Source organism: Myroides sp. A21 (assembly GCF_000807225.1).
Lineage (GTDB): Bacteria > Bacteroidota > Bacteroidia > Flavobacteriales > Flavobacteriaceae > Flavobacterium > Flavobacterium odoratimimum.
Map to the genome: position 1 here is coordinate 3,763,746 of NZ_CP010327.1, position 115,343 is coordinate 3,879,088.

A 115,343-nucleotide genomic window follows, 5' to 3' on the forward strand; every position below is an offset into this window, starting at 1 on the left:
AATCACCATTAGACAACTTATACTGGTTGTTATCAATAATATAGTAGTACACTCCTTTTTGTGGATTTGCAGGTACTTTTGTTACAAAAGAAACATCTGACTTACCATCCCCATTCATATCTAATGGTGTATTCATGGCTGGTACATACATTCCCTCATAGCTTTTGGTTAAAAGCCCTCCTAACTTCCAACGTCTTAAATCATCATATCTAAACCCTTCTAACACCAGCTCTATTCCTCTTTCTCTTCGAATTTCTAATAAATTTGCATCTGATATGTTTGGAAAAAACTCTTGTTTTAAATAAGCATCTGCGACTGTTGGTATACTACTATTGGTAATACCTGCTCTTTCTCTTAGCAACTTGATTGTTTTGTCCCAATCAGCACCTGTAAATTCTTCTAATTCGGCTTTTGCTTCAGCATAATTCAACAGAACCTCAGCATACCTAATTAAAGGCAGTGTATTATTATTTTCTGCTACTCCATCTGTAGCAGAAGAATCTAAGGTTAATTTTTTGGGTTGATAACCTGTATAAGTATAGGTGAAATCAGGAGCAGCAGCTTGTCCATCTCTTTTGTAATCTCCCATTCGAATGGTTTGTTCTAAACGTTGATCTCTGCCTTTTACTTCTTCCCAAAAAGGTATAGTTGCATGCCCAGCTTTATCTGTAAAGCGAGTGCCATCTATATTTAAATAGGTATTGATAAACGATTTAGTCAAATTAGAGCGATTCCCATACGTTGCACTGGTATAATACCAATTTGCATCATTAAAGATTCTATAAGCTGCACTTGCATTAGCCGCTAATATCACTTCAGAAGCTTCTACAGCTTCTTTATTAAATAAGTTTCGATAGCTTTGATTCCCTTGCGCTGTATTTAAGCGATAAGAAGATGTTTTCATTAATTCATCTGCGGCATTAGCAGCTTGTTTTAACCACTCTGATGAACTACCAACCAACCCTAAATCTGTATGATATTTTCGATACGTTCCTTCAAAAAGACATACTCGAGATTTAAAAGCTAATGCAACTTGTTTGGTAATTCGTGAAGCACTATTATCTTTTCCTCCTTCAATAGCACTAATTGCAAAATCTAAATCTTCTAAAACCTTTTGCATCACCAATTCTCTTGTATCTCTTGGTTTATACAAATCGGGATCATCTACTGTTAGTGTTTTGTCATACCAAGGCACATCGCCAAAACGCTTTACTTTATCAAAGTAAAACCACGCTCTGAAAAAGCGAGCCAATCCTTCGTAATGTGCTTTCCGTTTATCTATGATCTTAGCTCCTTTTGATTTTTCTAAAAAATAATTGATATTTCTCAAATCACTCCAACTCCAACCCCCACTATCATAGGCTGTATAAGTACCTGTTAAATAGTTATTGATTGTTCGACCAATAACATAATCAGACATATTATCTCCACGAACGACATCATTTCCGTTAGGTAATATTTTATAAAAAGAATTGCTATATAATTCTAAATCTTTTTCTGTTGTAAAAGCTACATCTGGTGAAAGTTTATCAAAGGGTAATTGATCCAAGTCGTTTGAACAAGAAGTTGTGATAAACAAACCTGCTAAAGCAGTTATTAATATTATTTTTTTCATTGTTTGCTTGTTTTAAAAAGTAATATCGATTCCTAAAGAGAATGTTTTTAACATCGGATAACGCATTCCATTACCAGCGTTTGGTGACAATTCTGGATCTGCTCCATCAATTACTTCAGGGTCCATTGTTTTTAAGACTCTAAACATGGGTGAATAGGTCCATAAGTTTTGTCCTGAAAAGAAAATTCTTAGACTCTCTATTTTATTCTTTTCTAACATCTGTTTGGGAAAGTTATATCCTATTGTTAAGTTCTTTAAGCGGATATAAGCTGCATTTTGGATATACTTGCTTTGTTGTACTTGTAGCTCTCCTCTATTGTTAAGAGCAACATACCCTCTCATCCTTGGAAAATAAGCATCTGGATTCTCTTCAGACCACATCATATCATTCATTTTTGTTGGATGCCAACTGTATGGTCTATTGTATGCACCCCAAAATAAAGAGTTGTCTGCTCCAGGCCAAAAATCGCGTTTACCTACACCTTGAAAAAAAGCAGATACGAAGAAATTATTCCACTCTAAATCAGTATTAAAACCGAAGTTAAAACGAGGTGCTGAATTTCCAATAATTTTTCTATCTCCAGGGTTATCTACTGTATTATCGCCTATATTAATTACTCCATCTCCATTTAAATCTGCAAATTTGATATCTCCAGGCATTAATATATTTGCTGCAGAAACACGGATATAGCTTTGATCTGCATGATTATTAATATCATTCTGATCAATAAAATAACCCGCATTTTCAAATCCCCATATTTCTCCTATCTTCATTCCTTTGTAATATGTATCTAATGAATTTGTTGGATTATTAAATTTTGTAATCTTAGACTGATTGTCTGAAAGAATAAATCGGAACTTATAAGTCAAAGGTTTATTAAAGTTGATTTTATCTCTCCAAGCAATCGACAACTCCCATCCTTTTGTTTCTAAATCAGCATAGTTTCCTTTAGGTTCTGTTGCTCCAAATACTTGTGGCAGAGGCGTACCTTGTGTATACATATCTGTTGTAACTCGTTTGTACCAATCAAAAGAGGTTGTTAATCGTCGGTTAAACCATTCTGTATCAAAACCAATATTGAATGTAGTAGCCTTCTCCCATGTTAATCCATTAGGAATTACATTTGGTTTATTGGTATACAATGGATTTTTTCCGTTTAATAAAACATTTAATTGATTAACAGACATCGTTTCTAAATACTGATAAGGAGAGATATTTCCATTTCCTAATGAACCATAAGAAGCTCTGAATTTCAACTCAGGTAAAATATCTGCTAAACGACTGTTTTGCCAAAAGTTCTCTTGTGATAAACGATACCCTACAGAAGTTGATGGAAAGAACCCCCACTGTTGATTCTGTGGGAATTTTGAAGAACCATCATATCTCCCGTTTACTTCTATAAAATACTTTTCTCTGAAATTATAGTTCAATCGAAAGAAAGCCCCTAAAGTCGCCCATTGATATCCTCCTCCTTTTAAAACAATATTCTCTCCAGTTGCTAAACCAAAATCAGGTAATAAAGAATTCGTTAACTCATTGCGTTCTAAAGTGCGCTTGTCTAAACGCAATTTTTCGTAATTATATCCTACTAATCCTTTCAAATAGTGACTACCGAATTGCTTTTTATATTCTGCATAAAGATTCATCCCCTTATAAGTCGTTTTCTCTTGCAACTCTTCTAACTTATTCTCTCCTCTTTCAAGTAACTCTCCTGGTTTGGTACTATATGGCACTGGAGTATATTGTTTCGTTTCTACTTCATTTAAATTCCTAAAAGTAAAATCTCCATATAACTTCAAATCATCTTTAATTACGTCAGCAACAAAACTTGTTGTATTTCTCAATTGTTGTCTGTTTGTATCTGAATAATTTCCTCCTGAAACAAAACTACCAAATACAATTGCCGCATTGTGTGTTAAGGTTCCATCAGGATTAAACATCATCGCTACAGGGAAGGCCTCGTCTGATATTCTACGCCAAACTGGTGTATCTGAAGGGTGATTTAAGATTGGAAAGAAATAATCCATTTCAGCATATTCAAAGTTATTTTCTAACTTTAACCAACTTGTTGCTTGTAAAGACCCTTTTCCTCTTAAATTATACATATTAAATTTATCGGGGTTATATCTAAAAATACCGTCTTGAGAATTTATTCTACCTGATAAGTAATAGCTTGCTTTTTCCCCTCCACCACTAGCACTTAAATTATACTCTTGTGCTGTAATCATATCTGCATACAACTCTTTCATCCAGTCTGTATTTCCATAGTACACATATTTTCCAGTTACAGGATCAATATCTACTTTACTCAAACTTGGGTTTTCGTCATGTTCCTTTAGTTGTTGCAAATATTCCATAGAAAAAGGAAATACGCTATTTGCTTTAGACGGATGCATTTTGTAATCATTCCAAGAATAATAAGCGTCGTCAAATTGTTTCGCCCATTGGTATCCATTAGTCACTAAATCAGGTTTAACTGTATGATCTAAAACCGAAAAAGAGGTAGAAAAGTTAATCTTTGACTTTTCATTTTCAGATGCTTTAGTGGTAATTAGAACTACTCCAAAACTTCCTCTTGCTCCATAAATAGCTGCAGAAGCAGCATCTTTAAGAACAGATACACTTTCTATATCATTGGGATTTAATAAAGAAGGATCACCAGGTACTCCATCTATTAATACCAAAGCATTCCCTCCTCCTCCAATTGAAGTTGTACCACGCACATTAAATGTTGCACTTCTGGTAGGTTTTCCATCTCCTATGATAAGGTTTAGGTTTCCTATTTCTCCTTGTAATGCTTTAGCTACATTAGAAACAGGGCGATCTTTAAACACCTCTGCTCCTACTTGATCTACAGCTCCTGTAACATTTACTCGTTTTTGCTTTCCATATCCCACCACTACTACTTCATCTAAATTAGTTTGGTCTTCTACTAAAGCTACTTTTAAATTAGTAGCTGCTATTACTTCAACTGTTTTATATCCAATAAAAGAAATTTGTACTCTATCTTTTCCCACTACAGCATCCAAAGCAAAATTTCCGTCCAAATCTGTACTTACACCTTTGTCCGTTCCCTTTAATATAACTGTAGCTCCTGGGACCCCCAATCCTTGTTCGTCCATTACAATTCCTTTTATCTTTTGTGTTTTTACTTCTCCTAATTTTACAGAGATAGTTGAACCTGTAATTTGATAAGTAATTCCATATTGTTTAGACATATAATCTAAAATACCTTTTATGTCTTTAGCGTCAATATGCATATCCACTTTTTTGGTCAAAGCAGTTACTTTATCACTATAAATTAAAGTGTAATTTGATTGTTTTTTAATGGCGTTAAAAACATCTGTAATAGAAGCTTGATTCAACTGAATTGAAATCGGTGTCGCTGCTTTTTGTTGTGCATAAGTGTTTTCTGCACTTAATAAGTGTAAAAAAAGCAAAGCAGTAGCTAATGGAGTATATAATTTCTTACCTCCTTTGAATAATTTGAGATACATAATTGTTATCTTTGTTTTTTAGTTAATTGTTCTGCTGGATAATTAATTATCACTTCTAAACCTGTTCATCGCTGCCACTTTGTACAGGTTTTTTCTTTGTAGTTAATTGTAGTTGTGTTATTTCATTTCATAATATTGTGGTTAGACATAAACTATTTGAGGTGTACTATAATCTTCCCATCACTTTGCTTCTTATATTGAAGACCGTATATAAATTGCAAACTTTGAAGGATGTCTTCAATTTTATCGCTTGTAAAATCGCCACTAATTGTTGAAGTTGGTAAATTAGTTGATGCTAACTGCAAATGCGTATTGAAACGCCTATTCAATACTGTAATTACTTCTTGGATCCCCATTTGGTTAAATTTGACTTCTCCTTTATACCATTGATTAAACTGCTGTTCTTGTATAGTCGCTTTCTGTAATGAACTTACTGCATCTGTCCAAGTCACTTGTTCATCTTTTGCCAAAATAACCTGTTGCTTAGTTTGTTTGTCTTCTACTTTTACTTTTCCTTCATAAACACTTACTTGTACTGTTTCGTTAGGACTATCGTTTACATTAAACTTTGTTCCTAATACTTGTGTTCTTAATTTAGGGCTAACAACCAAAAACGGAGTATCTCTTGAAGTGTGTTTTACTTCAAAAAAAGCTTCTCCTACTAATTGTACTTCACGAGAATTTCCGTTAAATGTTTTAGGGTAGATTAATTTACTATTTGAATTTAAGTGTACATAGGTAGAGTCACTTAAATAAAACTGAAGCTGTTGTCCTTTAACTGCAAATTGCTCCACATATTCTATTTCTTTTGTTGAAGGGAAAAGAAAATAATAAGATAATGATAAAACAATTGCTACTGCTGCTGCTATCTTATAGTACATTGCAAAAGACGTTTTTGGGACTGGTTTAATTTGAAGGTTTATTCTTCTTTTCATCCTTTCGCCAACAGCTGTACTTACATCTTTTGGAAGCACACCTTCCATTTGCATGCGATCAAAATACTGATTAACTAAAGATTCTTCTTCTTTATTACTATTTCCTTCTGCGTATTTTGACAATATTCTTTTAAACTGTTTTATCATTCTTAGTATGCTTTATACTATGATGTTCTTCTATTTTAAAAAACACCTATGTATCAAACCATACTTAACGATTAGATAATACAGCTAAACTTTACTTAACACATAATACTTAACAATACAGAAAAATGCATATCTGTAATATATCTTGTATTTCCTCGCAACAGTTTTAAAGCCTTGTTCACTTGATTCTCTACTGTACTTTCAGAGATATTTAGACGAGAGGCAATCTCTTTATAAGACAATTGCTCATAAAAACGCATTTTAAAAATAGTTAAGCATTTATCTGGTAGAAGTGAGATTGCAGTTTGATTAATTTCGTTCAATAATTGTTGTTTTACTTCTTCAAACTGTATCTCGTCAAGATCTGGAACTAAAGAAGCTATATTCTCTATTTGTACTTGATTGAAGTTTCTATTACTCAATGCTTTTGCACACTGATTTCGAACAGCTTGAAAAAAATAAGCCCTTGGTAGTTCTACATTAATGGTATTCATGCGGCTCCAATAATCAATAAAAACCTCTTGTACAATATCTTCTGCTATAACTTTATCCCTTGTTACGTTAAGAGCAAAAGCATATAACTCAGACCAATGCTTTTCATATAAAGCATCAAACATTTTCTCTTTACTTATCATTATATGTTGTTACTTTTAGTAGGTTTTCGTGTAGGATCAAATGTAATATTATAGCCTGTCTTCAATTTTATTAAATCGTTAAGATTACCACCTACTATTTATTTCATTTTTACTCGCTAAGTTTAATTAACAAACAATTCCTATTTCTTATTATTATAACATAATTATCACATTTACTTATTAATATTTTTAATTATTTATCCAGACTCTTACTTTCTTGAAATGAAGTCATCTTGATTTTTTAGTTTTATAAAACTTTTTCAGTCCTAAAGCAATGAAGTTCCACGCCATCCAACTAGAAAGTATGGTGTCGAACCTATTGAATAAAGAACGAAGGCTATATAACCAATAATTCGTTCTTTCAAAGGAATTCTAGCACTTTTATTGCCCAAAATGCCCATTTCAGGAGGAAATGTGCAAGAATACAGCAAGTAATCTCCTAGTAGACCAACATATAATAATCTCTATAAGAAGACGTCGCATAAAACGTAACAACTCCTATCTTATAGTTATTTCTTTACACTTCCTTAACCATACACTAACTTATATTCTCACTTAAACTCTCTCTCTTTTATCAGTATATCAATACTATACCTTGTAAAACACACACAATATATCCTTACAAAAACACTACTTTTTAGAAATAATGTCCTTATTACATAAAAAAGCTTAATGCTTTAGTAAAGTTAGAGAAAGAACATTACTCTTATTATAAGATAATTTTGGTCTCAAAATAATATAATAATGACTAATAAAGATAGATTCGTAAACAACTTGTATACGTCTTATTGGGAGTCTCTGTATATCTATGCTAATAACCTAACTCAAAATACTGCACAGACAGAAGATATCATTCAAGAAGTATTTATTGATCTTTGGAAGAGATTTGATATCTTACATATTGAGAATTTTAAAGCCTATCTTTATACAGCTGTTAAATATAAATGTCTAGAATATTTGCGCAATAGAAAATTTACTTCTGTAGAACTAGAGACTGCTTATGAGGCATTATCAGAATTTGAATTACTTACTGTAGAGGAACAAGAACAATTTAAACTTTACCTACTAGAACAAGTCAAATTAAAAGCTGCAGAAATATTACCAGAAAAATGTTTAGAAATTTTTCAGTTGAGATATTACAGTCTGAAGTCTTATTCTGAAATTGCTCAACTCCTAAACTTGTCAGAAAACACAGTTAAAAACCAATTAAACAAAGCATTATCCTTATTAAGAGCTAATCTTTCTTATTCTATAGAAGCCTTTTTCTTCTTTCTTTTATTCGTTAAGTAATTGTTACCCTATATTAAGTAATCATTAAATCCAGTTTTTCGCATAGTACCATTTATAGAATAGCACACTTTATAGATATAAACACTATTCATGGAAAACAAGATTAGAAATATTATAGATCAATATTTAAAGAAAAACTCATCTGATCAAGAAAATCAATTTTTAACTTCTTGGTTAGAAAGATTACAACAAATAGGTACATCTACCATCGCAGACAAAGAAACTGTTGAAAACAGATTACGCAATAAAATAGTAGTTAGTCAGAAAGCACATACTCGACGCATGCGCTTTAGACGCACTGCTACCTGGACTGCTTGTCTTACAATACCTTTGTTAAGTGGTGTTCTTTTATGGAATCAATATAATTCTTCTACTAATCTATATTATGCAGAAAAGACTACAAGTATCACTTTAGATGACAATACTATTATTATTCTAGAACCTGGTACTACATTAGAAATTAACGATGAATACAATACCTCTAATCGTTCAGTAGAACTAAAAGGTACTGCCTTATTTAAAGTAGCCAAAAACAGAGATCTTCCTTTCTTAGTCAAGTCTGATCACCTTAACACTACAGTTCTAGGAACAACATTTACAGTGAGTGATAAGGCTGCTAATGACCATAAGGTTCGCGTAATAGAAGGAATAGTATCAGTAGAAAACCCTAAAGATTCTTCGTTAAGAATATTACACGCTAATGATAGTTTGGTATGGCATAATGATAGACTAGCTCATAATACTTTACTCGCTCAGACTTCATACTTTGACTTTAATAATATCCCTTTAGATAAAGCTATCAATCAGTTGGAAGAATACTACCGTATCCACATCCACATTGATCATCGTGTTAACACCCAAGCCATCTTGCATGGACGATATCCAAAACATGAGTTGTATGCTATTCTGAGAAGTATCTGCTTCTTAGAAGACCTTACCTATAAAAAACAAGATAAAGAGATCTCAATTTTTAAAAAATAACTAAACATTTAAAAACCTATTATGCACTTAAACCATGAAAAACAACTACAAAAAAATTAAGTTTCCTGTAATAGCGCTAGCTTGTCTGATGTGGTCAAATATTACTCTAGGACAATCACCTTCTCAAATTAATTTAGCACTACCTAAAAGTGAATTAACAATCAATGAATTAATAAAAACAATAGAGAAACAAACTTCTATTAAGATTTACTATACTGATGAATTACCTCAGAGTACTAAGGTAAACTTTAGTAGTAAAACACTTACTCTTCAACAAATATTAAGTTCATTACAAGCCAAAGTTAATCTATCTTATAAATTAGAGGACAATCTACTTTCTATCAAAAAAGGAAACTCTTCTATTGCTTTAAGTATGCTTAAAGGAAGAGTATTGGACAACAATGGACTTACATTACCTGGAGCAACCATAGAAAACTTAAGTAATATACAGTCTACCATTACTGACTTAGATGGAAACTTTGATATCAAAGCAAATCCAAATGACTTAATAAAAGTCTCTTTTATTGGTTTTCAAGATCAAATGGTAAAGGCTTCTTCTATGATGAATATCAAAATGAGAGAAGAAGCGTCTAATCTAGATGAGATTGTAGTAATTGGTTATGGGACAGCTAAGAAGAAAGATATTACAGGTTCAGTAGGACAAGTTAGTGGAGATGCAATAGAACAGCGAAATACAACACAGCTTTCGCAGGCTCTTCAAGGACAACTATCAGGAGTAATGGTAACGCGTAACTCAAGTAAAACTGGTGCTAAAGCTAATATCAAAGTTCGTGGTGTGACTACTATAGGTAATACAGATCCATTAATCGTTGTAGATGGAGTGGCACAAGATGATATGGATCAAGTAAACACTAATGATATCGAAGAAATATCTGTCTTAAAAGATGCAGCAGCGGCTTCTATTTATGGAGCTAGAGCAGCAGCAGGAGTTATTTTAATTACAACTAAACGCGCTAAAGATAACGAATTTCACTTCTCTTATAAATCTGATTACGCCTTTGAAAAACCTACGATGATGCCTAAGTCTGTTGGTTATAAACGCTACATGGAGATGATCAATGAAATGTCTTGGAATGATGCAGGTACAGCTCCTGGAGGAGAATATGGTATCTATAGCAAACAAGACATAGACAATTGGTATCAGAATAACTTAGAGAACCCTAATAAATACCCTATTACAGACTGGCAAGATCTATTGCTAAAAGATTCTGCTGCAAAAGAAAGACACTCCTTCTCTCTTTCTGGTGGTGGTGAGCGAATTAAGACGCGTGCAAGTGTAGATTATGAGAATATCAAAGCAATTTATGATATTGAGAATTACAAAAGAATTATGACTCGTGTAAATAACAATATCAAGGTTAATGATTTTATCTCTGGAGATATTGATTTATCATATAATACAACCCAACAAACTTCCCCTGTTAATGACCCTGTATGGGAAGCTATGCGTTATGCTCCTGTATATGCTGCTACTTGGCAAGATGGAAGAATAGCTGAAGGAAAATCAGGTTCTAATGCCTATGCTAGTTTGTATCATGGAGGAACTAAAAGACATCACTCTGATAAAATATACGGAAGAGTAGCCTTGAACTTTACGCCAATTCAAGATTTAAAAGTTTCATTAGTTTTAGCCCCACAACTAGCTTTTGATAGAAGAAAGAACTTTTCAAAAAAAATAGAATATTATGATGCTGAGAGCCCTGAACGCTTCTCAGGCTATATAAATGGTCATACAAACAATACTTTAATCGAGAATAGAAACGAAAGCAAAATACTGACAAAACAAGTGCTTGCTACTTACACTAAAGATCTAAAAAAACATAGTATTAATCTATTATTAGGGTATGAAGATAATTATTCTTCTATAGATAATTTAGGCGCTAAAGCAATGAATATGGAATTGCCTAATTTTCCATATTTAGACCTTGCTCCTGTAGAATTTATGACTAACTCTGGTGATAAAACAGAGACAGCTTATCAATCTCTTTTCTCTAGATTAATCTATTCATTTGACAACAAATATCATTTGCAAGCTAATATTCGTAGAGATGGTTCTTCACGCTTTCACAAAGATCACAGATGGGGGATATTCCCTTCTTTTTCTGCAGGATGGACAGTATCAGAAGAAAACTTCATGAAAAACCAAAATGTAATAAGCTACTTAAAACTTAGAGGTTCTTGGGGTACTCTAGGAAATGAACGAATCGGAAACTATCCATATCAATCTTCAATCAATTTTTCTAATACATTATTCTATAAAGACAACCAGATTATCTCTGCTCTAACTGCTGCTCAAACGCAATATGCTATCCAGAACATCACTTGGGAAACAACAGAATCAATTGATTTTGGTTTGGATATTAATTTCTTAAGAAATCGCCTTAGTATCACAGCTGATTATTATAAAAAGAAGACACGAGATATGCTGTTAGAGTTAGAGATTCCTGCTTTTATGGGATTTGAAAATCCTCAACAAAACGCTGGTAATATGCATACTGAAGGTTGGGACTTAGATATTAATTGGCGAGATCAGATTGGTGACCTAAAATACTCTATAGGAGCTAATCTATCAGACTCTAGAACCACTATGGGGGATTTGGGAGGACGTATCGTTATGTCTAATGGAAAAATCATAAGACAAGGAACTTCATTTAACGAATGGTATGGATATATTTCTGATGGTCTATTTCAAAATAAAGAACAAATAGATAATAGCCCTAAACTATCTAATGCTGTAAAACCAGGAGATATTAAATATCTAGATATAAGTGGACCTGATGGTGTTCCTAATGGAAGCATATCACCAGATTATGATCGTGTGCCTTTAGGTTCTTCACTACCTCGTTACATATTTGGTGGACATATTAACCTTGATTACAAAGGAGTGGAATTAGGAATAGCTTTCCAAGGAGTTGGAAAACAAAAAAGTCTATTGACAGAAAACCAAATCAGACCTTTCCAATCTTCATGGACAAGTCCAATGCAAGAGATAGATGGTCAATACTGGAGCCCATACAATACTGTGGAACAAAATCTAAATGCTAAATACCCTAGATTATCGCATGTAAGCGCAGAAAACAACAATTATAAAATGTCTGATTTCTGGTTAATTAATGGAGCTTATTTCCGTATTAAGAATATCACTTTAGCTTATAATTTCCCTAAAGATTTAGTAAACTCAGTGCATTTAGACAAGCTTAAAGTATTTATTTCTCTAAACGACTATTTTACATTCAGTAATTTTCCAAAGGGATATGATCCAGAATCAGCATATAATGCATACATCGCTAAATCATTCAACTTCGGGGTATCTGTTAACTTCTAATATTATCTAAAATGAAAAAAATACTTTATATACTTAGCTTACTTATCTTTACATGCAGTTGTGCTGATTTAGATTTAAACCCTCCTTCTAGTGCTTCTTCAGAAAATTGGTATTCTGATAAAAATGAATACGAACTTTCTATTAATGATTTTTACAGAGAATACCTTTGGAATCTTGAAACAGGCTGGGCTGGTGAACGATTAACAGATAACTGGTCTCAAAGACAAGTAATGAATGAATATGCTGCTGGTACCATTAATAGTGAATGGGGTACAAGTGCTGCATTGTGGAAGAATACTTATAAGGGAATTGCTAGAGCAAATACTATATTAGAAAACTTAACGCAAAACAGAGGTAATCTATCAGAAGTAGATAGAAAACAGTTTGAAGCTGAAGCACGTGCCTTTAGAGCTATATTCTACGGTAGATTACTGTTTTTCTTTGGCGATGTTCCTTTTTATACTCAAACGCTTACGATAGAGGAGGCTTTCAAAATGGGAAGAACTGATAAAAAAATTATTTTACAAGAAGTGTACAATGATTTTAACTTTGCAATCAATAACCTACCTATTAAGTACAATGGAACACAGAATTCAAGATTGACAAAAGGTGCAGCATTAGCGTTTAAGGCAAAAACAGCATTAAATCTTCACGATTATGAAATAGCACGTAAGGCTGCTGAAGAGTGTATAAAACTAAATAATTATAAGCTACACAGTAATTATGGAGAATATTTCCTTTCTAAAACTAAGAATTCTTCTGAAACTGTGTTTGCTATTCCACGTTCTGCTCAACATAATTCTATATTCTCAGTTAAGAATTTCTATACTAGAAATGCTGGTGGAAGCTCTGTAGCACAACCTTCTTGGGAATTATTTGCTACTTATCTATGCACGGATGGGAAAACAATAGATCAATCTCCTCTTTTTGATCCTCAAAACCCATTTAAAAACAGAGATCCGAGATTAAAAGAAACTATAGTAGAATTTGGTACTGATCACCTTGGATATATTTATGATCCTAACCCTTACTCTACTAATGTCCTTAACACTACAACAGGTAAGCAAGTAAAAAATAAAGACACAAGATCTGTAGATACCTATGCTTCTTATAATGGATTAACACTAAAAAAAGGAGTTGATACAGACTGGTCTGATGATTCTTATTCTGATGCTGACATTGTTATTATGAGATATGCTGATGTATTGCTAATGTATGCAGAGGCAAAAATAGAACTAAACCAATTAGATAGCGAAATGCTTAAAGCGTTTAACCAAGTAAGAGCACGCGCTTATAATGACTCTGGTATTACTGCTCCATTACTTACTATCTCATCACAAACTGAAATGAGAAAATACCTTAGAATAGAAAGAAGAGTAGAATTTGCTTGGGAAAATAGAAGAATTGAAGATATTATGCGTTGGAAACATGCCGAAATCGCCCTAACTAGACCAAATTATGGTATGTTAGACCCTGACAAACTAAAAAAAGAAGTAGTTGATAAAGGACTGTGGTTCTGGTCAGAAACACCAACCATAGATGAAAATGGATTACCTGTATTTGACGGATTACTTAGTAAAGGAAAAATAAAAGTATTAGCCACCAGGGCTTTTGATAAGAATAAGCAATACTTATGGCCTATTCCGTCAAAAGAAATTATTATCAATTCTAACCTTACCCAAAACCCTGGTTATTAAAATGAAGTGTTTGTATAGTTTATATTTCCAAATAGGGGTGCTTTTTTTATTAGCATCCCCTATTTCTTTTGCTCAACAATACGCGACAAAAGTAGAGTTAGACCAGCCAAACTCTTGGTCTATGATTTTAATTCCTGATATTCAAAACTATTCTAAATATAGCCAAAATCAACCTATACTAGACCTTATTAATAGATGGATAGAGGCTAATATAGATCAACTAAATATTAAAATGGTACTGTGCACTGGTGACTTAGTAGAACAAGATGATGTAATCCTTCCTGGATTAAATGGAAATCTCTCTTCTAAGCAACAATGGGAGTTTATAGATAAATCCTTTACTATCTTAGATCATAAGATTCCTTATATTCTAGCAACAGGAAATCACGATTACACCATAGACTCTAAAGGAACGAGAACTACCCAATATGACAAGTACTTCCCTATAACTAAGAATTACTTAAATCAAAAACATCTTGTACAACATGGACTTAATGAGCATAACTTACCTACGCTAACGAATGCCATGTATGAGTTTAAAGGAATTAACAATAAAGATTACCTGATTGTCAACCTAGAATACGCTCCACGAAACACAACCCTAAACTGGGCAAATGAAATTCTAAAATTTAAACAATATGAAAATCATCAAATCGTCTTGTTAACACACGCCTATCTCAATCGCAATGATACAAGATTAGAAGGAGATAACAAATGGATAATCTTTGAACCTTACTTTAAGGATAAAAAAGAAAGAAAATCAGACAGAATATTACTCCCTGAATCTAATAATGGAGAACAGATTTGGAATAAAATAGTAAAAGAAACAAAGAATATGCAATTAGTCCTATCTGGACATATTTCGGGAGAAGGATATAGAGTAGATAAAAACAACTTTGGACAAGAAGTACACCAGATGCTCTTTGATATGCAATCAGAAGGTGGCGGCCATCAAGGTAACGGAGGAGACGGCTTTATAAGAATATTAGAATTCTATGACGACAATAGAACTATTAAGGTTAAGACCTTCTCTCCTCTATTTGGTATCTCCCCAAAAACAGCTCATTTAGCTCATAAAAGAGATGAAAGAAATCAATACCTAATTCATTTAGATTAATCAAAACCTTTCAACAACAAAAATCGCCAAGACTATTTCTTGGTGATTTTTTATTTATACCTCATCCTCTTAAAAACACCCTCTTAATGCCCAGTCATAAGTACTTCCTGTCATTTCTATATTACAAGTCCCAATACTATACTGTTCAGATCATCTAATATTAAATTCTGAATACTAGCCAAAGTTACTTTCACTCTTAAAACTCTCTTCCTAAAACCCTCCCAAAACCTTAAAATTGCGATGATTTAAAGTGAACTTATAATTTACATAAACACTGACTTCTTTGTAATTCTTGGTTTTAATTATTTGTATTTAATTAGTTTGCTCTGAAGTAATTACCTTAAACCATAGCACCCTAATATAGCAAGTACTTATTCCTCTGATTCTTTTTCTATACACATAACTTACATACACATCTAAATCTTCTAAAGGTTAAAATAAATTCATCTTTGATAGTCCAATAAATACTATTAAAAATCAAACCTTTTAATTACATCCAACGAGCGTGCAAAATATCTAAAAAAAGCAACCCTCAGGTTGCTTTGCTATTTTAGTTTACTTCTACTTCTGGTCTAACACTCTTATTGACAATATAACCTATTATATAGCCAACATAATTGATAAACCCTTCTAACCTGTGATTATCCTCTACATAAATCACAGTACTATTAGAAGCATTATTCTTTACATCGAAACTACTATAATCAATTACCTCATCTTCTTTAGCCATAATCACTAAAGCGTCCTCTACATTGTTTATTTTTATTAAACTCTCTTGAAGATTCTCTGTAAACTGTAGATCAGCATTAAGACGTTTATCATAATCTAGCAATGGACTAGTTAGTACTAATATTGTCTTTAACCCTAACGCTTTACGAGCTTCTCTTACTTGGTACGCTAGATTAGCTCCAGTAGAGTCTCCTACTAAAATGATTTGTTCAATCTCTGCTGTCTGTCTTACAGCTGTTTGTAATAACAACTTAAAATCTGTGTTCTCATCCCATTCAAAAACCGCAGCTGGAAAGTCTGGCAAAGATTCTTTTATATTATAAAATTTACGTGATTCTCTGTTTGATCCATATCCATGGATATATAGTAAAAAAAGGTTGTCCATTGTTTATTATTTAATTAGTCAATAGTAATCATCTATACTATCGCAGGCTAAATGTACAGTAATCCATTACATATACAAGCTTTTTTTATAAAAAACATTTTAAAACACACGATAAACAACGTTTTCATCAATGCACAAAGAAATATTATTCGCATTATTAACATTTCTTACTTAAATTAATTTGTATCTTGGAGGAAGATTTCTTACCCACTCAACTAACGATAATGTAACCAAAAAAACAAAACCGTTATGAAACAAGCGAATCAACAAGTGCTAAATGCATTACTATCTCCTGAGGAGTACACGCGTATTCTACAAAGTACTAAAGATACCATACCTGAAGATGCCTTATTTAACTTCTTGCTTAAGAACAAAATCTTATATAAAGTCAATGCTAATGCTCCGCATCTAGATAGTGATGCTATTTCTTTTATCAGCCAAAGAATGAATACACTAGGTGAAGATTTCGTAATCAATGAAAAGAAACTAGACAAAAAAGTCTCTAAAGCTGTAAAAAAAGAAAAGATCGACAAAGGGGAAGCTCTTGCTTATATGATTAATCAAATCCGTAAGAAACTACCTAAAAATTATACGGTCTGCAATTTAGAGAGAGGAGATGAAGCTTATTATATAGGAGTAATCAAGAAAAAAGAACTCAAAAAGATAAGTAAGTTGAACCTTGACTTTGGGGTATTCCATAAATTTATAACAACACCTGATAAAGAGCCCTTCTATGTTATAGAATGCTCGTGTGGTACTACTTATATATGGGAAACTCAAGAAGAAGATGTAGATCCTAGCAAAGGCGTTTGTCATAATTGTGGTAAATCATTTGCAGATCAAAATACACATCTTAGCAATGAAATAAAAGAATAAATATATCTAGGTATTGTCTATCTTTACTTTATGATTAATGTTATTTAGAAATGATTAAATTCAGTAGATTATTTATTCCGCTATTATCACTAGGTCTTCTTACTATTAGTTGTAGTAGTGATGATGATATTAAAATCACTCCACCTGTAGAAGAGGAAATTATTGATCTAACAGAGCCTCATACCTATAGTTTTAGCTCTGTATTTATAGAACAGCAAAGTACCTTCATAGATAAAGCAATTACCAATCAAGGGACAATAACTTTGGACCAAGATTGGGAAAAGGAAATAGAAGCTATCCGACCTGTATCCATGACATTAGATGGAGAGCGCCTACGTGTAATACTAAACAATGGTAAGGATACAAACTATGTGATCAAACTGATAGAGCGTACCATCTACTTTATCAGAGGTGATGGCGTTCTTCTACCAGCTGCTACACTTGCAGAGGATAATAAAAGTATAACACTATACTCTTCTTTCTATCAAATAGATGGATTAGACAAGGTTTCATTAATGACACAAAAAGAAGAAATACACGACTATCAAGCAATCGATTTATTATCCTTTACCAAACAATTCTATCATCTAAAAGATATTAAAGGAAAGTATTTACGCATTTCACTTGAATATAAAATAGTACAAGGAGCTCCATGAGCTCCTTTTTTTATTACTTTTTAATTATTTTTCAAAAGACATATTTTGACATAATCATCAGTACTTATATCAACATCAACTAAATAGTATTACACATATTTTTACGCAATCTTCTTTACGGTATAAATCACACAATTGAGGATAATTAACATTGTTAATTTTAACAAAAACACATATCTGACACCTTGTAACAAACACGAATTGATATGATACGTACCACTGTAAAATTATTTAGCCTGTGTCTAGCCATAGGAGTTATTACTGCTTCTTGTAGCAGTGATGACAGCAGCCCAGTAAAGCCACCTATTGTTGATCCAGAAAAACCGGAGCCAGAGAAACCTGAGCCTGCCACAGCAATTACTTTTGACTTCAGTGCTCAGAATGTTGTTAAGCAAGTATCTTTTAAAGACAATGCGACTACAGATCTAGGAACTACTGTCTCTAAAGAATGGGAACCTACTCTAGCCTACTTAAAACCTATCCAACTAACCTTAGATAAAGAAAAACTAGTGGTTACTTATAACGAAAGTAAAGTAAAAGAATATACTGTAAAAATAGAGAATAACAATATCGTTATTCAAGCGACTAAAGACTATCCATCTTATACTTTCGCTAAAATATCAGAGGATAAAAAGAGTCTATCTGTATACTCTTCGTTCTTCCGTATTAAGGGAGCACATAAGACATTAAATGTAAACAACGTAACTTCTCTTCAAGAATACGGAGAAGTAGACTTTACTACATTTGCTAATAAGTATAATCACTTAAAGAACACAAGTGGTAAATACTTGAAAGTTGAATTTAAATACACTCAAAAAAACTAAGACATCATGAAAAAAATACTTTATACTCTAGTTGCCTTAGCTTTTAGTAGTGCAACTTTCGCTCAGACATTTGGTAGCAATGCAGTGAAATCAGAAGAGTTCTATCCAGGTGCAATATTCAATGAAAAATCTTTAAAAAGTACTGAACCTAAAAGGTTAGCTACTGCAACAGAAACAAGTCATGTGCTTCTTCCTTCTTTTTTAGGAGAGTTAGCTTTTGAAATTAGCGATTATTCTAAAGATCATTGGCATTCTATTATAGATAAACATTACACTAAACTAGCTGAAAGTAATAATAATGAAGGTTTTTCATTTTCAAGTCCTTCTCAAGTCAACTCTTTAAAATATGTAGATAAAGCTTACAATACTTATGAAGCGCTAAAAAACTACTTTGGTGTGGAAAAAATAACTTCTAAGAACTTATTCTTTGGTAAAAGTGAGCAGATTCTTTTCTCTTTAAATATTGTTGACCCAATCAATAAAGAAGGTCGATATATTTCAAAGGAAGCATTAAAAAACATCGAGAGTCAAGATCCTATCTTAGTAACAAGCATAAGTTTCGGAAAAAGAGCTGATATCTTAATTGAATCTAATCAATCACGAGAAAATGTAACAAAAGCTTTTAATATTTATAGTCATAAAGAGACTCAACAGTATGAAGAAGCAAATCAAATCCTATATGATGCGTCTATACATATGATCTTTTTTGGACAGAACAGCATCGATGTATCTGATTTAACGAATCAAGAAATGATTTTAAAATATATTGAGTTTATTACTAAACCTGCTACTAAGGAAGATTATTACTTCCCGATTAGATATAATGGTATTCACCTAAACAATCGAGGTAATTACGAAAGTGATATAATGCAAGATACTTATTATTAAAAATAACACATAAAGGAGCTCCATGAGCTCCTTTATTTATACCATCAAAAAAGCAAGTAGGCCATCAGCCTACTTGCTCATATAATATAAAATGCAATTATAACCTTTATATACTCTAATATACCAAAGTATATACACTAGGCTAACTCTTTATAATCAATTACTTCGTTATCTCTTTTACGATATCTCTTACCTCCATCACTCCAGTGTGTTTCCACAGTACCTCTCCTACTTGATTTACAAGTACCATAGTAGGAATCGCTCGTATGTGAAACTGAGCAGATATCTCCTGATGCTGATCTACATCTATACGTTGCAAATAGGCATGCTCTGTAATCTCTCCTACCGATTCATCTATTATCCTAGTCAACATCTTACAGGGGCCACACCATTCTGCAAAAAACTGTAACAATACTGGTTTATCTGTTTCTTTTAAAATCTCAGCTAACTTCATTTCTTCTTTTTTTAATTCGTTTGACTAAAGCAAAATTAGAGATCATTCTATCAGAAAGTCATATACGAATGGGAGGTTAAACAGTACAAAACACATTATATTATGTTTTTTTTCTTAATTTACATACCTAATAACCTAACTAACAGACCTTGGAAGAAAATACCACTACTCCTATTCAGCTACCTAAGCCTGAAGGATTCGAAGACTATACCATGGAGAAGAAGACCATTGATCTAGGAAAAGCAAACGGGTATGCACTACTTAGCTTAATCCCTATTGCGATAGTTAATTTTGCTGGATACTATCTCGTTTGGGGAGAAATAATTAGCATTTCTAAACTAAAAGGACTACATCCATTACTGGTCATGGGCTATTGCTTCTTATACATAGTCGTTATGACTCTCGGAATCGTAGTACATGAGCTTATACATGGAGCTACATGGGCTATATTTGCAAAGAAAGGGTTTAAGTCTATCACGTTTGGTATTCTAAAAGAATATCTCACTCCTTACTGTCATTGTAAAGAACCACTTAAAGTCAGACCCTATAGTATAGGCGCGATCATGCCAGCTATTATACTCGGTTTTATCCCTTCTATACTCGCTATATGGACGGGTAGCTTAGGAATGCTATTATTCGGCATATTTTTTACTGTATCCGCTATGGGAGACTTTATGATTATTTACCTCATCCATAAAGAAGATAAGGATACATGGGTACAAGATCACCCTTCAGAAGCAGGATACTACTTACTAAAACAATAATTAAACAAAAAGACAGCCTATGAGCTGTCTTTTTAATCCAGAATCAGTGATAGACAGATAAACGAAAAGTAATTATACAAAATAGCTCTGAATTAGTGATACAAGCATACTATAGTATGGTTTTAGAGCTAATGAAAGAGATATGAAGTAGAATTGCTTTGTAGTATTTGGCTAACGCTTATTCTGGGTTTAATATACTATCTCTTAAGGTATTAATACGGCTCTACCTTTCAGCTCTCCTTTTCTCATTTTATCATATACCTCTAGAGCCTGATCTAAAGGAAACTTCTCTACTTCGATATGGATATGCCCTTGTCTAGCTAGTTCTATAACTTCCATTAGTTCTACTTCAGATCCCCAATACGGTATAGATACATTCACCCCAAAAGGAACCCTTCCAAAGCCAAAAGGATAGTTACCTCCTGACAGTCCTATGATGGTAAGGTCCCCATTTAATCCTACTACTTTTGCTCCTAATTCGATAGTAGAGGTCGCTCCTACAAAGTCAAGTACAGTTATAGCTTTCTTCGCACCTGTTATCTTTATGATTTGCTCTGCAGCATCCTTATCTGCTGAATTAACAGTATAAGTAGCTCCCATTTTCTTAGCGAAATCTAATTTGTCTTGAGTGATATCACATGCAATAATAGTAGGGCTACTAATGGCCTTTAATATCTGTAAGGCAGTATGCCCTAATCCTCCAATACCGATAACCACTACATAAGAGTCAGGAGACAGTTTATGCAACGATCTCTTAATCGCAGAATATGGTGTCAAAGCCGCATCTGTAATAGGCGCTGCTATAGCAGGATCTAAGTCTCCTATCGGCACTAATAAACGAGAAGAAGGTACTAGCATATACTCTGCCATCCCTCCGTCTAATCCTAACCCTCCTCCTGCAGCCTGACTCGCATGGTTATCACAGTAGTTCTCAGAAGATTGTTTGCATGGCTTACAATGCCCACATCCCCAAGGACCATATACTACTACGGCATCTCCTTTTTTAAATCCTTTTACACTTTCACCCATTGCCTCTACATAACCAGCATTCTCATGACCTAAGGTAAAAGGCCCAGGTACGATACCGTCATCTATCACATGCAAGTCTGAATGACAGACTCCAGCACCTGCTACTTTAATTAATACTTGTTCTCCTGTAGGTACAGGAATAGGCATATCATCAACGATTTTCACATCGTGTAGTCCTAAAAAACGTACTGCTTTCATTTTCATAATTATGGTTTTAAGTATACTCACTAAGTTACAAAAATGGATTAAAAGAGTCAGTTTATATCCGTTCTCTATACATTACACAAGTAATCTATCAATATGTTTATTAATTCACAGCACAACCACACAATACGCAATACATTAATAGAAATCATAATAGATACTCCAACCCTTTGATTGTTTATTATAAGCAAACATAAAGCTTCCATTATCTACTACATTCAGATTCACTTTTTCATTAGTCGAGATTTGGAATACAAATTCGTGTCCCTCTCCATACTCTTCATCTACTCCGATACCCGACTGACAGTAAGAAGGATACCCTCCCAACTTAGTGTCATAACAATGTGCGTCAAACACATCGTAGTAACTCTCCATCACCCCCTCATCCTCCATCTCACAGATTCGATCCTCTTGTTCTAAGGTTAATCCTCCTCCGTCCCAGATAGGATAATCTACCTGTTCTAATCGCGGTTTTAAAGGAAATGGATGTAGAATAGAATCTTTATTAGTCAATTCCTTCTGTACAACGCCTTCTAAGGAATCATAGGTTCTAATCACCCATTTATTTCCCATCGGTTCTAATTGTTCAGGGTAATTATAAGACATAAATACAGTCAGCAATACTATCCCCTCTAAAGCCTTGGGTACAAAAGGCAGATTAGGTAAATACAATTGTAACAAAGGAATCATCTCTCTCCCTTGATCATCTAGCGGTATTCCCTCTTCTTCTTTATATGCCGTAACACGAGCAATCCAAGATTCTTCAATGGTATTTAGCGGACGAAAACCTCCTACTTCAAAGGCTGTGATAGTACGTCCTATATCTTGTTTTAGTTGTTCTATTGTTTTCATAGTCTTAAGAATAAGTATTAAGGCAAATGACGGTGTCCTCTTTCTCATTATAATAAAGTACGCAGTCATTGCCATCTGTAAAGAACTCACACCCTATCGTCATCCCTATAGGGGGATAATTTTCTGATATAAAAGAAGCTGGAGCTATCTCACTTAGTTCGTTATAACGCAAGGTAGTATCAAAATCCTCGTCTCCCACTTTATACACATAAGGGCTAGGGTCTGCCTTGCCAAAGCCATCTATTAATTGTCTATATTTAGCAAATTGTCCTGTTTTCTGAAAAACTAGTTTGTTTAAAGAATAGGCATAGAAGAACTCTAGATAGGTCTCTAGATAGGTCTCTAGATCTAGCTCATCATCAGCTAAGTCAGTCACTAAAGGTATTACCCTCTCCGTATAGTCTTCTAGAGACATCTTCGCTTTAAAATAATAGTCTGCATTTGTCCAGAACTCTTCTTGTAATGCAGAAGATACGGCCTGAGCCACTTTATGTCCTTTATATAGAGTGATATCTCCACTAAATACATACTTTCCTTCTTTTAATGAGAAACAAAAATGATCAAATGAGTTCTGATCAGAATTACTTTCATCATTTGTCCAGATACCATTATGAGAGACAAAGTGTACATTCTTACCAGAAGCTAGTTCCACTGTACACAGCGGATAGAAGATTCCCCTTACTGTATCATCTATAAAGACCTCTTCAAATTTAGGGTATAACACGATTTCCATTGACTTTCTTTTTTCTAAAATAAAACACGAAAATACATTTTTAAATCTGCTTTCACCTTAATGAAAACAGCTTTTTTAGAGTAGTATTATCACAGTAGTACACCAGTCTAACTACTTCTGAAGAGTGTACTTTCTTCTTAAAAACATACAATACAGTTAGTGGAGATCAAAGAAACTGTACAGTCATAGTAGGACGAGACAGGATAAGTCCGTAGTGAGTCCGTTATGAGTCCGTAGTGAGTCCGTTATTTTGTCTAAAAAAACGGACTCACTACGGAATGATATTACAGCGACTATAGACTCATCCAAAGCAAAATATCAACTACATACAAACATCACAAGATTATAATACTTGTAGATAGTCTATGATTTCGTCTATATCACGCTTTGCATGAGTAGCTATCGTTTCGAACAATTCCTTCTCATTATTAAAGTTAGGATTATCTACTAATACCGTTTCTAATACACTATACATAGGCATCTGCTCCACTCCCTGATTCCACTTACTATCTTTTAATAACTGCCAATATCTATCTTGTATTTCAGCATTTTGTCCCATGAGCCATAACTCAAAACGCATCTCAGCATGATTTAAGACAATCCCAAAACGCAATAACTCTCCTCTTAAATACTCGTTATAAAAAGGAAAATAGGTATAATCCATATAACCCGGAGATACATTGCTAAACTTAAACTCCGTATAGCGACTATCTCTTTTTTCTAAGTGAGCTTTTATACGCATTACTAGGGATAATAGGTGTTTATATACTATAGGTACTTCCTCTCCTTTTACTATTTGCTGATATGCTCTTATTTTATTATTCATCGTATTGTATTTAAATTAAGATATATATAAAGTAAAAAGCCGTAGTCTTAAAATAAGGCTACGGCTTTTATGCGAATTAATAATAACTTTCTTTTGTTTTTTAACAAATACTAATATAGTAAATAATTTTAACATTTAAAGAAACATTATTATTGCTTTTTATTTAAAAACAATTTTATAGCCTTAGCTTCTTCTGTTTTTATAAAACTATCCTTACCTTCATTATAATGATTTCCATCTCTCCACTCCATTGTGCTCAGTTTTTCTTTTAATTCTTGATAAGCCTTTTTCACAGCAGGATGTGCTCTTAGGTAATCTCTAAAAGCGATATGACGTGTCCAGTTCATGTTATCCACTGGGATAGCATGTATATTCGCTACTCTGATATCGTGATTATGTAATGCTTCAGGCACTTCTGTTCCTATTCCTATCTGAGTAGGAAATCCATATACATGAGGCTCTTGATCCAGCTTAACGAAAAATCTTCTGTATGGCATATCTTCATTGTATAGTTCATAATAGACATACCCTTTTGCAGTCATGAGGCTAGGCAATTTATCCAAATCTTCTTCTGATTTTAATCCTATCATAATATCTATAATAGGCTTAGCAGATAATCCTTCTACAGAAGTACTTCCGATATGCTCTATCTGTACCTCTAAGTGATTTAATACAGGTGCTAATTCTCCTTTTATAAGGTCAAACTCCTCTCTCCACTGAGGATTGTATTTCTCAAAAGCTACTTTCATGGTTTTACGATATACTGGGTTCTATTCGTTACAAAGATACTCTTCACTCTTTAAGACACTTAAAACTAAAGTCAAAAAAAGCACCAATAAACAATATTGGTGCTTCAACTATCTTATTCGGAGTATGGAAACGAAACATTCATCTTCTCATAAGGAATGTACTTCGCTAATATCTCTTTATACTCTGTATAGGTCAATAATCCTCTATACTTATCATTGGTATCTTCTAATCTATAATCGATGATAGGACGCTCTATTAACTCCTGTAGAAGAGCCACTTTATCCTCTGATAGATACTGTATATGTGTCTTTAGGGTAGCCCTAAGGTTTTCTATAAACTCTTGATCAGACTGATTGTTATAGGTATCTAGCTGACTCATATCCATCACGATGCGTTTAAAGATAAAGTCTCTTAAATTCTTCGCTTCATAAGTAGCTTCTATATCATCGTGCCATACATATACGATAGGATAATCACCGTCTACCTCTTCATTCATCATGAAACAATACATATCCCCTGCCCCATTCTTAGCAAACGAAATAAAGTTGTACTCCTCTTTTATCTCCATATAATTATCAGGGTCTCTTAGCCAGGCTATATCTTCATCAACATCCTTTAAAGGAGTCAATTCGAAGTCATCACTAAATAACAATAAAGGTGGATTATCTTTTAACTTCGGAAATGTCGTTGCATACCACATCGGACTGTACTCTCCTACTTCTAACATATTATCCTTTTCTAACTGCTTATAAAGCTCAGGATAAACGATATTATATTTCTGTTCTAATTCTGTTATAGTCATAGCTATTCTTTTTAAAAGTCTCTATATTTATCAAACCACTGATTAGCTTCTTCTTCCGTTATAGCTAACGTACTAAAAGAAACTAATTGCATGACTGCTTCCCAAGTATCCTCTCTCTCTGTAGTTTCGATATTCGGTAGATTATTTATTATCTCTACTAATACCTTTATCGCTTCTTTGATTTCCTCTTTTGTCTTAGCTTTCTTAATTACCTTTAGAGCCTCTTTATACGCTTTTACAGTCACTTTATTATTCTTACCTGTCCAAGATCCAAATGGGATACTAAACTCAGTAATAAACCACTCAGGCTTCTTTAAATTAGAAACAGAAGCGTATTGAAAGGTTCTCTCCTTCTCTAATACAGTTAATTGTTTCTTTAATTCTTTACCGCCCTTTTCCTCAATATTCCAACCAATGAAATAATTTAGTTTAGACCAACTCGCTAAAGTTGGTATTCCTTCTAGGTTAGGCATATACCTCAACTCTAGGCTTTCTAAATTCTCAAACTGCTTTAATTCACCTAGATTACATACATTACCAGATAGCGATATTGCTGTCAAATTAGTGAATTGCGATAAACTATTACAATCAAAAGGTTGCCCATTCACTTTAGTATGAATATTGATCTCCTTGATATGTGCTGTCGTTTTAAGTACTTGTAATCTCAAGGGAGATACAGTATCATTAGCAAACGAAAAAGACAAAGTTTCTAGGTGCTCATAGTTCTCTAAAGTTAGATTGCTGACCTTCCCTCTAACAGAGATGTCTTTCACTCCCTTGCCTAATATTAAGCGAATAGGATAATCAATAGTCACTACTAATCTTCTGATAGCTGCTTGACTAAAATCAGCTTCTTTACAATCTAGTGGTACCCAATCTAGCTGTTCCATCTCACGAGTAGCACTCCACTGGATAAATGACGTATCATCTCCGTGGTATTCCATCACACGAGGCCAATTACCTCCTGCTGGAACTTGAAACTCATTAAATACGCTCCAATTAATAGTATCTTCTCTCTCTACTAAAGCATCACATTTAGACATTGTAATTCCCTTAGTACCTATCGCAAAACGACCTTGTCCTGCTGTTATCTTTACTTTATGACTATTCTCTTTAGTCAGTGATAAGTAAAATGGTTTATCTCTTTCCATACTTTCTTATTTAAACCACACTTCATATCCAAATCTACAAATAGCAATGAACATGATGAATAAGAAGATATATCTCACCCATACCTGTCCTTTTAGAATAGCCATCTTCGCTCCAAAATATCCTCCTAAACCGTTACAAACAGCCATTGGGATAGCAACTTTCCATATAATAGCTCCTTTTAATAAAAATAAGCAGATACTACCAAAGTTGGTCACTAGGTTAATCAGTTTTGCATAAGCAGATGCTTTAAAAAAGTCAAAACCAATTAAAAAAACAAATCCCATAATAAAGAAAGTACCTGTAGCTGGCCCAATAAAACCATCGTAAAAACCTACTACTACCGAAATGATAACTCCCCAGATATACTTCTGTCTATCTGTAATATTAGTAATCGCTTTTCTAGAGAAGTCCTTTTTGACATAAGTGAATATCCATAGGGCTATTAAGATGATAAATAACAAAGGCTTCATAAAGTCATTATTCACTATCGTCAAAACATAAGAGCCTGCAAAAGCACTTCCAAAAGAGATCAAGGCTAATAGGGCAAAGTACATCCAGTTTATCTTAGTCTGCTTTAAATATTGTCTGACAGCTATAGCCGTTCCTGAAAAAGCGGGAATCTTAAGTGTACCTATCACAGTCGATACAGGGAGTTGGGGTAATAAGGCTAGGCCTAGTGGTGTTTGTATTAGTCCTCCTCCTCCTGCGATGGCATCTATAAACCCAGCACAGAAAGCAACTATTCCTAAATACAATAAGATATCTAATTCCATTTGTGTTTTATAAGTACACAAATGTAGAAGTATTACTTTATCTTCTAAAGTGTATTTTTCCTTTTTTATCTAAAAACCACTAGTTAATAAAAAAACCACTAACAATAGTTAGTGGTTTTCTTTCATTTTGTATTAAGAGCATCTATGTCAATAATACCTTAATAACTCTATTAATCATTTTCTTTTAACTTTATTCATTCTCTAAATGTAAGTATCCTTGTTTCTTGATAATTCTAGCTCCTCTAGCATCAGAATATTCGTATGTTAAGACGTAGAAGTAAGTACCTGTTGGTAGTTTAGCATTTTTATTCATAGTACCACGCCCTTCTGAATATCCTTTAAATACATTACCATTACTATCATAATTGGTTGTTTCGTACACCTTAGCTCCCCATCTATTGAATATCTGTACTTTGTTATTAGGGTAACGAGTAATATTATCAATAATAAAATAATCATTCTTACCGTCTCCATTAGGAGAAACAGCGTTATATACGACTACATCACCATCTAACATTACATCAGTATTTACTGTCCCTAAAGTGAAGAATCCATAACCATTTACAGCAGTAGCTGTAGTTACTTCTTTATTTGCGATATCTACTACTCCTCCTTCATCTACCCAAATAAGATTATGTGAATCCCAACGGATAATATGTAAATCTTTTTCTGGATTTAGTAACATCTCTTTCAATGTAGTATTCTCGCTCCAACTCAAGGTTAGCAAGACATCTCCTTCTGTGTTATTTCCTTTATCTACTAACCAAAACTCTTTTGTATTCAATAAATTAATTACTCCAGATTTATTACTATGAGATTCGAAGAACTGTTTATCATCATAAATATATCTACTAACATAAACAGATTTATCACTTTTAGGAGCAGAGATTTTAGCATATCTAAAGTTACCTTTATTTCCTTGAGGGAACATAAACTCATCGTTTCCTATTTTCTCTATCTCACCATCAGCAAAGCTTTTATCACTCACATTAATTGCTTTTGCTCCTTTCTGAAAACTGATCATCCCTTTTGATAATCCTGTTGTTGCATTCAAAGTCGAGTCTACCTTTACAATTCCGTCTTGAAAATCCATTGTTCCATAGACATCTATATTTGTTTTCAGATCAAAAGCTCCTGCTGTCTGTGGATTATTTAAGACTACATCATAAAACTCAGTAAATGAGTTACCCGAAATAGTCTGTACCCCTGTTTCGTTCTCATATCTACTAAACACGACTTTACCTGTCTTCGCATTTTTACTAATACTATAGATTCCTTCGTTTGTAAAATTATTAAAGAAATAAACAGTACCATCATTAGTAAAGTCACCTTTCTTTTCGTTAATAAACTCCGCTACAGTACCCATTTCTGTACCTGGCATAACGGATAATATTCCTTCATTTACAGTTTGTGCTGAAGCAATACATGGCACTAGCCCAAGAATTATTAAACTGATATTCTTCTTTTTCATAACTACTCTTTTTATTCATTTTATCCCCAGCTTTAAAAGCAATATTAGCTTTCAATCTCTGGTTTTTTTAACCTTATCCCTACGAGGTCGTTTTACAATAAAACCAAAAATCGCACCAATTAATCTATTTTGTATAAAATTTTGTACCTAATCATTCTTCTATTAGATCTTTTCAGCAATTTCACTAGTCTCAAACACCTATAAAACGAACACACTATTTATTATTTTATCATAATTACTAGCAATACAAAAATAGAACTTAACCAACAATATTTAATACTACACAAACATTTATACACAATAAATAAAAATATTATACAAATACACGATTAAAACTCATAAAATAACAATTGTAAAAAATAATTTACAAAAACCTTCTAGTCACCATAGGCGACTCCCCTCTAGTCTATAAACACCTCATGTATACCTCTAGTGATTAATCGTTAAATTACAATCTTATTTTACAACAAACAATCGCTAATGGTGAATATTTAATTCTCTGATGCTTTTATCATTTATTCAACTACTCTTACTGTCTTTCTGAACATTAAAATAATATTTTAAAAAAATAAGAGCCAAATATCTAAAGATACTTGACTCTTATTTCTACTTTTCTTTTCCATTAATATTATACATTATCCAGCACCTATACAGGATACTAATAAAGCTTAGTAAATGACCGATTAAAAAAACATAGGTTCTAGTTAGATAATACACTAACTAGAAACCTACTACAAACAACGTATCTATAATTCGGCCAGAACTATATTTTATCGTATAACTATAAAGCGCAGTATTACAAGAAATGTGTTATAAACTCTCTTACAAGAGAATAAATCACGACAACAGCACTTAATATCCATTTTATCATAATACTTCTATTTATGGCGTTATACCTATTTTTTACAATTACTTCTTTACAGTCTATAAACAAGAATATTGACTCTAATTCTATTTTCAACAAAGCCTCTAACCAAATCAATACTTCTCATTAAAAGAAATATTCTTAACAGAAAACATTAAGTATCCTTCATTAATACTAAGATTTCAATACCTAGAGAGTCTCTTATGAAGAGCAAATATATAACAAATCACTTAATGGTGACTTAATAATTAGTACTTTTGATAAAATATTTTTTTTACTTCATTATGTCAGAGAAAAAGGAAAAACCAAGAGAGAGAAATAAAGAAAAAAGTAAAGAAACATTACTTCAAACAGTAGGAATAATCTTAAAGGAAAAAGGCTATTCTGCTCTTAAAGTAAATGATATCGCTGCAACGGCAGGCTTAGACAAAAAACTTATCTATAATTACTTTGGAGGTGTAGATCAATTACTTGATGAGTATATCAACTCCCAATATTTTTGGAACAATATAGATCCTGATTTATTGTTAGACGAAGCCACTAAAGATGGCGGAAAAGAAATGGGTAAAGCATTATTAGCTGAACAATACGACTTTGTTCAACAAAACAAGGAGTTTCAAAAACTAATGCTTTGGCAATTATCCGAAGACAGAGATTCTTTAAAAAGAATTATAACCAAACAGGAAGATATAGGAGAAGTTCTATTCAAGAATGTATCTGATCATCACTTTGGTGATAAAGCAGATAATTATCGCGCTTTAATGGCTATTCTTGTATCTGGGGCTTATTACCTCAACTTATACGCTGAACACAATGGAAGGTATTTCTGTGGTATAGACCTCCACAGTGATGAAGGAAGACAAAAGATAAAAGAGGCAATGAACTCTATTATAGACAAGGCCTACGAAAAGTAAAAAACAAGAAAGAGAATAGTATAACTTATATCTATTCTCTTTCTTGTTTTAAACATTGTCAATACTAGACAAGTTATAATATAAACTTATGTTTGCGATAATCACTAGGTGAATACCCTGTCACCTTTTTAAATAACCTTGTAAAATAAGAAGGTGAATTATACTTTAATTCAAAAGCGATACCTGCAATATCTCTTGTTTTATCTTGTAAGAGTATTTGACTATGTAAGATACTAATCTCATTAATCCACTGTTTAGGTGGTTTATTAGTAGCTTCCTTGACACATCTATTGAGATAATTCTCTGAGATGTGAAGAAGGTTAGCATAAAACAGTACATTCTTATGGTCGATATGAAATTTCTGTACCAACTCTCTGAAGCGAAAGGCAATATCTAGTTGTCTACTCATCGGAGTCTTCTTTTCCATATCAACGCGAATTACCTTCATTAATATAGCCTCTAACAAAGTAACACAAATCTCTACATCTCTATTTTCACTTAAAGATTCTTCTTCTAGCAAATCTAATGTTCTACCTACCCAACTCGCATTCATCTCATTAAGCTTTACATGAGGATTCATGGCAAAAAACTTTAAATCAGTTGCTCCTAATAATATATCTGTAACCACATCGTTCTCATATATAACAAAATACCCCCTGATATCCTCTGATATAGATAGGGTTGCTGTTATATTTCCATTCTTGACATTGATAATCTCATGTTTAGACAAAGTATAAGCTCCACTATCTAAATACTGTGTCATCTCCCCCGTAGTCAACATAATCATAAAATTAAATGTGGTACGATAAGGGATAACAGGCATTAAAATTCCCCTTAAATAGTCTTCTAAACGATAAACTTGAATCTTGCTATCATTCTCTAAATAACTATTATCCAAATGAGGCAAAAACAACTTCTTATACTGATAGTTGTTCAATATTTCAATAGACGGCTTCGACATATTTCAACCAAATAATTAAGGCAAATTTTATAAAATAAATAGATCATTATCAATAGTCTATAGCTAATATTTTGCCAATATTACTTAGATATTCTATCAATAAGATTAGTAATTCCTAGTTCTTCTAATTTCTTCACTATCCATTTGTCTAACTGCTTGATAGGATACATCACCCACATCGCAAATACAAAAGGGAATGTCAAAGTAGTCCATCCATACTTAATCATAAAAATATCGAAATAGGTAGAGATAATTACACTGATTAACACATACATTCCTGCACGTACTTTATCCTCTCCCATAGCAATACCGCATAATACCGCATTAAAACTAAATACTCCTTCACTAATTAAAGCATTAGAGGCATGACTACTATGCGAAATATACACACTGACAATCACTGCTACAAAACCATATAATGCCTGTATAGGTCGGCTGATAAACACTCCCAAAAAGAATACAACTCCTGCTACAAAGCTCCCTTGAAATAATACTTGTCCAAAAGCATGGCCTTGAATTAAAAAGTCATCTAACTCTTCTATATCTACAAAGTGCTCAGGTACAGAACGAATAGCTAAATCAGGGATACTTAGAATAAACAGTGAAATCCAAGTAAAAAGAATAAAAGGAAATGTATAAGCTGGTAATTCCTTTTTTATTGCCCATCCCATTATAATGGTTGATAAAACAGATGAAATAATCATCATCGCATATACCCAAATACTAGGTTCAAAATAGAATATTAAAGCTACCCCTATCAGACATGAATTAAACCCATATAGTCCATTCTCTATGTCCTGCCTATCAAATCTCAACAACTTCGCTGTTATAATAGCTACTATATTACTCAGAGATGCCGCTAACGCCATATTGGTAGAATCGTAATATATTGCTGCCAAGAACAGCATTCCTGTTATTGCATTGGCTTGTAACATAATCTGTCCAAAACCTCTAAAAAAGGCCTTAAAACAATGAACTATAAGTTCTTTCATGGTTTTATTTTTGAGTTTTTAATTAAAATCTACTTAGGCTGTTATAAAAACAACTCATCCCATAGCTTCTGTTGAATTGTTTGAAATATAGTAAATAGCTTTTCTGCTCCTTGTCCTAAAACTCGAATCATAAATCCATCTCCTTCTAATAAGCTTATACCGAATTCGATTCCTTCTTTCTCTCCATACTGTTTATAGAAAAATTCTATGTATTCTAGTACAGATACATTAGCGGTATTGTAATAAATCAGAGTTCCCTGATGAGTATATCCCTCTAGAATACCTATCTCTTTAATAGGCATTAAGTCAGGTTGTAACAATACATTATCTTTTACTGTAAGCCTTCCCTCTACATAAATCTCAGTCAAATTCTGAAAGTGATTGTACTCAAACTCTTCTCCTGATAACTTCCTTCCACAAGTAATAATATCAGAAAGTAAAAAATGACAATCCTTCTTCATTTCTACTTTATTACGACTGATAAAAGTAGATGAACTCTGAGGCACTACCGGATGAGGAACATAGGCAAAAGCACTTCCCTTTTTCATATCTATTACAGTGGTTTGCATCGACTTATTCTTCATGTGAAAAAGACGTTGATACGCTTGTGTCTGTAATTGAAGTTTAGTGTACTTAGCAAGGTGAATAGAGATGCGATGATCATCATTGTCTAACAGTCCTGGAGAAGAACTCATAATCATTAGATAAGCTGCCTTATCTCTCTTATATTGCCCTACTGGTACAATTCGAAAAGGTTGAGTAACGTAAGCGTCCTTTAAATAAGAAGCTCCCTCACGTTGCTCAACTCTAATGTCTAATGATGAAATCATACTATCTCAATAAATTAGGTTCTTCAATATCCTCTAACAAAGCATATTTTTTAATCCAACCCACTATATCTTCTAACCCTTCTCCTGTTTTTAAATTAGAGAATAAGAAAGGGGCTCCTTTTCTCACTCGTCTTGCATCTGCCTCCATCACATTTAGATCTGCACCTACGTAAGGAGCTAAGTCTTTCTTATTGATTAACAACAGGTCAGAACGTGTGATGGCTGGTCCTCCTTTACTTGGCATTTTCTCCCCTTCTGCTACATCTAATACGAAAATAGTAATGTCGGCTAAGTCAGGGCTAAAGGTAGAAGATAAGTTATCTCCTCCACTCTCAATAAAAATCAACTCTAAATCAGGAAAACGATTAGCTAACTCATCTACAGCTTCCAGATTCATACTCGCGTCTTCGCGTATAGCAGTATGAGGGCATCCTCCTGTCTCTACTCCTATAATTCTATCTTTTGGCAATAGACTATTCTTAGCCATAAACTCTGCATCTACACGAGTGTAAATGTCATTAGTAATTACAGCTAGATCATATTCATTTAATAATCGACGACTCAATCGTTCAAGTAGAGCTGTTTTACCTGATCCAACAGGTCCTCCTACTCCTATTTTAATATATTTTCTATTTTCCATATTGTTGATTGTTTATGATAAATAAAGTCTTGAATAAAGGCGTTCGTGTTGCATACATCTGATGTCAAAACCAATATTACACAGACCGATAAGGTTTCTATCCATTACTAATGACTCTTCACTTAGTTTCAATAAATCATCGTGTAAGTAATACAGAATATCTTGCCCATCTAGTTGCCCTAGTGGTACTAGCTTTACAGCATTGGTAACCATCCCTATAGCTGCATTGTAGTAATATGCATGCATAGCTTCTACTAAAGGAATTTGCATTACTGCTGCAAAGACTCCATAAAGGATACAATAGTGATTATAAGTTTCTTTTGCCTTAATCAATTGTTCCCATTGTTGTACTACAGCATGCTCTCCACTGTATCTACTAAATATCTTATATAAACGCAATCCCAGCTTCTGACTACCTTGTCTTATTTCCATTGGTCCTTTCAGCGCATTACACTCTTGATCCAATGCAATTAGTTCTTTAATATCTCCTAACACAGTAGCATCATAGGCCAACTTCATCAGTGCTGCATCATTGTACTTAATATTATACCATAGATTATGTCTTATATACTGATCTGCTGATGCCTTATCACACACCATCCCATTCTGAACATAGGTTTCTAACCCATTAGAATGTGTATATCCCCCTATGGGTAATGCTGGATCTGCTAAATGCAATAACCTTCCTAAAAATGACTCTTGCATACTCTATAATTTTAATGATAAACTACCTTTAGGCAGTGTAAACGTAAACTTCTTATGCTGTTCAAAATCAACATTTGCATTTAGTGGACATCTCAACTTCTTTTCTATAACCTCTGTTGTATATCCATTTTTATCAAACCACTCCTGCATAGAACGTTCATAAGGCATATATAAGCTATTACCTTCAGCAAAAAGTGGGATATGCTTATTTCCTATTTCATAAGCCACTAAACCTAATGTTTTCATATCAGATGCTGTAAAGGAAATAGCTTCACAAGGCAAAATAGATACCATGATTACTTTTTGCTGGTCTTCATATAGGATATCTCCATCTTTTAAACTCTGCCCTTTACCTAAAAAACGAATAGCAATAGATACCCCATCAGCTGTCACTAGACGCTGAATACGCTTCTCTACTTGATACCATTCGATGTATAAATAATCGATATGCTTCTCTATCTCTTCTGACTTACAATTTCTTATCGCTTGAGTTACTAGCATTCTTACGTTTACTTAAAAATGAGAATACAGGGTTAAGAAACCTTGTATTCTCTTGTTGTTGGTTTATTTGTTTGTTGTTTCTTATAGTTTAAAACAAGAAATATCGCTGTCCTAGTGCTACCTCATCTATTGGCTTACAAGTGATTTTCTTACCATCTATACTTACCTCATAGTTCTCTGGATTCACAATAATCTCTGGTGTAGCATGATTGTGAATCATATCTGCTTTAGAGATATTACGACAGTTAGTCACTGGAAGCAATGTTCTAGCGACCCCGTATTCTTCTTGAATACCTTTTTCTAGAGATACCTTAGAGACGAAGTTAAAACAAGTAGTAGTTACTGCTTTTCCTAATCCTCCATACATCGTTCTTAAGATAATAGGTTGTGGTGTAGGGATAGACGCGTTTGCATCTCCCATCTTAGAAGCTGCTATCATTCCTCCTTTGATAATCATCTCTGGTTTCGCACCAAATAAAGCTGGTTTCCATATCACTAAATCGGCTATTTTACCTGGTTCTATTGACCCGATATAATTAGATACCCCATGAGCAATAGCAGGGTTGATTGTATACTTCGCTACATATCTTTTTGCACGGAAGTTATCATTCCCTGTTCCCTTATCCTCTGCTAGACTACCGATTTGTTTCTTCATCTTATCAGCTGTTTGCCATGTTCTAGTGACTACTTCACCTACACGTCCCATAGCTTGAGAATCAGAACTCATGATACTAAATACTCCTTGGTCTTGCAAGATATCTTCAGCCGCAATAGTCTCAGGGCGAATACGCGAATCTGCAAAAGCTACATCTTCTGGAATATCTTTACTCAAGTGGTGACACACCATCAGCATATCTAAGTGCTCATCGATTGTATTCTTTGTAAATGGTCTTGTCGGGTTAGTTGATGCAGGTAATACATTAGGGTACATTGCAGATTTTATAATATCAGGTGCGTGTCCTCCTCCCGCTCCTTCTGTGTGGAATGTATGGATTACACGTCCATTAATTGCTTGCATTGTGTCTTCTAAGAATCCTCCTTCATTTAACGTATCTGTGTGTATCGCTACCTGCACATCATATTGATCAGCTACAGATAACGCTCTATCGATAGTAGCTGGAGTAGCTCCCCAGTCTTCGTGTATCTTTACTCCTAAAGCTCCTGCTTCGATCTGTTCGATAATAGGCTGTTCTGTACCTACATTTCCCTTTCCGAAGAAACCGAAATTCATAGGTAAGTGATCCACAGCTTGCATCATACGTCTAATACTCCATTTACCAGGAGTCACAGTTGTTGCATTTGTTCCATCTGCTGGTCCAGTACCTCCTCCTATCATGGTAGTCACTCCACTATAAAGGGCTGTCTCTATCTGTGTAGGACTGATATAATGAATATGAGTGTCTATACCTCCTGCTGTAACGATATACCCTGCTCCTCCATGTACTTCTGTAGAAGCCCCGATAATCATATTAGGACTCACATCATCCATCGTATCAGGGTTACCTGCTCTACCTACACCTACTATCTTACCATCTTTAATACCAATATCTCCTTTCACGATACCCCAGTGATCAATAATAATAGCTCCTGTAATCACCATATCTAACACCCCTTCATGACTAAGATGATTAGAAGATTGCATCATTCCATCACGTACAGTTTTTCCTCCACCGAACTTACTCTCATCCCCATAACTTGCAAAGTCTTTCTCTACCTCAATGATAATCTCTGTATCTCCTAGACGCACTCTATCTCCTACTGTAGGACCAAAGATTGCACTGTAGTTTGCTCTACCAACTTTTAAACTCATAATGATTTGTTTTTAAAGTACTGTTTCTCTACTTTTTTCATCGCTATAGCTTTAGCTTCTTCAGAGATAGTCTCTCCATTAGCTAAATCGTTATGTCCATATATCTTTCGTGCACCTGCATAAGGTACTAAGTCTACCTCTTTTTCTTCTCCTGGCTCAAAACGAACAGCTGTACTGGCAATAATATTTAATCGTTTACCAAATGCCGCAGCACGGTCGAACTCCATCATTTTATTTACTTCAAAAAAATGATAGTGAGACCCCACTTGGATAGGTCTATCTCCTTTATTAACCACTGTAATGGTAGTAATCTCTCTACCTTCATTACAGATAATATCTTCCTCTTTAATAAAATATTCTCCTGGAACCATTTGTTGACGTATTAAATTATCTAATAGGGTTGTGTACTGTCACTAGCTTTGTTCCATCAGGGAAAGTAGCTTCTATCTGTACATCGTGAATCATCTCGGCAATTCCATCCATTACATCTTCACGTGTTAATAGTGTAGCTCCATACTGCATTAACTCTGCTACTGTTTTTCCATCTCGTGCCGCTTCTAGAAGCTCACTACTGATATAGGCTATAGATTCAGGATAATTTAGTTTTACCCCTCTAGCCTTGCGTTTTTTGGCTAATTCACCAGCCAAGTGCAAAAGCAACTTTTCCGTTTCTCTCGGTAATAAATGCATATATATTTTTAATTAAAATTGAAAAAATAGAATAACACTCCAACATAGATTTAACTACATTGGCTACATATTGATTGATTAACTAAGTAGCAAAGATTTGACCACAATTACCCTGTAGCCATTATTTTTTAAACTATCCCATGAGGAATCTTAAGTGTCTGGTATAATAAGTACTTTGCTCTATGCTGTTGCAGATAAGCAGATACATTGTCCTCACTTAAAACGGGTGTAGTAAAACGCTCATTAAAAACGTATGTATGCAGAAAGTGTAGTACATCACCTAAATCTATTTTATCACTAGAAAAGTCATTAGTATCTAACGATTTTAAATACTCCACTTCTACTTCTATTTGACAAAAAACTTTAGATGCTTCTTTCTTGCTAACTTGATCAGATAACAAAACTTTACCTGATGCGGCATAATTCTTCCCTGTCTCTACACGTTGGCTTGCAAATACAAATCCAAAATGAAAGAGAAAAAAACACAAAACGATAATTCGAGATAATGCTTTCATAACAGTGTTATATACCTTGTTCTTAATTATGCCACAAAGATAAAATCTATATACTCCATCTAATAGCACAAATCTTGACTATACTACCATAAAATAGGCAATTGAGAATACAAATCGTTAAACTTGTCCTTATCTTTATGGACATAAAACACACAACAATGAAAACACATAACTATCAAGCTACCATAGAGTGGACAGGGAACAAAGGAACTGGAACTGATAACTACAAGAACTATGAAAGAGATCATACTATTACAATTGATTATAAACCTGCTATATTAGGTTCATCTGACCCTGCTTTTAGAGGAGATAAGACCAGACACAACCCTGAAGATATGCTTATTTCTTCTCTATCTTCTTGCCATATGTTGTGGTACTTACACTTCTGCTCTGTAAATAATATTATTGTAGTAGCATATACAGATCATGTGACTGGTGTAATGATAGAAGAAGTAGATGGCAAAGGTAAATTCACTGAAGTAACACTCCATCCTACGGTAGTTGTAGCTAATAAAGATATGGTCGAAAAAGCAAAAGAACTACATCATAAAGCCAATGAATATTGCTTCATCGCTAACTCTATAAACTTCCCTATCAAACACAATCCTACTATCCTTGTACAACAATAGACATCTAAGAAGTTGTCGACGGCATTGTTTTTATCCAAAATAATAATACTGAAACCCTAAAGAAGTAATCATTCTTGCTAAATACACCACAATACTAATACATATTTCTAAAAAAAATCAAACATCCTATAATCACTACTAAAGAATAAAATCAACTCATAGCATTCTACTACGGTTTCTTTTTAAGTAAACTCTTTGCTGTTGCTTTCCCTTTTTCAGTTAAATAGTACCTCTGGTTACGGCTCGTAGGTTTATCAGGTATTGTCAAAGCAATATATTCTCTTTCAAGTGCTGCTTGCAAGTAATTTCTTCTAAAATTATCTCTATTTAGTAGCCCTAATTTCTCTTGTAATTCTTCTCTACTGTGTATATCAATAAAAGCTTTTAAAAACTCTATAACTTGTGGACTATCTTGCATGGTATCATGAATGCTATCTTGCACGGTATCTTGCACGGTATCTTGCACGTTATCTTGCATGGTATCATGGATGATGTCTTGCATGGTGTCTTGCACGTTATCATGCATGGTGTCTTGCATGCTATCTTGCATGGTATCTTGCACGTTATCATGGATGTTATCTTGCATGGTGTCTTGCACGGTATCTTGCATGGTGTCTTGCACGTTATCATGCATGGTGTCTTGCATGTTATCTTGCATATTGTCTTGCATATTGTCTTGCATGCTATCTTGCACGTTGTCATGGATGTTATCTTGCACGTTGTCATGGATGTTATCTTGCACGTTGTCTTGCACGTTATCACGTTCAACAAGTACAATTGGTTCTACTGAAGGAAGGGTAATCTTCAAGAAGTTTTCTGAAAACTGAAAGCAATCTGTACCATAGGCCTGCAATATTCTAGGGACACCGGACCCTAACTGTTCTACTAGGTCCAGGTCTTTAAGTATTCGCATAATCTCTTTATTTCGCGGTACAGAGAAACCATAAAAAAACTCTTCTTTTGACAGTCCATCAGGCAATCCTCCATAGGAAGTAATCTCTAATCGGTCATCGAATATCTCAAACTTAGGAGCGATCTCTCGAGTATAATCATTATGTACAAAGGCATTTAAAACAGCTTCTCTCAAAGCGATTACATTCCATAAACGCCTTTCTTTCCTTTCTTTTGCTGTGATTTTAGCTAGAGTCCGATTCTCTACATTTAATTTATCTAATACTTGGTGAGTTGCTTTTATCAGTGATTCATAACCAAACTCATTACTCTCTTCTAACTCTACCCTATCTAGCCCTATATAACGAGCTACTTTAACAGAGACACTATTACTGTCACTCATTAGATAAGCGACATAATTATATTCTTCTTTCTCGGTTAAAAGCTCTAGATTAGTTGCGAACTGTTCATTTAATGTCTTATTGATAAACTGAAAATAGATATGTAGTTGCTGGAACTGTAATTGTTGTTTAGGAGATCTAATCTTACTAATAGAGTTCCTAGTTCGTTTACTATACAAATCTTCTATTAGTTTAGTGGTCATGGGTTCTGAAGAGCTTCCTATTCTAATAAATGTTCCTTTCTCTGACATTCCATATTTCTTAATATAATAAGGTTTCTCAGATCCACCTGCTATAATAATTTTTATAACATTCTTGCCCTCTGTATTTTCAACAACTAGATCAAATAGTCCTAAACACGAAGGAAGTATATTAGTCTTTAACCTATCTTTAATAACTAGTTGATCCTGATCAAGATTCTTTACTCCTATAGGAGTATCTTTATTATTAATACCTATATAGAGTACACCCTCTTCATTGCTATTTAAAAAAGCCACAACTTCTTTTTCTAAATCTGAAGTTAGCTGTTGTTTAAATTCTAGATGCTTATTTTCGAACATAGCTTTAGCATTATTAACTACAACTAAAATACTGATTACGAAACCAATAAAATAAATCAATTCAAAGAAACTTAATCTTTTTTAGCAAATAAAAAACCTCAATAGAATGCATCTATTGAGGTTTTTGTTACTTTATTTTCTCTTGACTAAGCATTAGTATTCTTTAATAAACAACACTTCTTATATTTCTTACCACTTCCACAAGGACAAGGATCATTTCTATTAACCTTTTGCGAATTGATAATTTGATGATTAGTGAACTGATTTAAAATAAAATCATTATACATCTCATTACTAAAACTATCCATATCATCATCAAGATCTTCATTACCTTCTAACATCATATTGATTTGTCCAATAGTCTTTATTTCTAATTGTAATACTTCATCTAAATCTCCTGTAAGAAACATCATAATCTCTTCTAGATCTCCACAAGCCATGTAATCAACATACTCCAATTCAAATAACTTCTCAATCTCTGGCAATAATTCTTTTGCCTGAATATCAACAACATCTCCTATTAAAAGACCTATAAAATCAGGGTCTATTTCTTCTTCTTTACCCTTGATATAATAATTCATGACATCTTTCAAACACTTTATAACCTCTCTACGTCTTTTAGGTTGAAACAAAGCTAACTGTGAAATAGCAGATGTAACTGATGTTTTAGAATAAGTATATATAAGTGGTTTTTTGACGTAATCTAATAATACCTCTATTTGGTTTTGTCCTAATTCGTAGATAATCATCCATAGATATTCAGGTAACAGATCAGCAAAATACATGTATAAGTATTCTTCACTCTGTGCTAATACATGCAATAATTTAGGTAAACTCTCTGTTGCTTTTAATTCTCTTAATAATAATAAACTATTAAAAACAAAATTATAATTAGAACTATCAAATTCCTCTTTACTAAAATATGTATAACGAGCAATACTATCCTCTAACACAGTCTCTAAGTCATTTATCAAAGTGGCACGTGGTAAAGCTAACAACATCTGAATATCTTCTTCACTAAGTACTTCTTGTTTGTAAAGAAGTTCTATCTCTTTATGGCTAAACTTAGGTGCTAACTTCTTTCTTGTCTTAGGCTGCTTAATAGTTGTTCTCATAAAATCTTCTGTCTCCATAGTACTCTTACTAAGAACCTCTGTAGCAAGAATAAAATTCTCAAAAGCATCTATTAATACTGATTCTGGATTTATCTCTTTAAGTATATCGAGTCTTATTCTGGCTTGCTCAAAATCTCCTTTATAGACATAATACTGAACAGCTATATTAGACATTGCTTCTACTTCACTTACATGAAATACTGTTCGCTCAGGATACAATACCTTAAGGTCTAAAGAACTACCCAAAAGTTTTATTACCGTATCAAAGTCTCGATTATCAATACACATTGCTGCTTTATTAACCTTAGCAAATAAATATTCTGGGTGCTTTTTTATTATACTGTCATTCACCTCAATGGCTTTCTTGGTATTACCTTTTGTGTTATACCAAATCGATAAATAATTTTTAAACTGAGGAATACTAGGGTACGTAGCAATCGTTTTCTCTAATAACTTATCTCCATTTTTACTTCCTTGTATTGCCACTTCATGCATCTCTCCCATTAATTTTGCAACCTTAGGAGTTATTTTTTCATCTACTAGTTGATCATAAGTAATAGTATAACCTATTTGCTTTAGTTTTGCCATCATTAGAATTATTAAAATACTTATGCTAAAATAAAGCAAAAAAACCTTAACAGAATAAACTCTATTAAGGTTTTCTTTTTATCTAAAATAAATTATATTAAATGTTATCACAGATTGCTGTCAAAAATTTAAAATCCGTGATATAAATATCTAAAAATTATATCCTAAAGACACCATCACATTACGAGGTGCGCCTGCGAATACTCTCGTATAGTCAAAACCTCCAAGGAAGTAATACTTATCAAATATATTATTCACATTGACAGCTAATTTAAACTTATCTAAGTGATAATACACTGCTGCATTCGCCGTCATATAAGCTGGTAGATATCCCCACTGAGCATTCCCCTGAGTATCTTTACCTACACTTTCACTTAACCTTCTCTGATCGACATAATAAGCTCCTGCTCCGAATCCCAATCCTTTAAGTGCTGTATCTGAAAAAACATACTTTAACCAAATACTAACTGAGTTCTTAGGAGCTCCAGGTAACAGTTGTCCTTCTTCTGAAGCGATAGCAGACTCTTTTACCTCTGTGTCATTATAAGTATAGTTGGCCATAATTTGAAACTCTTTTGTAAGCTGTCCTCTCATATCTAACTCTACCCCTTGAGAGATTACTCTACCTGACTGTCTATACACAGGTAATCCTGCTTCTGTCAACTGTCCTGTACCGATAAGCATGTCTCTTCTCTCAATTCTAAATAAAGAGAAATCCATTTGTAACTGATTATCAAAGAAACCTGTTTTTAACCCTGTCTCTACTTGGAAACTCTTCTCTGACTTAAACGCACTATCCGCTCCATAATCCTTATAATTAGCTACAAAGTTAGCAGCCACAGGCACATACCCCTGAGAATAACTAGCGAAGTAATTAATCTTATCATTGATAAGGTAAGTTAACCCAACTCTAGGTAGCCAAGCATTCTGAGTCGCTGTAAAAGGAACCTTAGTATCTGTACTCTCTGACCTATAACTCTCATGTCTCAATCCCAATACCATTTTCAATCTTTCTCCTACAGAAATCTGATCTTGGATATAAACTCCTGTGCTCTTATAAGGGCTCATAAAAGGATATTGTGTGTTTGATCTCCATACATAATTAGTAATATCAGCGCCTTGATATACAGGATTATTCATGTCAAAAGTCAAAGCTACTACCTCTCCATTTTCTTTCTTACTGCGCGCCTCGCGTTGATAGCTATTTTTATCACCCTTATACTGAGCATAATCTACTCCTACTACGATATGGTGGTCAATATTTTTACCATATTTATCCCATTTTAAGTACGACACGAAGTTATCTGTGTACTCCTTACCATGACGATCAAAGAAGCGCAGATTCACCACTGTGTTCTCAGGTGGGTTAGCATACGTATTTAGTGTTCTGTGCTCATTTAAATCTTCTTCATAGATAGACTTCATATAATTCAAATGTAGATTTACATTATCTGTAATACGTTGTGTTAAGCGTCCACTAAGTGTCGTAGTCTTTGTCTTAAAATAATCTGATGGTTGGCTCAAGGTAAATGTACGTGGCAAAGCGTATAAATCTCCTCCCTTAGTACTCATACCTCTATCTAAATAACCATTGAATTGATCGAATACTAAATCTACATCAAACGTTGTTCCCTCCACTGGTTTAAACGTGAACGAAGGTGCTACTGCGAAGTTCTTGCGGTTATTAATATCTCTAAAGGTTTTAGATCTTTCGTACCCTGCATTTAAACGATATAATATCTTCTTATCTTTATCAATAGGTCCTCCTACATCAATAGTAGTTCTTAAAGTCTCAAAGCTCCCAGCTGAGAAATTAATTAACCCTTTGTGGTTTTCTAATGGTTTTTTAGTAACCATATTAATTGTTCCTCCTGGTGCAATATCTCCAAATAAAGAAGCTCCAGGTCCTTTAAGAACTTCGATACTCTCAAAGTTAATCGTCATCGGAGAACGATAGTAACTCTCTCCAAAACCGTAGGCAGAACGCATTCCATTTATTAGACGAATACCGTTGTCATATCCACTTTTAAATCCACGGATAACAAACTCATCATAGACTGACGCCTGTGTTACACCTGCCAAATCAGGAATTACATCTGCTACCTGGAACACTTGTTTGTCCTCCATTAACTCACTTGATACAATCGAAATAGACTGAGGTAAATCCTTTATTCTCCCATTGTACTTTCCTCCTAATACTGTAGAGTTGGTTAAATAAGAATTATTTCTTCTTGCCGTTACTAGAATCTCTTGTAATTGACTCACATCTTCTTCAAGCTTAACAACAAAACCTTCTTTATAGCTCTCCTCTGTAAGTTCTACTGACTTTTGCTTATATCCTAAAGCATTAATCTGTAGTAAAAGAGGAAACTGTACTTGATCTATTGTTTTAAACTCCCCTCGCTCATCACTCTCTTCTACATGATCAGTACCAATCGTAACAGTAGCATAAGCTATGGGATTATTCTTCTCTCCTAATATTCTACCCGATACCTTCTGAGAAGTTTGGGCATTAGAGAGATAAGGAAGTAATAGAGACAATGCTATTATTCCTGATTTATGTAAATATATTTTCATTAGTAAATGTGTTTCTTAATTTATATCCGATATAGGTATTCTCAAGTTTATTATCACTTGGGAATGAGTCCGTTATGAGTCCGTTATTTTATCCAAAATAACGGACTCATGATGAACTTACATTATAAACACTCAATTCTTATTCAGAACAGAGGTATTGTAAAATGGTAGTAAAAACTTACAATCCTGGTTATTTATCCCTAACCGTTCTATCCATATGTAGTGTCTCAAACTCACCATACATCGTCGTTTTAATGAGTTGAAAACCTTGTTTTTGCCAATATTCAAAAGCTCCTGTTAAGAAAGGATGCGTATGTAAATACAACATATCTATCCCTTTCTCCTTCGCTACTTCTAATAAAACATTAAACAACTTAGTTGCTAATCCCGTTCTTCGATAAGCAGGTTCTACAAAAAGACGAGCGACCTCTACGGTACGATTATCTCTATAATCTAAATAGTCAAAACGATAATCATAAGGCATCATTCCTATCACACCCATGATATTATCATCGTGATCTCTTGCCTGTAGAAAACATCCATGAGGGTGTAAAAGATAAGTCTGTTCAAAGTGTAAAAGGTCTTGGGGGACTATAGTACTATCTAACATGGGAAAAAGACCTTCTCTAAATGCTTTGACATATTCTTTTATATCTTGAGCTTGGTGTAACTCTACTTTACTGATCTGAATATTCATAATACCAACTATATTAAAGGCATAAACATAGGTTTGCCTTGATTATCTATACGGTGTAATGGCAACTGATAAGTCTCTTCTAACAATCGGTGTAACTCTTCCCCTTGTACCTCTTGAATATCTATCAACTGTTTGTTTTGCATCAGATAAAATCGCTCTCCATACATAAACGCAAGGTTGGGGTCATGCATTACACAGAGTACAGTAGTACCTTCTTCCGCCAACTGTTTAATGCACTTCAATACTGCTACCTGATAATGTAAATCTAAATGATTAGTAGGCTCATCAAGCATCAACACCTCTGGCTTTTGCACTAATACTCTACACAATAAGACTAACTGACGCTCTCCACCCGAAAGTGAGGTATAAGGTTTATCTATCAAATGAGATAATTGAAAGCGAGATAATATATCGACTACCTCTTGAAAATCTTGTTCTGCAGGAGCAAACTTCGCAAAGGAAGCCCTCCCTGTTAGAATAACTTCTTTCACCGTAAAAGGAAAAGTAGTCTGATGAAACTGATTTAAGAATCCTATACGCATATATTGTTCTTTTCCAAGTTTAATCATTCTGCGTTCTTGTCCATCAAAACACACCTGTCCGTGATACTTCTTTTCTAAACCTGCTAGGATATTAAACATCGTAGACTTACCACTTCCATTTCGCCCTAGTATAATAGAGAGTTTACCTCGCTCAAAAGACGCATTCACCCTGTCTAAGACCACTTCTTTAGCATAAGAAAACACTAAGTCTTGTATTTCTATCAACTGTCTCATGCGCTCCAACTCGTTAAACTCTTCTTCATCAAATAAATAAATATAGGTGCTCCTATAATCATCGTAAACACTCCTACTGGAATCTCAAAAGGCATTACAGCACGAGAGAAATCATCTATCAACAATAGAAAAGAACCTCCTATACTGATATTAGCCCAAACGCCAATATTGTTATTAGGTCCGAATACCATTCTACTCATGTGAGGCACGATCAGTCCGAATAGACTAATCACTCCAACTGCAGCTACCGAAGAAGCAGTAATCATCGTGGCTACACAGATAAGAACAAGCTTTAAATACTTAGGGTTCACCCCTACAGCTAAAGCTTCATTATCTCCTAACGACAAAAGGTTAAGCTTCCAACGCAGCAATACAATTATAAATAAACCCAAAAGTATAGGTGCAAATGCAGTGTATACTTTAGACCAAGAAGCAGTGTGTAAGTTTCCCATTGTCCACTGCACTATAGCTTGTAGTTTATAAGGGTCACTCATATATTGTAACAAGGTTAGCAAAGCTGTAAATACTCCTGATACGATAATTCCTGACAAGACCATACTTACTATAGAAGTACGACTCCCTGCATAAGATACTGTATAAGTCAATGCTACAGCACATATCCCAAAGGCAAAGGCAGACAGATTAATCGATATAAAAGGAAATAGCATAGCTAGAGCAGCTCCGAAGGCAGCTCCTGAAGAGATACCTAAAGTAAAAGGGTCTACTATAGGGTTGCGAAAGATAGCTTGTAACACTCCTCCTGATACAGCAAGAGAGGCTCCTACTAAAAAGGTTAAGATAATACGGGGCAAACGCACTTTCCACAAAATCGTCTCTATCGGGTCTGTAGAAAGTTCTGAACTGCTAAACCACTTCACAGTATGGCTAAATAGCTCTGCTGGAGATAAAGTCCCCGTAGTTCCCAACATAAGAGACCCTATTAATAACCAAATAGGGATAACCCACAATAACCCAACTTTAATGCTATATCTCATATATGGTTTATTTCTGACCTTTTGTATTGTATAATATATTCATCGCTTCATCTATCTCTGCTCTTAGTGCATCTTCTGTGTACTCAGGGTAACTCCATTGACGAACTTGCTTGGCAAATAATAAAAACTTCACTGTGTGAGGATCATATAAGAATGAAGGCTTCATAACCTTTACTTGTTTATTAACTACTGCGGGTAGATTAGCTAATTCACTTAACCCATATACATCACGCTCATTAGAGTTCCATAGAAGGATAATATCAGGATTCCATTTGTACAGCATCTCCGCTCCTACATTAGGAGCTTGCATCTCTAAAGGGCATGCATTAATAGCACCCGATAATGTAATCGCCATATCCATTAAAGTACCTTTACCCGAAGTAGAAAGTACTCGTCCTTTAGACCAAGCATAATATACTTTTTTAGGACTTTCTACCTTAGAAGCTTCCATTTCTGCTACTTCTTTTTCTATATAATCTGTGATTTTAGTAGCGCGATCAGCTTTCCCCAGTAGTGTTCCTATTCCTTTAAGTTCACTGATAATGCCTTTTTGGTCTTCACTAGCAATAGTAAACACAGCGATACCTAAATCTTCTAGTTGAGCTACAGCTTCTGCATCTTGATCAAAAGTGATAACTAAGTCTGGCTGAAGTCCTATAATCGCCTCCACATTAGAAGACCCTCCACCGAAAGTAGGTGTAGCAATCTCTTTCTTTGCCATACGACTATCTAAAGTAGATAGAAAAGAGAAAGTATCTTCATTCAAATAAATTTGTTGAGGAATACCCACTAACTTCTCTTGTGCATCTAACATAAATACATCATCTACCAGAGCCTCGTATAAAGCCACTACTCTAGTAGCAGGCTTAGATAGACGAACCTCTTTACCACGACTGTCTATAGCTACAAGCTCTGTTGAGGTAGGTTCTGTAGATTGTGTTGATTCTGTACTTTGTTTGCACGATTGTAATAATACAAGTGAAAACAATACAGTTAATAAATATCTTAATTTCATAATTCTTAGAATTTACTCGTCACAGATTGCAAATCTGCGACAACTGAGTTGCGGTTTACAGTTAACAGCTTACAGTTAACGGTTAACGGTTAACGGTTAACGGTTTACAGTTAACGGTTTACAGTTAACGGTTTACAGTTAACGGTTTACAGTTTACAGTTTACAGTACTATCAGGCTTCTGTTTCCTGTTTTCAGTTTCCTGTTTTCAGTTTCCTGTTTTCAGTTTTCAGTTCCCTATTTACTGTATTTCTTTTTGAGTAGTTTAGAAGTAAATAACTGTCTCTTCTCTAGCACAATATTATTTGCAAACTTGTTTGCCAATTGTTCATATAGATTACCGTCATAAGGCACTAAGAAGGTGTTATCTCCTTCTATAAACACAGGTAGATGCCTATTGCCTATATAAAAAGAGAAATCAGCTACCTCTTGTCCTTTATCCGATTTAAACTGTATTGTTAAAGTGGGTTTAATAACAAGTTGAGCGATTAATTCTCCTTGACAATACAATGCATCAGCGTGTTGCCAGTCCCTATTCTCCTTCAGTAGATGTAGTTCAACCCCGTTAGTAGTCAATCGATGAAATAGATGCTTTTGTGTTTCGAACCATTCGATTTCAAACACATCTATTCCCTCAACAATTCGTTCGCGAGGTTGAATATCATCTATATAAATTGTTTGTTGCATAAGTGAGTTACTCTGCTGCGTTTGCTTTTTTAGCTTTTACACGTTCTTTTAACCATTCGCACCACTCGTCTATTCCCTCTCCATTCGTTGTACTGATTGTCAATACTTCGATATTTGGGTTAACCTCTCTAGCATCTTTCGTTACATTCTCTACTGTAAAAGGAACATAAGGAAGTAAGTCGGCTTTAGACACTAACATTAATTCACTAGTCAAGAACATACGAGGGTATTTCTTCGGCTTGTCATCTCCTTCTGTAGTTGCTAATAAAGTAACTCTATAGTCTTCTCCTAAATCGAAAGCAGATGGACATAATAAGTTCCCTACGTTCTCTATGAATAATAAATCCGTTCCTTCTAGGTCAATATGATCTAGAGCTTGAAGAATCATCTGTGCTTCAATATGACACATTCCTCCTGTTACGATTTGAAGTGCATTTAAGCCTACTTCTTTCATACGAACAGCATCTCTATCAGTCTCTGGATCTCCTACTAATACTGATATGTTTAAGTCTTTTCCTAGACGTTTACCTGTTTCTTGCATTAAAGTCGTCTTACCAGAGCCAGGAGAAGAACAAACATTAATAACACAAACATTCTTTAAGCGTTCTCTAATAGCATTAGCTACAAAGTCATTTGCTTTTAACAAGTGTAATGTGGTATTATCACATTGTAATGAACCTACGCGATTTCCTAAACTTTTTGGATTCGATGCCATAAATAATGATTTATAATGATTGTTTAAATATTACTTTTGAAATATATAATTCGTTGCCTTGTACAATATCAGCTGACGGAGTACCACATGGGCAAACAAATCGGTGATACTCTACCTTAAAGTCTTTATCACAACTGTGACAATGCGCTATGATATCATTGACCACCACCTCTAACTCCATGTCTCTATAAACCTCATTATCGATGATAAAGGCATCAAAGGCGTTCTGTATCAGCACAGGCTGTACATTAGATAACAACCCTACTGTGACCTGTATTTTCTGAATATCTTCTACCTTAGCCTCATAGTGCTCTTCTAGTGTAGAAAAGATATCTTTCACGATTGACAATTCATGCATCGCTTTACATTTTAATTCTATATATACTCTACTATAACAGATAAAAAGGTATCTACAATTTTTAGACCCTTTTTTGTTTAACTGTGAAACTTGAAGTAATTCTTTACAGTTAAACTGTTTTTTGATTAGTGTGGATTCTCGCTGATTAGGTCAGTACTATTCTTTTCGGTTTGAATAGACACTAATTTCACTTTTCTTTACAAAATACTTTAAAGTGGTATTTCTAAGAATTGCTGTTGTTAATAAATCAAAACCAATCACATACTAGCCACGCCCCCTTTATTAACGGTACAAATGTAAAAACACTTCTCCATCAAGAATAGCACAAATCTTGACTATACTACCATAAAATAGGCATTCACATTTCTTTAAGAGTAGTGGATATAGGGAAATGAAGGAACGAGGAAGACACATAAAAACCTCACAAAGTTGACTGTGAAATACTTTCTTTACAAACACAATTGAATAAGACAAAGTATTTTAGTGTAAATATTCTTTTGTTTTAAATAATTGGTAAATGTATCTTTATGAAAACTAAGAGAATGAGGGAAAAGAACCTATATATAATAGCAGGTTGTAATGGAGCAGGAAAAACAACTGCTTCTTTTACCATTTTACCAAAGATTTTAGACTGTAAAGAGTTTGTAAATGCTGATGAAATAGCTAAAGGCTTATCTCCATTTCAGCCAGAAAAAGTAGCGTTTGAAGCAGGAAGAATTATGCTTAATAGAATTAACGAGCTCTTTAAGGATAACGAAGATTTTTCATTTGAGACAACTCTAGCAACCAAAAGCTATAAACAGAAGATTTTATATGCAAAAGAAAACGGATATAATGTAACGCTATTATTTTTTTGGCTTAAGGATTTTCAATTAGCGAAAGAAAGGGTAAAAGAAAGGGTTAAGGAAGGTGGACATAATATCCCAGTAGATGTGATTGAACGTCGTTACATAAATGGAATTATAAATCTTTTTGATATTTATTTAGATATAGTGGATGAATGTCTTATATTTGATAATTCAGAAGGGAATCATTTGCTAATCGCAGAAAAACATATTGGAGAATTGATATCTATTCACAATCCTGATAAGTTTAATGCATTAAAACAATATTATGACAGCAGAAGAAAGAGCTAAAAGAAAAGAAAAGATCATAAAAGGATTAGAGCTTGCCTATGAGAATATGATCGCTTTTAAGAAAGAAAAAAAGAGTAAAATAGTTGTAATACGAGATGGGAAAATCGTCAAGTTAAACCCTTAGTATTTGATTGAATATAATAGATGAAGGCTATCTGATTACTCGGATAGCCTTTTTAGTTTACAGTAATCGTTTTACGTAAATCTATATTCAGGACAAATGCAATAAAAAACCTTACCTATAATCTAAAAAGAAAACAAAAAAGCCGAATATTTAACGATACCTGTCTTTTTACATATTGTACTAAGTTACCTATCCGAACTTAGCGTTTAAGAACTCTTCTCTTTCTAAACCTAAACAATCTGCAAAATACTTAGCAATCATTTCTCTAAGCTCCTTTTCATTCATTGTATTAGGATCTCTTCTACTCTTAAAATAGTTTTTCTCAACCATTAGTTTGACCAACTCACCTACCATCTCTACTTTAAACTCCTTCCTATAATCCTCAGCTACTTTATAAGCAAAGAGCCAAATAACTCCTCCTAACATTGCATACAATGTTGTAAAAAATAACAATACAAACAACACTAAAAAAGTAACCACAAGTATAGTAACAACGTCATCCTTCATTTTTAAGATATGTAACTTAAATCCTAAATCTTCTTCTACCCTATTAATATTCTCAATACGATTCTGTTTAGGAAATAATTCTTCTAATCGAGTACTCGGCTTTATATCAGACTCATTTGTATACTTATGAAGAATTGTTCTCAGTTTATAAAAAGCTTGTTGAGAAGTACAGTCTTCTTTTTTCTCTTGCTTAAAATAGCTAACTATTAAATCTAACATCTCAGCCACATTCCTTACTTCCGCAAGTTTCTGAGGATCTAAAGGCAAGTCATATTCATTCACAAAGTTTTCAATGGCATAGTCTAAATCTTCATATTGGAATCCTTTAAACACAAAAGGTTCTTTTACTCCCTCCATAACCAATTCATTTTTAAACACCTAAAATAACACTTATTCCTTTTCCCTAAACACAGAATCAAAAAAAAGATACTACATCTCTGTAATATCCTTTCTAAGTTATTCTAGGGAACAAGGAGGTGGACTCACCACGTGCACCTTGTCATTATTCTTGATAATCTCTTTTCCAAAATCAGAAATAGTCTGGATAAGAGGAAGCAATGTTCTTCCAAAATCAGACAATTCATACTCTACTCTTAGAGGAGGCTTACTAGTATACACTGTTCTAATGACAATACCATCTGCTTCTAACTCCTTAAGTTGTAAACTCAAAGTACGCTCTGTGATATTGACCAAATCTTTTCTAAGCTCACTGTATCTCTTTTTTTCGGCAAGGTACTTTATAATTGCAGCTTTCCATTTACCTCCTATAAACCTCATCGTCACACTCGTACTACAAGGATAATCTTTATCGTCTATACTATACATTAGTTACTATACTTTTTGACCGTTATTGCAAATATAAATCACTATACTTAAGTTTGCAACTATAAAAATAATAGTTTAATTTAATATTAGAAAAATGAGCTTTTTAGAAATTGCTAAAAGTAGATACACGACTAAAAAATATGATTCTACTAAAAAAATAAGTGGTGACAAAATAGAACAATTAAAAGATATACTACAACTAAGTCCTTCATCGATTAATAGCCAACCATGGAAATTTACTATTGTTGAAAGCACAGAAGTAAAAAATCTATTAGCAAGTAACTCAGCTTTTAATCAAACAAAGATAGAAGATGCTAGTCACTTAATTGTGTTCAATGTACTAAGTACAAAAGAATACTTTGAGAAATTGCGTTTAGAAAATGCAGCTGAAGGTTCTAAAATGTATTACAATAATTTTCTAAAACCTAAATCGGAAGAAGAGATTACAGCTTGGTTAAAAAATCAAGTATATATTTCATTAGGATTCTTCTTAGCAGCTTGTGGTACAATGGGAATTGATGCAACACCAATGGAGGGTATTAATACCCTAGAGTTTGATAAGATTATCAATGAAGATGGAGTTTACAAAAGTGTTTTTGCTGTAGCAATAGGATACAGAAATTCTGAAGATACTAACCAACCATCTGTAACTCCTAAAAATCGCCTAGATAAAGAAACTACAATAGAAGTTAGATAATTAAACTACAACTCATGTTACTTCTAACAACAAAAAAGCCAAGAAATCTTATCCTTGGCTTTTTTATTTTACACAATTGTCTTCTAAAACTCAATTCAAAACAAGCAACCCACACACCTCATAACGCATTTTAAAAGGTATTTTAAAACACTTTACACACTTGCCAAACATTTACTCATTCAAACAAAAACAAACTCTTAAAACAACTTGTTTTGAATCAAACAAAAAACCACGCCTAAGAAACGTTACTTCTCATCGTTCGTCGAAGTACTCTCTGAATGATTGTGATTCTCAAACAATGATTTCAAATTAAGATCAACAATAGGACGATAGGGTCCCAATACATTAAAAAAAGTATTGTCAACTTCCTCCACAACCTTCAATGCTTTTTGTAAAAGTTCCACTCCACTCGGAGTTAAAGTAATCACTTTTGCACGTGTATCCACAGGGTGATCTTTACGCTTAATTACCTTCTTCTCTTCGAGGGTTCGAAGTACTTTTGACACCATCATACGATCCGTATTACTGTGATTAGCAATATCTATTTGTGTAACATTACTCTCCTCTTTTGACAACCATCCCAAAGCAGACATCAAAACAAACTGTGTATGTGTAATGTCTAATTTATCCAATTCTCTTTTCATAGTACGTTGCCATAACATCGTTACTTGCCATAACAAATATCCAGAACTTTCTTCAGGAGTATTAAACGGTAAGCTTACTTGATCAATCATATTACTTTATTCATTAATAATTATTACATTTTTTTCACAAAACATAAAAGCACTTAAAACACTAAACAGATTCTTTATCTCTATCTGATTTTTGTCTTAAGTGATGCGTCCAATGCATCGGTATTAATCTAAACCACTCACTAGCGTTTAAATAATCAAAGCCGGGATGTGGTGTTTTTCCTCCCAAATCATTTTTTAATAATTCTTTCCAAACACACATCATTTCGTCAACCTTCTGCAATCCTAATTCGACTTCTTTTTTACGAACTGGAGCGATAGGAGTATAATCATCCGAAGCAGGTACTTTTATCTTCACAGGAGGAAATTTACCTAATATAGTATAGACCATAAATCCCTTAAAATTCTTTCTCTTATTACAGTTGTTTTTCGTCTTCACACAACACTCAATTTACTTGCCGTGAAAATACAATGTAGAATTAATTAGATGTAAATAAATCTGCCCTAAAGACCAATGATCTACTGATCCATTTTTAGAAATTTCCACTTCAGAATATGTTTCTAATGCTTTTTTCATACTTTTGAAACCTGCTCAAAGTCCCTAAAACTCTTCTCTATACTACTCATCACTTAAATATTGTTGTTACAAATATAGTAATCACAACAACAATATCAAACACAAAAACAAGCAAAACAAAACAATAAATTATTAATTATTAATATTCAGAAATTTACAAGAATCATATAAAGTTTTAAATCATATTACTTTAAATACTTATTTATTCAAACAAAAAGTATTTTCACTTTAAAAATAGCATTTTTAACAAGTAAAAATGACATTAAAATATCTCCTAAAAAGACTGCCATTTTGACAAAAAACCTTTTCCCTAAAAACAAAACATCTACCATCTCCTTAAAACACATCAAGCTTCACTTGAGTTAAATAAGACTTAAAGTAAAACTTTATATAATCAACATAACTTAATACACAAAATCGCTCACCCCCTTCTTAAATAGAATACAAAACACCTCCTTATCTAACACAAAAAAGCATTGGTATAAGAACACAAAAACACCCTTTTTTTACAAAACTACCAGACACGATCTCCCACTCTTCTCTTATATATATGTATTAAAAAAACACATACTTTCCCTTCTTCTTTATTGCTTATCACTAAAGCCCATTAAACAAATAGAACTACAATTAGTGCACAGCAGATCTAATAACACAATAGTACTTTTTACCGTAATAAAAGAAAATAACAATCTTTAAAAAAGTAAGTCAGATCAACCAAATTAGCAGCACATAAAATTAATACCTCAAAGAAACTACCTGACTAAAAACTTAAACTCTCCTAAACTAATCACCTTGTACAATAAAAAAACATCCAATACACCAAACCGAATAGTTATAATTTACACAACAATAAAAATCATATATATTCTACTTTACACAAACACTAAAGGAATAACACAAAGCATCAATAACAATTTCAACAAAATAATTTACTGATAAAATAGCACCAACATAAAACAAGATATCTTTATTACACTAAAAAACAAAACAACAAGACACATAGAAACAAGACTTATCTATATTGTAAAAAAGACTCACAATACAAATACCTTATTAAGACTTAAACAGAGAAATACAGAATGACAAAAAACAACAATACTCAACTTGATAAAATGACTAGACCTCTCCTAATTGATAAAGTAAACAGAGGTTAAAAAGGAATTATACCACAACTATACTTCTGCCAAATAGAAGCACAAAAAAGGGTAAAGCACCTCTAGCTACTCTACCAAAAAAGGGTTATTTAAAATATAAAGGAGGCGCAAAAAAAGAAGTGTGATTGTATTAAAAAGCCATACTAAGATAGCTATTATAGTATTAAAAGAGGTCCAAAACACCTCATTTTACTTCTCAAAACGATTAACAAAACAGTAAAAAGTATTATAAAGAACACTAGAAGCACCACACCTCACAAGAGTTATTAGGAAGTGTAATAATGAAAATCTTTCATTAGAAGGCTTTAAAATGCTCTAAATACAGTAAGAGTAGTCATTCCATAATCAAAACAACGCACTTACACAAAACACTGTAAATAAGCAAAATACAGAATAAAACTAAATATATAAAAAGATAACTAACACAAGTAAAGCTAGTTAAAAGAAAGGTTAGTTTGGCGTAGTTTCTAACCCTTATCTGTACAAAAAACTTGTTTATAGCCCAAAAAAGCAGATGTATTACTAGCATTCCTCCTATCCCTATAAACCAAAAAAACAGGTATATACCTAGGTCAACCATACCACATCGAGAGCCAGAGAACTCATCTATTGGATATAATTTTGAGACAAATACAGAAGGAAAAACAATCAGGAATAAGAAAAAAATAAGAGCAGATAATGCATATCTCTACCCTTAATTCCCTTTTTATAGAAGATTAAATACCCTAATATTTGAACTACTAAGACTGAAATAATGGTCACTAATGGGTTGAGATAATAAAACATACTGACGAATTTATAGATATCAATGTTTAGGGATTTATCCCAACTATTACTTATACAAAGTAAAGAAATACCACCACATAATAGTTAGCTATTTATAGCGATTCTCTTTTCGAAAGCGGAATAAAACAGTATTATTAAGAAGATAAAATACACCTGCTCCACTAAAATACATCACGCAATCTAACCAATCTCCCGTATAACGAGGATTGTGCTGAGGTAAATACCACTCAAAGTAAACACTATAATATAAAACCACAAAAAGGATAAGCGATAGAGGTAATAGAAGATCTGCCTGCTTCTTTAACTTCCTCAATATGTATTGACAGATACTCAATGCCAACGGTAGAGTCAGAAAATCATTGACATAATTGTTAACCCAAGCAGGTAAAGCAATATGAGATTTCTGCAAAACATAGATAACAACAGAAATACAAAGGGCTATATAGAAAAGTGTTTTCTTCATACAAGTATAAAAGAGGAACGATTACAAGTTGTAACAGCTCCTCTCATTCTAATTTTTAAAAACTAAACGACCTACTATGCTGCTATAAATCCAATAAGATAAGCTATCCCAGCCATGATAGATACCCCTACCACCCATATAGCATTGACTATCATAGCTGGCACTCTGATAAAAGGATTGGGGTGCTTGAGCATTCTACGAGTAAATTTCTCAAAACTAGTTAGTTCTCTATTTACTTCTTTTTGTATTCTTTCATTGACAACTCTTTGTTGTTCCATTTGACGGCGTAAAACCACATTGATTATCTCTCCACAATTCGTACAATAATCACTATTGACATTCTCTGTTTTACACTTTTGACAAGTGATATAATGCTTACTCATTTCAGTTTGTTTTATCAATAAACGTTACTATGTTATATAAACAGGGCAAAGTTTAAACAATCTGAAGGATTAAAAAAGAACATTTACCGTCTAAAACTGTTCTAATTCACTCTTATTATATCCTATAATCAAATTCTTTTTCGATATTCTCGAGGAGAACAACCTACTTTTCGTTTAAAAAACTTACCAAAGAATGAAGTAGTATTAAAATGAAGTGATTCTGCTATCTCTGATATACTCAATGTCGAGTTAGCCAAAAGTAACTGTGCCTCAACTATTACAGCATCATCTATTAACTCCCCAATAGTCTTAGCCGTAATCTCCTTTATCACCTTAGCTAAATAGCTTTCAGAAACACAAAGTCTATCAGCATAAAAACGAACCAATTTCTCTGATTTAAAATGAAGCTGAAGAAGCTCTAAAAACTGAATAGTAAGGCTTTCCTTTCGAGACAAATTACTCTTTAATTCCTTATAATTATAATGACTCGCATCTACTAATTCCAATAAAAACAAAGCAAATAAATGCTTAATAGCTTCTTTTTGATTAGCAGACTTCCCTTTTTGGGTATTCTTATGATTGAGTAAAGTACACAGACTTAATAAAGAAGTTTGTTGCTCTTGATTCAGCATTAATTTAGTTACTGTATTCGGCGTTAGTAAGACGAAAGTACTCTTCTCATTTTGGGTATGTGTATTCTCTATCGCAAAAGCCCGATCAAAGCTAATAGCAATAAAGTTAATATCTTGACTAAACTCCTTAAACAGAATAACCATCTGTGGAGGAATAATCGTTATGGTACCAGGTTCTAACCGATACTCTATCAGATTTACCTGTACGGTGATCATTCCTTGAGTCACAAAGAGCAAAGTATAATTCTCATTGCGATAAGGATATTTTAAAGGATTATCTGTAAAAGAAGTCTGTACATCTACATAGATACCACTATCCTGATACTCCTGATCTAATAATCGAAGGATATCTTTTATGGTATAGTCATGTATCTGATCAGCATTACTCATCTTTTTTATTTACAAAAATAGAGAAAACCTACTTGATATACGCTCTATTATCCCATTAGAAGCCATCTACTTTTACTAAGTCTATTACTATTTTTAGCCCAGTTAGCAACTTATACTCCATCTTCACAAATCCATATTGTTCAGAAAAATAAGACACTAACTCTGTTTCCCCTAAAGTAGACTTAGCTGTAGAAACCACCTTAAGACAAGACAAATCTCCTAAAGCTGTAGAAACCATCTCTTGTTTTTCTATCTTGTAGGTATAGTCTAACAAGAGCTTTCCTTTCCATTCTCCCCACACTGGATTAGACCAAGAATCACCTATAATCATCTGATCTGACCAAGTATAACCTACAGACTTACCTAAGTGAACATAAGGAAATGGAGCTGTCTCTAATGCTTTAAAGAAATGGGAACGCATTGGGTGTAACCATACATTCTGTTCATTCTCTACCAATCCTGTTGAAGATCTAAAATCAGTCATAGGTTCAAAGCTATATCTTATTTCAGTCTGTCTTTTATTCGTTCTTTTACCCTTTTCAGGAGCTATAACCTCCATTTTAAACTGATCAGGCAGTGCCTCATCTTTAACAGAAGTCAAGTTCTCTGCATCCTTTGCATCTATAAATAAACTATCTCCTTCCTTGTTTTGAATCTTATAAGAATAATAAAAAGTACGTCCCACCTTATAGATAGCATTGTCTACATCTACATCCTTTTTTTCTATATATACTTTGTCGTAACTCTGAGCCATACTATTGCCAGACGCCACCAACACAAATAAAATTAAAAAACAATATCTCATCATAATTACTATCATTTACAAAAACTAAAGATAAGTATTTCAACACAATATCCTATAAAAAAGCTACCCTTATCGAGTAGCTTTAATGTATTTATATTCTCTTACTTAGAGAAATATGTACTTGGATACAACTTTTGAAATGCGTTGTTCACCGCCTGATGGATCACTGTTGAGTGTATTTCCTCAGGTAGATAGTCAAAGTGAGATTTGATATTCTTGTTCTTTTGAAGTGTCTTGTATAGTTGTTCCCCATACTCATACATCTTCACATCCTCTTCTTTATTAGGCACCCCTACATACACATTCACAGGTTGTTTTATCTTCTCTATCAGACATGTATGTGTCTTGTCTAATAACTTCTCATCTCCCCACCATAGACTAGGGCTAATAATAATATAGTTTGTAAATAGATAAGGATGATATTCTAATACATACGTAGAATACAACCCCGCTAGCGACTCCCCTATTACAGTACGAGTACTACTCCCTTTATAATTCTTCTCTATATAAGGAATCAGCTCAGACTCTAAAAATGCTGTATAAGCCTCAGCTCTACCATACTCCGGGAACATATCTTTACTAAAACCTGCTTTCTCTACGAAGTTTAGATTATCTACTGCAAAAGTCATATCCTTTCTACGGTTGATTGTCTCTATCCCTACGATAATAGAATTAGGAAAACGCGCTATCCAAGGTAATGAATTAAAACGCACTAATCCTGCCAAATGTATAAAATCCTCTTCTACCCCTCCATCTAAGATATACACGACAGGATACTTAATAGTATCATTCGCATTATAATCTGGTGGCAAAACGATATTAATCGTTCTATCTTCACTTAGGACAGTAGAGTGTAGTTGATCTGTTGTTCCGAATGTAAGAGGTTTACTATTCGTTTGGCTAATACCAGATACGCCTAATAGCAACATACTCGTTACTAATAATGCTTTTATATTTATCATGTTTGGTTAGTTAATTTGTTGGCTTCAAAGATAAATAAATCATTGAGCTACAAAAGTTTTTTTATACCAAAACACCCCAAAACAGTATAGTATTAACAAGATAAAATGAAGATTATTTATCTATTTGTACTATTAGAACATCTATTAGTATAATTAAGACAATTACTAAATTTATAATCTCTATGTAAAAGCTTTAATAAAGTATTTCTTCCCAAAAAAAACGTGTATTAACACCAAATTTATTTTCTATTAAAGATAAAAAAGACTCTTCTCTACCACTTGCTTTAGCATATATTGAAGTACCTAACCCTTGAATAAAACTATCAAATGAAGGGGCTACTATAACTTTATCATCAAAAGATATTTCAGAAGAGACAACATAAACAACTCCCTCTTTTAAAGATAGAAGTATAGTATAAGGATCTCCCAAACCAACAACCATAGCATCTATACTTAAACAATCTTGATACCAATAGTTATCTTTATTATTGAGGTTTATTAACCTATTAATATAATTTCCTCCACTACCAAATTGTATATTAGCCAAGGTTAAGTTTCCTAAATTATATCTCATTATAAAATCTTCAAACTCTTCTGGCAAAATAGTAATATTTAAGTACTCTTTTAACCTTAAAACTTCTTCTTTACTTCCTTTATAAGGTATTAATAATAGTTCTGAGATAATATCTTTATCAACATCAGCAAATTTCTTCTCTAGAAACACACTTACTTCTTCTATTTCAAACAATCTCATATTACAAACAATTTACCTTACATCCTCCGCACAGCGATAAAAACTATCCTTCTCAGTTATAGATCGATAATAAAACGTCCCCATATCTAACCCTGTATCTTTAAACAATACATTAATATCTACCTCAGCTTCTCCTCTGTAGAAAGCTTCAGAACTCACATAACCTACTGTGGCAGTATTCAGATTAAGAACAATCAAATCCTCGTGAAGACCCGTACCTATAATATAGTACCCCTGTTTATAGATTTCTCTATTATGTACTTTGAAGTTCTCTTTATGTAAATGAAATACCTGATCAAAAGTATTGATACCAAAACGCCACCCTGAGCGATATGAATGACGGATAAAGAAAACTCCTATCTCTTCACCGAAGTTTTTGATAAAATTACCTTCTGCTGTCTTTGTTAACGGCCATTTGATTAGTTCATGCTCTTTGCTTAACAGCTCAACTGCCTGATCAAAAAGAACAACATTCACTTTACTTTCTTTTTCCATAATACCTATTCACATTATCTTCTAATGACAAAATTAGAGTTTTAAATTCAGTTTATAACTATCTAGCAATTGTTTACTTATTTCTCTCCACTAATTGTCTCTACTTTTTTTGTTGAGAACCAACACAATATTGAACCAATACACACCATGACCGTCCCTTGCCAAAAAGATATTCCCAGTGGAGTCGCTAACAATACTGAAGAAAGAGCTGATGATAATACTGGTATAAAATAAGATGCCCCAGTTAATATCGTTACATTGCCTTCTAAAATCCCAACATTCCATGCTGCATAACCAAATCCCATAGCAAAAGCAGCTAATAATAAATAGACAATAGAAGATAGCGTAAAGAGCATTTCTACCTGCTCTTCCATAATAAAATATTTCATCCACAATACTAACGCTACCAACATAAAGAAAAACGTTATTCCATTCACTCCATTCGCTGAACGAACAGTAACTACACAATATGCTGACCATAGAATAGCTCCTAAAAAAGCTAATCCATAACTCAGTGGGTTAGCCTTAATATTTACGAGCATCTCAGATAAATTAACCCCCTCTTCTCCCCCTAAAACCCAAATAATGCCTATTAATGAAGCTACAACACCAGGAATGATTAACCAATTCGCCTTTTTTGAAGTAAAAAGAACAGTCGCTATCATAGTAAAAGTTGGCCACAGATAATTAACCATTCCTATTTCTATCGCTTGCTTACTACTAGTAGAATAACCTATAGACAACGCTAGACATAACTCATAAGCAACCATCAAAATAGCACCATAAACTAAGTATCGACGAGGAAACTTAGACAGCGGTACCCATTTCGTAGTACACAACAGAAACACACTTGCTACAGTATAAATCATCGCTGCACCACCTGTAGAGCCAAATGAATAGCTCACTTCCTTAATAAGTCCTACAATAGAACTCCATAGTAGTATAGCACAAAAACCAATTATTGTAGCCTTAACGTGTTTAGTCATAGTATGTATTTAATAGTCTTAATGGTCTATATTTATTATTAAAAGAACCTACACACTAAGTATAGCTCTAAAAGGAAATACAATTGACAAAACTATTCTTTTTATACTTATTAATAAAAGCTCTGTCTAAAATAGTTTTAAAAGCGAACACCACTCATAAACTATCGTAAAATCAAGACTTCACACTATTATTAGGTAGTTTAATATTCTATATTTGCGATAACATAACAACACGACACTTAGAATAATGAAACACCTTTTTTTAATAGCATCTGTATGCTGTTATGCGCCTCTATTTGCTCAATCAAATGACACTATAACCAATCAAAAAATAAACGAAGTAGTAATCACCACTACTCAACAGCAAAAAGGTTATTCTTCTAAAATACCCCTAACTTATATTGAGAATCCACAGTCTGCCGATATCATCCTTCATCAAACTATGAAGAATCAAGTAACGACTAACATAAAAGATGTCTTACAGAATGCTACCGGGCTAGTACGAGTATGGGAATCAACAGGTGTAGGAGTCACAGGAGGAGAATATTATACAATGAGAGGCTTTGCATTCCAACCAAACTTACTCAATGGTATGCCTAGCTTTACTAATAGTACATTAGATATCGCTAATATTGAACAAGTCGAAGTAGTCAAAGGTCCTAACGGAACACTCTATGGAGGAAATGTAATCTCCTATGGAGGATTAATCAATGTGATAACCAAAAAACCTTATGAACAATTAGGGGGTGAAGTGAACTATATCGGTGGGTCAAACAACCTTAATCGAGTATCGTTAGACATCAATACCCCTATCCATAAGAAGCTTTTTATACGTTTAAACACAGCATATCACAAGCAGCACACTTTTCAAGATGCTGGTTATAAAGAATCTTTCTTCGTAGCCCCATCTATCCAATACAATATTAATGAAAAACTAAAACTATACGTTGACTTTCAGTATAAAATTAATGAAGGAGCTCATGCCCCTATGTTTTTTATATCTAGATATATGCCCGTGAGCTTTGAATCATTAGACCTATTTAAAGCAAATTACAAAAAAGCATATACTAGTAATGAATTAACCTTAAAAAACCCAACATTTACAGCACAAGCCAAATTAGAATATAAAATCAATGACCACTGGACATCCAATACCATTATCAATAAAAACAACACCCAAAGCAAGGGATATGATATACTTTTTGAAGATATCGGTACCACAGATGACTTCGTCCGTTACATCTCTAAAATAGACTCAAAAACCAACATATTTAGTATCCAACAGAATATAACAGGTAAGTATAACATTGGCTCATTAAACAACACAATACTAATCGGATTAGACTATTTATCTAAAGAGTTTTCTAGTATAGATGGTGATTATATAGAGCATGGTATTATTTCCTTAGCCAATCAGTCTGACACAGGGGATTTATCTAAAAATGCTATTGAAACTACTTTATCCAGTAGTAATTATATACATAACAAAGCGAAGACTCAAACCTTTAGCTCTTATGTATCCAATATAACTAATATTCTTCCTAACTTTTCATTCATGGCAAGTTTGAGATTTGACTACCTAGAAGGAAGTACTTCAGCAGTAAATAATCAAAAGACGAGTCAGACTACACTCTCTCCTAAATTTGGATTAGTCTATCAACCTATCCAAAATAAACTAGCACTTTTTGCTAACTATCTAAATGGCTTTGTATTTCTAGACCCTGCTATTATCTCTGATCCAGACGGAACCAATAAAACCATTCAACCTTTTGATCCAGAACAAGCGAACCAATTCGAGATAGGTGTCAAAACAAATCTATTAGGAGATAAATTATCCGCAACAATAAGCTACTACCACATAAAGGTTACAAATAAACTAATGACAGATCTAAATTCTCTAAACAGTTTTACACAAGGAGGAAAAGTAAAAAGTGAAGGAATAGAACTTAGTTTGACAGGAACACCACTTCTTGGATGGGATATCATTACAGGATTTAGTCATAACTATAATGCAGTAACCAAATCCCTACCTTCTGATGGCAACCTCGGTCTTAGACCAGAAGAAGCAGGACCAGCTAATCTATTTCACCTATGGACCAACTATAAATTACAATCAGGCGCATTCAGAAACGTAAGCTTCGGAATAGGAATAAACTCAGTAAGCGAACAAAAAGCGATCAACCGCTCTACCCTAGGAGTACTCACATTACCAAGCTACACGATCTACAACGCTGCCATCGGTTATGATTGGAAAAAATTCAATGCAATATTAAAAATAGGCAACCTTACGAATAAAAAACACTTCACAGGTAACGCCACAGTTAACCCTCAAGGTCTAAGAACTGTATCACTATCTCTAAACTATAAAATATTTTAAGAGAATACTTGTGTTGACACAGATTTGTAATCTGTACCCGTATATAACGCTACGCGAAGTCTCCCGACTTCGTGTATATAAGCATTGTGTGCCAACAGAATGTGACACGCAAAATATTGACGTCTCTACTGCGTTGGCTCGGATTTGCAATCCGTGCCATGTATATCCACACAGAATATCACGTCACAGCAACCACAATACCATCGTTGGCGCAGATTTGTAATCTGTGCCGTGTATATCCACACAGAATATCACGTCACAGCAACCACAATACCAGCGTTGGCACAGATTTGCAATCTGTGCCCGTATATACACCCCATGCCGAAGGCAAACAATTCTTAATTCTTAATTAACAAGCCATGCCTATTTTATCATCATCGTCAACGTCCCAAAAAAATTACTCCCATTATGTGCTAGTATAGGAAACAGCACACTTCTACTCTTGATAGCTATCCATCCATAAATATACCCTGCAAAAGCAGTCTGTATAAAGTAAACCGTATCAAAAGACACTATATACTCTTCAGAAAGTGTAAAAGCATGAACAAAACCAAATAATACAGCTATAATCAAGTTACTAGGATTACCTAAATACCTAACCTTCATTCTCAAAGAAGATAACAATAACCCCATCAACACCCCTCTAAACATAATCTCTTCATCTATGCCTGGCATCGTAAGTTGAAAGGCTAAAGTCTCTATATTCCACTCCCCTCCACTACCAGCAAACCACCAAGCTACTACAGCCAATAAGGTAATACCTACAGTCGCTAGCCAGACTCCCTTTTGACTACCAGGTGATTGCTTCAGCGTAAAGAAATTGTGTTCTTTAAAGTAAGAGCGAAAAGCAAAATAACAAACCACTCCCCATATAATACCATAGACCTTCCCACTCCAATTCCAACTGCCATTGATAATACGAAAGCTTTCAGATATCTGTACTAACATCAATGCACAACTATAAAGCACAAATACAAAACAAAAGATCCCAATGCGCATAAAATCTTTTTTGCTCCTGTCTTTCATAAACAAGATCATAAAAGGGAGCAATACCCCTACTTGCATTAGTGCTTCAAGTATAACTATGGTCATGGTCGTTAATTTAGTTCTTCTAAAATAACATATTCGTATAAAATAACAAAGCCTCAAGTGATTGAGGCTTTTATTATTTAGATTTAACCCATTCTTCTATGTGTTGTATAAGAGGCAACATTGACTTCCCATATTCTGTCAAACCATAAAACACTTCAGGAGGAAAAGTATTAATCTGTGTACGTTTAACCACTCCAGACACTTCCATTTCTTTTAATTGTTCTAACAACACTTTCTTAGATACACGAGGCATATTACGCCACAATTCTGTAAAACGGATATCCCCATTAGCAAAGAATTGATACATTAATAAGGGCTTCCACTTACCAGATAATAACTTCAAAAACACATTAAGAGGGCAACTCTCAAACTCATCATAATTCATAGGTTACAAATTTGTGAACAATACACATAAAAGTTCATTTCTTTATTAGAATATAAGCCTAAAGTACTTTTGTACTAAGAAATTTAAATAATACAAAATTATGAAAGTACAACTAATTAGAAACGCTACAATAAATATTAATGTTAATAATAAAAATATCTTAGTAGATCCTATGTTAGGTTCTAAGGGGGTCTTAGGTCCATTTCCATGGACAGATGACACTAGAGCTAATCCATTAACTGAGCTACCTTTTACAGAGGCTGAACTTAATGCTTTAATACACAAAACTGATGCAGTACTATTAACCCATCTCCACCCTGACCATTGGGATCCTACCGCACAAACCTTATTACCAAAAGATATGCTTATTTACTGTCAAAATGAAGATATTGAACCAATTAAAACACTTGGATTCCATAATGTTATAGGTATAACAGACAGCACAATATTTGAAGGTATTCACATCCATCGAACAGTAGCTATACATGGTGAAGGTGAAATTGGTCATCTAATGGGAAATGCCAGTGGCTTTGTTCTTATCCATAATCAAGAGATAGTCTATCTAATGGGAGACACTATCTGGTGCAAAGAAGTGAAACAAGCCATTGACCACTATCAACCTACAGGAATTGTCATTAATGGAGGTGCCGCCAAATTCGCCATAGGAGAACACGTTACTATGAATAGTACTGATATCAAAACTCTGCTAGATTACTACCCTATTAAACAAGTAGCTATTGTTCATCTAGAAGCAATTAGCCCTCTTCAGGAAAATAGAAATATGCTAAAAGCTTACTTTGAAGAACATAATTTATCTTCTCGTGTTATCATCCCTAATGATGCGGATATATTCACGGTATAAAACAGCAAAGCCTCAAGTGATTGAGGCTTTTGGTTATTTCTTCATTAATTCATCTACAGTCTCTTCTATAGAATATTCAAAATACTCTCCCTGCTTATTCTTATTACGCATAAAGAGTTTATGGGAATACTTAGGGCAGTTTAGCTTCAAAAAAGAGTAATAATAATCATCTAAATACCACTTAAACTGTTGTTCAAAAGTAGTGCCTTCTGTCTCTTCAGAAACATCAAATACCTTGAGAATAGTCACTATCTCAGTTATCTCTTCTCCGCTAATATCCTTTACTACTAAAGGTTCAGGTAATGCTATTCTAAAGGATAGCACTTCTACCCCTTCTCCTTCCCAATACTCCCATAAGTCATACCTAGACATATCTTTCCCAGTCAGCTGATGTAACTCACCCTCTACTCTTTTATATTCAATAAAGTCCTCATCTCCATACTCATCACAGAAGTCAGTATATCCTAATACAGCTTTTAGCACTATCGGATAACGCTCTTCTGCTACCTTCATTTGAGGAGCTATTTCACTTCTTAGACTCATATCATTCGTTTTATACTGAGACGCAAAATATTGACGTCTCTACTTTATATTTATTGCGTAAATATACTTCAACATATTGCGTTGGCGCAGATTTGTAATCTGTGCCGTGTATATAACCATTGTGTGCCAACAGAACGTGACACGCAAAATATTGACGTCTCTACTACGTTGGCGCGGATTTGCAATCCGTGCCATGTATATCCACACAGAATATCACGTCACAACAACCACAATACCAGCGTTGGCGCAGATTTGCAATCTGTGCTATGTACATAACGTTGTGTGCCAACAGAATGTGACACGCAAAATATTGACGTCTCTACTTTATATTTATTACGTAAATATACCTTTCGACATAATACCAGCGTTGGCGCAGATTTGTAATCTGTGCCGTGTACACCACCCCGACTTCATGTACATAACGTTGTGTGCCAACAGAATGTGACACGCAAAATATTGACATCTCTACTTTATATTTATTGCGTAAATATACTTCAACACATTGCGTTGGCGCAGATTTGCAATCTGTGCAGTGTATACCCCATGCCGAAGGCAAATAATTCGATTACTATGATAAAAGCAAATCATTATTAATATATTTTACACCTTATTTTTGAGAATAACTCAATAAAACAAGGCATATCTAACCTGAGGATTATATCCGTATTATCCTCTATTTTTGTTTCTAATTCAATGTATGATGTTTATGCTACTTGTCGTACCTCATAAGCTTTTTTATTCCTAACACAAGAACATATACGCTGTACAAGCTTGTTTCTAACATTGTTTAAAACAAGCATCTTATGCTTACCTTCTCCAACTTTCCTCTCGTAATAAGCCCTTATCTCTGGGTCCCATCTAACAGCTGATAAAGCACAGAGATGTAAAAGTTTTTTAAGCTTTTTATTAGCCATAAAGTGTACTTTAGCTTTGCCTCTTACACTTTTACCTGAAGTATATTCAAAAGGGACAACACCACAATAAGATGCTAATTGTCGAGAGTCTTCAAATGATGTAAACGCATTGGTATAACATATTAAAAACATCGCTGTAATATCTCCAACACCTCTTACAGAAATCACACAATCAAATATCTCAGATACCTCTTGATTTTCTCTAATAAGAGTATTTAACTGTTCTTCAATCACCTTTATAGCGTTCTCTAAAGCCTTGATAATAGCCTTATCATTTTTAGACAAAACCTTGTACAGTTCATCATTAAACCCCTTAAATTCGTTGGTTCTTACTTCTATAGCTGTCTTATGAGCTATACTCATCTCTCGCTGTCCCAATAGAGCCTGAATCTTATTCAATACAGCCTTTGATGCTTTAAAGAGCTTCGCTTCTTCTTGATTTTTCTTAGCATACAATGCTATCCTTTTAGAATCTATCTTGTCATTCTTTCCTCTTTGTATTCCACTACTTCTTATAATTCTATAAGCCATTTCTACCCATAGATTACAATTCTTTGAAAGCAAAATATCTACTAAAATATTTTTATAAATACCTGTATGCTCCATACATATCAATGTTTCCTCTACACAACATCCTTCGCTTTTCATCCACTTCATAAATTGATCAACTCCCGTTTTAGTGTTTTCAAACTGATTGTGTTTACAAGAATTAGCATCTACATAAATAGCTACATCAAAATAATCTTTGGAAATATCTATTCCGATAAATTGTGTAAATTTGTCCATATGATAATTATTTAAGGCAACCTGTTACTAAAATATCATCTAAACCTTAATACTAGACCTCGACGTCTTAATTACTAGTCTGATACTCTTTAGTAAAATCAATAAAGTCCTACTCGAATTTTAGGGCGTTATCCTTGTAATTCGTCTGGTTCACTTTGTTGATTAGGTTGTTTTATTTATTCTCTACAATATTATCATATTCTCAGTTAGCAAATCTAAAGGTCATTCGTAATTAAGCGAACTGTCCTCGTAGTGTCACTGCTATTTTCTTCGTAGCGCTCACCTTACTCCACTCTTCTATCAAGGCAATAACTGTTGGGTTAGTCACCTTAGCATTATTTGTATGAAGTACCTCTCCATATTGTTCTAATAGAGTCTTCAGACCTTTAATAGGACTAGCTCCTAATTGCTCTAAAATACTCTCTATGAATAACTGCAAAGCTTGGTTATGTTGCACACTCACATTCATCATAAACCCTTGTATAGAATCGGTCAGACGCTTAATCGTCACATATTCTTTCGCCTCTACTTTACCGATGATATGACCTACTTTTTGTTGATCTAGGCGAAGTGCCTCCTTGATCCAATACTCTGCTACGAAAGCACGCGTTACCTTATCATCGCATATCAACGCAAGTCCAAAGAACAAATAGAATTGCTCTGAGAAGACCACATTATTCATTTGCAACAGATACGTGAACATCCCTTGTAGTAATTTCTTCTCTGCCACTTCGAAGGTAGCACTACCACCATAATGCAGGCATTTCTCTACCACAGCTAAGTAAATAGGATCTAACTGTCTAGGATTAATAGCCAATAAAGACTCGTTTAAATTCACTTTAGTATCTCTAATCTGGTACATGATTAATCCCATTAGATTTGCAGAGCCCATACGATCACCTACCTCTGTCTTTGGCATCGCTTTATTAATACGACTAAAGATTAAAGACAAATTAATATCATACGGTATCTGCTCAAACTTCAGTTTCTTATGCGTAAATACCTTATCTATCTGCGTCTTCGTTTTATGATCCCAATCCTTATACGTATGAGATTCTTCTATCACTTCCCAGTTTCCTAACCAACCCGCACAGTATTCTTGTTGCTCTTTGGTATAGTGCTCATTTGTCAAGCTTTCTAAAGGTTGATGAGGGTACTTTAACGCTGCCGCTAACCTCCATACATCATAATAATCTGCTGATTCTTCTTTTACCTCTCCATTACCTAGGTAAAACTCAAATATGGCTAGCAACTCCCCTTTTAGTTGTTGCTGAGCTAGTGTCAACCCAGCCTCTTCTGTATTTTTATCTATACGCGCTAAGGCAATCTGTAAATCCACTGCATCTACTAATTCTCCCTCTTTTTGATAAGCTACTAATCGATCTACCAATACCCTACTATCTATATAAAAAGGCTCATGAGTAGGCAAACTCAATATTGGAAAAATACGCTTCTCTTTCACCAATTGTAAACTGTAGTAATACACCGTCAGATAAGGGCGCAAAGCAGCATAATAATAACTAAATCGATTACTTGCCTCTAACTTTACCTCTCCTAGCGTGATTCCACTATTGGTATATATCTCTGCCTTAGCATATTTGTGATACAGCTTGTCTAATGCTGTAGTCTCTATAGTAGGATCTGCAATCAACATACGCGCCCACTCTAACAGCCAAAAAGCCATAGCATTTTGTATTGTAGTTGTTGACCACAAATCTTTAAAGGTCTTAAACACTTTATCAAAAGCAGGTAGTAACTGATCGATGTGCTCTGCTTTTAATTCTCCTTGAAGTCTAATAATCGCATCTATAGTTTGCTCAAAGGCGTAGTCACTCTCCAATGTCTTCCAAGCCGAACAATGGAAAATCAAATCTTCTACTGTCGCAATAGCCTGAATAGGCACTAGCTCCGCCTCTCCCTCTTCTAAAGCCTCAGCAAGCGTTGCACTCTCCTGCACACTCATATATCCACTAAACAACGTCTTCGTCTCACTCATCATCATCTCTTGATAAGCTTCTAATTGCACTGCCAGCTCCTCATTAGGTTGAGCATATTTCACGATTTGCTTCGCTATTTTAGTCTGCATCGCTTGATCCTGTATATGCAAAGCCCCTACGATAGCAACAGCACTCGCCTCCTTATAGGTAGGATGTGCTTTATCCAATACAGCCACGATACGCATCGCCTTATTGATCGTCGCCTTAACAATACTACTCATTAATATAGGCAGACTATTGACAAAAGCCTCTACGTGAAAAGCCTTGTCCTTCGCTATTTTAAACAAGATGTCCAATGCTTCATTGACCACCTTAGACAATGGACTGTTCAACAATTGGAAGATATCCTCCTGAAACGACAAGATCTCATGATCAGCAAGAGATAATTTACTTAACAAATTCACATTCCATCCACACAACGCTTGATTCGTATGAGTCAATGCTCCTTGAATAACAGTCTGTACAATGCGTTGTTTATCTAATCGTCCTTGTTCTATTAATGTTGCGATCACCTCATCCCATGAGTGGTAATTAATATTCACTTCATGGTCAAATAAATACCAAAACTCCTTCTCTAACAACTCAGGGTATTGATCAAATAATTCAACCTTACTTGCATTGACCATCACAGTCGCCCAAGTCGCTTCTGTCAATGGGATCTTAAACACTCCTTTCTTATAAGACTCATATAAATAGCCTATCTCGTTAAAAGGCGCTCTCACCCATCCTTCTCTAGCCGAATCATTGATATAATCACCTAACCAATCAGGCACATACCAATCCAATACTTGCTTAAACTCCTCCTCACTAATAATCCATATTCCCGTAAAATCTTTATATGTACAACAAGCCAATACCGCCACACTCACAGCTGATCGCTGCTCACTATTTCCTCTATATCCATACGAATTCCTATTGCCAACCTCTGGTACATACTCTTGATAGTATTTCCCTAGCTTAGAGATCTTCTTAGTGTACTTAAGCCTTTCCTCTAAAGGAGTTTCCTTAAGTAAGAGAAGTAATCTTCTAGTATTTCCTTTTCTTACAAACTCTTCTAATTCAGTATAAAATATATCTTTACTCATAGCGATTCTCTTGTGGTTTTGTTGTTTTGGTATGCTGTGTTTTTATAATCTCACTTTCAAGACCGAAAGATACAATTTTACAACCTAAAATAAATAACGGAATAAAGGGGTTTAAATAACAATATTACAGTTTATATCCTCCCTCATCATTATACCTACTTCTTCAAGACCGCTACAACATCTCTTCAAGATTCCTTCAACAAACAACCACTTAACTAGAGCATTCTTGGGGAAATGTTGAAGAAGTGTTGAAGGAAATCACTCTATGAAGCGTATTTACTGGGTTTAGGATAGGTTGATTATTTTATATTTTTATGCACTTTAATCACAAGCATCTAATTATAAGCAAGATATACAAATAAGGTACAAATAAAAAGCTATCCATTTTTAATGGATAAGAGGCTAAAAGAAGTTTTATAGACTAAAAACAGCTTGTAATTATAGTTAATTAGGGTTGATTAGGTTTTTTTAAAGCAATTGAGGGGTGTATTTAGTAAAAAACATGCTTGATTATACTGTAAAGATGTATTTAATGCATCCCTACCTTTGGGTGCCAACATTGGGTGCCGAATGGACGTGGTATATATCGTGGTTACTGGGAAGGATGTATGTAATACATCCCTACCATTGTGTGCCGAAAGGATGGGATTCTTCACAGGCTCAGAAGGACATAGCATACAGGGTATAATGGTTCTCATCTTGCCGAAGGCACACATTCCTAATTCCTAATTTTTAATTACATTTCATCTTTCAACTGCTTAATATACTTCTCTCTATCTGGATAATCAATGCGTTCTAGATAATCCGTTACTTCTGATAGCCATTCTTCATTAGACTTAATCTTTACTCGGGCTACTGTCTTCTGTTGGAAATAAGGCCTATCGTCAAAAGCCTGAGCCAAATGCTGATTCATTGACGCTGCTGTTTGTGGGCTTACGGGTTTACCCTCTGATTTAGCTAAAGAGTGTAATATTCCTCGCTGGTAATCAGGATTCATGATTGCTTCTTTATACTCTCCTGAATAAGCTAATACTACTGGGATTTCTTTCTTTTCTAAGATAGCAGCTCTTAGTCTATAGTTGCCATCTATAATCCAGTATCCTCCAAGAGAGGGGATGTACCATGCGAATATAGGAGGTAGTGTTCCCTCTATCGTTTTCTTGCGCCACCACTTTAGGCGACCTGAGTGTTCATCTACTTTACGCGAGTACAGTAACTCCCTATCCCAACGCGCATAAGTAAATGCATCAAAGTCATCTTCTACTGCTACAGTAGTTCCATAATTAGGAGGAGATGCAAAGTCTTTATATCCTTCAAACAACCAAATAGAGTCATAAAAGAAGTGCTTATCTGATGACACCATTTCTTCTGCAAAATAGCGAGACCACGACTTTAGTCTTTCTTCAGTTGATAGCTCTTTGCGCTTCTCTACTTCTTGGGAATTGATATTCTTAATCAGCCTACTCTCCTCTTCGAAAGTTCTTACTAATCCTATATCACAGAAGTCTCTACTGATTAGTCCCCACATCACTGGTTTATCTTCACAGACCAACTTCATCTTCCAATTCGAACCACTCAATAATTGCATGGTAGGAGGTTTTAATCCTTCTACGTTTAATTCTAATGCTTTCCATTGCTGATGTTCATCTGTGATATCTTTCCAATAATATTTCATGGGGTGTTTTTTATTGAGATGGTAAAGGTAAGGTGTTTTTATTGAAATGGGTGCGAAGTCTGGAGACTTCGCACAGCATACAAGACGTGATAACGATTGTGTGACACGCATAATATTGCGTCTCTACATGATATACCATCCTAATTGCCGAAGGCAAAAACTGTAAACCGTTAACTGTTAACTGTTAACCATTAACTCAAACCTTCTCTTTCCTTCTACCTCGTAATCTAACACTTCTACGAAGCCGATATTCGCCATCATCTTTAGAGACTTTTCGTTTCCACTACGAGCGATGCCCACAATAGTAGTTACCTCAGGTTCATTAGCTTTGATATACTCCATCAAGCCCTCTGTTCCCTCTTGTCCATAACCATACTTCCAAAAGTCTCTCCCTATAGAAAAGCCAATCTCTACAGCTGCAGGAGATTCAAAGAAATACATTGCTGTTCCGATTAACACATCCGTATCTTTCTCTATCACAGCCATTCTCATCTTAGCTCTGTTTTCCCATTCTTTATGAGCTTGAAGCACCATATTCTCTGCTTCTTCTATAGTCTCAAGAGGTTTACTTCCTCTGTATTGCATCGCGTCTTTATCAGAGTAGATGTATAATAATTGTTCTTTATCTTCTATGACTAATGGTCTAAAATATAATCTGTCCATGGTATCGTTAATTTGTTTGTTGTTTTGGTTCTTTGTATTCTCTTTTTTCGACTAGGCTTGCTCCTGCTTCTACACTTAATCTTGCAAATACACGACTAGATAAGATGGTGATAATTCCCATGACTAAAAAGGTGTATCTAAACACGTCTATTCCTTGATCATTTGTCCCAATACTGCTATTTTGGAACATCACTAAGATCATCGCTGAGATAGATATCCCTAGACTGATGGCTAACTGTTGGGTAACGGATAATAAGGTGTTTCCCTCACTTGAAGTATCATTGTCTAAATCTGCTAATGCTATGGTATTCATAGAAGTAAACTGTACTGCATTAAATGCTCCGTTGCAAATCATCAAGATTACTAATATCCACATTGGGGTATTTTTATTGATAAAGAAGAAACAAGAGATGATTATTCCGGTCAATATTGTATTGACAATCAGTGTGTTTCTATATCCAAATTTGCGTACAATAGGAATGACAAAGTTTCTAAAAACAAGGTTGGCTCCTGCCTGTGGTATCATCATTAACCCTGCAAAAAAGGCAGAATACCCAAAGCCAACTTGTAGTAGTAAAGGTACCATCAGTGGCATTCCCCCTACTCCAAATCGAGTAACTAGATTGCCTATTAGCCCTACTCTTAGTGTTTTTATCTTTAGTAAGCTTAATCTGATAAGGGCCTTAGTGGTTCTCTGTGCGTATCGTATGTATCCTAATACACAGATAATCGTTAGTACTCCTAATAAGATTAGAGTTGTCGCTGTAAATTGGGGAGAGTTCCATCGTTCGATAATCAGCGTAATGGTGGTCAATCCTCCACTGATTAATAGCCATCCTTTTAAGTCAAATTTGCCAACTGTATTGGTAAAATTAGGAACAACCTTTCTCGCCCAAACCATAGCGACAATGCCAACAGGCAGATTAATCAAGAATATCCAATGCCAAGAGAACTTCTCTACTAAAAAACCTCCTGCAGTAGGTCCTAACATTGGCCCTATCAATGCGGGTATGGTGATAAAGTTAATGATACCTAGTAATTGATCTTTTGGATAGGCATAAATCAGTATTAACCTCGCTACTGGTACTAACATAGAACCTCCTATGGCTTGGAATATACGAGCTAAAACGAGTTGATCTAAGGTATTCGCTATAGAACAAAATAAGGATCCTAAGGTAAAGATACCAATGGCTAACATCAGCATATTACGTGTACCAAAGCGGTCTGCCAACCATCCACTTAAAGGGATTAACAGGGCTACTGTCAAGGTATACGATACGATAACGCTCTGCATCTCTAAGGGTGACTCTCCTAAACTTCTAGCGATAGAGGGCAATCCTGTGTTTAGGATAGTACCATCTAAGGCTTGCATAAATATAGCTAACGCAGCAAGCCAAGGTAAATACTTTTTTACCTTTGGGTCTTCAACGATCCCTATTTCCATAATGTTGTAATACTAAGATTAATTAATTCGTCATCGCTGTTGTAGTAGAGCTAACTTTAAATAGACCACGAGGTAAAATGAATAAAATACAATGCTCTTATACACTATATAAAGTTGCTATCACGATGATAAACAAATATAAATAATCCAATCTATTCTCTCAGTTGTCCTATGACAAGTTCGGTCTAAAGAAATTACAAAAAGACCTCAGCTCTAACAGCAAAATCATAGCATTACATCAATTAATATACCGAATAGAAGTATATCTTATTTTTTATACAACGAATTCGGTTGAAGCTCATTTGTATAATTTAGTAAAACTTTAACCCTGAACAACTGATAAGTAAACATGCCTAAGGAATCCTACTTTACAATAGCTGATTTATACTGTCTAATAGGGCTAAATATACTAGTCAAAAGGTTTGTTTACAACACTATTCTATAAGGATACCAATCAAAAGAGGTCTCATGAAGTGCAAAGAAATGCGTTGGCAAGACTAGTCCGATAGCCTCTAGCCCTTTCTGTAAAACGGTAGTATCTTCTAATTCTTTTATTTCGGCACCAATCATCTGTTTATACTCCCCTGTCAATTCATCAAAGTAATACACCTTCATCTCTCCATCGAAAACTACTGCTATTTCTTCATCTATATCCCCTCCCCACATCTCACACTTATAGTACACGAAAGGTTGTTTTGTCTCTTCATTTAACTGTTGTAAGAAAGCGAGTAACTTACACTGTTCTAATGTAAGGTTCAAAGACAATACCATTGGAACAATCTCTATATGTTCTAAGAATTGCCATTTGTTCTTTTTATATTCAGCATAACTTGCATAAAACGCATTGGCCTTATCATCATAGGCTGTTCTACTCATAGAAGGATTGATAACGAATAGTCCATCCTGAGGTAGGCTGTGTTTAATATGCTTTCGTTCGTGATGTTCATTCTCAAAGAAAATTTCTCTGGTCCATTCGCTTCTGATTCCCTTTTCTAGTGTATCTATATTGAATAATCCTTGTCTTAATTCTTCTATTTGTTGCAATCGTTCTATCACTGTGGTATTTGCAATAGTGTACACCTGTTCTGCGCTCCAGCTCATAGTATCTATTTTAGGCTAAGATACAATTATCCGTTTTTACCTAAAATAGGTTTGCTAAAAATTGTCTTGCTAATCCTTTGCTTTATTTGTAACTTGCTGTATAACAAAACAACACTTCACTATTCTTATGGTACAGTCTCAATATAGTTCAAGAATTATCAAATTATTATTGATTTTACTTATTATTGCTTTAGTACTTTTTACCCTATTTTACTTTATGGCAGATGATGCACAGAGTGGCCATGTTGGCTTCAAAAGTCATTATGGCTTCGTAGGAGGAGTTACCTTAGGGTTAGTCTTATTTGTATTTAGTTTTTCATTAACGATGACGATGGTCAAGGATATCACAATCCAAGAGAATGATATCTTAGTCAGAAACCTTATTGGAAGCAAAAAGAAATTTTACAAACCAAATACAGTATGTGTGCTAGCACATACTAAACGAGTTTTTCTAGGAGCTACAGAATACATCGTACTTCAAGAAGGAGAAAAAAGCACAAAGATATTTGAGTTTAGTTATAAAAACTTCGAAGAAATAAAACAACATCTCAATATAGATGTAGAAGGAAAAAGGAGAGAATAGTGTCAAAAGCACTACCTCTCCTTTTTTCTTAAAAATTCTTTTTTAAAAAATACGAAAACACACTAAAATGAGCGATAAAAAAGATAAAATAACGATAGACAACTATCTAGATAGTCATTATATCAACCGAAGTAATTGGCTTAGGGCAGCTGTCTTAGGGGCTAATGATGGTATTATATCTGTATCGAGTTTAGCGATAGGTGTTGCGACAGCTAGTGCATCAAGAGAATCTATACTACTTGCCACAGTGGCAGGGCTAGTAGCTGGTGCATTATCGATGGCTGCTGGAGAATATGTATCTGTAAGCTCTCAGACGGATATAGAGAATGCGGATATAGAAAGAGAAGCAAAAGAACTTGAAGAAATGCCTGAAACGGAATTAAAACTTCTAGCACAAATCTATGAGCAACGTGGATTAAAAAAAGAAACGGCTATGCTGGTGGCTATTGAGTTAACTGAAAAAGACGCTCTAGCCGCTCATGTGAGAGATGAATTAGGGATTAATGAAATTAATCAGGTCAATCCTATGCAAGCAGCTCTAGCCTCGGGCGCTTCATTTACTATCGGTGGAGTACTCCCTCTTGGGGTAGCCCTATTAGCACCAGTAAGTGAGATGGAATACTGGTTATATGGTTTTACGATTGTTTTTCTAATAACATTAGGGGCATTATCAGCGAAGACTGGCGGATCAAGTATCAAAAAAGCAGTACTCAGAATCGTTATCTGGGGATCTATAGCCATGGGACTATCTGCTCTAGTAGGTTATCTCTTTGGTGTAAATGTATAAAATACTCCTTGCTGTAAATACAAAGAGAACTTAGTAGTGGTACTAAGTTCTCTTTATATATTAATCAAACTTTTCTAAAAGTTCTAAATAGCTACTTATTTCTATACCCTAAAGGAGAATCTCCTATATGTAACTTAAAAAAGCGATTGAAGTACGAAATATTATCAAAGCCTAGTTCATAAGCACATTCTTTTACAGTCATATGGCTGTGTTTTAATAAATACTGAGCCTCTAGTAATAGACGTTCGTGTATTAACTGAAGTGCAGTCATCCCTGTCTCTTCTTTTATGACTTCTGTCAAATGCTTAGGCGTAATACCCATCAAGTCTGCATACTGTTGTACGGTTTTGAGCCCTTTAAACTTCTCTTCTAAGTGTTGTTTAAAAGTATAAGTCAATTGGTACTGTCTATTCATCCCCTTGTGAAACCCTAATAGACAATACTCACAAGCTCTGTTGTAATCATACAATATCTCGATCAGCTTCAAGCGAATGATATTAAGGTGATAAGGTCCCTTAGTGTCCAATTCCCAAGCTAGATTATTAAAGTTCTGTAAGACTTGTTTAAAAGAGTCTTCTAACTTATACATAGGTGGATAATCTGCATTTAAGAACAGCAACTCATCCACAATCATCTCCTTGACATAATTGCGGTACAAAAAACACTTCCTAAAAAAAATCTGTAAGACTCTAAAATCATCTGAAGCCTGTCCTCCAAGATAAATTACTTCTGGTGAAATAATAGACATAGAGCCCTCGTGAATGGTAAACTTATGGTATCCTACTTTTAAATCTATATGTCCTCTAGTACAAAGTATAAGTGTGTAGTAATCTTGCTTTTGAGGAGTAGTTAATACGAGATTATCTACTCTTGTATAAAAGTCTATTTCTTTATTTGTTTCTAAACCAACTGTCTTCATCTTCCCTTCTATTTTATCAGACTACAAAATAAAACTAATTAGCAATAGGAGTCCTTAATATTACCTTAAATTCCGTGTTTTGTACTATATCTTCCGACTAATTGTACTCATATTATTTAAGTATTCAAAATTACTCTATGGACTTATTTCGTAAATAAACCATCTAGATAAACACATGCAATATACATTTCGAACTACTTTATTAAAGATAGCTTAATTTCTAATATTTAATGGTGTTATCCACTTTATATTCAGTATATTTATCTACAAGAGAGTAGTTAAAGTTATTTAGAAAATGTCAATATGCCTATGAAACCAATTAGAACGGAAGAAGATTATCACATGGCTTTAGTTAGATTACAGCTATTAAAAGATGCTAAGCCTAATACTCCTGAAGCAGATGAATATGAAGTTATAAATATTTTACTAGAACATTATGAACGCGAAAATGCTCCTATGGGAATGCCAGATCCTATAGATAGTATCAAAATATTTACAGAATATTTTAAAGAAGATCCTGATAAAGAAGAATAATATCTGAAAACGCTTACTTAACTGTAAGCGTTTTTTTTTATCTCCTTCAAAAAAACGCACCTCTGTAATTAATTACAGAGGTGCAGAGGGTGATAAATTAATTAAAAACATTACTATATATAACCTAATTACATAGTAATATGAACATAAAACTTACTAACATTTTACTTTTCGCTTTTTCATAGATTTTTGAAGATTGTAGTATATAGACACTTCTACTTCCGACCTTCTAAATGTTTATTCTTTACTTTCTATTGATTTCTTTGTATTAGGGATTGAATAACGCAGTCCTAACTGCAAATTAAAATCAAAGGGCTTCTCTGTATAAATAGTTTTAATAGAACTCCCATTATCAAAATAATATCTCGCTCCTGGTTCTACAAACAACCCTACACTCTTTGCTAATTTATACTCCATACCTATTGCTACATTTGCAGATGTTTGTATACCTTTTACAGTCACCTTTTCGTCTGGTCTCTTTTCTACATTTTGATCAGCTTGAAACTTAGTTTTAAGTGTTCCATATACTGACTTCTCTATATGAAAACCACCATTGACATAAGCCGAGAAATTTCCTTTCTCCCATAAATTATAATTTACCTGTATAGGCACTCCTACATAATGTAGTGTCTGAGTATTTATAATCTTATACTCTTGACTTCCCGAAGTAAGATCAGAGGATAATTTAGTATAAGTAATACCTGTATTGATTCCCCATTTATCTCCCATAGGATAGTATAATGCTATACCAAAGCGTATAGGCTTCTTATGCGTAATATCGGTATAGACCTCTTTATTCTGATTCACAACATAAATCTCAGATAAGACCGCGCCTGCCATTCCTAAATCCAAGGGTGCATCAGCTCCTACCTTCATCGCTCCACTCATTGTATTATATCCACTTTGTTGCATACTAGAAGTAGAGGCAATATTACTTGATATTAACCCTAACGAGAATCCTCTATTCTTTTTAGACTTTCTTTGATCTCCTATTTCTGTTTCTTTAACTTGATGTTCAACAATTGCCGTCTCTAAGTTTTTATGACTTTCTTCTACTAAGGTTGCTAACTGCTCTTGTACATTGTTTTGATTTATTAAACCAGTCGCCATATCAACCTTTTGACTCTCTTGACTCGAATTATCTACTACCTCGACAATAGAAGGCTCTCTCCTCTCTTCTATTGCCTCGATAGTCTGACTGCTTGGCTTCTCCTTTTCATTTGAAGCCAAAGCTTTGGTATTTATGTGTGTGTCTTTGGTTATTACCTCTTCTTCTACCTTATCTAGATATTGATTCTGTCTAGAATTAGGCGTTACCTCAGTCTCTTTAGCATCTATAACAATACTATCTTTTTCTTTATCATCATGCTGTAAAGCACGTTCACTTCTCAAATATAACTCTACACCTCCTACTAACACGATTGCTATAGAAGCCACAATCCCTATAACTCTTTTTAAGTCAATTCTTTTAGGTGCTCCTTTTTTATTTGTTGCTTGCTGTACAGTATCTGACCATAATGGTATGATTTTTCCCTTCTCTTCCCCAAAAAGTTTTTGTTCCAAATCCTCCCATAACCCCTCTGGTCCGATCTCTGTATGATCCTTCATCTTCTGTTCCAGATCATTTAACCATTTATCGTTCATAAGGCGTTTGTTCTAGGTTTATTATATAACTTTATCTTCTGCATTAATATCTTCTTTGCTCTGTGAAATTGAGAAGCAGATGAGCTCTCGCCGATTTCTAACAGTTTACCTATCTCTTTATGACTCTTTTTTTCAAAGACATAGAGGTTAAAAACCATTCGGTATCCATCAGGTAAAGAACGAATCAATTCTAATATCTCTGATTCTGGTATTTCATCTAAATTAGGTTCCTCCTCCTCCACTACTTCTGGTAATTCTTCCACTAGAGTCGGAAACTCTATCTTAGCAGTATCTCTAAGAAACTTTAAAGACTCATTAATTATTAGACGCGTTGTCCATGCTTTTAATGATCCTACTCCCTTATACTCAAATGAGCCAATAGCATTAAAAATCTTGATAAAACTATTCTGCATCACATCTTTTACATCATCCTGACTCTTAAGATATCGCATACATACATAGGTAAAATGTCCTGAATAGAATTCATAAAATTCTTTCCAAGCAGATTGGTCTTTAGATTGTAATCTATCCACTAACCCTCGTTCTACACTATCTTTTTTAGTCATTTGTTGTATAAACATTATGTTTGGATCTAATATGGGTAAAACTAATTCTAATTACCTTTTAACAGATCCTGGAAAAAAATACTTCACTTCTACAAAGTCTTTATCTTCTTTTCCATCTACAGTTAATTTGTCTACTATCCACTCAAACTTCACCATATCATATCTATTGGACACATAGACTCCTTTATATTTTGTAGTAATATGCGCTACTACATCTTGTTTATTATCGTCCATCGGAATTGTGAACTTCAATTCTTTAGGATTCATAGTTAATATTAACGCTGTTCCTGTCTCATCTATTACAGACGTATAAGCAAGGTCATACTTTACTTTATCCATCTTATTTAATATTTCCTCCGTTTTTCTAGCATCTTTAACTACTGACCCTACAAGCTCCCTAACAGGTAAATTATCAAATACAATCAAACTATCATTAATTTTAAAAATTGTATTTTGTTCATTCATCCACTTTCCTTGTAGAGTAAAAGCTTTACCACTATAACTCCCTACTACATCTCCTATCTTAACAGGTTTATTTGGCTCTACATTATTATCATCACTAATACACGATGTAAAACTAATACCAACTAAACTAAATAAGATCGTAAACATTTTAATTCTTCTTACTGCTCTCATTTTACTAGACTTTTAGTTTGTTTAACAATATTTCATAGTGAGTACTCATCTATATAAACCCAACTTTTAAAAATCCTTGCATGATGGAATTAAAAAAAACTACTTATTCTATATAAATTTACAAAAAACAACCTTTAAGACATTACAAAACAATACGTTATATAAACAAATTATTTTTATTATTTACAGAATAAAAGATAATCTATTACCCTTAGCCCATAGTCATTGATACTTATCTACTCCATTACCCATCAATTATAACTATAAAAAAAAACTTGCTACCCTAAATTAGGGCAACAAGTCTTTTTTAATCTACAAGTAAGAATACTTACTCTATTCCTTCTATTTTCGCAATAAATTATCTACCAAATCATACCCTTCAAGATATACATTATGTTCGCCAATATCATCAGCAACAACTTGCATTCTAATCTTTTTACCCTGTTTAATCAACGAGCTAACTATTTGATGTAATTCTCTATCCTCTTCCTCTGATAAGCCTTTAAACAATTGCATTGTTTTGCTCTCCTCATCTATTAATAATTCATTGTACTTCATCATATTTACTCTATTTATAATTTAAACAACGGCACCATCCATCTCACCCCTACTGCTATCTGATGCTCATTCTTATCTGCTTTAGAAACTTCATAATTCTTATAATCATAATTTAAAAAGTTATAAGCTGCAAAAAGCCTAAGATCCTTAAACGCTTTATCATTAAATGGATTGTACTCGATAGCTGTAGAAACTCCCTTTAAAGCATAAGATACGTTACTCTCTAGATCTTTTCTATAATTATACATCACTTTTACATAAGGAGTTACTTTATGGAACTTATACTTCACAGAAGCTGTCGTCACATTATCCTTCACATATGCGATTCCCTTAGTACTGGTGTTTAAATCTGTAAAAGCGGCATCGCCTACATTTCTAAAACCATACATCCAGTCTACCTCTGCCATAAAGTTATTTAATGTCAATCTATTCCCCATAGTTACCCAGCTGTAATACTTCTTCGCATCATGTTGAAATAACGCATATCCATAGCGCGTTTTCAAATGTTTTTTAAACAATTCTCCTTCCCATAAAAACAATCCTCCATAAGCCTTATTTTTATAATCTTCTGCCACAAACTGCTCTCCCTGAGAGACCATCTGTAACTTAAAAGACTGTCCTTTTACTTTATAAGCAACACTAGCCCCAGGACTAAAAAGCTCAATAGATCCAATGATATTCGTAAACATATATAGATCAGCACTGTTATAAGACAACTCCGTAGATCCCCAAGCAGTAAACTGTTTTCCCATTCCTACAGTCCAATGATCATCAATATTATACTCTAAGAAAGCAAACTCTAAGGCATTAGACGCTACTGACTCATTCAGTCGATATCGAAGTGAGTAGGTAAGCTTATTATTATAATTCCCTTTTAAATAAACTCGCGACTGTACTAATCTAAACTTACTATCAGAGGTTCCTGATCCACTTGTCTTAGTCAAGTTCTCGTACTTTGAGTCTAGATATACTTCTAAGGTATTCACTTTCTTAGGCGCATCGGGGTTAGCCTGCTGTGTCAATACACCTAATAAAGTTGATTCTTCTTTTTTTTCATCTTGAGCCATCACACTTATCGTTCCCAATAGGATTGCACAGATTGTATATTTAATATTCATAGTTTGGTAGATTTTTAAAAAGTTTAATATAATTCTTTTTTAAATATCATTAACAAAACTTTACCATAATTGTACAAATATGAGTATTCTAAAGATAGAAGTTCAGACTCTCAAATAACACAACATAAAAAGCAATTCTATTTATTATGCTAAATAAACTCAATATTTCAATCAACAATAATCAACGCTATATGAACAGATACAGATCATTCGATAACTTAGAACGTCGTATCAAGATAATTACCAATAAGATTATGACACAAAATAGGTATCCTCATTTTATCTATATAAAACTATGTTTTTAACAAAACTTATTGTATCTTTATAATGTTGTGTATTAGTATGAATTTAATGAAGAATCACTTTTTATGCCTAGGTAGGTGTATTAAGTGATTTTTTTATACAAAAAAAAGCCGTTAGTAAATGTTACTAACGACTCCTTTTTTTACTTTTCTTTTGTTTGTTCAACCAAATTATCAATCCTGTAACTGGTAAGGAAGCAAATATAAGTGATCCTATAAAAGCGAGTATCTTAGTAGGGTATCCCCATATCGTGCCTACGTGTAAATCGAAGTTTAAAGAATTTACTTTAGTGCCTAAAGCTATTGATGTATAAGTATGATCTTCACGAGTGACTATATCTCCTGACTTTTTATCAAAATACAACCATTCGAATTTACTCGTCTTATCCTGTTCTAAACGGATCTGTAAACTATGAGGCTCTTTCTCATCCTTAGATAAACGGATAGACATCATATCGGCATAACCGAACTTATCTAAGGCATAAAATACCGCATTGTCTAACGTATTACTTGTTATCTGAGGTACGGTATCAAAAGCAGTAGATTCCATTACCTGAAATTTATCTTCATCTACTTTATTAAGTGTTATTTCTACTGCTGATCTAAACTTAGGAAAGGCAAATAATACACCTGTCATCCCTATCACTATAGCTAATAGGAAGGTGTACATACCCAACAAATTGTGCAAATCATGATTTAACCGCTTCCAATTGACAGAAAAATCAAATACGAAACTTCGTTTAAATGTCTTACCCTTCCACTTTTTAGGCCACCATAAGATCAGACCTGTAATCGTAATAACCATAAATAACACTGTACTTCCTCCTACTACCCAACCTCCTATTTTACTTCCTAATAGCAGATTGCGGTGTAACTGTAACACGACATAAAAAAACTCTTTCTTTGTATCTTCTACTTTCTGAACTACACCTGTATAAGGATTTACAAATATTCTTTTATAAAAAACTACTTCATTCCAATATCCTGTTGCATTCTTATCTGTCTTGAGTGCTCTAAACACCCAGGTTCTATCTTTAGCAGGATAAATATCTACTCTATTTATAGGGTATTGCTCTCCTACTGCTTGCTGAGCTATACTTTGAAGAGATGAGAATGACAATGTTTCTCTATTATAGTCACTTAAATTTTCCGTATCATCGATATAAAAATTATTTGGATAAACAATTTTCTTTATATCATCGTGAAAGACATAAATACACCCCGTAATACTTACGATGACAATAACAATTCCCGTTATTAATCCTAGCCACTTATGCAGCCATAGCATAAATTTCTTCATCTACTAGAAGTTGTATTGTACGCTTAGATTAGCCTGCATTCCATTTCCTCTCACATACTCTGCATCAGTCCCTCTGTATTGGCTCACTACTGGATAATACGTTTTATTAAACAAATTCTCAATACCGACATTTACCTTCCACGCTTTATTTAAGATATAAGTAGATGCTAAATTAAACAAACTAATGTCTTTTACAGGTCCTTCACTATTTTTATAACCTCCTTTTTCATTAGGATTAAAGCGATTTCTACTTCCTGAATACAACCAATATAACTGTATATTTAATTTATCTGATGCAGTATAATACACAAAAGCTGTCGCTTTAGGTGGTGAGATACGTCCCCCATTTAAGTATACTTTACTTCCATCGTCGAACTTTGCCTTTCCCTCTACATAAGCATAAGTTCCCCCTACTGTCCACTGTGGCGTTAGTGCGACCTCAGCAGTCACTTCGAATCCGTGTACTCGCTCAGGTTCACGCTGTGCTACTAAATATCCTCCTATATCTACTAAATTAGCTCCTAACTTAGATGTGCTTAAAAAATATGACCCTGTAAAACTAAACATAGAAAACCTACTAGAGAACCCTACTTCGTAGTTATTCGTAATAATTGGTTCTGTCTCTAGCTTGTCTAATGTACTCTCTGTTGCTCTTCTTAAGATTCGCCCTAATTCATTAATAGCAAATCCTTGAGAAAAACTAATAAAAGGGTTAAAATACTCATATTTATTATAGCGTAACCCTACGTTAAACAATGTTGTTTTGTAAGGAATTTTACCTCCTTGAACGAAAATACTTCCCTCGTTATTAGGCCCTGTAGCGATCGTATTAAAATCATCTACTTTTACATTTGCATTCTCATATCTAACTCCTGTTTTTAGTATCAAGTGATCTACTAAATCTATTTTTAATTGTGCATAAGGCGCAATATTCACCATATCCATTGTAGGGATATACACACGACCATCCGTTAAGTCTTGATCTGTTTTATCATTTAAAATATCTATTCCATAAGTCACTTCACTCGGCATCTGAAATACTGTAAAAGGAGTATTTAAGTTTAAGCGAATACCTTTCTTCTTAGAGTTAATTCTCGTTTGTCCAGGTCCAAACCATGCCGTTCCTTTTTCTACATAGCGGTTCATCGAGCGAAATGAATTCATATATAATGACACATCTAACTGTGTTTCTAAAAACAAGTCATTATTCGTGTACCCCAACATAACATTGTGGTTATAAGGCGTACCTGAGTTTTTACCAGGATCTATCCCTGCTACACCTACCGTTGCTTCACTACCATACTTACCTATCTTACTGATATATCTAGCGTGTTGTGTACTTGTATAGCCATTATAAAAAGCGCGAATAGACGAATTATCATTGATATCATATGTGATTTGAGCGAACAAGTTCTTTTGATACGTATTAGACAGCCCTTCTATCTGCCCTAATATCATTCCATCTCCATCTCGTTGTAAACCAGTATAGTCGATAGACGCACCAGCCATATAGTTCCACTTTTTATACTTCCCGCCGAAAGACTGAGATACTTTATATCCTAATGTACCGCTACTGTTCGCTGGATTAAACGAAGTTCCCAATACAGTAGTTCCACCAAAAACTTGTTCTCCTCTATTTTTCTTGGTTATATAATTAATAATCCCCCCAGTAGAACCATTCCCATAAATAGAAGTAGCTCCTTTTATCACCTCTACACGCTCTATTGCAAATGGCGCAATCGAACGTATATCACGAGCTCCGTTCATCAATGGTGTAGATTGTGGAATCCCATCTATTAAGACTAATAGAGGTCTTCCTCTTAATGTCTGTCCTGACGAAGTTCCCTTATTTGTCGCACTTCCTAGACCAGGTACTAGATTACTTAATATCGTCGAAATATCAGTTGTAACACTCATTTGCTTTTCCATCTCCTTCTGATTAATTATTGTTACAGAAGATGGAATAGTAGCTATATTCTCTGCTCTTCTACCAGCTGTAATAACAATCTCATCTAACGACTCCTCTAATTTCTTTAATACAACTTCAATAGGGTTTTCTAATTTTGTGTTATTAATAGTAACCAATTGTTCCTCGTAACCACTAGCTAAAACCAATAGAGTAGCTTCATTTGTTGTTATAACATCTATGGTCAGCTCTCCTTTACTATCCGTTTCCCCTATTTTATCTCCATTAATAATAATCTCTGCTCCTCTAATTCTATTTAAACTTGAATCGCTCACTTTCACTAAAAAAGTTTGAGAAAGTACCGAAGTACTAAACAGTAAAATAGTTAAATACACTGCTTTAGTGAACATACTAGATAATATATTTGATGATAGCATAATGTTTATATGTTGTTATAATTATTTCATTTCGCAGCAAAAATAAATAATTATTTATAACCATTCTATTTAACACTGTTTTTTTATACAAAAAAAGCCGTTAGTAAATTCTACTAACGACTTGTCTTTCTGCTTACTTCTTCAATAATTCTACATATTGTTTTACAGCCTCACTCACTTCTTGCTCCGTAGGTCCATACGCATTATTTAACGCTACAAAGCCTATATAGTTCGCATCGATATACTTGATGGTGGCTATTACAGGTAATAAAAACTCTTCCACTGTAAATCCGTAATGACTATCTTTTACATAAGACTCCTTTACACCACCAGTAGTGGTTACTATACCTATTTTTTTTCCTACTAAAGCATCTTGTTCTACTCCGAATGCCCAGCCATAAGTAAGCACTTCATCTAACCAGAACTTCAGTAAACTTGGTACATTAAACCACTGTGTAGGGAACCGAATGATTATTCTATCGTGATCTAATAACAACTCTTGTTCCCTCTCCACATCTATCTGCCCATCGGGATAAGCCTCATAAATATTGTGAATTGTAAGTTGTACATCTTTTGGCAATGCTTCTAACAATGCTCTGTTCGAATTTGACGCTTCGTAATTTGGGTGTGCTAATACTATTAATACTTTCTCCATTGTAATGATTTTCTTAATTAGAGTTACTCTCTTTTGGAGAGCAAACGTATGACCTTTGTATAGGCCAAACAAGAACGCACGCCTAAGTAAGATGCTAACACCCAAGTAATTAACAATGAAAATCAACAAGTTAAATCTAAAAAATATTTTAGAAGCAGATACATGTCCTATTAGATTAGTACTCGACAGAATAGGTGAGAAATGGTCTATGCTTATCCTTCTCCTATTAAGAGACCACGGTGTAATGCGTTTTAATGAAATAGATAAAGCAATAGGAGATATTTCTCAAAAAATGCTCGCCAAAACTTTAAAAACCTTAGAAGCTGATGGTTTTATTACCCGAAAAGTATATCCTACTGTACCCCCTAAAGTAGAATATACACTTACTGAACTTGGATTAGACTTAGTACCCTATATCGAAAACATATCTGTTTGGGCATTTAATAATTTAGAGACAATTCTAAACAATAGAAAAGAATTCGAAAAGTAATTAATATAAACTTCTCTGTCTATTTTCTCTTCACTCGATTGGCATAGACATATCACAAATACAACTAATAAATCATAACAGGAACACTTAAACTAAATCTATAAAGCAATTATATGTATTACACAACGTATATCTCCACAGTGATGTTGGCGCGGACTTGAATCCGTGTCATACATTCCACACAGGGATTCCATAATAGTAGGGATGTATTACATACATCCGTCACAATACATTCTAAAACGTATACCCACACAGTGATTCCACAACAGTAGGGATGTATTAAGATAAACCTTCCTAATTAATAATTTGAGCGTAGTGATAAACCACCCCACCCTGCGGGCACCCCTCCATAGAGGGGAATGTTAAGCGTGGTATGCGATGTGTGATTACGTTATGGATGTCCGGCACTACTATTCCCCTTCCTTGGCGGGGTGCCTGAAAGGCGGGTTGGTTTATACACAATCTAGATCACGTTATATAAGTTTATTATACTGTAGCCAAAATTCCTAATTAGAGCACAACGATTGCGTGCTGATAGGGCGTGATATGTATCGTGGCTGCTGGGTAAGATGTATGTAATACATCCCTACGATTACGTGCCGATAGGACATAATAGCCATATAGTATATGAAGTATATATCCACAAAAAAACGACAATACAGCCTAGCCATATTGTCGTTATATTTTATATCAAGAGTCTATTAAAAAAGAACTAATTCCTTATTCCTAATTAACTTATCTGACGTTTTGTTTAAAGTAAATCTGTGTAGCTCCTAATCCATACTTTTGATAATTCGCATCTTCAGCTACTATCTCCGCATATCTACTGAATAGGAACTCTAGCTCAGCCTTTAGGACACCCTCGCCTACTCCATGTATAAATACAATACGAGGAATGCGATTGCGGATAGCGAACTCCACCTGTCCTCTAGCTGTATCTAACTGTAGTGTCAGCATATCGTGCTTTTCCATACGTCTATAGTCATTCGTAAGCTTCTCTATATGTAAATCTACTTCTAGGATAAACTCATCCTTACGCGAACGTTTTTCCTTCGTAAAGGAACGTTTTATAGGATCTACCTTATCTTGTAGTGCCTCACTTACCGAACTTCTAGTACTAGCCGAACGCATATCTACTTCATCCTCTTTAGCTATTTTTAAAAGCTCATTCGGTTTATACGTTAATACAAAACCATCTTTAGATTCTATAGTTACCTCATCTCCTATGATATTAATGACAACTCCTTCTTCGTTCTCATCTAATACTTGTACATAATCTCCTTTGCTAAGCATCTTTCTCTTCTTCTTTTGCTTGATTGATTAAATCTTTTTTTATTCCTGCATCGAACTCACGTTCTGCTGGTCCCTGTTGACGAGTGTTACTAGGTGTCTTTTGCATCAATCTCGCCATGGAGAAAAAGAACAAGGCTACACCTACTACTTGCACCCATATTTTTGGTTGGTCTTTAGAACTTTCCATTAACGCCCATCCCATAAAGAACAGGGTTGCGATAGTTAATACGATCTTTGCTATTTTCATACTACGGTGCTAGTCGTTCTATTTTCCAATCTAAACCATCTTCTGTCAATGTATATCGAATACGATCGTGAAGGCGATTAGCTCTTCCTTGCCAAAACTCAATAGACACAGGTTTTACTACAAATCCTCCCCAATTCTCAGGGCGTTTTACCGTATCATCAGTTGCTTCTTTTTCTAATTTATTAATAGCATCTTCTAATACTTGATGATTAGGGATGACCTCACTCTGATTAGATACGATAGCACCTAATCGACTTCCTAAAGGACGACTGTCAAAATAATTATCAGATTGAGCAGCACTAGCCTTACTAGCTATACCTTTGATAATAATCTGACGCTCCGCAGAAGGCCAAAAGAATGATAAACACAAATGTGGATTAGCGATAATAGCCTTCCCTTTCTCAGAGTTATAATTTGTGTAAAACACAAATCCCTCTTCGTCATAAGACTTTAAAAGCACTACTCTAGACTTCGGAAAACCATCCAATCCTATTGTAGATACCGTCATGGCATTTACCTCATCTACTCCACCGAAATCCTCTATCTCATAAAACCATTTTTTGAATTGCATCATTGGGTTTTCGTCTACACTACTCTCTAACAATACACTCTTCTCATACGATTTTCTGTAATCACTTAAATCACTCATATCTAAATCTATTATAAGTCAAACACTTTACCATCGTCTCCATTCAGTATTTTACCACTAAACACAGTCTCTGCTTCTTTCTTAAACAAGGTAATATCATTATATCTCGTAGAATAATGCCCAAGTATTAAAGTCTTCGCATTCGCTAGCTTCGCAATACTTGCTGCCTGCTTAGCAGTACAGTGTTTCGTTCGTTCTGTATAATGCTCTTCACTGTCTAAGAAAGTACTCTCATGGTATAATACATCTACACCTTTAATGATAGGTACTATGGCCTCTGAATAATAAGTATCTGAACAAAAAGCGTAACTCTCTGTAGGCTCTGGATCATAAGTAATATCCTTATTATCCACTACAGTACCATCATCCAATGTGATATTACCACCACTTTTGATCTTCTGATAGTAACATCTATCAATACCTAAATCTTCTATAGCCCCAATACGCAACTTTCTATCTCCAGGCTTAGTCTCAAAAAGATATCCATTAGTATACACACGGTGATCTAATGGTATGGTACGTACAATAACCTTATCATCTTCGAATACTACTCTACTCTCTTTACTAGTCTGTTCATGAAAGAATAGTTTATATCCAGAATAAGAATTAGACAATCTCAGCTGCAACAAAGTAACTTCCTTTATCCCCTTAGGTCCATAAATATGCAAATCAGAAGTTCTGTTTAACAACATATACGTTGAGATTAACCCTATCAATCCATAGAAGTGATCTCCGTGCAAATGAGAGATAAAAATATGATTGATACGTTGGAACTTCAATTTATGACGTCTTAATTGTACTTGAGTTCCTTCACCGGCGTCGATTAAAAACATATGTCCTCCCATCTCTAAAACTTGAGATGTAGGGTTAGTTATCGTTCTTGGTGTTGCTGCATAACAGCCTAATATAGTAAGTTTCAATATTGTCTTGTTTTAATTTTTGAGCTTGTAATTTACAAAAACGACAAGCTAAGTCAAAATAAAAGGCTTAAATTACTTTAAGCCTTTTGTATATTTTTATCTAAAATCCTAAGTCTCTTTGGATTTCATCCATTTCTATCAAATCATGTGCTTCCTGTAAAGTCGGAGCAATAATCAAATCTCCATCAAACTCATTAAAGTCAATTGATTCTATAACGATAATAAAAGACTTATTAGCTTCCTCCATATGTTGTATTGCTAAAGATTCAAAACACTCTAAATCCTCTTCGAATACAGTATATTTAGCCTTCGTTAAATCTATTATTAAATTAGAATGTACAAGACTATGCTCATACTGCTCTTCTAATTTTTTAAGAAACGTTACTATATCTCCCTCGTCACTCGTTATAATAAGGGTATGCCCTTTTTCTTTTACTTTCATTATATACGCCTTAATTTGATTAAGCGAATATAAAACGAATATAAATACTATCATATAGCAGAGTAAAAATATTATGGAAATACGCATCCGCAATCTATGTCACACTGATGATAGGAAGGGTCTCACATATAACTCTACAAACATATAGAATGGGATTCTTCACAAGCTCAGAATGACATAACAACTGGATCTATATTACCTAAAAACCACCCCGCCCTACGGGCACCCCTCCATAGGAGCTACTCTTTATACACATCTCTAAGCAATTCAAAAACCTGATATTTTGCATTAAAACATTGTATTCCATCTCTAATAGTAATGTAGCCTGGAGGACCTTGACTTTTATAGCCTGACCACCCAGCTAATCGAGCAATAATCCATGATGTCCATGCAAGAGTATCTTTATCAAAAGGATTCTTTTGTTTTTCAGTTTTTCCTTCAACTGTTTTTAAAAGAATCTGTAGAAATTCTATTTGTGGATCCGTAAAAACCCGTTTTGAAGGAACAGAAATATCGCTCTTATCATAAGAAAGTTTAACCATCATGATTTGCCAAGCTCCTAACAATGCGAATATTATAAGTTTTTTTAGAGCCGCTCCTGATTCTAACAGAGTACTTTCGATTTTTAAACCTTCACTTTTGATTAAGCGAAAGACTTCTTCTATATACCACCTTTGTTTATACCATTCTACGCAAAGCATAGCTATTTCATTACTTTCTACTTCATGAGTAGTTAATAAACACCATTCAATTGGTGATTCACCTTTTGGAACAGTTTCAGAATTTTCAACAACATAAACACATGAAACAGTTAGTGATTTCGGCTGATCTGCTTTTAAATTATGAGGACATTTAATTTCTACAGAGTCATAACGCAACTCCATTTTAGCTTCCCTATTCTTGCGTTTATGATTCCCTTGTACCTTGATATTATAAATATGTTTAATCGGCAATGAACACATTTTTTCATGTAGACGCATTTCCTCTGTTTCTAAAATTCTATTTGCTGATGAACGAATCAATACATCACATCTATCATTAGGAACTGTTGCTAAAAACTCATAAATATCAGATTCTCTATCTGCTATCACTGTAATTTTTGTGCTTTCAGGTATGTTTTGTTTACTTAGTTCAGCAGACTCTATCCATCGATAAGATTCTTTATCTTGAATCTTTAAAATCTTATAATTGCGTTCGTTTTTATCCTCCTTATCTCTTTGTCGATTCCACAATTTAATCGATGAGAAACCTAATGGAATACCACTGTGAGCATCTACAACAAGGGTTGGGTGGCAAAAAACACCTGTATCTTTATTGTTTCCAACTATTCCCCATTCAGAATCATCTGTATTAATTCGCCCTTCTTTACCTGAATAATTAATCTCTGAAGTATCTTCAATACACAGAACATGATCTGTACTAATTTGTTCAGCACATTTTTTATAAACTTGATCTTTTATATCAGTCTCGTTTGCTCGTTCGTTATTTAACATTCTATATCCTCCTATTTTTTCGCTAAAAGTACTACATGCTTTGTTAATAACTACACTACTGTTTTCAACAATACTACTAAGTAATTTATTTGCTCGTTTATCTATCCTTTTATCTTTAAATGCTCCTTTAAAAAAGGAATCTATCTCACTAATATTCATGTATAAAGATGCAAAAAACAAACAAATAATACAATTAATTAACTGATAATCAATAGATTGGTTTTATTAAATCACACTTTTCAACAACATACTCTGCTTAATAATTTATGTATAAAGAGTAGCCCTGGAGGGATGCCTGAAAGGCGGGGTGGTTAATCCATAGAGTGTGTGCCAAATGAACGTGATATGCGTTATGATGGTACACATCCCTACGATGGGGTGTCGACATGGTGTGCTGAATGGATGTGACATGAATTATATGCTAACACAATGAATGCATTTATACCTAGAAAGGAAATTATTTGATTTACATAATTCTCTTAAAATCAAAACAACGAACAAATAGTGTTTTTTACCTTTCTCAAAACGAACCATTAAATCCTGTAAAAAAATGGTTCGGCAATTACCGAACAACGCTACAAACCCAATGATAAAAAGGCATTCACAAGTTTTATGCGAGCTTTGTTCGGGAGTCCTTCGGAAGAGGTTCGGAAAAATAGGGCTTTTTCCGAACAAGCCCCGAACAAACACAACACAAAGCATGATAAACACTGGGGTTAAGATTATATAACCTCAAGCTAACTCTAAAACAAGCAGTATAAAATGCGAAAAATAAGCCTATTTAAAAATGGTGTTTTTTAAGGATTCACGAAGAAGTAATGTGCTTTGATTTGTTTACTTTTCAAACAATAAGAATCGAGGCATACACCTGATATAAAAACAAGTACGATACAAATATACGCTTTTTTTAAAAACCCAAAATACACAATAAATATATAAACGAAAAGTAATTATGCAAAATAGGGCTGAATTTAAGAAAGGGCTGAGTATAAAATAGTCCACAGGACTATTTTATACGAAGAGCCAGCTGCAGCAAGGCATGTAGTATGGTTTTAGAAGAAATGAAAGAGATATGAAGCAGAATTGCTTTGTAGTATTTGACTAATGCTTAATCTAGGTTAAAGATACCTATAATAAATACTCATATCAAAGAATGAACTATAAAAAAACACCTAATACAGCACAATATTCCTTGTGCTGTATTAGGTGTTCTATAGATATAAAATAAGCCAACAAAATGGCTGGCTTGAATTATTTAATTTTTGAAGCTAATAGATAGGTTACAGCCATACGAACTGCTACTCCATTCTCTACCTGGTCTAAGATCACTGACTGCTGTGAATCAGCTACATCAGAAGTAATCTCTACTCCTCTGTTAATAGGCCCTGGGTGCATGACTACGATTTCTTTATCTAATGAATCTAAGATCTCTTTAGTCAACCCAAACTGTTGAGAATACTCTCTCGTATTAGGGAAATAGCTAAAGTCTAAACGCTCATTCTGAACGCGAAGCATATTCGCTACATCACACCATTCTAGAGCTTTTCTTAGATTAGACTCTACCTTCACTCCTAAACTCTCGATATACTTAGGGATTAAGGTCTTAGGTCCACATACTCTAACCTCAGCTCCTTGCATCTGCAAAGCAAAAATATTAGACAATGCTACACGTGAATGTAGAATATCTCCTACGATAACTACTTTCTTACCTGCTACATCCCCTAACTTTTCGCGGATAGAATAACTGTCTAATAACGCCTGTGTAGGGTGCTCATGTGCTCCATCTCCTGCATTAATGATACTTGCGCTTACGTTCTTAGATAAGAAATGAGCAGCTCCTGCATCACTGTGACGCATCACTACCATATCTACCTTCATGGCTAAGATATTATTAACTGTATCGATTAGTGTTTCTCCTTTCTTCACTGAAGACTGAGCAGCAGAAAAACTAATTACATCTGCAGATAAACGTTTTTGTGCTAATTCGAAAGATAGTTTAGTACGAGTACTGTTTTCAAAGAAGATATTTGCTATGGTAATATCTCGTAGAGAAGGAACTTTCTTAATCGGACGATTAATTACTTCCTTAAAGTGATCAGCTGTTTCGAAAATTAAATCAATATCATGTTTATTGATATACTTAATTCCTAAAAGGTGATTTACGCTTAATTCTTTCATTGTACTTCTATGAGTAGATTTAGGTAGTTAGTTTTTTTCAGTTTCTTCTAGAAAGACTGCATCTTCCTGTTCATGTTCAGACCAGTGTACACGGATAGTCTCCTCGTCAAAGGCATCTACCTGTCTTCCTCTATAATCAGGCTGTATCGGTAAGTGACGACTAAAACGACGATCTATTAATACCAATAGTTCTATCTCTGCTGGACGGCCAAAAGACTGTATAGCTGTCAGTGCGGCACGTATACTACGTCCTGTATAAAGCACATCATCTATAAATACGACTTTCTTATCTTCTACTAAGAAGTCTATTTGTGTTTTATTCGCTTCAAGAGTTTTTTGATGTCTTCTAAAGTCATCTCTAAAGAAAGTAATGTCTAAAAAACCTAAAGGCACTTCAGATATACCATATTCAGTCTTAAGGATGCTTTTAATGCGTTCTGCTAAAAATTTACCACGCGGTTGAATACCAATAAGAAGGGTATTAGAAAAATCAAGATGTTTTTCTACTAATTGACAAGCCAAACGGTGTAGAATGATATCAATCTCTTTTGAAGTAAGTAATACTTTTGGATTCATATATAAAAGAGTTGTGTTTGGGGGGTAAATTTACAATTAAATATCATTTGTCACCAATTTATTAAACATATATCTTCTAAAAAAATGTAGTTAATCAAAGGATGCTTTCTAAATCATATTGATATCTTTGGATAAAGATTAAAAACTCTATTGCTCATGATCAAGTCTAAATTCATACTATTCATTACTTTAACCCTATCTCTAGCGCTGCATGCTCAGAAGATAGAAGACCCTCTTCCTTTGACAAATAAACAAATACAAAAAGAACAGTGGGTCATACAAGACAAAGAAAAAAATCTAATCCTACAATGGACTGATGGTGCTCTAGAAATAGCATTAGCCAACAAACCGATTAATCAAGATCAGAAGAAAACAATCTACGCTCGAATACCTGCTCAGCAAATCAAAGATAACATTACAGAATATGTCTTACTAACTGATAAAACAGAGTTCTTATCTACTCCTACAACAGTTAATTGGACACAAGAAGACTTAGAGTTCTTTCGCGTTTTAGAGTCTAGTGCTATCACTGTGAGTAGTACAACGGATGTCTTAATGCTTAAAAAAGGTACAGAGACTAAATATGTATTCTATAACACAGCTTTTGACCGTATGTGTAAGTTCGTCTCTAGATTTAACTGGGGACTAATTGCTTTAAATAGAGATTCAGATAATCTACCTAAGATGATTACTTCTTTTGATTTTGAAAACAAAACCATGACAGGTACGATAGATAATATCCCTTTTGAGGTGAAGTTTGATTTCTATTTTGATCAAGATACTTTTTATTTCAAAAGTTTCGAAATTCCTTATAATGCTAAAAATAGAGCAAGTCGTAAAACAAAAGAGAGATACGGGAGATACTTCACAGATAAAACATATCGCTATGATATCGCTGAACAAACACTAAATTTCTATCAAGACGAAAAGTTAGTACTCATGTTTGGTTTCATGCCTAAAGAGTAAAACACAATCTCCATAATCTTTTAAAATACGTAAAAAAAGAAATACAACTCCTTATTATCTATATCACTTATTGATTTATATTAAGTTATCAATAATATATCTCTTATAAATTGTGTTATTAAATAGGAATTACTATCTTTTCGCAATCATTTACAGATACTTCTAAAAAAACTAAACACATAATAATCAATCTATTATAATTAAATAGTTAACAAAAAGAGGGTAAATGCATCACATATATTTAGAATTATTTTAATATTTATTATGAAAAAATACGCTACTAGTTTATTTCTTTGTTTAACAAGCTTAGTAACTTTTGCACAACAAGGTTTTTTCGATTCTCAAGAAAGACATCCATTAGCACCAGATGGTATATGGAATGTGAGATGGGTATTACAAGACAATAGCAAACCTGGAACACTAACTCCTACAGATAAACATATCATGCTTAATCGTGAATATGGATCTACGATCACTGGATTTGCTGGGTGTAATGTGTTTGAAATTCCTGTAACGAAAACTTCTGTTAACTCAAAAGGTACACATCTGACGACTCGTTTTGATTCTAAAACGAACAAAGAATGTGCTACAGACGTTAAGTATGATGAGAACAAGTTCTTAAAGCGTATTTCTAATGGTACAATTACCTTTAATGAAAAAGAAGGTTTATTATACCTAATGACTAAAGATAGAATCGAGTACGTATTCGCTGATGAGAAGTTAGATAAAGTAGCTAAAGATATGTACGTCGTTATGACTGGAAACTAGTAGAGCTAGATGGTGGTGAAAAAAGACCTTATAGACAATGGATTACTTTTGACTTTCACAATTACTTAGTGAAAGGAAATAACGGATGTGCTTTATTCGAAGCTCCATTTGCTATTAATACAAAAACGAGTACAGTCACTTTGTTTGAACTTCAATCGGATACTACTAAATCATGTGGTAACAGTAGCAAAGACGAGTTCTTAAAATACTTTGACAATTCTACTTACCCATTCGAAATTACAGATCAGACTCTAAATATCTTACAAAACAATAAGGTGATTATGAAGTTTGACTTAGCAAAGAAAAACTCTTTATAAAACACAAGACTGTAACAGAATACAGTCATGAAAATATCTAAAACCTGTGAAATTATACTTCACAGGTTTTTTTTTATACAACTAACTATAAATCAACCTAAACAGAATACAGTCTCAATATTCTCAGCTTTCTAATGAGGGTTAAATAAAAATTAAGATAAGCTTATAAACGCTTTACAATTGATAAATTCTTTACCTTAGTGGATTAATAACAATTTAGTTTTATGAAAGCTTTAATTTTTAATGGTTCTTTAGACGAAGAAGCATTCCGTACATCGCGACGCATTGCACAGTATTATGCAGATCAGTTCATAAATTCTAATATTGAAGTTCGACAGGTTCACTTATCAGATTTTCAAATTCCTATATTTCAAGCTAAATTAATGGATAACGTCCCAGCAGACGTAATGACCTTTGCAGATGCTTTTAGAGAAGCAGATGTGATGATTTGGCTTACTCCACTCTACCATGGTAGCCTTACTGGAGTAATGAAGAATGCTATCGATTGGTTAGAAATAACAGCTAAAGACCACCCTGCTTATTTGACAAATAAAATAGTAGGATTTACATGTTGGTCAGCTGGTAACCAAGCTATGCAAGGTATACAAGCTCTAGACAATATCGCAAAAGCACTTAGAGCATGGTCTTTGCCTTATTCTATCCCGATTAGCAACTCTGACTTATATGAAGACAATGATATCTCAGAAGTCTACAAAAAGAAAATGTCAATGTTAACCGACCTTCTAATAGAGAGCCAAACGCGATAAAACAAAAAGCCTATTTGAATACTCAATAGGCTTTTTTGTTACTATCAGAACAACAATAATTTTTGGTGGTTGGTATTTCTGTATTTAAGTGCTAAGTAAGAAAAAGAGAGGCATCTCTACCTCTCATTCCCTATAAAACAATTTTTGAAAAACACCTTATTTGGATTTCACTAAATCCTTTCTTAATTAACACTCACTTTTAATCAAATTATTAAAACAATCCCTCCTTAAACTCAATTCAAGTTCTTTTTCACAAGCAATATTTTTAAAAAATTAAGCTTAGGAGGGAATGAAAATTATAAGAGTCTTTCTCAGTCTTTATAACCATATTCAAATCGATATGGAGATGACGAAAACACGATAAAGACTCCTTGAAACATAATACAAATCAATTAAACTGAAGCTAACTTGGCTAGAGCTGACACTCCTTTTAACTATGAAAAAATTATTGTAAAAACAATAAAAGAGCTATCTATAAAACTTGTTTAACCAATCATTATGTATCAACTATTTTTTTGTTATGTTTTTTGTACTGAGCAAATGTAAACATGTTTTTATACTATACAAACCCCTGTAAATACTGGCTTTTTTACCTCAATCACCTAATGTAGATAATAACCATAATAAGTTCACTCCTCATAAAATCATTAAACTAGCACTTGTCTCTACCACCCTACATCTCTTCACATTTAACAAACAAAATAGTTAACATACTACTCATCTAATAACTAATCTACAAAAACACTATTGACTTATTCTATAATAAACAGTCTATACATTCTACTTCTAATTTTTCTTAAATCGCTAATGGTGATAAGAGCACAAATGTTATTTAACAATTAATTAACTTAATATAATAACCTTTATTAGCTAAATACAACAACTAAATCATCTGATAAATAAGAATAAAGTTCATTACATTCCGTTTTTATGATAAATAAAGAACTCTATTAATAGAAAAAGGCAGTGAGAGAACTCACTGCCTTTACTATTTTTATACTCATATATTATCTTTGAAGGATAATAAACTCTGATCGTCTATTCTGTGCGTCTTCCCATTCACTACATGGTTCACATTCTACTTTTAGCTCTTGTGATCCATATCCCTGAGATTCTAACCTACTACTTTCTATACCTTGTGATACAATATAGTCAAGTGTAGCCTTCGCTCTATCATTTGACAATTTTAAATTATAAGCTGGATTTCCTTTACTGTCAGAGTGTGAGTTAATCTTAACTCGCATACTAGGGTAGCGCTTCATCACTTTTACTAGCTTATCTAATTCTATCTTACTATTCTCTGTAATTTCGGTCTGATTAAAGGCAAATTGGATATCTCCTAATTCGATTTTGTCTTTCCCTATTACGAGTTCTTCTAGAGGCCTTAAGAATACGTCTATCTCCTGTACCCCTTCTTCAGCATTGACTGTGATATCAATGATTTCATCTAAATAATCTGGGTGAGAGACCTTAATCTTATAAGTCTCGCTACACTTCACTTCTCCTCTAGCCATCCCACTTCTACTAGATACGCCATGATCTTCTACTCTACGTCTAGTATTGATAAACTCTACTTTAGCATCAGCTACAGGAGTATTAAAGCTCTTGTTTTTAAGCATAGTTCTAAACTCTACAAAGCACAGCGGGAATGCCTTATATATATCTGTACGACCTATTCTATCAGAAGAGAATAATCCCATATTCTTATCGGGATAAAAACTGAAAGCGAAATCGTTCTTAGCTGTGTTAATAGGCTCTCCAAGATTAGTAGGTGCATTAGATAGATTATTTAAATCTGATACATACACATCCATTCCTCCATATCCTCCCCATCGATCAGAACTAAAGTATAACTTATTATCTGACGAAACGAAAGGATAATCATTACGAGTTCCTGAATTAATCACTGGCCCAAGGTTCTCTGGTTTTCCGAACTCATCATCTTCTAATAGGGCTACACGCCATATGTCTAATTCTCCATAACTTCCTGGCATATTAGAGGCAAAGTATAAGAATTTGCCATCAGGCGATAATGCAGGGCTCGTATACATAAAGCCTGCACGGGTAAAGCGCAGTGGCTTTACTCTCTTCCACTTCTTTTTCTTCTTTTTAGCATAGAATAAACTCATCAAATGATCTCTATGCTTGACGTTATCATTCTTTCTAAACTTCCTGTTTCTATAAGCTTCTGAAGCGAAATAGATACGTTGTTCATTAGCAGAGATCACACTAGGGCCGTCATTAAATCGTCTATTGACACGCCCTTTAATACGCGTCACCCCTTTTATAGGCTCATCTTTTCCTTTAAACTCAGCTGTATAAAGATCATAGTTAGGCTTGCGTTGCCATTTATCTCTTACTTCAAATATCTTTCTAGGTATTTTCTTTTCGTGCTTCGTTCTATTTGACGCGAAGTACAGTGTATCACCAGGGTTTAACCATGCTCCAAAATCGTCATATTCTAAATGATTAAGGCCTGACTCCTGAAACATATAAGTAGGATATCTGTCAACTAAGTCCTTATGTGCATCTGGTTTGGCTAGAAAGTCTTTTGCTCTTGCATCTTGAGGTGCTCGACGAACGAATTGTTGCATCATATCTTTGGCTGCTTCATAACGCCCATTCTTCTCCATCACCTTAGCATACTTATAATAGATATCTGGCTTAAGTGTAGAGTCGTTTTGAGCAATTGCTTTACCATAATATCTTGACGCTTCAATATCTTGATTTAACCGATCATAACAATCTGCTAATTGCAAATAAATATAATCAGCTGTACGACGTCCTAATATAAGTCTTTTATATTCGTCCGCTGCCTTAGCATACTCGGTATTCTTATAATATTTGTCTGCTCGTTTTAAGCTTGGTTTCTTTTTTGCTTGCACAGTTATACTTAAACTACACAGTAAAACCATCAAAAAAATTCTCATACTATTCTGTTATATAGACCAATATAGATAAATGTACTCTATTTTAACTATTTATTACTCAAAAATACTACTTTAATTACTTACTATACTAACGTATATTCTGTAAATTAGTTGTTCAGAATCAGATAAAAATCCCTTCAGTATGAATATTGAATTAAAAAAAGCATTCTTAGCTCTCTATGACACTTTTAAAAAAGAAGATGCTCAAAAAACAGACCGATTAGATAAATGGCGTAATATAGAACCTGAGTCAGCAGAGTTCCTTTCGTTATTAGTCAAAACAAAACAAGCTAAGAGAATACTGGAACTAGGTACTTCTAATGGGTTTTCAACAATATGGTTAGCCGAAGCTGTATCTCATCATCATGGAGAAATCATCTCTATAGATATCGAAAGGGAACGTACAAATAAGGCATTTGAAAACCTAAAACAATTTAACCTACAGTCTTATGTAGAATTACTAACCTATGATGCAGGAGAATATCTAGCTGATACTAATCTTGATTTTGATCTTATCTTATTAGATGCAGAGAGAAGTTATTATACAGGATATTGGAAAAATCTAGAACGTCTATTAGATCAGACTGAATCTAGTCTATTGGTAGTAGATAATGTAATCTCACATGAAGCAGAAGTAGAAGAGTTTATCAATGGAATAGATGAGAATAAGTTTAAGAAAGTCATCCTCCCTATCGGAGCAGGATTGCTATTAGTTTCTAAGCAGTAAAGAAAAAGCGTGAATGAGATTATTCACGCTTTTTTACTTATACTACTAAAATTGTAGCTATTGGTGGTCTGGTATGACTAATTTATCTTGTTTATACTCTCCTAATACCTTTAAGTATCGAGTAGCCTTAGTTACTTCTTCCATCGCCTTATAATACTTGTCATAATCTTCATTGACTAAGACAACACCTGCGTGGAATGAGTACTGGAACACACTTCCTGACAGAGGCACAGACTGTATCTTACTCAAGTTTAAATCATGAGAAGCTAGTATCTCTAATACTCTATTTAGACTTCCTTTTTGGTGATCTGTATAAAAATATAGTGAAGCTTTATTAAACCCTTCTACTTTCTTAGGCTCTCTACTTAACAAGAAAAATCGTGTATAGTTATCATACACGTCATGGATATTCTCTGCTAAGATCTCTAGATCATACATCTCTGCGGCTAATGTTGACCCGATAGACGCAACGCCTTTATACTGTTTCTCTTGAATATTTCTAGCGCATGTAGCCGTATCATCCATCGCTAGACGCTTCCAATCAGTATATTGATCTAAGAAGTTCTCGCATTGTAATAAGGCCATAGGGTGTGTACGCACCTCTGTAATATCCGCTAATGTCTGTCCTTTTAAGGCTAGTAAATTATGTCTAATAGGAAGAGCAATCTCTCCCCAAATATACAAGTCATTCTTAGTTAACAACGAGTAATTAGGTAATATAGATCCTGCAATAGAGTTCTCTATCGCCATCATGCCATAATCTACTTCTTTATTGACTAACTGTTTTACTAACGAATTAAAAGTAGGGCTATCCACTATCTCTACTTCTTCTGAACCAAAGAACTTCCCAACTGCTTCATGGTGGAAAGATCCTTTGATTCCTTGAATGACTACTGATTTCATAAAATATGTTTTTGGCTTTAATAATTGCAAAATTGGCAAACTATCAAAGTTAGTAGTTTATACTTATAATAAGCAGTTTTTATCCTCCATATTTTAAGTTTTTATTACTTTTAGCTTATTAATCCCTATTGAATTTAAATTAATCACACTAATTACACTTTAAAGCAACTAATTACTAAACATATGAGTATAACAATCAGACCTTATCAACAAGAAGACAAGCAAATCTTACTCAATATCCTTCAACTCAATGTCCCTACTTATTTTGCGCAAGAAGAAGTAGATGACCTAGCGCTATACCTAGATCAGTATCTAGACCTCTACTATGTAGCCTTAGACAATGACAAGATTATAGGTGCTGCAGGTATTAACAGAAACTTCGAGAAGGAATTTGCTTCATTGAGTTGGGGATTCTTACATCCTGATTATCATCGAAAAGGTGCAGGTTCTCTACTCTTAAAATACAGATTAGACCTCCTAAAACCTGATCATAGAATCAAAACAATACAAGTGCGTACCTCTCAGGTGGTGTACCGTTTTTTTGAAAAACACAATTTTGAAGTGATAGAAACTCAAGAAGATTATTGGGCAAAAGGTTTAGACCTCTATGTGATGCGTTTAAAATACTAAAGAAAACAAATTAAGCGTTAAAACAAGTAGGGAATTAAAAACAGTTTTGTAATTTCACATCAATAAAACTCACATCATTATGAAAAAGTTATTCGTTATGGCGGCTATCTTAGCCATTACACCCATTTTTGCAAACACACACCATACTAATATTAATACCAATAAAAGCATTATGACACAAACCCCAAAAGACAAAAAAACAATTTACCAATTTAAGGTTACTGACCTTTATGGAGAAGAGTTTGACTTCGCTTCCTTAAAAGGAAAGAAAATCATGATTGTGAACACTGCTTCTGAATGCGGTCTTACACCTCAGTATAAACAACTTCAGAATATGTATAACGAATTCGGAGGAGACAACTTTGTAATCGTTGGTTTCCCTGCGAACAACTTTGGATCTCAAGAACCAGGTAGCAATGAAGAAATCGCTACTTTCTGTGAGCAGAATTATGGTGTATCATTCCCAATGATGAATAAGATATCTGTAAAAGGAGATGATATTGCACCGATATATGAGTTCTTAACTAAAAAGTCTAAGAATGGATTAGAAGACAGTGAAGTACAGTGGAATTTCCAAAAGTACTTAATAGACGAAACTGGTCATTTAGTGAAAGTAATCAACCCTAGAACACTACCAGATGACCCAGAAATCAAAGCTTGGGTTAAGGCAAAATAAGTCACTTTACATATTTAACCTTAAATCCTCAGCTACCATTTACTGCGAATTAATTCTACTTTACATAGCTTCAATTAGCGATTAAATGTTTTCTGCGGATTTGAGGTTTAATACAATGGGTTTGTTCGTATCTTTGGGTTTTACTTTTAAATTATGAACTATCCACAAATAGAACTAGCGCAAAGTATTATTGAAATTTGTAAAGCAAAGAATATTCAACATATAATCATATCACCAGGATCACGCAATGCCCCATTAACAATAGGCTTTGCTAGTGATCCTTTTTTTACGTGTTACAGTCTCGCAGATGAGCGCTGTGCAGCCTTCTTCGGTATGGGAATTGCCCAACAGACAGCGTTCCCTATTGCCTTAGTCTGTACGTCTGGATCAGCTCTTCTTAACTATTATCCAGCTGTAGCAGAAGCCTTCTATAGTCAGATACCGATGGTTATTATCTCTGCAGATAGACCTACCTCTAAGATTGATATAGGAGATGGTCAGACCATCAGACAGCGCAATGTATATGAGAACCATATCGTATACAATGCCAATCTAACAGAAGAGGCGAGTAATGAAAATGATATTCTAATTAACAATGCCATTAATACAGCGATAGCCCAAAAAGGCCCTGTACATATCAATGCTCCTTTTGAAGAGCCGCTATACAATACTGTAGAGGAACTTACAGTTACTCCTACTATCATCAACCTAGAGACGCTACCTCTCCAATTCAAAGAGTTTGATCAATATATAGATAGTTATAAAGAGGCAACTAAGAAGTTGATCCTTGTAGGTGTTAATACACCTGATGCACTAAGTCAGGAGATGATAGACTGGTTAGCAAATGATCCTTCTGTTATTATCATGACAGAGACTACCTCTAACCTGCACCACCCTCACTGCGTAGAACATATCGATCGCATCATTACCACATTCTCTGAAGAAGATTTCTTAGCTTTTCAGCCTGATCTTTTGATTACTTTTGGAGGAATGGTGATCAGTAAGAGAATCAAAGCATTCTTGCGTAAGTATAAACCTACTCAACATTGGCATATTGATACCCTAAGACATTATGATACTTATAATGCGCTTAACAAAGCAGTATTAGATACGCCTGAGAACTTCTTCCAAACCATTAAAGACAACATAGAACGCTATACCGCATCTAACTATTACACTTGGATGCAGAGCATTGTCACAGCTAGACTAGCTAAGCATGAGGCATATTTAAAGACAATACCGTTTAGTGATTTAAGTGTATTCGAAACCTTATTTGCTCAATTGCCAAAAGGAACCCAATTGCAAATCAGTAATAGCTCAGCAATACGCTATGCTCAATTAATCAAAATAGACGCTTCTAATCCCGTTTTCTGCAACAGAGGTACCAGCGGAATAGATGGAAGTACTTCTACAGCTATAGGAGCTGCTGTAGCCACTCAGAAGCCTACCTTATTAATCACAGGAGATATCGGTTTTCTTTATGATAGTAATGGACTTTGGAATAACTATATTCCTAAAGACTTTAAAATACTATTGCTAAACAATGGAGGTGGAGGAATCTTCAGAATCTTACCAGGACATAAAGAAACACCTGTATTTAATACTTACTTTGAGACAAGCCATCATCACACAGCTGAGCACTTGGCGAAGATGTATAATTTTAAATATCAAACAGCGACTAACAAAGAAGAACTAGAACAGCAATGTCAATTGTTTTTTGAAGATAATAACGGTCCTGCTATTCTAGAAGTATTCACTCCTACTGAAGTTAATAATACAGTACTGAGCAACTATTTTCGCAATATGTAATTTTAACAGCGATTAATGCTTGCGTATTGAAATTTTATGTATCTTGTACTCAATAAAAAAGAAAATTATGAGTAAAAGAGACGAATTAATTCAAAAGTACGCTGCTGATTTAAAAGATAAGTGTGGTGTAACAGCTAATATGGATTTATTAACTGCTGTAACTATCGGATGCGGGCCATCTATTTATAACCAAGATTCTTCTACCGTTGCTGGTTCTTCAGAGTCTGAGTTAGCTACAGTTAAAAACAACTTTTTAATTAAAAAGTTAGGTCTTAAAGATGGACCAGAGTTAGATAAAGGTATCCAAGCTGTTATGGACAAATACGGTCAATCAAATAGAAATAAATACAGAGCTGTAGTTTATTACTTATTGACTGTTCACTTCAAAAAAGAAAGTGTTTACAAGAAATAATATAACGTAAATATATTAATGCACTTTAAAAGGAGCAGTTCTGTGACTGTTCCTTTTTTTATGCTCATCACTAAAAAATTAGAGACTCATCTAATGACAAGTCTCTAATGGGGGTACTTCCAAAAACATTTACGCTTATACAAGTATATCAACCTTTAGGAGTAAACTTTAGAAAACACTATTATCACTAAATCAAATACTACTTCCTTCTGTTATTTTTGGGCTTTCCATATCAGGTCTCTATAAATGCAATGTCTTTGATGTTTAAAAAAAAATATAAAATTGGGTATGAAAAAACGTTCTTATTGTTTAGATTACTAAACAGTTTTTCTTGAGTACACTCTCTTTCCTTTATAGAAAGTGGCTTCTCTCTCTGGAGTACGAGCCACTGCCTCCGCAGAGCAACTAGCCTTCACGAAAACAAGGTCTGCTGAATCTCCTACTTTTGGCCATTGGCGATCTCCTGCTTCATTCAGTGGTAGTACCTGATCCTTAGTCGCTATTTGTAATGCACGACTCAGTCTTAGCTCATCTGTCCATCCATAAAGTTCGGCACAGTGCTTTGCTTTTTCTAACATATCACAGTTCCCAAATGGTTGCCAGTGATCTATAATACTATCTGTACCCGTCATCACACTTACCTTATGCTTATAGAATGTAGGTATAGGCATCATAGAGCGCCCTAGTGGTACAGTAGAGATCACTCCTACTCCATTAGTACTCATCTGTGTACATAACTCCTCTAATTCCTTAGCATCTGACTGCCCTAGAGCGAAGCCATGACTGATATAAGTACGTCCTTGTAACGCTTTATTAGCTTCTACTTGTTTTAAAATATATTGGATAGCAGGAATGCCTGTTTTAGCTCCTTCATGAAGATGGATATCTATTCCTTTGTCATAATCTAAAGCGATTTGAATCATGATATCTAAAGACTTCTCCATATTCCCATCTACCGTAGTTGGGTCAAGCCCTCCAATATAATCCACCCCTAGTTGAGCCGATTCTCTTAGCAGAGCCTCACTATCAGAATATAAAATACCATGCTGAGGAAAAGCAACTATCTCACTCCCCATCACTTCTTTTTTATTCTCTAGTGCTATTTTTAGATTCTCTAAGCTCTTCAGTCCACTAGTCGGGTCTATATTAGTCTGACACCTTGCAAAATAAGTTCCTTGACTATTCATTAAGTCTATCGCCATCTCCGCTTTTTCTACTGACTTAACTAATAGATTAGGTAATATTCTTCTTTCCAGATCGATCATATCTTTAACAGATCGACCAGGTTTAGGATCACCATACCAGCGCTCTCCATAGAACGTTTTATCGATATGAATATGCATATCTCTAAATCCTGGCAACATTAGTAATCCATCCATATCTACACTGATAATACCTGATGTATCGGACATTCCTACCTTATCAATAGAAACAATAACTCCATTGGCAATGCGTATATCAAATAAGGCTGTCTTAGTACGCCACACTTCCCCTCTATCATTATACTCAAAGCCAGTTTCTAATAAGACATTGCGCAGAATGAACACATTTGCCTTAACAGAACTTCTTTCAGTACTTGCTTTCGCTGACGAGCCTACTGATGGAATAAATAATCCACCAGCTGCCGCCGCTGTTAATCCTAGAAATTGCTTTCTATTTATCATGTTGTTGTTTCCTATTATTGTTATACACCTATCGAATATACAGTTTATTTAGCACCAGCTGCTTTTAACAACTTCACCATTCCTGTATAATTTCTCTTTTGAGCATGTTGTAATGGAGTTATTCCATCAGCGTCAGGAATATTCACATTCACACCACCCTTAATTAATTCATCCACGATACTAGTATGTACAGCACCGCCATTGCTAAGGACTATAGCTTCCATAAGCGCTGTCCAGCCTAGTCTATTAACATGATTGATAGGATAATTGGGATAGTTAACCAGTAATTTTACTACTTCTAAATGACCTTTTTCTGCCGCAGGTATAAGTGCACTACCATTATAACGGTTAAACACAGTAAAGTCTGCACCGTATTTTAACGCCTCTTGCACTATTTCTAAATTACCTTCTGCTCCTGCATATAAGAAAGGGCTATTAAGAACCTTGTCTTGGGCATTGACATTTGCCCCTGCTTGCATTAAAATCTTTGCGATAGCATTGCGATTTTGATATACAGCATACATCAGAGGAGTCTCTCCTTTTTCGTTGCGCTGTTCTATATCTACCTTACTTTCAAGAAGCTGTTTCACAGCAGTAAGGTTATTATTCTTAATCGCGGTAAATAATGATACTTCCTTCATATCTACTACTTCATTTGAATGGGTTGAACTTTCATCTGACGAGTTACAAGCCATAGCCGCACCTCCGATAAAGCCAATAAAAAGTAATATAGCTATTCTTCTTCTCATTTTCATATCTCTTGGTTTTTAATAGGTTAAGTTCGTTACTTATAACTACTAATACAAAGATAGAAGTACTGATAGGAAGGAAGTTGTAATATTTTTATAGATTATTGGAATTTTTATAACTCGATCTAAACTCACCAGGTGTTACTCCCAATTGTTTTTTGAAGAAATTATTAAAATAGCTCGTATCATTAAAAGACAACGAAAAGGCAATCTCTTTAATCGAAATATTCGTTGTAGTCAATAACCTCTTTGCTTCTAGCAATAGTCTATTCTGAATTAATGATCCCGCATTAGTTCCCAATACCTTTTTACAAAGAATATTTAAATAATTCGGAGTGATCTTTAATTGCTCAGCATAAAATGCTACACTACTTTGTTCTTTAAAGTGTACTTCTAACAACTCTTCGAACTGGAGTATGTTCTTATCTATACTATGAGGATTCACTCCCTCATGATAGTCTACATAATCCTTGTGTAAGTGTTTTAGCAATAAATGAAACGACAATAGAGCAATCTCTCGGTCAATAATCTGATTCTTAGCTAATCGTCCTTCTAATTCCTCTAAATCTGCCTTATACTTCTCAAAGCTCTCCTTCGTTAGCAACATCTGATTCGGTGCTCCTAATTGAAAATAAGCTAAAGGACTATAAGTCGTATTCAGAGATTGTAAGATAGTAGGTGAGAACATCAGTTGAAATCCAACAGTATGATTCTCCAATAACCAATAGTGCACTTGCTGGGGTCTCAAGAAAAACACTTGGTAATCTACTACGTCTACTCTTTCAAAATCAATATCGTGGTATCCTCCTCCTTTTTCAACGAAGAAGATAAAGTAGAAATCATGCTTGTGTGGGGACAACAAATCATTTCTACCTTTCTCAATATGTTTGAACAAAGTTATATCCCAGGTATCTTCCCCTAAAATGGTGGAAGTGGAAAGTGTCTGAATTTTAGTATTTCTATTCACGTATTTTGTATGGTATATTAATTCAAGTGACATTTATAGTCGCTAAAAATAATTCAATTCAAATTCATGTTAAACTATTTTTAGTTAAAACATCACAAAGTTCACACATTGAGAATTATTTACACAATAAAACAACTGTAATTATTATCATTCCTTTATAAGAATATCATTTCAGCAATCTATCAACCTATAAAAAGCCAATATAAGCCTCCCTCTTTCGTTTATTCTAATCCTATAAATTAACATTTCAAATCTCATGTATAAAAAGAAAAGCCCATCCTTTATAAGGATAGGCTTTAACTGTGATATTAATTTAGTAGATGAATTAATTATTCTAACTTAAGAATGGTAATTTCATTTTTTTGGTTCCCTGCTCCTATCTCCCTCTCATAACCAATCAAATACAGCTCAAAAGAGCTCTTTTTTAATCTATTACCGAGGCCAAAGAAAACAATTATATATTGAACTACCAAATTTTAAAGTACTTTTTGCTCTAAAACATCTACTTATTACTCTCTAAAACCAGCTTCCTTGCTACGAAATATCGCTAAGTGGGAGTCGTTTTAAATATATTCTATTTTTCATCTTTTATCTAAATAAGTTATCATTCTCCTTTACACTAAACCTCCACCACTTCTATAAAGGCAGGGCTACAACCGCCGCCTTTAGAGAAGTCAATACCATATACTCGTCTAAATGCCTCTTGTACCACCTTGCCATTGTCTAACCAAGGATGTGCAAATGACACAAAATCAACACTCATCCCTTTTTCGAGGTAAACCTGCTCATTATTATATGTGCGTATCACCGTAGCTTTATATCTTGCCATAGCTCTAATTTTAAATCTAAGTTAGTTCTAACACACTATGTATCATAACAATAAAGTGCCAAACCCCACTTTTTTTGAGTGAGAAAATTCAAATATTCATTCACTCAAAAAAAGCTCATATTCACCCAATAAAAATATTTTATATCGAAAATCACCTTATGTAATTCTATCCCTATCTACTCCTTTCAATAGGTGAGTATTGTTCCTTATTAACTCCATTCAAATAAGTACTTGTTCTTCTATTTGATAGTTTTAGAAATTATCATAGCTTTGGAGATTAACCTTAAGACAAGTTCGCTATATGAAGTATTATACCTACTAACCTAGATATACTACATCATACAAGCCTCTACTACCTAACCATTATAAATGAAAAAAAACACTACAGCATCTTCAGTTGCTGCTGCCCTGACCTCTATGATGTGTGTACAAGGGGGAGCATCTGTAGCCAAGCAATTATTTCCTGTAGTTGGAGCTACCGGAACGACCGCTTTGAGAATAGGCATATCAGCTATATTCCTTAATATTATTAATCGTCCGAAGATTTCGAAGTTCTCTAAAAAAGAATGGTTGTACTGTGGGCTATTTGGAGGTTCTATTGCCCTGATGAATATGATCTTCTATCTCGCTATACAGCGCATTCCATTAGGACTAGGAGTGACGATAGAATTTATAGGCCCTTTATTTCTAGCGCTATTCTTATCTCGAAAAGTATTAGATATCGTATGGGCTTTATTTGCTTGTGCAGGGATATTATTAATCGTTCCGTGGCAGACTAACAATGTAGATATTATAGGACTAGGATTAGCCGCTACAGCAGGTGTATTTTGGGCGTGTTATATCGTGATGGGAAGTAAAGTCTCTAAAGAAATGAATACAAACCATGCAGTATCAGTAGGTCTTGTATTCGCTACGTTTATCGTAGTCCCTGTAGCCTTATTTATGGGAGGACTAGAGAAGTTGACCTGGGGTAGCTTAGGGTTAGGTGTATTAGTCGCTATTCTATCTAGTGCCTTACCTTTCTCTCTAGATTTAGTTGCACTAAAGAAGTTACCAGCCAAGACATTCAGTATCCTTACTAGTTTACAGCCTGCCTTTGCAGCCATGTCAGGTCTTCTATTCTTAAAAGAGCACCTCACCATGACACAGTGGATCTCTATAGCCTGTGTGATCACTGCGAGTGTAGGCTCTACTATATTTAGCACTAAAAAAGAAGCTTAGTTATTTATATATCCTAAAAAGGGTTATTCTCATGATTAGAATAACCCTTTTTTATACAGATGCATTTTAAACAAATAGATAAGCATTACTTTTTAATGGCACTGATTGCATACCTATCGGATACTTATCGCATAGTGGTCACATAATAAAGCTATAAAAGAATGCAATCACTATACTATAATTCTACCATCAGATGCTGAACATTCGGCTCGATTTTTGATATAAAATACTTATTATCAACTATTAAAACCAACAACATTATGGCTAGAATTAATTCCAAAAAACTCCTAGTAGGTATAATAGGACCTATTTATGGAAAAGAACACAGAGGCAAGCAGATATTCCAAACAAGGCCTAATCGTTCAAAACAAGACAAATCAAAAAATCACAATGCAAAATTAATGCGAAGTGTATCTCATAACTCTTCCTTTATTCGACAGGTAATCGAGATTCATTTAAACAAAAGACATGAGAGCTATATGCATTCTCGATTTTTAGGGCACCTCATGAGTATCATGCACCAGGAGGATAAGATTGATTTTAAACAAAGGTCGATTTTTTCGGTCAATTGTAAAGCACTCGAAGGTTTTGAGTTCAATAGAAAAGCTCTGTTTAAAGACACTTTCCTC

Annotated in this window: 111 protein-coding genes (2 of these 111 cut by a window edge); 32 read left to right on the forward strand and 79 right to left on the reverse strand. The window is 34.1% G+C overall.

From position 1 onward, the window contains the following. From MYRA21_RS16785 to MYRA21_RS16800, 4 genes are all read right to left on the reverse strand, one after another. Positions 1-1,615: the 5' portion of a RagB/SusD family nutrient uptake outer membrane protein gene (locus MYRA21_RS16785; protein WP_006263994.1), read on the reverse strand. It extends 122 nt beyond the left edge of the window; the window shows 1,615 of its 1,737 coding nt (coding positions 1-1,615); it begins with the start codon at positions 1,613-1,615; its stop codon lies beyond the left edge, outside the window. Between the two features lie 12 nt (positions 1,616-1,627). Next, on the reverse strand, positions 1,628-5,113 hold the full coding sequence (locus tag MYRA21_RS16790; RefSeq protein WP_006258189.1) for a TonB-dependent receptor: 3,486 nt from the start codon (positions 5,111-5,113) through the stop codon (positions 1,628-1,630). A gap of 152 nt (positions 5,114-5,265) precedes the next feature. Beyond that, the gene (locus tag MYRA21_RS16795) at positions 5,266-6,195 is read right to left on the reverse strand and encodes a FecR family protein (protein WP_006258190.1); all 930 of its coding nucleotides are present in this window, start codon (positions 6,193-6,195) and stop codon (positions 5,266-5,268) included. Between the two features lie 95 nt (positions 6,196-6,290). Further along, the gene (locus MYRA21_RS16800; protein ID WP_006258191.1) at positions 6,291-6,830 is read right to left on the reverse strand and encodes an RNA polymerase sigma factor; all 540 of its coding nucleotides are present in this window, start codon (positions 6,828-6,830) and stop codon (positions 6,291-6,293) included. A 744-nt stretch (positions 6,831-7,574) separates the two neighbouring features. Between MYRA21_RS16800 and MYRA21_RS16805 the strand changes: the two genes are divergently transcribed. The 5 genes from MYRA21_RS16805 (at position 7,575) to MYRA21_RS16825 (ending at position 15,261) form a co-directional block, all read left to right on the forward strand. Then, complete coding sequence (locus MYRA21_RS16805) at positions 7,575-8,120, forward strand: sigma-70 family RNA polymerase sigma factor (protein WP_039329976.1); 546 nt, start codon at positions 7,575-7,577, stop codon at positions 8,118-8,120. A 90-nt stretch (positions 8,121-8,210) separates the two neighbouring features. Further along, a complete protein-coding gene (locus MYRA21_RS16810) occupies positions 8,211-9,101 on the forward strand; it encodes a FecR family protein (protein ID WP_039329977.1) in 891 nt (296 codons plus the stop codon). A 34-nt stretch (positions 9,102-9,135) separates the two neighbouring features. Beyond that, the gene (locus MYRA21_RS16815) at positions 9,136-12,447 is read left to right on the forward strand and encodes a TonB-dependent receptor (protein WP_039329978.1); all 3,312 of its coding nucleotides are present in this window, start codon (positions 9,136-9,138) and stop codon (positions 12,445-12,447) included. 11 nt (positions 12,448-12,458) lie between these two features. After that, on the forward strand, positions 12,459-14,144 hold the full coding sequence (locus MYRA21_RS16820) for a RagB/SusD family nutrient uptake outer membrane protein (RefSeq protein ID WP_006258195.1): 1,686 nt from the start codon (positions 12,459-12,461) through the stop codon (positions 14,142-14,144). 1 nt (position 14,145) lies between these two features. Continuing rightward, positions 14,146-15,261, forward strand: a complete 1,116-nt coding sequence (locus MYRA21_RS16825; RefSeq protein WP_006258196.1) for a metallophosphoesterase — start codon at positions 14,146-14,148, stop codon at positions 15,259-15,261. Positions 15,262-15,811: 550 nt separating this feature from the next. Here MYRA21_RS16825 and MYRA21_RS16830 read toward each other — a convergent pair. After that, entirely contained in the window at positions 15,812-16,375 is a 564-nt protein-coding gene (locus MYRA21_RS16830; RefSeq protein WP_006258197.1) for a YqiA/YcfP family alpha/beta fold hydrolase, read from the reverse strand. Positions 16,376-16,624: 249 nt separating this feature from the next. On the opposite strand from MYRA21_RS16830, the gene MYRA21_RS16835 reads away from it, so the two are divergent. The 4 genes from MYRA21_RS16835 (at position 16,625) to MYRA21_RS16850 (ending at position 19,619) form a co-directional block, all read left to right on the forward strand. Next, positions 16,625-17,251, forward strand: coding sequence for a hypothetical protein (locus tag MYRA21_RS16835; protein ID WP_039329979.1), 627 nt, complete (start codon positions 16,625-16,627; stop codon positions 17,249-17,251). Between the two features lie 50 nt (positions 17,252-17,301). Beyond that, positions 17,302-17,907 (forward strand): hypothetical protein, encoded by a 606-nt coding sequence (locus MYRA21_RS16840; protein WP_006261493.1) that lies wholly within the window; start codon positions 17,302-17,304, stop codon positions 17,905-17,907. 206 nt (positions 17,908-18,113) lie between these two features. Then, the gene (locus MYRA21_RS16845; RefSeq protein WP_006261494.1) at positions 18,114-18,731 is read left to right on the forward strand and encodes a hypothetical protein; all 618 of its coding nucleotides are present in this window, start codon (positions 18,114-18,116) and stop codon (positions 18,729-18,731) included. 6 nt (positions 18,732-18,737) lie between these two features. Further along, positions 18,738-19,619 (forward strand): hypothetical protein, encoded by an 882-nt coding sequence (locus tag MYRA21_RS16850; RefSeq protein ID WP_006261495.1) that lies wholly within the window; start codon positions 18,738-18,740, stop codon positions 19,617-19,619. A 160-nt stretch (positions 19,620-19,779) separates the two neighbouring features. Here MYRA21_RS16850 and MYRA21_RS16855 read toward each other — a convergent pair whose 3' ends face one another. Continuing rightward, positions 19,780-20,073 (reverse strand): co-chaperone YbbN, encoded by a 294-nt coding sequence (locus MYRA21_RS16855; protein ID WP_006261496.1) that lies wholly within the window; start codon positions 20,071-20,073, stop codon positions 19,780-19,782. Between the two features lie 149 nt (positions 20,074-20,222). Here MYRA21_RS16855 and MYRA21_RS16860 point away from each other — a divergent pair, with 149 nt between their 5' ends. Then, the gene (locus MYRA21_RS16860) at positions 20,223-20,837 is read left to right on the forward strand and encodes a DUF3267 domain-containing protein (protein ID WP_039329980.1); all 615 of its coding nucleotides are present in this window, start codon (positions 20,223-20,225) and stop codon (positions 20,835-20,837) included. 204 nt (positions 20,838-21,041) lie between these two features. Here the strand turns inward: MYRA21_RS16860 and MYRA21_RS16865 are convergent, their stop codons facing one another. From MYRA21_RS16865 to MYRA21_RS16905, 9 genes are all read right to left on the reverse strand, one after another. Further along, entirely contained in the window at positions 21,042-22,070 is a 1,029-nt protein-coding gene (locus tag MYRA21_RS16865) for an NAD(P)-dependent alcohol dehydrogenase (RefSeq protein ID WP_052237554.1), read from the reverse strand. Between the two features lie 138 nt (positions 22,071-22,208). Continuing rightward, on the reverse strand, positions 22,209-22,922 hold the full coding sequence (locus MYRA21_RS16870; protein ID WP_039329981.1) for a DUF1963 domain-containing protein: 714 nt from the start codon (positions 22,920-22,922) through the stop codon (positions 22,209-22,211). Positions 22,923-22,926: 4 nt separating this feature from the next. Next, complete coding sequence (locus MYRA21_RS16875; RefSeq protein ID WP_039329982.1) at positions 22,927-23,655, reverse strand: hypothetical protein; 729 nt, start codon at positions 23,653-23,655, stop codon at positions 22,927-22,929. A gap of 343 nt (positions 23,656-23,998) precedes the next feature. Next, a complete protein-coding gene (locus tag MYRA21_RS16880) occupies positions 23,999-24,481 on the reverse strand; it encodes a hypothetical protein (RefSeq protein WP_039329983.1) in 483 nt (160 codons plus the stop codon). A 149-nt stretch (positions 24,482-24,630) separates the two neighbouring features. Continuing rightward, positions 24,631-25,230 (reverse strand): GrpB family protein, encoded by a 600-nt coding sequence (locus tag MYRA21_RS16885; protein ID WP_039329984.1) that lies wholly within the window; start codon positions 25,228-25,230, stop codon positions 24,631-24,633. Positions 25,231-25,343: 113 nt separating this feature from the next. Further along, positions 25,344-26,033 (reverse strand): SMI1/KNR4 family protein, encoded by a 690-nt coding sequence (locus MYRA21_RS16890; RefSeq protein ID WP_039329985.1) that lies wholly within the window; start codon positions 26,031-26,033, stop codon positions 25,344-25,346. Positions 26,034-26,044: 11 nt separating this feature from the next. After that, positions 26,045-27,184, reverse strand: a complete 1,140-nt coding sequence (locus MYRA21_RS16895) for a hypothetical protein (protein WP_039329986.1) — start codon at positions 27,182-27,184, stop codon at positions 26,045-26,047. A 6-nt stretch (positions 27,185-27,190) separates the two neighbouring features. Beyond that, positions 27,191-27,958 (reverse strand): TSUP family transporter, encoded by a 768-nt coding sequence (locus MYRA21_RS16900; RefSeq protein ID WP_006258209.1) that lies wholly within the window; start codon positions 27,956-27,958, stop codon positions 27,191-27,193. A gap of 190 nt (positions 27,959-28,148) precedes the next feature. Next, entirely contained in the window at positions 28,149-29,429 is a 1,281-nt protein-coding gene (locus tag MYRA21_RS16905; protein ID WP_006258210.1) for a gliding motility-associated C-terminal domain-containing protein, read from the reverse strand. Positions 29,430-30,578: 1,149 nt separating this feature from the next. On the opposite strand from MYRA21_RS16905, the gene MYRA21_RS16910 reads away from it, so the two are divergent. Beyond that, positions 30,579-31,208, forward strand: coding sequence for a TetR/AcrR family transcriptional regulator (locus MYRA21_RS16910; protein ID WP_039329987.1), 630 nt, complete (start codon positions 30,579-30,581; stop codon positions 31,206-31,208). A gap of 73 nt (positions 31,209-31,281) precedes the next feature. Here the strand turns inward: MYRA21_RS16910 and MYRA21_RS16915 are convergent, their stop codons facing one another. The 10 genes from MYRA21_RS16915 to MYRA21_RS16960 all read right to left on the reverse strand — a co-directional run bounded on the left by MYRA21_RS16915 (position 31,282) and on the right by MYRA21_RS16960 (position 38,852). Next, complete coding sequence (locus tag MYRA21_RS16915) at positions 31,282-32,169, reverse strand: AraC family transcriptional regulator (RefSeq protein WP_039329988.1); 888 nt, start codon at positions 32,167-32,169, stop codon at positions 31,282-31,284. A gap of 80 nt (positions 32,170-32,249) precedes the next feature. After that, positions 32,250-33,161 carry an urea transporter gene (locus MYRA21_RS16920; protein WP_006258213.1) on the reverse strand — a complete coding sequence of 304 codons (912 nt, stop codon included), beginning with the start codon at positions 33,159-33,161 and terminating at the stop codon, positions 32,250-32,252. 41 nt (positions 33,162-33,202) lie between these two features. Then, positions 33,203-33,991, reverse strand: a complete 789-nt coding sequence (locus MYRA21_RS16925) for an urease accessory protein UreD (RefSeq protein ID WP_039329989.1) — start codon at positions 33,989-33,991, stop codon at positions 33,203-33,205. Position 33,992: 1 nt separating this feature from the next. After that, positions 33,993-34,631 (reverse strand): urease accessory protein UreG, encoded by a 639-nt coding sequence (ureG, locus tag MYRA21_RS16930; protein ID WP_006258215.1) that lies wholly within the window; start codon positions 34,629-34,631, stop codon positions 33,993-33,995. Positions 34,632-34,643: 12 nt separating this feature from the next. Then, positions 34,644-35,336, reverse strand: a complete 693-nt coding sequence (locus MYRA21_RS16935; RefSeq protein ID WP_006258216.1) for an urease accessory protein UreF — start codon at positions 35,334-35,336, stop codon at positions 34,644-34,646. 3 nt (positions 35,337-35,339) lie between these two features. Continuing rightward, positions 35,340-35,837: an urease accessory protein UreE gene (locus tag MYRA21_RS16940; protein WP_039329990.1), complete on the reverse strand. Its 498-nt coding sequence runs from the start codon at positions 35,835-35,837 to the stop codon at positions 35,340-35,342. An 88-nt stretch (positions 35,838-35,925) separates the two neighbouring features. Next, a complete protein-coding gene (gene ureC / locus MYRA21_RS16945; RefSeq protein WP_006258218.1) occupies positions 35,926-37,647 on the reverse strand; it encodes an urease subunit alpha in 1,722 nt (573 codons plus the stop codon). Next, positions 37,644-38,018 (reverse strand): urease subunit beta, encoded by a 375-nt coding sequence (gene ureB, locus MYRA21_RS16950; protein ID WP_006261509.1) that lies wholly within the window; start codon positions 38,016-38,018, stop codon positions 37,644-37,646. The genes ureC and ureB overlap by 4 nt, the downstream gene beginning before the upstream one ends. 16 nt (positions 38,019-38,034) lie before the next feature. After that, a complete protein-coding gene (gene ureA / locus MYRA21_RS16955; protein ID WP_006258220.1) occupies positions 38,035-38,337 on the reverse strand; it encodes an urease subunit gamma in 303 nt (100 codons plus the stop codon). 128 nt (positions 38,338-38,465) lie between these two features. Beyond that, on the reverse strand, positions 38,466-38,852 hold the full coding sequence (locus MYRA21_RS16960; RefSeq protein ID WP_039329991.1) for a hypothetical protein: 387 nt from the start codon (positions 38,850-38,852) through the stop codon (positions 38,466-38,468). Positions 38,853-39,010: 158 nt separating this feature from the next. Here MYRA21_RS16960 and MYRA21_RS16965 point away from each other — a divergent pair, with 158 nt between their 5' ends. Beyond that, positions 39,011-39,481 carry an OsmC family protein gene (locus MYRA21_RS16965; RefSeq protein ID WP_232279330.1) on the forward strand — a complete coding sequence of 157 codons (471 nt, stop codon included), beginning with the start codon at positions 39,011-39,013 and terminating at the stop codon, positions 39,479-39,481. Positions 39,482-39,650: 169 nt separating this feature from the next. Here MYRA21_RS16965 and MYRA21_RS16970 read toward each other — a convergent pair whose 3' ends face one another. From MYRA21_RS16970 to MYRA21_RS17015, 10 genes are all read right to left on the reverse strand, one after another. Next, positions 39,651-41,393 carry an RNA-binding domain-containing protein gene (locus MYRA21_RS16970; RefSeq protein WP_039329994.1) on the reverse strand — a complete coding sequence of 581 codons (1,743 nt, stop codon included), beginning with the start codon at positions 41,391-41,393 and terminating at the stop codon, positions 39,651-39,653. A gap of 86 nt (positions 41,394-41,479) precedes the next feature. Next, positions 41,480-43,039, reverse strand: coding sequence for a DUF1186 domain-containing protein (locus tag MYRA21_RS16975; protein WP_235279996.1), 1,560 nt, complete (start codon positions 43,037-43,039; stop codon positions 41,480-41,482). 147 nt (positions 43,040-43,186) lie between these two features. Next, the gene (locus tag MYRA21_RS16980) at positions 43,187-45,613 is read right to left on the reverse strand and encodes a TonB-dependent receptor (protein WP_039329995.1); all 2,427 of its coding nucleotides are present in this window, start codon (positions 45,611-45,613) and stop codon (positions 43,187-43,189) included. A gap of 190 nt (positions 45,614-45,803) precedes the next feature. Then, positions 45,804-46,310: a GNAT family N-acetyltransferase gene (locus tag MYRA21_RS16985; protein WP_039329996.1), complete on the reverse strand. Its 507-nt coding sequence runs from the start codon at positions 46,308-46,310 to the stop codon at positions 45,804-45,806. 8 nt (positions 46,311-46,318) lie between these two features. Continuing rightward, positions 46,319-47,086, reverse strand: a complete 768-nt coding sequence (locus MYRA21_RS16990) for an ABC transporter ATP-binding protein (protein ID WP_039329999.1) — start codon at positions 47,084-47,086, stop codon at positions 46,319-46,321. Next, positions 47,083-48,081 (reverse strand): iron ABC transporter permease, encoded by a 999-nt coding sequence (locus tag MYRA21_RS16995; protein ID WP_039330001.1) that lies wholly within the window; start codon positions 48,079-48,081, stop codon positions 47,083-47,085. The genes MYRA21_RS16990 and MYRA21_RS16995 overlap by 4 nt, the downstream gene beginning before the upstream one ends. Positions 48,082-48,088: 7 nt before the next feature. Beyond that, positions 48,089-49,096, reverse strand: a complete 1,008-nt coding sequence (locus MYRA21_RS17000; RefSeq protein ID WP_006261519.1) for an ABC transporter substrate-binding protein — start codon at positions 49,094-49,096, stop codon at positions 48,089-48,091. 235 nt (positions 49,097-49,331) lie between these two features. Continuing rightward, positions 49,332-49,781: an urease accessory protein UreE gene (locus MYRA21_RS17005; protein ID WP_039330003.1), complete on the reverse strand. Its 450-nt coding sequence runs from the start codon at positions 49,779-49,781 to the stop codon at positions 49,332-49,334. 7 nt (positions 49,782-49,788) lie between these two features. Continuing rightward, on the reverse strand, positions 49,789-50,496 hold the full coding sequence (gene hypB / locus MYRA21_RS17010; protein ID WP_006258231.1) for a hydrogenase nickel incorporation protein HypB: 708 nt from the start codon (positions 50,494-50,496) through the stop codon (positions 49,789-49,791). Positions 50,497-50,506: 10 nt separating this feature from the next. Then, positions 50,507-50,854 carry a hydrogenase maturation nickel metallochaperone HypA gene (locus MYRA21_RS17015; protein WP_039330005.1) on the reverse strand — a complete coding sequence of 116 codons (348 nt, stop codon included), beginning with the start codon at positions 50,852-50,854 and terminating at the stop codon, positions 50,507-50,509. Positions 50,855-51,396: 542 nt separating this feature from the next. On the opposite strand from MYRA21_RS17015, the gene MYRA21_RS17020 reads away from it, so the two are divergent. Beyond that, the gene (locus MYRA21_RS17020; protein ID WP_006258233.1) at positions 51,397-51,990 is read left to right on the forward strand and encodes a zeta toxin family protein; all 594 of its coding nucleotides are present in this window, start codon (positions 51,397-51,399) and stop codon (positions 51,988-51,990) included. After that, the gene (locus MYRA21_RS19235; protein ID WP_006258234.1) at positions 51,968-52,114 is read left to right on the forward strand and encodes a hypothetical protein; all 147 of its coding nucleotides are present in this window, start codon (positions 51,968-51,970) and stop codon (positions 52,112-52,114) included. Before MYRA21_RS17020 ends, MYRA21_RS19235 begins: the two co-directional genes overlap by 23 nt. Positions 52,115-52,303: 189 nt before the next feature. Here the strand turns inward: MYRA21_RS19235 and MYRA21_RS17025 are convergent, their stop codons facing one another. Both MYRA21_RS17025 and MYRA21_RS17030 read right to left on the reverse strand, forming a co-directional pair. Beyond that, positions 52,304-52,978, reverse strand: coding sequence for a hypothetical protein (locus MYRA21_RS17025; RefSeq protein ID WP_006258235.1), 675 nt, complete (start codon positions 52,976-52,978; stop codon positions 52,304-52,306). A 99-nt stretch (positions 52,979-53,077) separates the two neighbouring features. Continuing rightward, positions 53,078-53,446, reverse strand: coding sequence for a helix-turn-helix domain-containing protein (locus MYRA21_RS17030; protein WP_006258236.1), 369 nt, complete (start codon positions 53,444-53,446; stop codon positions 53,078-53,080). A 94-nt stretch (positions 53,447-53,540) separates the two neighbouring features. Here MYRA21_RS17030 and MYRA21_RS17035 point away from each other — a divergent pair, with 94 nt between their 5' ends. Then, positions 53,541-54,143 (forward strand): nitroreductase family protein, encoded by a 603-nt coding sequence (locus MYRA21_RS17035; protein WP_039330006.1) that lies wholly within the window; start codon positions 53,541-53,543, stop codon positions 54,141-54,143. Positions 54,144-54,388: 245 nt separating this feature from the next. On the opposite strand, the gene MYRA21_RS17040 is transcribed toward MYRA21_RS17035, so the two are convergent. From MYRA21_RS17040 to yddG, 10 genes are all read right to left on the reverse strand, one after another. Beyond that, positions 54,389-54,877, reverse strand: coding sequence for a MarR family winged helix-turn-helix transcriptional regulator (locus tag MYRA21_RS17040; RefSeq protein ID WP_039330007.1), 489 nt, complete (start codon positions 54,875-54,877; stop codon positions 54,389-54,391). A 61-nt stretch (positions 54,878-54,938) separates the two neighbouring features. Further along, positions 54,939-55,274, reverse strand: coding sequence for a hypothetical protein (locus MYRA21_RS19420; protein ID WP_225581957.1), 336 nt, complete (start codon positions 55,272-55,274; stop codon positions 54,939-54,941). A 2,166-nt stretch (positions 55,275-57,440) separates the two neighbouring features. Next, positions 57,441-57,815 carry a hypothetical protein gene (locus MYRA21_RS17050; RefSeq protein WP_051133862.1) on the reverse strand — a complete coding sequence of 125 codons (375 nt, stop codon included), beginning with the start codon at positions 57,813-57,815 and terminating at the stop codon, positions 57,441-57,443. Between the two features lie 74 nt (positions 57,816-57,889). Beyond that, complete coding sequence (locus MYRA21_RS17055; protein WP_006258246.1) at positions 57,890-58,198, reverse strand: hypothetical protein; 309 nt, start codon at positions 58,196-58,198, stop codon at positions 57,890-57,892. A gap of 128 nt (positions 58,199-58,326) precedes the next feature. Then, positions 58,327-59,220 (reverse strand): AraC family transcriptional regulator, encoded by an 894-nt coding sequence (locus tag MYRA21_RS17060; protein ID WP_006258248.1) that lies wholly within the window; start codon positions 59,218-59,220, stop codon positions 58,327-58,329. A gap of 55 nt (positions 59,221-59,275) precedes the next feature. After that, the gene (locus MYRA21_RS17065) at positions 59,276-60,028 is read right to left on the reverse strand and encodes a hypothetical protein (protein ID WP_039330509.1); all 753 of its coding nucleotides are present in this window, start codon (positions 60,026-60,028) and stop codon (positions 59,276-59,278) included. A gap of 98 nt (positions 60,029-60,126) precedes the next feature. Further along, on the reverse strand, positions 60,127-60,987 hold the full coding sequence (locus MYRA21_RS17070; RefSeq protein ID WP_039330009.1) for an alpha/beta hydrolase: 861 nt from the start codon (positions 60,985-60,987) through the stop codon (positions 60,127-60,129). A 193-nt stretch (positions 60,988-61,180) separates the two neighbouring features. After that, positions 61,181-61,741: an SMI1/KNR4 family protein gene (locus MYRA21_RS17075; protein WP_006258252.1), complete on the reverse strand. Its 561-nt coding sequence runs from the start codon at positions 61,739-61,741 to the stop codon at positions 61,181-61,183. Between the two features lie 12 nt (positions 61,742-61,753). Further along, on the reverse strand, positions 61,754-62,236 hold the full coding sequence (locus MYRA21_RS17080; RefSeq protein WP_039330011.1) for a hypothetical protein: 483 nt from the start codon (positions 62,234-62,236) through the stop codon (positions 61,754-61,756). A gap of 77 nt (positions 62,237-62,313) precedes the next feature. Next, the gene (yddG, locus tag MYRA21_RS17085; RefSeq protein WP_016649116.1) at positions 62,314-63,222 is read right to left on the reverse strand and encodes an aromatic amino acid DMT transporter YddG; all 909 of its coding nucleotides are present in this window, start codon (positions 63,220-63,222) and stop codon (positions 62,314-62,316) included. A 247-nt stretch (positions 63,223-63,469) separates the two neighbouring features. Between yddG and MYRA21_RS17090 the strand changes: the two genes are divergently transcribed. After that, a complete protein-coding gene (locus MYRA21_RS17090) occupies positions 63,470-65,599 on the forward strand; it encodes a TonB-dependent siderophore receptor (protein WP_039330014.1) in 2,130 nt (709 codons plus the stop codon). A gap of 363 nt (positions 65,600-65,962) precedes the next feature. Here the strand turns inward: MYRA21_RS17090 and MYRA21_RS17095 are convergent, their stop codons facing one another. Both MYRA21_RS17095 and MYRA21_RS17100 read right to left on the reverse strand, forming a co-directional pair. Then, positions 65,963-66,691, reverse strand: coding sequence for a CPBP family intramembrane glutamic endopeptidase (locus MYRA21_RS17095; protein ID WP_039330016.1), 729 nt, complete (start codon positions 66,689-66,691; stop codon positions 65,963-65,965). 73 nt (positions 66,692-66,764) lie between these two features. Next, on the reverse strand, positions 66,765-67,076 hold the full coding sequence (locus tag MYRA21_RS17100; protein ID WP_016649113.1) for a helix-turn-helix domain-containing protein: 312 nt from the start codon (positions 67,074-67,076) through the stop codon (positions 66,765-66,767). A gap of 100 nt (positions 67,077-67,176) precedes the next feature. On the opposite strand from MYRA21_RS17100, the gene MYRA21_RS17105 reads away from it, so the two are divergent. Further along, positions 67,177-67,938, forward strand: coding sequence for an MBL fold metallo-hydrolase (locus MYRA21_RS17105; protein ID WP_039330018.1), 762 nt, complete (start codon positions 67,177-67,179; stop codon positions 67,936-67,938). A 33-nt stretch (positions 67,939-67,971) separates the two neighbouring features. Here MYRA21_RS17105 and MYRA21_RS17110 read toward each other — a convergent pair whose 3' ends face one another. From MYRA21_RS17110 to MYRA21_RS17145, 7 genes are all read right to left on the reverse strand, one after another. After that, on the reverse strand, positions 67,972-68,481 hold the full coding sequence (locus MYRA21_RS17110; RefSeq protein WP_039330020.1) for a hypothetical protein: 510 nt from the start codon (positions 68,479-68,481) through the stop codon (positions 67,972-67,974). A 704-nt stretch (positions 68,482-69,185) separates the two neighbouring features. Then, positions 69,186-70,181 carry an IS110 family transposase gene (locus MYRA21_RS17115; RefSeq protein WP_006258619.1) on the reverse strand — a complete coding sequence of 332 codons (996 nt, stop codon included), beginning with the start codon at positions 70,179-70,181 and terminating at the stop codon, positions 69,186-69,188. 232 nt (positions 70,182-70,413) lie between these two features. Next, positions 70,414-73,263, reverse strand: coding sequence for a DUF6493 family protein (locus MYRA21_RS17120; protein WP_039330022.1), 2,850 nt, complete (start codon positions 73,261-73,263; stop codon positions 70,414-70,416). Positions 73,264-73,999: 736 nt separating this feature from the next. After that, on the reverse strand, positions 74,000-74,938 hold the full coding sequence (locus MYRA21_RS17130; RefSeq protein ID WP_039330026.1) for a ParB/Srx family N-terminal domain-containing protein: 939 nt from the start codon (positions 74,936-74,938) through the stop codon (positions 74,000-74,002). 177 nt (positions 74,939-75,115) lie between these two features. After that, positions 75,116-75,601, reverse strand: coding sequence for a GNAT family N-acetyltransferase (locus MYRA21_RS17135; protein WP_039330033.1), 486 nt, complete (start codon positions 75,599-75,601; stop codon positions 75,116-75,118). A gap of 7 nt (positions 75,602-75,608) precedes the next feature. Further along, complete coding sequence (gene mdtD / locus MYRA21_RS17140; RefSeq protein WP_006264050.1) at positions 75,609-77,045, reverse strand: multidrug transporter subunit MdtD; 1,437 nt, start codon at positions 77,043-77,045, stop codon at positions 75,609-75,611. Positions 77,046-77,471: 426 nt separating this feature from the next. Further along, positions 77,472-78,146 (reverse strand): hypothetical protein, encoded by a 675-nt coding sequence (locus MYRA21_RS17145; RefSeq protein WP_039330034.1) that lies wholly within the window; start codon positions 78,144-78,146, stop codon positions 77,472-77,474. A 127-nt stretch (positions 78,147-78,273) separates the two neighbouring features. On the opposite strand from MYRA21_RS17145, the gene MYRA21_RS17150 reads away from it, so the two are divergent. Both MYRA21_RS17150 and MYRA21_RS17155 read left to right on the forward strand, forming a co-directional pair. Beyond that, positions 78,274-78,729, forward strand: coding sequence for a hypothetical protein (locus MYRA21_RS17150; RefSeq protein WP_006261552.1), 456 nt, complete (start codon positions 78,274-78,276; stop codon positions 78,727-78,729). Positions 78,730-78,796: 67 nt separating this feature from the next. Continuing rightward, positions 78,797-79,516, forward strand: a complete 720-nt coding sequence (locus MYRA21_RS17155) for a VIT family protein (RefSeq protein WP_039330036.1) — start codon at positions 78,797-78,799, stop codon at positions 79,514-79,516. 91 nt (positions 79,517-79,607) lie between these two features. Here the strand turns inward: MYRA21_RS17155 and MYRA21_RS17160 are convergent, their stop codons facing one another. After that, positions 79,608-80,435 carry an AraC family transcriptional regulator gene (locus MYRA21_RS17160; RefSeq protein ID WP_006264053.1) on the reverse strand — a complete coding sequence of 276 codons (828 nt, stop codon included), beginning with the start codon at positions 80,433-80,435 and terminating at the stop codon, positions 79,608-79,610. A gap of 309 nt (positions 80,436-80,744) precedes the next feature. On the opposite strand from MYRA21_RS17160, the gene MYRA21_RS17165 reads away from it, so the two are divergent. Continuing rightward, a complete protein-coding gene (locus MYRA21_RS17165; RefSeq protein ID WP_225602624.1) occupies positions 80,745-80,969 on the forward strand; it encodes a hypothetical protein in 225 nt (74 codons plus the stop codon). Between the two features lie 237 nt (positions 80,970-81,206). On the opposite strand, the gene MYRA21_RS17170 is transcribed toward MYRA21_RS17165, so the two are convergent. The 8 genes from MYRA21_RS17170 to MYRA21_RS17205 all read right to left on the reverse strand — a co-directional run bounded on the left by MYRA21_RS17170 (position 81,207) and on the right by MYRA21_RS17205 (position 90,091). Next, a complete protein-coding gene (locus MYRA21_RS17170) occupies positions 81,207-82,613 on the reverse strand; it encodes an outer membrane beta-barrel protein (RefSeq protein WP_039330039.1) in 1,407 nt (468 codons plus the stop codon). Further along, complete coding sequence (locus MYRA21_RS17175; RefSeq protein ID WP_039330511.1) at positions 82,610-83,179, reverse strand: RNA polymerase sigma factor; 570 nt, start codon at positions 83,177-83,179, stop codon at positions 82,610-82,612. The genes MYRA21_RS17170 and MYRA21_RS17175 overlap by 4 nt, the downstream gene beginning before the upstream one ends. Before the next feature lie 51 nt (positions 83,180-83,230). Then, positions 83,231-83,815 (reverse strand): DUF4840 domain-containing protein, encoded by a 585-nt coding sequence (locus MYRA21_RS17180; protein ID WP_006261558.1) that lies wholly within the window; start codon positions 83,813-83,815, stop codon positions 83,231-83,233. Between the two features lie 342 nt (positions 83,816-84,157). Beyond that, positions 84,158-84,376 carry a hypothetical protein gene (locus MYRA21_RS17185; RefSeq protein ID WP_006261560.1) on the reverse strand — a complete coding sequence of 73 codons (219 nt, stop codon included), beginning with the start codon at positions 84,374-84,376 and terminating at the stop codon, positions 84,158-84,160. 11 nt (positions 84,377-84,387) lie between these two features. Next, a complete protein-coding gene (locus MYRA21_RS17190; protein WP_006261561.1) occupies positions 84,388-85,491 on the reverse strand; it encodes a porin in 1,104 nt (367 codons plus the stop codon). Positions 85,492-85,920: 429 nt separating this feature from the next. Then, positions 85,921-87,093, reverse strand: coding sequence for a PepSY domain-containing protein (locus MYRA21_RS17195; RefSeq protein ID WP_006265671.1), 1,173 nt, complete (start codon positions 87,091-87,093; stop codon positions 85,921-85,923). A 3-nt stretch (positions 87,094-87,096) separates the two neighbouring features. Continuing rightward, the gene (locus MYRA21_RS17200; protein WP_039330042.1) at positions 87,097-89,436 is read right to left on the reverse strand and encodes a TonB-dependent receptor; all 2,340 of its coding nucleotides are present in this window, start codon (positions 89,434-89,436) and stop codon (positions 87,097-87,099) included. A 133-nt stretch (positions 89,437-89,569) separates the two neighbouring features. Beyond that, complete coding sequence (locus MYRA21_RS17205) at positions 89,570-90,091, reverse strand: NAD(P)H-dependent oxidoreductase (RefSeq protein WP_039330044.1); 522 nt, start codon at positions 90,089-90,091, stop codon at positions 89,570-89,572. Between the two features lie 115 nt (positions 90,092-90,206). On the opposite strand from MYRA21_RS17205, the gene MYRA21_RS17210 reads away from it, so the two are divergent. Next, positions 90,207-90,581 (forward strand): helix-turn-helix domain-containing protein, encoded by a 375-nt coding sequence (locus tag MYRA21_RS17210; RefSeq protein ID WP_006258279.1) that lies wholly within the window; start codon positions 90,207-90,209, stop codon positions 90,579-90,581. Positions 90,582-91,316: 735 nt separating this feature from the next. Here the strand turns inward: MYRA21_RS17210 and MYRA21_RS17215 are convergent. From MYRA21_RS17215 to pyrR, 8 genes are all read right to left on the reverse strand, one after another. Beyond that, entirely contained in the window at positions 91,317-91,874 is a 558-nt protein-coding gene (locus MYRA21_RS17215) for a Smr/MutS family protein (protein WP_006261565.1), read from the reverse strand. Next, positions 91,867-92,121, reverse strand: coding sequence for a hypothetical protein (locus MYRA21_RS17220; protein WP_006258285.1), 255 nt, complete (start codon positions 92,119-92,121; stop codon positions 91,867-91,869). Before MYRA21_RS17220 ends, MYRA21_RS17215 begins: the two co-directional genes overlap by 8 nt. 1 nt (position 92,122) lies before the next feature. Beyond that, positions 92,123-92,770, reverse strand: coding sequence for a pyridoxamine 5'-phosphate oxidase (pdxH, locus tag MYRA21_RS17225; protein WP_039330045.1), 648 nt, complete (start codon positions 92,768-92,770; stop codon positions 92,123-92,125). 11 nt (positions 92,771-92,781) lie between these two features. Next, the gene (locus tag MYRA21_RS17230) at positions 92,782-93,690 is read right to left on the reverse strand and encodes a ribonuclease Z (RefSeq protein ID WP_039330046.1); all 909 of its coding nucleotides are present in this window, start codon (positions 93,688-93,690) and stop codon (positions 92,782-92,784) included. A 100-nt stretch (positions 93,691-93,790) separates the two neighbouring features. After that, complete coding sequence (locus MYRA21_RS17235) at positions 93,791-94,132, reverse strand: hypothetical protein (RefSeq protein ID WP_039330048.1); 342 nt, start codon at positions 94,130-94,132, stop codon at positions 93,791-93,793. 239 nt (positions 94,133-94,371) lie between these two features. Further along, a complete protein-coding gene (locus MYRA21_RS17240; RefSeq protein WP_052237555.1) occupies positions 94,372-95,784 on the reverse strand; it encodes an IS4 family transposase in 1,413 nt (470 codons plus the stop codon). A gap of 1,092 nt (positions 95,785-96,876) precedes the next feature. Beyond that, positions 96,877-97,803 (reverse strand): aspartate carbamoyltransferase catalytic subunit, encoded by a 927-nt coding sequence (locus MYRA21_RS17245; protein WP_006261576.1) that lies wholly within the window; start codon positions 97,801-97,803, stop codon positions 96,877-96,879. Positions 97,804-97,830: 27 nt separating this feature from the next. After that, positions 97,831-98,379, reverse strand: coding sequence for a bifunctional pyr operon transcriptional regulator/uracil phosphoribosyltransferase PyrR (pyrR, locus tag MYRA21_RS17250; protein WP_006261577.1), 549 nt, complete (start codon positions 98,377-98,379; stop codon positions 97,831-97,833). Between the two features lie 156 nt (positions 98,380-98,535). Here pyrR and MYRA21_RS17255 point away from each other — a divergent pair, with 156 nt between their 5' ends. The 4 genes from MYRA21_RS17255 (at position 98,536) to MYRA21_RS17265 (ending at position 101,197) form a co-directional block, all read left to right on the forward strand. Next, positions 98,536-99,345, forward strand: a complete 810-nt coding sequence (locus MYRA21_RS17255) for a hypothetical protein (RefSeq protein ID WP_039330049.1) — start codon at positions 98,536-98,538, stop codon at positions 99,343-99,345. Between the two features lie 264 nt (positions 99,346-99,609). Beyond that, complete coding sequence (locus MYRA21_RS19425; RefSeq protein WP_235279998.1) at positions 99,610-100,113, forward strand: META domain-containing protein; 504 nt, start codon at positions 99,610-99,612, stop codon at positions 100,111-100,113. Positions 100,114-100,181: 68 nt separating this feature from the next. Further along, the gene (locus tag MYRA21_RS19430; RefSeq protein ID WP_235280000.1) at positions 100,182-100,430 is read left to right on the forward strand and encodes a hypothetical protein; all 249 of its coding nucleotides are present in this window, start codon (positions 100,182-100,184) and stop codon (positions 100,428-100,430) included. Positions 100,431-100,654: 224 nt separating this feature from the next. After that, entirely contained in the window at positions 100,655-101,197 is a 543-nt protein-coding gene (locus MYRA21_RS17265) for an NADPH-dependent FMN reductase (RefSeq protein ID WP_006261580.1), read from the forward strand. Between the two features lie 1,007 nt (positions 101,198-102,204). On the opposite strand, the gene MYRA21_RS17270 is transcribed toward MYRA21_RS17265, so the two are convergent. After that, on the reverse strand, positions 102,205-104,127 hold the full coding sequence (locus MYRA21_RS17270; protein ID WP_039330052.1) for an OmpA family protein: 1,923 nt from the start codon (positions 104,125-104,127) through the stop codon (positions 102,205-102,207). 142 nt (positions 104,128-104,269) lie between these two features. Here MYRA21_RS17270 and MYRA21_RS17275 point away from each other — a divergent pair, with 142 nt between their 5' ends. Further along, positions 104,270-104,854, forward strand: a complete 585-nt coding sequence (locus tag MYRA21_RS17275) for an O-methyltransferase (protein ID WP_039330054.1) — start codon at positions 104,270-104,272, stop codon at positions 104,852-104,854. A 57-nt stretch (positions 104,855-104,911) separates the two neighbouring features. On the opposite strand, the gene MYRA21_RS17280 is transcribed toward MYRA21_RS17275, so the two are convergent. Beyond that, the gene (locus MYRA21_RS17280; RefSeq protein ID WP_006261583.1) at positions 104,912-105,757 is read right to left on the reverse strand and encodes a prephenate dehydratase; all 846 of its coding nucleotides are present in this window, start codon (positions 105,755-105,757) and stop codon (positions 104,912-104,914) included. A gap of 183 nt (positions 105,758-105,940) precedes the next feature. Between MYRA21_RS17280 and MYRA21_RS17285 the strand changes: the two genes are divergently transcribed. From MYRA21_RS17285 to MYRA21_RS17300, 4 genes are all read left to right on the forward strand, one after another. Then, the gene (locus MYRA21_RS17285; protein ID WP_039330056.1) at positions 105,941-106,387 is read left to right on the forward strand and encodes a GNAT family N-acetyltransferase; all 447 of its coding nucleotides are present in this window, start codon (positions 105,941-105,943) and stop codon (positions 106,385-106,387) included. Positions 106,388-106,466: 79 nt separating this feature from the next. After that, positions 106,467-107,063 carry a glutathione peroxidase gene (locus MYRA21_RS17290; RefSeq protein WP_006261585.1) on the forward strand — a complete coding sequence of 199 codons (597 nt, stop codon included), beginning with the start codon at positions 106,467-106,469 and terminating at the stop codon, positions 107,061-107,063. A 153-nt stretch (positions 107,064-107,216) separates the two neighbouring features. Beyond that, on the forward strand, positions 107,217-108,872 hold the full coding sequence (menD, locus tag MYRA21_RS17295; RefSeq protein ID WP_039330058.1) for a 2-succinyl-5-enolpyruvyl-6-hydroxy-3-cyclohexene-1-carboxylic-acid synthase: 1,656 nt from the start codon (positions 107,217-107,219) through the stop codon (positions 108,870-108,872). A 67-nt stretch (positions 108,873-108,939) separates the two neighbouring features. Continuing rightward, on the forward strand, positions 108,940-109,284 hold the full coding sequence (locus MYRA21_RS17300) for a DUF2853 family protein (RefSeq protein WP_006258306.1): 345 nt from the start codon (positions 108,940-108,942) through the stop codon (positions 109,282-109,284). A 317-nt stretch (positions 109,285-109,601) separates the two neighbouring features. On the opposite strand, the gene MYRA21_RS17305 is transcribed toward MYRA21_RS17300, so the two are convergent. From MYRA21_RS17305 to MYRA21_RS17320, 4 genes are all read right to left on the reverse strand, one after another. Continuing rightward, complete coding sequence (locus MYRA21_RS17305; RefSeq protein WP_006264077.1) at positions 109,602-110,948, reverse strand: amidohydrolase; 1,347 nt, start codon at positions 110,946-110,948, stop codon at positions 109,602-109,604. Positions 110,949-110,992: 44 nt separating this feature from the next. Next, on the reverse strand, positions 110,993-111,703 hold the full coding sequence (locus MYRA21_RS17310; RefSeq protein WP_039330059.1) for an ankyrin repeat domain-containing protein: 711 nt from the start codon (positions 111,701-111,703) through the stop codon (positions 110,993-110,995). An 88-nt stretch (positions 111,704-111,791) separates the two neighbouring features. Beyond that, a complete protein-coding gene (locus MYRA21_RS17315) occupies positions 111,792-112,592 on the reverse strand; it encodes an AraC family transcriptional regulator (protein WP_225581811.1) in 801 nt (266 codons plus the stop codon). A gap of 691 nt (positions 112,593-113,283) precedes the next feature. Further along, positions 113,284-113,493, reverse strand: a complete 210-nt coding sequence (locus MYRA21_RS17320) for a DUF6140 family protein (protein ID WP_006258313.1) — start codon at positions 113,491-113,493, stop codon at positions 113,284-113,286. 369 nt (positions 113,494-113,862) lie between these two features. Between MYRA21_RS17320 and MYRA21_RS17325 the strand changes: the two genes are divergently transcribed. Then, positions 113,863-114,714: a DMT family transporter gene (locus tag MYRA21_RS17325; protein ID WP_039330060.1), complete on the forward strand. Its 852-nt coding sequence runs from the start codon at positions 113,863-113,865 to the stop codon at positions 114,712-114,714. A gap of 260 nt (positions 114,715-114,974) precedes the next feature. Continuing rightward, a protein-coding gene (locus MYRA21_RS17330; RefSeq protein WP_039330063.1) for a hypothetical protein crosses the window boundary here: on the forward strand, positions 114,975-115,343 show its start. The gene runs 372 nt beyond the window's last position; 369 of the gene's 741 nt are visible here — the first part of the coding sequence; its start codon is at positions 114,975-114,977; its stop codon lies off the right edge, out of view.

Bases quoted from the DNA above. Each gene is read 5' to 3' on its own strand.
- MYRA21_RS16920 (WP_006258213.1), bottom strand. From the start codon at position 33,161: ATGAAAGAACTTATAGTTCATTGTTTTAAGGCCTTTTTTAGAGGTTTT.
- MYRA21_RS16885 (WP_039329984.1), bottom strand. From the start codon at position 25,230: ATGAAAGTAGCTTTTGAGAAATACAATCCTCAGTGGAGAGAGGAGTTT.
- MYRA21_RS19425 (WP_235279998.1), top strand. From the start codon at position 99,610: ATGAAAAAATACGCTACTAGTTTATTTCTTTGTTTAACAAGCTTAGTA.
- MYRA21_RS17185 (WP_006261560.1), bottom strand. From the start codon at position 84,376: ATGATGAAGTACAATGAATTATTAATAGATGAGGAGAGCAAAACAATG.
- MYRA21_RS17270 (WP_039330052.1), bottom strand. From the start codon at position 104,127: ATGAGAATTTTTTTGATGGTTTTACTGTGTAGTTTAAGTATAACTGTG.
- MYRA21_RS17200 (WP_039330042.1), bottom strand. From the start codon at position 89,436: ATGCTATCATCAAATATATTATCTAGTATGTTCACTAAAGCAGTGTAT.
- MYRA21_RS16795 (WP_006258190.1), bottom strand. From the start codon at position 6,195: ATGATAAAACAGTTTAAAAGAATATTGTCAAAATACGCAGAAGGAAAT.
- MYRA21_RS17305 (WP_006264077.1), bottom strand. From the start codon at position 110,948: ATGATAAATAGAAAGCAATTTCTAGGATTAACAGCGGCGGCAGCTGGT.
- MYRA21_RS17075 (WP_006258252.1), bottom strand. From the start codon at position 61,741: ATGAGATTGTTTGAAATAGAAGAAGTAAGTGTGTTTCTAGAGAAGAAA.
- MYRA21_RS17050 (WP_051133862.1), bottom strand. From the start codon at position 57,815: ATGAAGAAAACACTTTTCTATATAGCCCTTTGTATTTCTGTTGTTATC.
- hypB (WP_006258231.1), bottom strand. From the start codon at position 50,496: ATGGCATCGAATCCAAAAAGTTTAGGAAATCGCGTAGGTTCATTACAA.
- MYRA21_RS17290 (WP_006261585.1), top strand. From the start codon at position 106,467: ATGAAAAAGTTATTCGTTATGGCGGCTATCTTAGCCATTACACCCATT.
- MYRA21_RS16840 (WP_006261493.1), top strand. From the start codon at position 17,302: ATGATTAAATTCAGTAGATTATTTATTCCGCTATTATCACTAGGTCTT.
- MYRA21_RS16890 (WP_039329985.1), bottom strand. From the start codon at position 26,033: ATGACTATAACAGAATTAGAACAGAAATATAATATCGTTTATCCTGAG.
- MYRA21_RS17175 (WP_039330511.1), bottom strand. From the start codon at position 83,179: ATGACTAAAAAAGATAGTGTAGAACGAGGGTTAGTGGATAGATTACAA.
- MYRA21_RS17190 (WP_006261561.1), bottom strand. From the start codon at position 85,491: ATGAATATTAAATATACAATCTGTGCAATCCTATTGGGAACGATAAGT.
- MYRA21_RS17030 (WP_006258236.1), bottom strand. From the start codon at position 53,446: ATGTATAGTATAGACGATAAAGATTATCCTTGTAGTACGAGTGTGACG.
- MYRA21_RS16980 (WP_039329995.1), bottom strand. From the start codon at position 45,613: ATGAAAATATATTTACATAAATCAGGAATAATAGCATTGTCTCTATTA.
- MYRA21_RS17285 (WP_039330056.1), top strand. From the start codon at position 105,941: ATGAGTATAACAATCAGACCTTATCAACAAGAAGACAAGCAAATCTTA.
- MYRA21_RS17110 (WP_039330020.1), bottom strand. From the start codon at position 68,481: ATGAGTCTAAGAAGTGAAATAGCTCCTCAAATGAAGGTAGCAGAAGAG.
- MYRA21_RS17210 (WP_006258279.1), top strand. From the start codon at position 90,207: ATGAAAATCAACAAGTTAAATCTAAAAAATATTTTAGAAGCAGATACA.
- MYRA21_RS16905 (WP_006258210.1), bottom strand. From the start codon at position 29,429: ATGAAAAAGAAGAATATCAGTTTAATAATTCTTGGGCTAGTGCCATGT.
- MYRA21_RS17100 (WP_016649113.1), bottom strand. From the start codon at position 67,076: ATGAATTATGATGAGTTTGAGAGTTGCCCTCTTAATGTGTTTTTGAAG.
- MYRA21_RS17180 (WP_006261558.1), bottom strand. From the start codon at position 83,815: ATGAGAGCAGTAAGAAGAATTAAAATGTTTACGATCTTATTTAGTTTA.
- MYRA21_RS16965 (WP_232279330.1), top strand. From the start codon at position 39,011: ATGAAAACACATAACTATCAAGCTACCATAGAGTGGACAGGGAACAAA.
- MYRA21_RS17245 (WP_006261576.1), bottom strand. From the start codon at position 97,803: ATGAAAGAATTAAGCGTAAATCACCTTTTAGGAATTAAGTATATCAAT.
- MYRA21_RS17135 (WP_039330033.1), bottom strand. From the start codon at position 75,601: ATGGACAGATTATATTTTAGACCATTAGTCATAGAAGATAAAGAACAA.
- MYRA21_RS17280 (WP_006261583.1), bottom strand. From the start codon at position 105,757: ATGAAATCAGTAGTCATTCAAGGAATCAAAGGATCTTTCCACCATGAA.
- MYRA21_RS16990 (WP_039329999.1), bottom strand. From the start codon at position 47,086: ATGAGACAGTTGATAGAAATACAAGACTTAGTGTTTTCTTATGCTAAA.
- MYRA21_RS16870 (WP_039329981.1), bottom strand. From the start codon at position 22,922: ATGAAAACAATAGAACAACTAAAACAAGATATAGGACGTACTATCACA.
- MYRA21_RS16800 (WP_006258191.1), bottom strand. From the start codon at position 6,830: ATGATAAGTAAAGAGAAAATGTTTGATGCTTTATATGAAAAGCATTGG.
- MYRA21_RS16940 (WP_039329990.1), bottom strand. From the start codon at position 35,837: ATGCTAGTAACTCAAGCGATAAGAAATTGTAAGTCAGAAGAGATAGAG.
- MYRA21_RS17060 (WP_006258248.1), bottom strand. From the start codon at position 59,220: ATGAGTAATGCTGATCAGATACATGACTATACCATAAAAGATATCCTT.
- MYRA21_RS17240 (WP_052237555.1), bottom strand. From the start codon at position 95,784: ATGAATATTAGTGAGATAGATTCCTTTTTTAAAGGAGCATTTAAAGAT.
- MYRA21_RS17160 (WP_006264053.1), bottom strand. From the start codon at position 80,435: ATGAAGACAGTTGGTTTAGAAACAAATAAAGAAATAGACTTTTATACA.
- MYRA21_RS17165 (WP_225602624.1), top strand. From the start codon at position 80,745: ATGAAACCAATTAGAACGGAAGAAGATTATCACATGGCTTTAGTTAGA.
- MYRA21_RS17150 (WP_006261552.1), top strand. From the start codon at position 78,274: ATGGTACAGTCTCAATATAGTTCAAGAATTATCAAATTATTATTGATT.
- MYRA21_RS16825 (WP_006258196.1), top strand. From the start codon at position 14,146: ATGAAGTGTTTGTATAGTTTATATTTCCAAATAGGGGTGCTTTTTTTA.
- MYRA21_RS17145 (WP_039330034.1), bottom strand. From the start codon at position 78,146: ATGAGCTGGAGCGCAGAACAGGTGTACACTATTGCAAATACCACAGTG.
- MYRA21_RS16790 (WP_006258189.1), bottom strand. From the start codon at position 5,113: ATGTATCTCAAATTATTCAAAGGAGGTAAGAAATTATATACTCCATTA.
- menD (WP_039330058.1), top strand. From the start codon at position 107,217: ATGAACTATCCACAAATAGAACTAGCGCAAAGTATTATTGAAATTTGT.
- MYRA21_RS16925 (WP_039329989.1), bottom strand. From the start codon at position 33,991: ATGATTTCATCATTAGACATTAGAGTTGAGCAACGTGAGGGAGCTTCT.
- MYRA21_RS17015 (WP_039330005.1), bottom strand. From the start codon at position 50,854: ATGCATGAATTGTCAATCGTGAAAGATATCTTTTCTACACTAGAAGAG.
- pyrR (WP_006261577.1), bottom strand. From the start codon at position 98,379: ATGAATCCAAAAGTATTACTTACTTCAAAAGAGATTGATATCATTCTA.
- MYRA21_RS17235 (WP_039330048.1), bottom strand. From the start codon at position 94,132: ATGAAAGTAAAAGAAAAAGGGCATACCCTTATTATAACGAGTGACGAG.
- MYRA21_RS17080 (WP_039330011.1), bottom strand. From the start codon at position 62,236: ATGGAAAAAGAAAGTAAAGTGAATGTTGTTCTTTTTGATCAGGCAGTT.
- MYRA21_RS16845 (WP_006261494.1), top strand. From the start codon at position 18,114: ATGATACGTACCACTGTAAAATTATTTAGCCTGTGTCTAGCCATAGGA.
- MYRA21_RS17215 (WP_006261565.1), bottom strand. From the start codon at position 91,874: ATGCTTAGCAAAGGAGATTATGTACAAGTATTAGATGAGAACGAAGAA.
- ureA (WP_006258220.1), bottom strand. From the start codon at position 38,337: ATGCATTTATTACCGAGAGAAACGGAAAAGTTGCTTTTGCACTTGGCT.
- MYRA21_RS16850 (WP_006261495.1), top strand. From the start codon at position 18,738: ATGAAAAAAATACTTTATACTCTAGTTGCCTTAGCTTTTAGTAGTGCA.
- MYRA21_RS16895 (WP_039329986.1), bottom strand. From the start codon at position 27,184: ATGGAAAGAGATAAACCATTTTACTTATCACTGACTAAAGAGAATAGT.
- MYRA21_RS16805 (WP_039329976.1), top strand. From the start codon at position 7,575: ATGACTAATAAAGATAGATTCGTAAACAACTTGTATACGTCTTATTGG.
- ureB (WP_006261509.1), bottom strand. From the start codon at position 38,018: ATGGTTCCAGGAGAATATTTTATTAAAGAGGAAGATATTATCTGTAAT.
- MYRA21_RS17005 (WP_039330003.1), bottom strand. From the start codon at position 49,781: ATGCAACAAACAATTTATATAGATGATATTCAACCTCGCGAACGAATT.
- MYRA21_RS17020 (WP_006258233.1), top strand. From the start codon at position 51,397: ATGAGGGAAAAGAACCTATATATAATAGCAGGTTGTAATGGAGCAGGA.
- MYRA21_RS17205 (WP_039330044.1), bottom strand. From the start codon at position 90,091: ATGGAGAAAGTATTAATAGTATTAGCACACCCAAATTACGAAGCGTCA.
- MYRA21_RS17000 (WP_006261519.1), bottom strand. From the start codon at position 49,096: ATGAAATTAAGATATTTATTAACTGTATTGTTTTCACTTGTATTATTA.
- MYRA21_RS17070 (WP_039330009.1), bottom strand. From the start codon at position 60,987: ATGATAAATATAAAAGCATTATTAGTAACGAGTATGTTGCTATTAGGC.
- MYRA21_RS17065 (WP_039330509.1), bottom strand. From the start codon at position 60,028: ATGATGAGATATTGTTTTTTAATTTTATTTGTGTTGGTGGCGTCTGGC.
- MYRA21_RS17055 (WP_006258246.1), bottom strand. From the start codon at position 58,198: ATGAGTAAGCATTATATCACTTGTCAAAAGTGTAAAACAGAGAATGTC.
- MYRA21_RS16855 (WP_006261496.1), bottom strand. From the start codon at position 20,073: ATGAAGTTAGCTGAGATTTTAAAAGAAACAGATAAACCAGTATTGTTA.
- MYRA21_RS16910 (WP_039329987.1), top strand. From the start codon at position 30,579: ATGTCAGAGAAAAAGGAAAAACCAAGAGAGAGAAATAAAGAAAAAAGT.
- MYRA21_RS17025 (WP_006258235.1), bottom strand. From the start codon at position 52,978: ATGGAGGGAGTAAAAGAACCTTTTGTGTTTAAAGGATTCCAATATGAA.
- MYRA21_RS16820 (WP_006258195.1), top strand. From the start codon at position 12,459: ATGAAAAAAATACTTTATATACTTAGCTTACTTATCTTTACATGCAGT.
- ureC (WP_006258218.1), bottom strand. From the start codon at position 37,647: ATGAGTTTAAAAGTTGGTAGAGCAAACTACAGTGCAATCTTTGGTCCT.
- MYRA21_RS19235 (WP_006258234.1), top strand. From the start codon at position 51,968: ATGACAGCAGAAGAAAGAGCTAAAAGAAAAGAAAAGATCATAAAAGGA.
- MYRA21_RS17095 (WP_039330016.1), bottom strand. From the start codon at position 66,691: ATGACCATAGTTATACTTGAAGCACTAATGCAAGTAGGGGTATTGCTC.
- MYRA21_RS17275 (WP_039330054.1), top strand. From the start codon at position 104,270: ATGAATATTGAATTAAAAAAAGCATTCTTAGCTCTCTATGACACTTTT.
- MYRA21_RS16875 (WP_039329982.1), bottom strand. From the start codon at position 23,655: ATGGAAATCGTGTTATACCCTAAATTTGAAGAGGTCTTTATAGATGAT.
- MYRA21_RS16830 (WP_006258197.1), bottom strand. From the start codon at position 16,375: ATGGACAACCTTTTTTTACTATATATCCATGGATATGGATCAAACAGA.
- MYRA21_RS17220 (WP_006258285.1), bottom strand. From the start codon at position 92,121: ATGAAAATAGCAAAGATCGTATTAACTATCGCAACCCTGTTCTTTATG.
- mdtD (WP_006264050.1), bottom strand. From the start codon at position 77,045: ATGGAAATAGGGATCGTTGAAGACCCAAAGGTAAAAAAGTATTTACCT.
- ureG (WP_006258215.1), bottom strand. From the start codon at position 34,631: ATGGAAAATAGAAAATATATTAAAATAGGAGTAGGAGGACCTGTTGGA.
- MYRA21_RS17195 (WP_006265671.1), bottom strand. From the start codon at position 87,093: ATGAAGAAATTTATGCTATGGCTGCATAAGTGGCTAGGATTAATAACG.
- MYRA21_RS17310 (WP_039330059.1), bottom strand. From the start codon at position 111,703: ATGAAAATGAGAAGAAGAATAGCTATATTACTTTTTATTGGCTTTATC.
- MYRA21_RS17255 (WP_039330049.1), top strand. From the start codon at position 98,536: ATGATCAAGTCTAAATTCATACTATTCATTACTTTAACCCTATCTCTA.
- MYRA21_RS16985 (WP_039329996.1), bottom strand. From the start codon at position 46,310: ATGAATATTCAGATCAGTAAAGTAGAGTTACACCAAGCTCAAGATATA.
- MYRA21_RS17155 (WP_039330036.1), top strand. From the start codon at position 78,797: ATGAGCGATAAAAAAGATAAAATAACGATAGACAACTATCTAGATAGT.
- MYRA21_RS17120 (WP_039330022.1), bottom strand. From the start codon at position 73,263: ATGAGTAAAGATATATTTTATACTGAATTAGAAGAGTTTGTAAGAAAA.
- MYRA21_RS16815 (WP_039329978.1), top strand. From the start codon at position 9,136: ATGAAAAACAACTACAAAAAAATTAAGTTTCCTGTAATAGCGCTAGCT.
- MYRA21_RS17035 (WP_039330006.1), top strand. From the start codon at position 53,541: ATGAGCTTTTTAGAAATTGCTAAAAGTAGATACACGACTAAAAAATAT.
- MYRA21_RS16960 (WP_039329991.1), bottom strand. From the start codon at position 38,852: ATGAAAGCATTATCTCGAATTATCGTTTTGTGTTTTTTTCTCTTTCAT.
- yddG (WP_016649116.1), bottom strand. From the start codon at position 63,222: ATGACTAAACACGTTAAGGCTACAATAATTGGTTTTTGTGCTATACTA.
- MYRA21_RS17040 (WP_039330007.1), bottom strand. From the start codon at position 54,877: ATGATTGATCAAGTAAGCTTACCGTTTAATACTCCTGAAGAAAGTTCT.
- MYRA21_RS17115 (WP_006258619.1), bottom strand. From the start codon at position 70,181: ATGGACAAATTTACACAATTTATCGGAATAGATATTTCCAAAGATTAT.
- MYRA21_RS16915 (WP_039329988.1), bottom strand. From the start codon at position 32,169: ATGTCGAAGCCGTCTATTGAAATATTGAACAACTATCAGTATAAGAAG.
- MYRA21_RS17130 (WP_039330026.1), bottom strand. From the start codon at position 74,938: ATGAAATATTATTGGAAAGATATCACAGATGAACATCAGCAATGGAAA.
- MYRA21_RS17105 (WP_039330018.1), top strand. From the start codon at position 67,177: ATGAAAGTACAACTAATTAGAAACGCTACAATAAATATTAATGTTAAT.
- MYRA21_RS16810 (WP_039329977.1), top strand. From the start codon at position 8,211: ATGGAAAACAAGATTAGAAATATTATAGATCAATATTTAAAGAAAAAC.
- MYRA21_RS16935 (WP_006258216.1), bottom strand. From the start codon at position 35,336: ATGCAAGAGTCATTTTTAGGAAGGTTATTGCATTTAGCAGATCCAGCA.
- MYRA21_RS17325 (WP_039330060.1), top strand. From the start codon at position 113,863: ATGAAAAAAAACACTACAGCATCTTCAGTTGCTGCTGCCCTGACCTCT.
- MYRA21_RS17090 (WP_039330014.1), top strand. From the start codon at position 63,470: ATGAAACACCTTTTTTTAATAGCATCTGTATGCTGTTATGCGCCTCTA.
- MYRA21_RS16880 (WP_039329983.1), bottom strand. From the start codon at position 24,481: ATGAATAATAAAATAAGAGCATATCAGCAAATAGTAAAAGGAGAGGAA.
- MYRA21_RS16995 (WP_039330001.1), bottom strand. From the start codon at position 48,081: ATGAGATATAGCATTAAAGTTGGGTTATTGTGGGTTATCCCTATTTGG.
- MYRA21_RS17170 (WP_039330039.1), bottom strand. From the start codon at position 82,613: ATGAACGATAAATGGTTAAATGATCTGGAACAGAAGATGAAGGATCAT.
- MYRA21_RS16900 (WP_006258209.1), bottom strand. From the start codon at position 27,958: ATGGAATTAGATATCTTATTGTATTTAGGAATAGTTGCTTTCTGTGCT.
- MYRA21_RS16835 (WP_039329979.1), top strand. From the start codon at position 16,625: ATGAAACAAGCGAATCAACAAGTGCTAAATGCATTACTATCTCCTGAG.
- MYRA21_RS16975 (WP_235279996.1), bottom strand. From the start codon at position 43,039: ATGATGGCAAAACTAAAGCAAATAGGTTATACTATTACTTATGATCAA.
- MYRA21_RS17265 (WP_006261580.1), top strand. From the start codon at position 100,655: ATGAAAGCTTTAATTTTTAATGGTTCTTTAGACGAAGAAGCATTCCGT.
- MYRA21_RS17300 (WP_006258306.1), top strand. From the start codon at position 108,940: ATGAGTAAAAGAGACGAATTAATTCAAAAGTACGCTGCTGATTTAAAA.
- MYRA21_RS17320 (WP_006258313.1), bottom strand. From the start codon at position 113,493: ATGGCAAGATATAAAGCTACGGTGATACGCACATATAATAATGAGCAG.
- MYRA21_RS16865 (WP_052237554.1), bottom strand. From the start codon at position 22,070: ATGAAAATGAAAGCAGTACGTTTTTTAGGACTACACGATGTGAAAATC.
- pdxH (WP_039330045.1), bottom strand. From the start codon at position 92,770: ATGAGTGATTTAAGTGATTACAGAAAATCGTATGAGAAGAGTGTATTG.